The sequence below is a fragment of the Eikenella sp. NML03-A-027 genome, from assembly GCF_001648395.1.
Classification (GTDB): domain Bacteria; phylum Pseudomonadota; class Gammaproteobacteria; order Burkholderiales; family Neisseriaceae; genus Eikenella; species Eikenella exigua.
The window spans coordinates 113223-227519 of sequence record NZ_LXSM01000017.1 but is presented as its reverse complement, the minus strand read 5'-3'; the positions used below and the strand labels follow the sequence as shown (position 1 = coordinate 227519).

Below are 114297 nucleotides of genomic sequence, written 5' to 3'. Positions count from 1 at the left end.
CGGTGCGCAGCGTGGCTTCCATCAGGCTCAGGGCGGAAAGCCCCACCGCATGCAGCGGCGCGCCGCCGAAGCTTTCCAGCACGCGGAACAGCGTGTGCGCGCTCTGCCCTTCTTCGCTCACGCGCACCATTTTCTCGCCGGCCGCGCCGGTGTATTTGAACAGCGGCAGCTTCACCTGCCGCACGCCCTGCGGCCACGCGCCCATGCCCAGCGCCAAATATACTTTTTCCGGCTTATCGTTGCGCCAGGCTTCGTGCAGCTTCACCAATGCGCTGCGCTTTTTGGCCACCACCAAGAGGCCGCTGGTATCTTTGTCCAACCGGTGCACCAATTCCAAATAACGCGCCTGCGGCCGGGCGCGGCGCAGCTGTTCGATCACGCCGAAGCTCACGCCGCTGCCGCCGTGCACGGCCACGCCGGAAGGTTTGTCCACCACCAAAAGGTGCTCGTCTTCAAACACAATGTCAAACTCACGCGGCGGTACGGCAGCCTCGGTCTGCTCGGCTTTCTGCGCCAGCCGGATCGGCGGAATCCGCACTTCGTCGCCCACGGCCAAACGGCTGTCGGCAGCGGCGCGCTTTTTGTTCACGCGCACTTCGCCACACCGGATGATGCGGTGGATATGGCTCTTGGGCACGCCTTTGAGCAGACGGATGAGAAAGTTATCCAAACGCTGCCCGGCGGCGGCTTCGTCCACGCTCAAATAATTGACTGAATTTTTGCTAATTGCTGGCATTTTCTCTATAATCCTCTCCCTGCCGACACCGTGCCCAGGCTACCTGAAAGCCAAGCTTCAACGAAGTGAAAAACAAAGGGTGCCGCCGGGTTGGCAAGTTGATTGTTTACTGTTTATTTTATCGTAAAAAGACAATTCCGAACGGCTTTCCTCTGCCTGCCAGGCATTTTGGCGGGCAGATTGAAATAGTAATTGAGTTTACGGCTCCGGCAGCCCAAACGGCCTAAGACGCGACCAGCGCGCCGCCGCACCCGCTGCCGGGCTTAAAGAAGACTACAACACCGAAATTAATAACGGATTAAGTATTAAACCAGAGCAAAGCGGCGAGCCTCAATCCAAGCAGTACGGCAAAACAAGCCAACACAGCCTTGTTTTAAAATTAATCCGCTATACCCCGCCGTAAGCGGCCGCTATCCGGCCTACCGCGGCTTGCCAAATCCGCCGCCCATTCGGCGGCCGGCGCGGCAGCGATGCCCGCCCCGTTCTTTCACTACCTTCTTTACCGTTTTCTGCCCGCGCCCGATGCCGGCTGCCCGACTGCCACGGCGGTTTGCCGCACACCGCGCTTCAGGCCCGCACAACAACGGCTGCCGATTTTAACTTCGTTGAAGCTTTGTTTTCAGGTAGCCTTCCCCAGCGGCAGCAAAGCGGCCAAACTGATTACGCGCTTCGGAATTGCAAACCAAACAAAAGGTTAGCAATATCATGAAACGTATGTTGTTTAACGCCACCCAGGCCGAAGAGCTGCGCGTGGCGATTGTAGACGGGCAAAACCTGCTCGATCTCGACATTGAAACGCTGGGCAAAGAACAGCGCAAAGGCAATATCTACAAAGGCATCATCACCCGCATAGAGCCCTCGCTCGAGGCCTGCTTCGTGGACTACGGCACCGACCGCCACGGCTTCCTCCCCTTCAAAGAAGTTTCCCGCGCCTACTTCCAAGACTACGATGGCGCCCGCGCCCGCATCCAAGATGTATTGCAGGAAGGTATGCAGGTAATCGTGCAGGTGGAAAAAGACGAACGCAGCAACAAAGGTGCCGCGCTCACCACCTTTATCAGCCTGGCCGGCCGCTATCTCGTGCTCATGCCGAACAATCCGCGCGGCGGCGGCATTTCCCGCCGTATCGAAGGCGAAGAGCGCCAAGAGCTCAAAGCCGCCATGAGCCAGCTCGACGTGCCGCACGGCATGAGCCTAATCGCCCGCACTGCCGGCATCGGCCGCAGCGTGGAAGAACTGCAATGGGATTTCAACTACCTATTGCAACTGTGGCGCGCCATCGAAGAAGCCGGCAACGCTCATCAAGACCCCTACCTCCTCTTTATGGAGAGCTCCCTGCTCATCCGCGCCATCCGCGACCACTACCGCTCCGACATAGGCGAAATCCTCATCGACAACCGCGAAGTATTCGGCCAAGTGCAGGAATTCATGAGCTATGTGATGCCGCACAACGTGGGCAAGCTCAAATACTACGACGACCACATCCCGCTCTTCTCCCGCTTCCAAATCGAGCACCAAATCGAAAGCGCCTTCTCGCGCTCCGTGAGCCTGCCTTCCGGCGGCGCCATCGTGATCGACCACACCGAAGCCCTGGTTTCCGTAGACGTAAACTCCGCCCGCTCCACCCGCGGCGCCGACATCGAAGAAACCGCCTTCCAAACCAATATGGAAGCCGCCGAAGAAGTGGCCCGCCAAATGCGCCTGCGCGACTTGGGCGGCCTGATCGTGATCGACTTCATCGACATGGAAAACCCCAAGCACCAGCGCGATGTGGAAAACACCCTGCGCGACGCGCTGCGGAAAGACCGTGCCCGCGTGCAGATGGGCAAACTTTCCCGCTTCGGCCTGCTTGAGCTATCCCGCCAGCGCCTGCGCCCCTCCCTAGGCGAAAGCAGCCACGTGGCCTGCCCGCGCTGCGCCGGCACTGGCGTGATCCGCGGCATCGAATCCACCGCCCTGCACGTGTTGCGCATCATTCAAGAAGAAGCGATGAAGGACAACACCGAAGAAGTGCACGCCCAAGTGCCGGTGGACGTGGCCACCTTCCTGCTCAATGAAAAACGTGCCGAGCTGTTCGGCCTGGAAGAGCGGCTGGATGTATCCATCCTGATGATTCCCAACACCCATCTGGAAAACCCGCACTACAACATCACCCGCGTGCGCCCCGACGACGTGGACGACGATGCCGAACCCAGCTACAAACAAATCGAAATCCCCGAAGAAGACGACAGCCAAACCTTGGAAATCGGCCGCCAAGCCAAGCCAGTGAAACCTGAGCCCGCTGTAAAAGGCATCAAACACAGCAGCCCCGCCCCCGTGGTGCAGCAGCCTGCCGAACCCGGCTTGCTGGCCAGCATCGGCGCTTGGTTTGCCAAATTGTTTGGCGGCGGCGAAACCAAACCTGCCGAAGCCCCCGCAACCAACAACGGGCGCAACGGTGGCAATCGCGGCAAAGCCCCGCAAAACCGTAACCGCCGCAACCGCACCCAGCAGCGCGGCCAAAACGGCAACAGCCGCCCGCCGCGTCAGCAAAATGCCGACGATGCCGAAACCTTAGACAACCGCACACCGCAACAGCTGGCAGAGAAATCCACTGCCGAGCAGCAGCCCAATCCGCGCCAACGCCGCCGCCAACGCAAAGACAGCGATGTTCAGGTAGCCTCGGCTGAAAACGATAAGCTGCAGGCCGCCAGCCAAGCGGCCGATATCCCCGAACACATTGCTGACGACACCGGCAGCCCTGCAGAAAACCAAGAGCGTGGCAGCGAGCGCGAGCGCAACAATGAGCGCGGCGAACGCAACGAACGCCGCTCCGGCCGCGACCGCCGTCAAGAAAACGGCCAACGCAACGGCAAAGGCCGTGGCCGCCAGCGCAACATCCCCTCTGCGCAGAAAATCATCCAATATCTGGATATTCCGCTGCAAGCCGAGCTGGTGAAATCCGCTGCCGACGTGGTATTGGGCCTGCACACCGAAGCGCCCGCCCCCATGCCGCAGCCCGATGAGGCCGACAACGACAAACCGTTGGTCATCACCATCCCCGAAGTGGCCGATGAAGCCGATGCACCCACCTTCGTGTTTGCCGAAGAAAACACCGCCGAAGCTGCTGAAACCGTAAACCAGACTGCCGTTGCAAGCCCAGTTGCGGAAACAACGCGGGAAGAAGCCGTTGTGGTGGAAACCGTGGCTGTAGAAACCTCATCTACCGAAGCTCAAGCTGCTCCTGTTGATGACTCCATTGCTGCCGCAGCCCAAGCCGTAGAAACGGCAGCGGCAGCCGTGGCGCAACCCGCGCCACAACAACAAACCGCAGCCGAACCCGCAGCCGCCGACCTGGGTGGTCTGGTATTGGTGCAAACCGATCCCGCCGCGCTCACCGCCGTTCAGCCCGAGCCCGATCAGCCCAAAGGCCTGCGCCGCGCCGATGTTGCCCCCGCCGCCCCGGCAGCCGTGCCCGAGCCGCAGCAACTGCAGCAAGTGGAAACCCACCGCAGCTGATACAGGCTTTCAGGTAGCCTGACCAGGCCACAAACCAACCGCCCCGAACAATTGCTTGGGGCGGTTTGTTATCGGCGATTTGAGGCTACCTGAAATTTATAGTGAATTAACAAAAACCAGTACAGCATTGGCTCGCCTTGCCGTACTATCTGTACTGTCTGCGGCTCGTCGCCTTGTCCTGATTTTTGTTAATTCACTATAATCGCAAAATGGCCGAACTGATTTTGGAATAAAGTCGGCGCAAGGCAGCGAGCTGCAGGCGGCACAAAAATTCGGCAAGACGAACCCATGCCGTGCAAAATTAGGTTGGCTTGCCATACAGCAAGGCGGCGAACCAACACCGCATGAAATGAAGCGCTTCAGCCATCGCAAGCAAACCTATCCCCCGCCCCCTATTTTCAGGTAGCCCCCTCCCGCCTGAGGCAGGTTGAAAACACTGCTGCCCGTTTTATGGCGGATTACTCGGCTGAAACCCGCTTTCAGGTAGCCTTTTGTGCCAAATCCTTATAAAATCGGCAACTTGTTTTTTTTACTTATCCGGCACGGCAGGCAAGCTGCAACCGCCCGCCGCACAGCCGCACTCAAACCACTCCGAGACCACCATGACCGACTACTCCCAAACCGTAAACCTCTACGAATCCCCCTTCCCCATGCGCGGCAATCTGGCCAAGCGCGAGCCGGCGTGGGTGAAGCAGTGGCAGGACGAAAAACGTTATCAGAAGCTGCGCAAAATTGCCGCCGGCCGCCCGAAATTCATCCTGCACGACGGCCCGCCCTATGCCAACGGCGACATCCACATCGGTCATGCGGTCAATAAAATTTTAAAAGACATCATCATTCGCAGCAAAACACTGGCGGGCTTCGACGCGCCCTATGTGCCGGGCTGGGACTGCCACGGCCTGCCGATTGAAGTGATGGTGGAAAAACTGCACGGCAAGGAAATGCCGCCCAGCAAGTTCCGCGAGCTCTGCCGCCAATATGCTGGCGAGCAAATTCTGCGTCAGAAAAAAGACTTTATCCGCTTGGGCGTAATTGGCGATTGGGAAGACCCCTATCTGACCATGGACTACCAAACCGAAGCCGACACTGTGCGCACGCTGGGCGAAATTTATAAAGCAGGCTACCTGTATCGCGGTGCGAAGCCCGTGCAGTTCTGCTTGGACTGCGGCTCATCGCTGGCCGAGGCCGAAGTGGAATACAAAGACAAAGTATCGCCCGCGATTGATGTGGCCTACCGCTTCCAAGACAACGCCGCGCTGGCCAAGGCTTTCAGGCTACCTGAAATCTCAGGCGAAGCGTTTGCCGTAATTTGGACCACCACCCCGTGGACGCTGCCCGCCAGCCAGGCCATTTCTGCCGGCGCAGACATTGTGTACCAACTCATCAACACGCCGCGCGGCAAACTGGTGCTGGCCAAAGATTTGGCCGAAGCCGCGCTGGAACGCTATGGTTTTTCAGGTAGCCCCGTCCTCGCCGAATGCACCGGCGCGGATTTGGAAAACCTGAAAGCCGAACATCCCTTTATCGAACGCGATATCCCAGTTTTAAACGGCGACCACGTAACCACCGAGGCCGGTACCGGCCTTGTGCACACCGCCCCAGCGCATGGTTTGGAAGACTATTTCGTCTGCAACAAATACGGTATCGAGCTCATCAACCCTGTGAACGCGCAAGGCCGCTATGCCGCCGACACCCCGCGCTTGGCAGGCATGACCGTATGGGAAGCCAATCAGCCGATTATTGCCTGGCTACAGGAAAACAACCGCCTGCTCGCCCACAGCAAAATCGAACACAGCTATGCCCACTGCTGGCGGCACAAAACCCCGCTGATTTACCGCGCCACCGGCCAATGGTTTATCGGCATGGACAAAGCCGGCACAGACGGCAAAACCCTGCGCGACAAAGCCCTCAAAGCCGTGGACGACACCGAATTCTTCCCCGCTTGGGGGGGGGCGCGGCTGGAAGCCATGATTGAAGGCCGCCCCGACTGGGTGGTGAGCCGCCAGCGTTTCTGGGGCACGCCGATGACCTTCTTCGCCCACAAAGAAACCGGCGAGCTGCACCCCGATTCCGCCGCGCTGTTGGAAAAAGTCGCCCTGCTCATCGAGAAAAAAGGCATCAACGCCTGGTTTGAACTGGATAAAGCCGAGCTGCTGTCGCCCGAAGACTGCGAACAATACGACAAACTGCCCGACACCATGGACGTGTGGTTCGATTCAGGCAGCACCCACTTCTCCGTGCTGAAACAGCGCCCCGAGCTCGCTTGGCCGGCCGATTTGTATCTGGAAGGCAGCGACCAGCACCGCGGCTGGTTCCAATCCTCCATGCTCACCGGCTGCGCCACCCTCGGCCGCGCGCCCTACAAACAACTGCTCACCCACGGCTTCGTGGTCGATCAGAACGGGCGCAAAATGTCCAAATCCATCGGCAACGTGGTTGCCCCGCAGGAAGTCTACAACGAATTCGGCGCCGACATTCTGCGCCTGTGGGCCGCCACCACCGATTACAGCGGCGAACTGGCGATTTCCAAAGAAATCCTCAAACGCGTAACCGAAAGCTACCGCCGCATCCGCAACACGCTCAGCTTCCTGTTTGCCAACCTCAAAGACTTCAATCCGATTGAAGACGCCGTGCCGCAAGCCGACATGGTGGAAATCGACCGCTACGCCCTCGTGCTGGCGCGCCGGTTGCAGGAAAAAGTTTCAGGCAGCCACTACCCGCGCTACGTCTTCCACTTCGCCGTGCAGGACATCGTACAGTTCTGCTCCGAAGACCTCGGCGCGTTCTATCTGGACATCCTGAAAGACCGCCTCTACACCACCCAAAAAGACGGCCACGCCCGCCGCAGCGCGCAAACCGCGCTCTACCACATCACCCGCAGCCTCGTGCTCCTGATGTCGCCCATCCTCTGCTTCACCGCCGAAGAAGCGTGGGACATCATCGGTGGCGGCGAAGAAGACAGCGTGCTCTACCACACCCTGCACGACTTCCCGCCCATCCCCGCCGCCGGAGAAGCCGCGCTCGTGGAAAAATGGACGCACATCCGCGAAGCCCGCGCCGCCGTTACCGCCGCCATCGAGCCGCTGCGTGCCGACAAAACCGTTGGTTCATCATTGCAGGCCGAAGTCGTCCTCACCGCGCCCGAACCACAATACGGCTACCTGAAAGCACTCGGCAGCGAACTACGCTTCGCCATGCTCGTTTCCAAAATCGAGCTGCAAAAAGGCGGCGAACTCACCGCCGAAGTCCGCCCCAGCACCGCACCCAAATGCGAACGCTGCTGGCACTATGTGCCCGAAGTTGGCAGCATTGCCGCCCACCCCACCCTGTGCCCCCGCTGCGCCGAGAATGTGGATGGAAAAGGCGAAGAGCGGGATTACGCCTAAGCCGGTTGAGGCTACCTGAAAGCGTCAGCTTCAACGAAGTTAAACTATCCGCAGCAAAAAGGTGGGCATTGGTTGCCCACCTTTTTTCAGGTAGCCTGAAAGCGCACATAGCTCAAATAATGATTTCTTCATACCGGGCGGCGAGCCGCAGACAGTACAACCAGTACGCCAACATAGTAGGAAGAAATAAGGATTTGAACTATCAGGAATCAAACACATGACAAGCCACCCCTATTTAGACCTGCAACAGGGCAATGTGGAAAACTATTGCATGATAGTGCCCAAAGCAGAAGTGCCGCAATGGTACGAGCAAGGCTGGCTGCCGCATTACGCCGTCGGCCTGTCGCGCCGCGAGGCCAACCGCGCCTATATGATTTACGGCTTCATGCGCTTCGGTCGCGATGTGCTGCTGTTTAGCCGCCCCGAATATTTGGCAGCCAAATCCCCTATCGGGCGCAAAATTGTTGGCTTCTGCACCCATCTGGGCACTTACGGCATGGACGGCCCCGGCTTTTTCGGCCTGCTGCTGGACACAGACGAATACTTGGTTTACAGCGCATGGCACGCAGGATACAGCACGCTGCTGGACAACCGCGCAGTAAAAATTTACCCATACGGCAACACCGCCGTACGCTGTTGGGTCGGCAGCTTGAACGGGGCCGAATGGGACGAACTCTCGCCCTGCTCATCGGCTGCGAAATCGCTGATTGTTCCCTCGCCGAGCACCGCTGCACCCTGCAGCTGCAAAAAGACGGCCAAACCCATTTATTGGAATTCGTGCGCCAAAATGAACGTATCCCGAGCACCCCTGATCAAGAACCCCGCTTGGCATACGAAGACGGGGAAATCGCCGACTATTTGATGTATCAACATAAAAACGCTTGGCTGGTAGCTTAAGTCCATGTAATATAAGGCTACCTGAAAACCATTTTTCAGTTTTCAGGTAGCCTTTCCTCTCCCACCATGCCAACCCTGCTTGACAGTCTGTTAAAGCATTTTTACAATACACAACATTACATGGGTCGTTAGCTCAGTTGGTAGAGCAGCGGACTCTTAATCCGTTGGTCGAGCGTTCGAGCCGCTCACGACCCACCAAAATTAAAGTCGCAAATCAGTTGGTTATACTGGCTTGCGATTTCTTTTATCTGAGTTCTCTGTGGCACTTTGGACAAACTTTGGACTAACTCGACCCTATCCATAAAACAGCATCCACAACGCACGCAACAGGGCAATCAACAGGATTTTTTCACCCGCCAGCAAACAGGCTACCTGAAAAAGCAAACTAATCAGCAACACGCCCTGGAGCTGCAAGGGGCTGAACAGCAGCACATCGTCACGGCTCAAATAATGCCGGTGCAGCCACATCAGCAGCATCAGCAGCGCCTGCCCGGCTATCCACAGCAGCGGTTTGAGCAGATACAGCGACATGAGGCCGGTGAGCAGTGGCACCGACATCCCATGCGGATACTGCCAGCACGCCAGCAGCAGCAAAAACAAAAACGTAATATGCTGCACCGCACCAGCCACGGCGAAATAGGCCAGAAACACTCCGCCGCCATCCAGCCGCCAGCCCATCTGCCGCGCATCGTAACGCCAGCCATTAGCAAACAGAAACAGGCTGCCCAGCGCAAAATAGCCGTACACCGGATAGAGATTGGCCACATGGGTAATCCCCAGCACGCCGGGCATAATCCGCGCGCTGAGGATGCCGAAGCCCAGCCACAGCATCACGCTGCCCCACAGCCAGGAAAACTGCTGCCGCTGAAACGCCAAAGTCAAAAACACGGCGATATACACCGATAACGCCCACAAAGTCGGGCTTTGCCAAACCATCATTACCACCCGCCGGCTCTGGCCAGTGCTGCCGCCGTGCAGGCAGCCAGCTCGCGCATCCAATCCAGCGGCAAATCCGGCGTAAAGCGCGTTTCATCGGCATCGCCCGCCACCATCGACGCCACGGTTTGCCCGTTCACGCGCAAGGGCAGCAGCAGGAAGCTCTCCAGCCCCCTACCCTCCTGCGGCAGCGCCTTCATCAGCGCCGGCGCAATGCGGTTGCCGCACACCAGTTCTTTCAGGGCAGACAAGGCAGCATGGGCGGCATGGTTTTCAGGTAGCCTGTAGGCGCCGGAAACCGCACCTTTTTTCGGCGGCTCGGCTAGCAGCCACACCCGGCCGGACGGCAGCGCGAAATCTTCCTGCCAGCCTGCCTCCGCCGCACGCAACACCTGCAACAACGTATTGGCCGACAGTAAGCGGCGCACAAAGCCGAGCATCCGGCCCAGCGTTTGGTGGTTGCTGTCGGCATCCTGCATGATTTGTGCCAATTGCCCGGCCATTTTGGCCGCCTTTTTCTGCTGCGCCAGCCATTGCGCCTGTGCAAACGACTGCACCCGCCCTTCTGCCGGACGCACACCCAAATCGGCGGCATGGTTCAACAGAAATTCCGGGTGTTCCTGCAAATAAGCCAATATTTTCTTTTCGTTCATCAGTAAGTTACCGTTCCTTCAAACACCGTGGCCGCCGGCCCTGACATCAACACATGGTTATCCGCCGCCCACTCAATCTGCAAATCGCCGCCCGGCAGACTCACGCACACCGCGCCCTGCCGTGCCAGCAGTCCGACTCGCATGCCGGCTACTGCCGCCGCGCACGCGCCCGTGCCGCAGGCCTGGGTTTCACCCGTGCCGCGCTCAAACACACGCAGCCGGATATGGTGCGCATCCAGCACCTGCATAAAGCCCACGTTCACCCGCTCGGGAAACTGCGGATGCCGCTCCAGGCGCGCGCCCCATTCGGCTACCGGCGCATAGTGCACATCGTCCACCACCAGCACAGCATGCGGATTGCCCATATTCACACAGGAAAAACGTGCGCTTGCGCCATCCAAACCAATCTCATGCCACAAGGCATCGGCAGCCTCGCCCGGCGCGGGCGCAAACGGAATATCCGCCGCCGCCAAACGCGGCTCGCCCATATCCACCGTAACCAGGCCGTTTTCCTGCAAATTCAACACAATCAGCCCTTTGGCCGTGGCCACCTTGATGCGGCGGTTTTGGCTCAGGCCTTTTGCATGCACAAAACGGGCAAAACAGCGCGCGCCGTTGCCGCACTGCTCCACCTCGCTGCCGTCTGCATTAAAAATACGGTAACCGAACTCGGCTTCGGGCAGCGGCGGCGCTTCCACCAACAACAGCTGGTCGAAACCGATGCCACAGTAGCGGTCTGCCCATTCGGCAATCGGCGCGGTAGCCGGATCAAAATGCTGGCTGATGCCGTCGATAACCATAAAATCATTGCCCAAACCGTGCATTTTGGTGAATTTCAATACAACCATCACAGCCTCCGCCGGCAGTTTCAAAGCGGGCTATCATACCCAATCCCCGCCGCAAGTTAAAGCCGCGTTTCAACTTTCAGGTAGTCTTCCCGGCACAGGCTACCTGAAAATCAGCATAGCCATGCCATACGACAAGATACTTCCGTTTCCAGCAGACCTCTTAGCTTGATAAGCCCAATCGCTATTTCAGGTAACCTCTCCCCTCCACCAAGGCTACCTGAAACCCCTACTTCCCAACAAAACCACAACACAACCCGGCAAAATCCAACCCAAACCGGGTTTTCTTTACGCCTCTGCCTGTTATCGGCCAATGGCCAGATGCGCTATAATGCGCCCTTTTGTTTTAGCCGCATTTTCCTATGTTGATTCATCCCGCTTTCAATCCCGTTATGCTCCAGCTCGGCCCGCTTGCCATCCGCTGGTATGCCGTCAGCTACCTCGTTGGCTTTGCCCTGTTTATGTGGCTCGGGCGGCGGCGCATCCGCCAAGGCAACAGTGTGTTCACCACGCAAACCCTGGACGACTTCCTCACCTGGGGCATCATCGGCGTGATTGTGGGTGGGCGGCTGGGCTATGTGCTGTTTTATCAGCACGCCTACTATTTTGCCAATCCGCTGGAAATTTTCAAAGTATGGCAGGGCGGCATGTCGTTTCACGGCGGCTTCCTCGGCGTGGTAATCGCCGGCCTCCTGTTTGCCTACAAACATAAAATCAACCCGCTCAAGCTGGCCGACTCCATCGCCCCGCTCACCCCATTAGGCTTTGCTGCCGTGCGCCTGGGCGGCAACTTTGTGAATGGCGAGCTCTGGGGGCGCGTTACCCGGCCGGATGCCTTCTGGGCCATGGGCTTTCCCCAAGCACATAGCGAAGACTTAAAACTGGCCACCGAGCAGCCGCAGCTGTGGGGCGCGATTTTCCAGCAATACGGCATGCTGCCGCGCCACCCCTCCCAGCTCTACCAATTTGCCCTGGAAGGCATTTTGCTGTTTGTGCTGCTGTGGTGGTTTTCCAAAAAACCGCGCCCCACCGGTCAGGTAGTGAGCCTGTTCCTGCTCGGCTACGGCGCCGCCCGCTTTATCGCCGAATTCGCCCGCGAGCCCGACGAATTCCTCGGCCTGCTCTATTTAAACTTCTCCATGGGCCAGTGGCTCAGCCTCCCCATGATCGCCTGCGGCCTTATCGGCTTCCTCTACTTCGGCAGGCGCAAGGCCGAACCGACAGAGGGTTGATGTTTAATGCAACGGCTTTGAAAGCAAAAAGGCTATCTGAAGAATAGTTTCCAGGTAGCCTTTTTTCATTCCTTCAACAGCAATCAGCCCTTATCCTCCCCGTTCACAATCTCGCCCACAAAAGCTTCGGCCTTATCTTTGAGCAAGAAGCGGGAAGAGGCGTCAGCGGCTTCTTCAGCATTCAGGGTAAGCGGCATGGAACAGTCGACGCGGACGATGATGTCGGGCATGGACACGGTACGCCACAGGGCTGTAAAGAGGCCGATATTGCCAGCATAGGCGGGGGCAGTGGTGCGGCAGCCGTCACTGTCACAGTAGCGCAGCGCCACGGCCACGGCAGGAAGGCCACTATCTAGCGCAGATTGAAACAGTGCAGCTTTAAACGGCAGCAACGATATGCCGTCTGAAGCTTTAGATTCAGGGAAGAACGACACGCTATGCCCCGCACTCATCGAACGCACAATAGCCTTGTTTACCGGCGCCACATCGTTGCGGCTGTTGCGGTTGATGAACACCGCGCCGGTGCGCGCTACCATCGCACCCAACACCGGCCAGGAGCGTATTTCGCGTTTGGCGATGAACACGGTGGGATACATGGCCATCAGGATCATCGGATCGAGCCAGGACACATGGTTCGCCGCGCCGAGGAACACAGGCGGAAACGGCGGGTTGTTCGGATTGGCTTCGACACGGATATGCAACACTTTCAACATACTACGCGCCAAATCCTGCATCACGTCTTTGCTATGCTGGTTGTATTCGCGCAGGCGGAACAGCCGGTAAATCGTGCATAAAAACCAACACAGCAGGTGCAGGACGCGGAACAGACGGGTGAAAATTGAAGTAGATTGCGTGCTCATTTGTGCTGGTCTAATTATTAGATTGAGAAAGGCCACCTGAACGGCTTCAACGCTGGCATTGCGGGCAGTAAAAACTGCTGCGCTGGCCGATAATCTGCCGCGCAATCGGCGTGCCGCATTGACGGCATGCTTTGCCCTCGCGGCCATATACATTATATTGCTGCTGGAAATAGCCGCTTTGCCCATCGCTGTGCAAAAAATCGCGCAGGCTGCTGCCACCGGCTTCCAGAGCGCGGTGCAGCACGCTGCGGATTTCCACTACCAAGCGGCGGCACTCCTCGGCAGACACGCTGTCGGCACAGCGGGTGGGCAGGATACCGGCGGCAAATAGCGCTTCGTTGGCATAAATATTGCCCACGCCCACCACAACTTTATTGTCCATCAACGCGGTTTTGATGGCACTTTTGCGACGTGAGAGTGCATTTTTCAGGTAGCCTGCAGTGAACTCGTCTTGCAGCGGCTCAGGGCCCAAATGCCGCAACAACGGATGCTGTTCTGCCGCCCCGGCAAACCATAGCACTGCGCCGAAACGGCGCGGGTCTCGCAGGCGCAGCACAGTCTGGTCGGTGGTGATGATATCGAGGTGATCATGCTTTTCCGGCGATGGCGCGCTGCCGTCGGGATACACACGTAGGCTGCCCGACATGCCCAAATGCAGCAGCATCACGCCGTGGGCAAACTCAAACAGCAAATACTTGGCGCGGCGGCGAATATGCACAATGCGGCTGCCGGAGAGCTGCCGCGCCAAATCCGGCAGCACTGGCCAACGCAATTTCGGCTGGCGCACCACTACCTCGGCCACGGTTTTGCCCTGCATATAGGGCTGGATCCCCCGGCGGGTGGTTTCAACTTCGGGCAGTTCGGGCATGGGAAAATTCGGGCTTGAAGTATATAAAGCCAGAAGTTTAGACCGTTTGCACGGTTTAGGCTACCTGAAAGCGTGAGCTTCAACCCAACAAAGTGGATCGATGTCTGATTAAAGCCAAGACCGAGTTTCTGAGAGGCAAAAATGCAGCCAACATTTTTTCAGGTAGCCTTTCAGTGTGCAGAAGGCTACCTGAAAAATCGTCTTAGCACTCAACCCAAAACCCTTTTCATCTTAATTAACTCAACTTCACACAAACCATTACCGGAATTTTTCAGGTAACCTTTACCCACGGCACAAATAGGCAAATCATTGCCCTGTTTCTCCTTTCCCACGGTTATTTAAGCAAAACCGCTAAAACGTGCCAAGCGGCACGATGAAGCTTATAATGTTAACTATCTTTAATTCTGGAAGGCTGTATATGTCGAGAATGGCCAAGGGGATTATTGCAGCCGTGGTCTCCAATATTCTGTTCGGCTCGCTGTTTATGTTTGGCCCGTGGATGCGGCCGATGAGCGGCACGGATGTGTTTGCCTGGCGTATCGTGGGCACGTTTGCCTGTGCGCTCTCCATTATGCTGCTCACGTCGGCCAAACACGATGCGGCCAAATTCCTGCACGAAATCGGCGGCAATGTGCGCCGCTGGGCGCTGGTGCTGCTGCCCGCGCCGATTATGATCGGGCAGATTTGGCTTTATATGTGGGCGCCGGTAAACGGCAAGGGCGTGGATGTGTCGATGGGCTACTTCCTGTTTCCGCTTGCGATGATGCTGGGCGGGGTGATGGTGTTCCGCGAGCGGCTCGATCGATTGCAGCTGGTTGCCGTGCTACTGGCTTCGGCGGCAGTGGCACTGGAAATCTGGAACAGCGGCACGTTTTCTTGGGTAACCATTGCCGTGTTCGCCACCTTCCCGATTTATTACATCATGCGCCGCTGGCAAGGCGTTCCGCCACTACTCGGGCTCTTACTGGATTTGATTTTGGCGCTGCCTTTTGTGATTTGGTATCTGGTGATGTATTCACCCAGTCCGGCCATGATCGAGGCTAAGCCGATTTTGCTTTTATTTGCTGTGCTCTTGGGACTCAACGGCGCAGTATCGATGCAGGTCAACCTCACAGCCAACGAGCTTTTACCGGTGGTGCTGTTCGGTATGCTGAGCTATCTGGAGCCGGCGCTGCTGTTTCTGCTTTCGGTGTTTGTGTTGGGAGAGCACTTGGACTGGGTGGCCATGGTGAGCCACAGCCTGATTTGGGCGAGCATCATCGTGATGCTGTATCACGGCATCCAAACCATGCGCCGCGAAAAGGCAGAACAGGCTACCTGAAACTATCTGCTTCAATGAAATGAAAACCAGGCTTCCTAAGCGGAAGCCTGTTCTTTTTCAGGCAAAAACGGCCGGGACAGATGTGTTATAATTGCGCGTTGGATTTCAGGTAGCCTGAAATCGCATTGAGCACACATCATTTCCCAATATAACAATACCTGTCATCACCACCCCATGCCAAACGAAATCGCCGACATCAGTTACGAAATCCTGAAAAACGAAAACGGCCAAGAAACCCCAGCCCTATTTATCTCCTGCAATATCAACAACGAAGCAGAAACAGAGGCATTCGTAGCCGAAGTGCAGCAGGCCGTTTCCAGCCAGCTTTTGATGCCCTGCCAAGAGGCCAAACTCTTAATGATCACCATCATTGGCGGCGTCGAGGCCGAAGCCTTCCGACAGCTTTGGCTGCCTCGCGTTGAAGCAGACAAATTATTCGCCGCACTCATGGCTAGGCTAGAAACCGCCGTGGTGGTGCACGGCACGCCTACCGGCGAAATTGTCGGCCAAGCCTCCCTGCTGACCTAATCGGCTGCCGGTTAAACATCCTAATTTGCGCTGCCATTTTTCAGGTAGCCTCAACTCATTCTCATCACAGCAAAAAAACCATGACAGAATCCACCCAACAAGAATACGGCGCCGACAGCATCCAAGTCCTCGAAGGATTGGAGGCCGTGCGCAAACGCCCCGGCATGTACATCGGCGACACGCAAGACGGCTCCGGCCTGCACCACATGGTGTTCGAAGTGCTGGACAACGCCATTGACGAAGCGCTGGCCGGCCATTGCGACAACATCACCGTGTGCATCAACGCCGACGAATCCATCACCATCGAAGACAATGGGCGCGGCATCCCCACCGGCATCCACCCCAAAGAAGGCCGCTCCGCCGCCGAAGTCATCATGACCATCCTGCACGCGGGCGGCAAATTCGACAACAACAGCTACAAAGTCTCCGGCGGCCTGCACGGCGTGGGCGTATCCGTAGTAAACGCCCTGTCCGACTGGCTGAAACTCACCATTTGGCGCGAAGGCAAAGAGCATTTTGTCGAATTCCGCCGTGGCGAAACCGTTGCCCCGCTAAAAGCTGTGGCCGACTGCCCTGCCGACAAACACGGTACGCGCGTGCAATTCATGGCCAGCGAAGAAACCTTCGGCGAGGTGCAATATAAATTTGAAACCCTAGCCAAGCGCATCCGCGAATTGTCCTTTTTAAACAACGGCGTGAAAATCGAACTGTTCGACAAACGCGACGGCAAACACGAAAACTTCGCCGAATCCGGCGGCGTGGCCGGTTTCGTCCGTTACACCACCGGCGGCAAAAAAACCTTGCACGACAAAATCTTCTACACCCTCGGCGAAAAAGATGGCATGACCGTAGAGTGCGCCATGCAGTGGAACGACAGCTACCAAGAATCCGTGCAATGCTTCACCAACAACATCCCGCAGCGCGACGGCGGCACGCACCTCACCGCCCTGCGCGCCGCGATGACGCGCACGATTAACCAATATATCGAAGCCAACGAAATCGCCAAGAAAGCCAAGGTAGATACCAGCGGCGACGATATGCGCGAAGGCTTGGTGTGCGTGCTTTCCGTGAAACTGCCCGACCCGAAATTCTCCTCCCAAACCAAAGACAAACTGGTTTCCAGCGAAATCGCCCCCGTGGTGAACGAAGTGCTCAGCCAGGCGCTGCACGAATTCTTGGAAGAAAATCCGCAAGACGCCAAAATCATTTGCAGCAAAATCGTAGATGCCGCCCGTGCCCGAGAAGCCGCCCGCAAAGCGCGCGAAATCACCCGCCGCAAAGGCGTGATGGACGGCCTCGGCCTGCCCGGCAAACTGGCCGACTGCCAAGAAAAAGACCCTGCCTTATCCGAGCTTTATCTGGTGGAGGGTGACTCCGCCGGCGGTTCCGCCAAACAAGGCCGCGACCGCAAATTCCAAGCCATCCTGCCGCTCAAAGGCAAGATTTTGAACGTGGAGCGCGCCCGCTTTGAACGCATGCTCGCCAGTCAGGAAGTCGCCACGCTGATTACCGCGCTGGGCACGTCCATTGGCAAAGAAGAATTCAATCTGGAAAAACTACGCTACCACCGCATCATCATCATGACCGATGCCGACGTGGACGGCGCACATATCCGCACCCTGCTCCTAACCTTCTTCTACCGCCAAATGCCCGAACTGGTGGAACGCGGCTACATCTACATCGCCCAACCCCCGCTTTATAAAGCCAAATACGGCAAGCAGGAACGCTACCTGAAAGACGACACGGAAAAAGACGAATTCCTGCTCGGCCTCGCCGTGGACAAGGCCAAAATCGTTTCCGGCGGCCGCACGCTGGAAGGCGCCGAGCTGGAACGCGCCGCCAAGCAGTTCCTCCGCGCCCGCAGCACCATCGAACAAGAAAGCCGCATCATCGACGGCCTCGTGCTGCGCGCCCTGCTCGACACCGCCCCCATTTCGCTCGAAAGCGCCGAAAGCACCGATGCCGCCATTGCCGCCCTCACCCCCCTGCTGGCCAAGGAAGAAGTGGCGCTGGAACGCCTCGACGGCCACGAAGGCGGCCATTTCATCAAAATCACCCGCCAGCTGCACGGCAACGTGATGGTTTCCTATCTCGACCAGAAATTCATCGACAGCAAAGCCTACCAAACCATCAGCCGCACCGCCGAACAGCTCCAAGGCCTGGTTGAGCCTGGCGCCCTGCTCCACAAAGGCGAAGCCGAGCCGCAAACCGTAAACAGCTTCGAGCAGGCCATCAACATCCTGCTCGCCGGTGCACAAAAAGGCATGGCCATCCAGCGCTACAAAGGGCTGGGCGAGATGAACGCCGAACAGCTGTGGGAAACCACCATGGACCCGGAAGTGCGCCGCCTCTTAAAAGTGCGCATCGAAGATGCCATCGCTGCCGACAAAGTATTCGTTACCCTCATGGGCGACGAAGTCGAACCCCGCCGCGAATTCATCGAAACCAACGCCCTGATTGCGCAAAACATTGATGCGTAAAGCAGCGCAGATTTTTCAGGTAGCCTTTCCTACAAAGGCTACCTGAAAATTTACCCCCTTACCCCACCGTTCAACCACCACAGAAAGGACACCCCATGTTCCGCCGCCTCACCGCCATCGCCGCCCTCCTCATCGCCGGCCAAACCTACGCCCAAAGCTTTATCGCCGACACTATTCCCTATGCCCTGAAGCTAAAATTGCCGACCGCATCCGCCAAGAATGCACCGATTTAGGCGCAAACTTCAGCCGCAAAATCATCGAGCAAACTAAAGCCGGCGGCATCGAACTGCAGGCCACCGGTGCCGACAGTCTCGCCGGGCAGCCCGACCGCCTCGAAGTGCAGATTACCGACGCACGCAGCTACGGCAGCGCCTTCACCGGCCACTACAAATCCATGCACATCCGCCTAACTCGCTACGAAAACGGCCAACAAACCGCCATCACCGAGCTTTCCCGCCGCTCCCTCGGCGGCATGGGCGGCATGTTTAAAAGCTCCTGCTCCGTGCTCGAACGCGTAACCGACACCCTCGCCAAAGACACCGCCGCCTGGCTGAAAAACCCCGCTGCCTCCGCAACCCCCACCGCCAGCGAAGCCTCCGGCGCAGTATAAACCCAAAAGGCTACCTGAAATTTTCAGGTAGCCTTTCTTCGTCTGCACAAACATCACTCAATATTCTGCACCTGCTCGCGCATCTGTTCGATGAGCACTTTCAGCTCCACCGAGGCCTGGGTGCATTCGGCGGCAATCGATTTGCTGCCCAGTGTGTTGGCTTCGCGGTTGAGTTCCTGCATCAGGAAATCCAGGCGCTTGCCGATACTGCCTTTGGGCTGGCTGCTCACGATGCGGCGCACTTCGGCAATGTGGGTGCGCAGGCGGCTGAATTCTTCGTCCACGTCTGCCTTCTGCATAAACAAGGCAAACTCTTGCTGCAGGCGGTCGTTTTCCACGTCGCCAACGGCTTCGCGCAACCGCTGGCGCACTTTGTCCATATGCTGTTGCAGCAGCTGCGGGAAAGCGGCGGCCAAAGCGTCCAGAATCTGCTCCATCTGCTGCAAACGCTGCAGCAGGTGTTGCTGCAACTGCTCGCCCTCGCGGCTGCGGGCTTGGTTGAAGGCAACCAACACTTCGTTGATGAGCTGCAACACGGCTTCGTCTAAATCGCCGGTTTCTTCCGCCGGAGCAGTCAGCACGCCGGGGAAAGCGAGGATGTCGGCTACGCCCAAGCAGTTGATGTCGGGATGTTTCTTACAGATTTTATTGTTGATTTTAGCCAGCCGGGCAACCAATTCTTTGTTCAGCCGCAATTCTTGCTCGCCACCAGCCTGCTCGCCGTGGCGCAGTTGGATGCGGCATTCGATTTTGCCGCGTGCAGCGTGGGCCGACACGGCCTCGCGCAATGCCCCTTCGAGGTGGCGCAGGTCTTCCGGCATTTTGAATTGGATGTCGAGATAGCGGTGGTTGACCGCACGCAGTTCGATATACAGGCGTTTGCTGCCATGTTCGGCACTGCCGTTGGCAAAACCGGTCATGCTGTTGATCATAATTTTCTCCTTTAAATACAGTGGATAAATTGTTCGCCTTGCTTTCAGGTAGCCTTTAAGCCCCCCTTTATTTGCCCTTGGCAAAACTGCCCAATACGCCGGCGCATACAATCACCAGCATACCGATGATTTCGTGCCAGCTGGTGCTGTCGCCCAGCCAGAAAATGCCCAACAGGGTGGAAAACACCACCGTAAGGTAGGACAACGAAGCCACGGTGAGCTTACGCCCCACTTGGTAGGCGCGGGTCATTGCCAGCTGGCCGAGCGTACCGGCGGCGCCTAGGCCGAACAGATAGGGCAGCGATTGGGCGGTGGGCAGCTGCCAGCCGTTGATGCAGGCCAATATGCCCGACATGGCAGTGGCCACACAACAGAAATAAAACACCACTCGCCAGCTGGGCTCGCCCAGCTGCGAGAGTTCGCGCACCTGCAAATACGCCCAGCCGGAACACACGCCGGAAATCAGGCCGATGAGGCCGGCAATCTGCTGCTCGGCGGCAATAGTGGGCTGGAGTAGGATGATGATGCCGCCGAAGCCCATCAAGAGCGCGGCCAGCATTCGCGGGGCAATTCTTTCCTTAAGGAAGATGAAGGAAAGCAAGGCCAAAAATAGCGAAGAAGTGTAATTGAGCGTGATAGCGGTGGCCAGCGGCAGGCGGGTGAGCGCGAAAAACGAAAGCAGGAGCGCCACTGAACCGGTAATGCTGCGGTTGAGGTGCGATTTCAAATAGGGCGTGCGGAAGGGCTTGTTGCGCCACCATTCAGGCAACCCAATAGCCACGAGGCCAAACAGCATGCGCCAAAACACCAGCTCGTTGAAACTGAAGCCGAAACGGCTGCCGGCGGCTTTAGCAAACGCGCCCATCAAGGCAAATAGGGCGGCAGAAACCGCCATCCAACCAGAGCCCAGGCGGTCACCGCGCAAAGAGAGATTGCTCATAACATTCCAAAAAACAAAATTAATATGCTCAGAAGTGTGATGATGCCACATCCATTATAATGATGGATCAACAAAAATCAGAACAAGGAGACGAAGCAGCAGACAGTACAGATAGTACGGTGAGGCAACGCAGTACTGGTTTAAAGTGAACCCACTATACTTCGTACTGCTGCAGCATGCGGGGCACACTAGACGGATTCTCACACATCATGCTTGCGGCAGCCACGCCGTTGATGCATATCTTGCTGCTGAAAATGCCGTCCCAACTGTTGGGCGAAATCTAACAGTTGAAACACTCCCTCCAGCCAGTTGGGCGTGTTCAGCTTAACCACAAATCTTCCTTCTTCCGCTGCTGCCTCAAAATGATACGGCTGCAAACTTTATTTGATTTTATTGATAGTTTGCCACTTGGCAACGGAGGATTGGGCGGCAAGGGAGAAGTCTAGGTAAACAGTTAGGAGCTCCATGATTGCCAGTGGCTGATATTCTGTTTGCTATGGCAGAAATATTTTCAGGTAGCCCCTTGCAGACAGCAGGCTACCTGAAAAACTATTGAAACATATTATTCGGCAGCCGTTTCACTCTCTGCCGCCGCCTCGGAAGCGGGCAAAATGCGGTAATACACTTCGCCCTGCCCCACATAGCCCAAATCGGTGCGTGCAATTTCGGCAATGGCATCTTTCCCGGTGCGCAGGTTGTCCACTTCGGCTGCCAAAGCCTGATTGCGCAGCACCAGGCTTTGATTGGACTGCCGCTGGTTTTCGGCTTCGGCCTCCAGCCGCCACATATCGCGCCAGCCGCCTTTGGCCAGCCACAGATCATGTTGCAGCCACACCAGCGCCACGGCCAGCACCACGGTTACCCATTTCATGTTTCAGGTAGCCTTTAGCGAGCCAAATGGTAAAACGCAGCTTGGCCGGGATAATAAGCAGCTTCGCCCAGCTCTTCTTCAATACGCAGCAGCTGGTTGTATTTGGCCATGCGGTCGGAACGGGAAAGAGAACCGGTTTTAATCTGCATGCAGTTGGTGGCCACGGCCAAATCGGCGATGGTGCTGTCTTCGGTTTCGCCGGAGCGGTGACTCATCACGCTGGCGTAGCGATTGCGTTTGGCCAGCTCCACGGCTTTCAGGGTTTCGCTCAGGGTGCCGATTTGGTTCACTTTCACCAGCAGGGCGTTGGCAATGCCTTCTTTGATGCCTTCGGCCAGGATTTTCGGGTTGGTAACAAACAAGTCGTCGCCCACCAGCTGCACTTTACTGCCAAGCTTGTTGGTGAGCAGCTTCCAGCCTTCGCGGTCGTTTTCGTCCATGCCGTCTTCAATTGAAACAATCGGATAGCGGGCGGTCAAGTCGACCAGATAATCGGCAAATTCGGCGCTGGAAAGCGCTTTGCCTTCGGCGGAGAGGTGATATTTACCTTCTTTATAAAACTCGCTGGAGGCGCAATCGAGCGCGAGCAACACGTCTTTGCCCGCTTCGTAGCCAGCTGCTTTCACGGCTTCCAAAATCAAATCCAAAGCTTCGGCGTGGCTGCCCAAATTGGGGGCAAAGCCGCCTTCATCACCCACGGTGGTTGGGAAGCCTTTGTCGTGGCAGATTTTTTTCAGGTGGTGGAACACTTCTGCACCGCAGCGCAAGGCCTCGCGGAAGCTGGCAGCGCCCACCGGCATAATCATGAATTCCTGGATATCCAGGCTGTTGTTGGCGTGTTCGCCGCCGTTGATCACGTTCATCATCGGCACCGGCATCGCCATCGGCCCCGCACCGCCCAAATAGCGGTAGAGCGGCAGGCCGGCATCTTCGGCGGCAGCACGCGCCACGGCCATAGATACGGCCAAAGTGGCATTGGCGCCGAGGCGGCCTTTGTTGTCCGTGCCGTCTAATTCCACCAACACTTTGTCGATATAGCTTTGCTCGGAAGCATCAATGCCGATAATGGCTTGGGCGATTTCGTTGTTCACATGTTCTACGGCTTTCAGCACGCCTTTGCCCAAATAGCGTGCGGCTTCGCCGTCGCGCAGTTCCAGCGCTTCTTTCTGGCCGGTGGAAGCGCCGCTGGGCACGGCCGCGCGCCCCATCACGCCGCTTTCCAGCAACACATCGCATTCTACGGTGGGATTACCGCGTGAATCGAGAATCTCGCGGGCGAAAATATCAATAATGGCGCTCATGCACTCTGCTCCAAAAGTTAGTTGGCTGAAGAAACGGCGGCTCACCCGCCAAAATGGCAAGATTATACCCGAAACCGACGAGCTTGAAACACAGCCCGGCAAACAGCCGCTCTTGACAAAACCCATATTTGGGCATTAAATACGCCACCATTATTTACGCCGATTTGATACAGCTTGCGGGCGTTAAAACAGCTAAAGCGTACTGTTTATAACACGCACCTCTGTTTTAAGCCCATTGTTGATTCAGTGGGCTTTAAATCTTTGCAGCCGCAGAGTGAGGCGGCCATACAACAACATCATGATTATTCTGGATTCAGTTTGTAAAAGCTATCATCACGGCAAAAGCAACCAATTCATGGCCGTGCATCCCTTAAGCCTGAGCATCGACCAAGGTGAGGTGTTCGGATTGATGGGCTATTCCGGCGCGGGCAAATCCACCCTGCTGCGCCTGATCAACCTACTGGAACGCCCCGACAGCGGCAAAGTACTGATTGACGGCCAAGACCTCACCGCCATGAATGCCGCCCAGCTGCGCACCGCCCGCCAAAACATCGGCATGGTATTTCAGCAATTCAACCTACTCGCCAACCGCACTGTGGCCGGCAACGTAGCCTTCCCGCTGGAGATTGCCGGCTGGAGTAAAAACAAAATCAACGAACGCGTGCGTGAATGTTTGCAAATTGTCGGCCTTTCCGACCGCGCACAGCACTATCCCGCCCAACTTTCCGGCGGGCAGAAACAGCGCGTGGGCATTGCCCGTGCGCTTGCGCCCAACCCCAACGTGATTCTGGCCGACGAACCGACTTCCGCACTCGACCCGGCCACCACCCGCAGCGTGCTCGACTGCCTGCAAGACATCAACCGCCGTTTCAACGTAACCATCGTGATCGTCACCCACGAAATGAGCGTCATCCGCCGCCTGTGCCGCCGCACCGCCCTGCTGCATCAAGGGCATTTGCTGGAAGTGGCTGACGTGCGCGACAAGCAGATTCTGGCGCACACCGACATCGGGCGTGAATTGGTACAGGAGGATTGAAATGGGGCAGCAATACGATATTTGGGAAAACCTGATGCGCCTGCGGCCGGAGTTTTACAAGGCCTTCGGCGAAACCGCCATCATGCTCGGCATTTCCGGCATTGTCAGCATCATCATCGGTGGCCTGCTCGGAGTATGGCTCTACACCACCGGCAAAAATCAGATTTTTGCCAACCGCCGCGTGAACCATATTTTAGGCTTCACCATCGACTTTATCCGCGCCTTCCCCTTCGTCATCCTCATGATTGTGATGATGAAACCTACCCGCATGATCATGGGTACCACATTCGGCCCGGTGGCCGCCTCTATTTCGCTCAGCGTGGCCGCCATGTTTTATTTTGCGCGGCTGGTGGAGCAAAATTTGGCCGAAGTGCCTAAAGGTGTGGTGGAAGCCGCACTGGCCATGGGTGCCAAACCCATGACCATCATCACCAAAGTTTTGCTCAACGAAGCCCGTGCCGGCCTCGTACGCAGCATTGCCATTTTGATTATTGCCACGCTGGGCACCAGTGCTGCAGCAGGCTTAATCGGCGGCGGCGGCGTGGGCGACCTCGGTATTCGTTACGGCCATCAGCGCTATATGGCTGATGTGCTGTGGGCAGTGGTTGCCCTACTCTCGGCCTTGGTGGTCTGCATCCAAACGCTCGGCAACCATTTGGCTGCCCGTTTAGACAAACGCTAATCCGTTTTTTCCCAACCTATTTATCCATTTATTAAGGAGATACGCAATGAAAGCATTATGGAAACTCACCTGCGCCGCCGTGCTGGGCATGACCCTGGCCGCCTGCGGCGGACAAGATAGCGGCAGCGGTGCACAAGCATCCGCCGCCTCTGCCGGCAGCCAGCCCGCCGCCGAAGCCAAGCGGGAAATCCGCTTCGGCACCACCCCGGGCGACTTTGCCGACATGATTAAAGACCAAATCCAGCCCATACTGGAAAAACAGGGCTACACTGTTACCCTTACCGAATTCCCCGACTACGTTACCCCCAACCAGGCACTGGCCGAGGGTGCGATCGACATCAACATTTTCCAGCACAAACCCTATCTGGATTCCTTCAAGGCCGAACACAACCTCGACCTGACCGAAGTATTCCAAGTGCCCACCGCCCCCCTGGGTATCTACCCCGGCAAGCTCACCGCGCTGGATCAGGTGAAAAACGGCAGCTCCGTTTCCATCCCCAACGATCCGTCTAACCTCGCCCGCGCTTTGGTAATGCTCGACAACCTGGGTTGGATTAAACTGAAAGAAGGCATTGATCCGCTGCGCACCGCCCGCACCGACATTGCCGAAAACACCAAAAATATCGAATTCGTGGAAATGGAAGCCGCCAACCTGCCACGCAGCCGCCAAGACGTGGACTTCGCCATCGTAAACGGCAACTATGCTATGTCTTCCGGTATGAAACTGTCCGAAGCCCTGTTACAAGAGCCCAGCTTCGCCTACATCAACTGGTCTGCCGTGCGCACTGCCGATAAAGACGCACAATGGGTACAAGACGTAACTGCCGCCTACAATTCCCAAGAATTCAAAGACTACGCGCACAAACGCTTCGTCGGCTACAAATATCCTGCCGTATGGGGTGAAGGTACAGCTGCCGCTTCAGCCGCTTCTGCAGCAGCAGCCTCTGGCGCATCTGCCGCTAAATAAGCAACGCGGATAAAACCACAGCCGTTTCAGGTAGCCTGAAGCGGCTGTTTTTAATTGAGGAAAAGGCTACCTGAAAGCCTCTTCTTCCACGAGGCTGAAATGCGGAATGGCATCAGTTTTCAGGTAGCCTACGCCATATCGCGGCCGGGCATAAAACCGGCTCCTCCAAATATCGGTTGCTGCCCCGCTATGGAAGACTACCTGAAAACCGTAGAGCCACGTTTTTGTCTGCAAGCCGTCTGCCAAACCACCTCTATGAAGCGGTTTTACCATACCGTTCGCTAAATTTAGTTAAGCCCGCCACCGAGTAGCCCAAACTTTGCTACACTGCGCCCCTTTTCACTCTAATATAAGGGAAAATCATGACTTTAATGGATAATCTAATGAACGCGGCCAGCCAGATGCTGGGCGGCAAAGACGGCAGCCAAGGCTCGCTCACCGATATGGCGATGGATTTGGTGAAACAGCACGGCGGCGTGGGCAACCTGATCAGCCAGCTGCAACAAGGCGGCTTGGGTGATGCCATCAGCAGCTGGGTTTCCAACCAGTCTGGCAATATGCCCGTGTCCGGCAGCCAACTGCAACAAGCGCTGGGTAGCGACACCGTAAACCAGCTGGCGCAGAAATTCGGCGTGGATGCCAACCAGGCAAGCGAGATGCTGGCCAAAATCCTGCCCAACCTGGTAGACCACGCCACCCCAAACGGCAGCGCGCAAGACGCAGACGGCTTCGGCCTGGACGATGTGGCTTCCATGCTGCTGAAAAACTTTATGAAATAAACCAAAAGCCGTCTGAATGTTCAGACGGCTTTTTTATAGTGAATTAAATTTAAACCAGTACAGCGTTGCCTTGCCTCGCCTTGCCGTACTATCTGCGGCTCGTCGCCTTGTCCTGATTTTTGTTAATTCACTATAGTTGTGAGGCTACCTAAAAGCACAGCTTAGGCGAAGTTTAAACGGCGAGATGGCTGAAGCAATGCACTGCATATCGCGTTAGCTCGCTTGGCAGCGGGGAAAATGCTTTGGCCATAGTGGATTAAAATCAGAAGGGGCAAGGCGGCAAGCCGCAAACAGCACAACCAGTACGGCAAGGCAAGCTAACGCCGTAGCATACTGATTTTAATAAACTATATCTTTCAGGTAGCCTCTGCCCTGCCCCGCTCCATCACCACGCCCACCGATGCCACGCCGGGCAGGATACCGGGTTTTACCGCCTTAATCCGCACGCTCTCGCAGGAAGGGAAATGCTTAAGCAGCAGCTGCGCCACATAACCCGCCAGCGCCTCCAGCAAGAAAAACTGCTGGCCGGCCAAGGCTGCCGTTACCAGCTCCGCCGCCTCGGCGTAGCTGATCGTATCGGCCACGTTGTCGCTCTTTTCCGCCGCACTCAGATCAGCGCGGATATCTATATCCAGCAACACGGTTTGCGGCTGGCGGCGTTCCCAGTCGAAAACGCCGATTAGGGTTTGGGCTTTTAAGCCGTGCAGAAAAACGGTATCCATGCTGTGCTTGTCCTCATGATAGAATCCGGCTCGTTTGTTTCAATGTGAAAAAATCTTATGGCTGACATCTTTTCTGTGTGGGGCCTGGCCGCCGTGGCCGCCACCTATTTAATCGGCTCGCTCTCGTTTGCCGTTATCGTATCCAAATTCTACGGGCTGGACGACCCGCGCAGCTACGGCTCGGGCAACCCGGGCGCCACCAATGTTTTGCGCAGCGGCCGCAAAAAAGCCGCCGCGCTCACGCTCTTGGGCGACGCGCTCAAAGGCCTGGTGGCCGTGCTGCTTGCCCGATGGCTGCAATCGTATTTTGGCCTGGCCGACGAAGTGGTGGCCGCCGTGGCCGTGGCCGTGTTGGTGGGGCATATGTGGCCGCTGTTTTTCGGCTTCAAGGGCGGCAAGGGCGTGGCCACCGCGCTGGGCGTGCTGCTGGCTTTGTCGTGGCCGGTAGCGCTGATTTGCGCAGCGGTGTGGCTGATGATGGCCTTCGGGCTGAAAATTTCCTCACTGGCCGCACTCACCGCCACCGTAATCAGCCCGCTGGCCGCCATGTTTCTGGTGCAACAGCCTTCCTGGCAGGCGGCCATTGCCGTGATTGCCGCGCTGGTGCTGCTGCGCCACCGCAGCAATATCCAAAACCTGCTCAGCGGCAAGGAAAGCAAAATCGGTTCGGGCAAATAGCGGCATTGGCCGTCCGATAGAGGCTACCTGAAAAGTTTCAGGTAGCCTTTTGTTTAAATAGCATGGTTTTTAGTCAGCTTGCTCCCACCCCGCATCTTTCAACAACAAAGCCGCAGCCTGCCGACCGCTTTGTACGGCGGCTTCCAGCGTGGCGGGATAGCGCGGGTGCAGATAATCGCCGGCAAGGTAGATATGCTGATGGCGTAGCCAGGCAGTGGGGATGGCAGGGTTATCGGTGCGGCTGGCGGCGGTGGCGCGTTTTTCGGTGATGACCTGGGCGGCACCGGGGCGCGGCAAGTGCGGGCAAACGCGCCGCAAATCGTGCTGCACGCGCCTGATCCACTCTTCGCGGCCAAGTTTGCCGTATTGGTCGGACAGGGAAATCACGGCGGATACTTCGCCGCGCCCGAAGCCGAGCGCATCGCGGTCGATAAACCATTGCGCCGTGCCTTCGGCCAGGCCGGTAATCGGCGCGGGCAGCTCGGGCGCAACGGGATAACGCAAATACACGGTGGTGATGGCGTGGTAGGCCAAGGCATCCAGCGCAGCAGCAATCTCGGGCGGGGCGGCTTCTGGCAGCAGGGGCGGCACATGATAGGGCGCAACGGCCAACACGGCGGCATCAAAGGTTTCGCCGTTCACCAACAGGCTACCTGAAAGCGTTTGTTCAATCTGCGGCACGCGCGTTTCCAGCCGGATTTGTGCGCCGTATTTTTGCAAGCGGCGGCACACCGGCTCAGCAAACAGCTGCCCCAAATCCTGCTTGGGCAGCAAGAAATCGCTGGCTGCGCGCTCCGCCCACACTCCGTCGCGCAGCACGTTTTGCAGGCGTTGCAGCGAAGCTTGCTCCAAAGCGGTGTTCATCGCGCCCCACACCAAAGGCTGCCAAAACTGCTGCTGCAAACGGTGCGACACTTGCTGCTGCCGCAGCCAGGCAGCCACGGGAACGTCTTCCACCAAGCACAGGCCTTGCAAGGCGCGCATCTGGCGCAGCAGCGCCGTTTTCTCGCCCCAACCGATGCCGCGTGCGCCCAGCACGCCGAAAAGCAAATGCAGCGGCGCACCCAGGCGGCGGGCGGCAAACTGCAGGCCGTCGGCCAAATGCCATTGCAGCGGCAGGCGCAAAAACGCCTCTTCTTCGCGCACGCCGCAGCGCGCCAGCACATCCAGCACCTGCCGATACGCGCCCACCAAAATATGCTGGCCGTTGTCGGCATGGGCAAAACCGCTGCCGCCGCCCAACGCGCGGGCACGGCCGCCGTACTGCCGCCCGGCCTCAAACAGAGTGATTTGCGCCCGACCGCACAGCGCTTCCGCCGCCGCGAGCCCGGCCCAGCCGCCGCCGATAACCGCCACACGCGGCGCGGCGCTCACGGCTTAAACCCCAAGAGCCAGGTTTTCAGGGCAATCCGTGCCTTGCGCGGCTTCGGAATCGCCAGCTTGTAGCGCAACACATTGGCTGCACCGCCGCGCTCGATTTCGTTTAAGAGCGCGTAGTAGATGGCGGCCATTACCAGCCCGGCCTTCTGGCCGCGCCGCTCAGCAGCAGGCAGCAAGGCCACGGCTTCACGGTAGGTTTGGCGGGTACGGGCTACCTGAAAAGCCATCAGCTCGGCAAACTCTTGGCTGTTTCGGCGTTGCAGCAAATCGGCGGCGGGCACGTTGAAGCGCTGCAAATCTTCCACCGGCAGGTAAATCCGCCCGGCCACCGCATCTTCGCCCACGTCGCGGATGATGTTGGTGAGCTGCAGGGCCAAACCCATTTTGTCGGCATAATCCAGCACGGCGGCATCTTGAAAACCGAGGATGCGGGCAATCAGCCGCCCAACCACCCCGGCCACGCGCTGGCAGTATTGCTGCAAGGCGGCAAAATCGGCATAACGCGCCGGGGTTAAGTCCATTTCCACGCCGTCAATCACGGCAGTCAATTCGTTTTCAGGTAGCCCGTAGGCCGGCGCCACTTCGCGCATGGCCTGATTGACCGGATGCTCCGGCAAGGCCGCACTGTGAAACACCTTGGCCGCATCCTGCCGCCACCAGGCCAGCGTTTGCGCCGCCACGGCCGGGTCGGCACAATCGTCCGCCACGTCGTCGAGTTCGCGGCAATAGGCATACAGCACAGTCATGGCGCGGCGTTTTTCCGGCGGCAGAAAGCGGAAGCCGGCCAGAAAACTGGAGCCGCTCTCTTCGGCTTTTTGATGGCAGTAGTCGTATGGGGTCATAAAATTGTAATAACCTAATGTGTAGTCAAACTTTAAGGCTACCTGAAAGCGCGAGCTTCAACGAATTTGAAACGAGCACCGCGAGTTTCTGCGGAGCGAAAACCTCAGCCCGCAATATACGCATCATCCAGCTCGCCGTCTTTCCCGCCTTCCACCAGAATCACGTGTCCGAAAAATAAATCGCCATCGTCGTAGTAGGCAGTGAACCCTTCTTCCTGTAATGTGAGCTCGGACAATTCGATACAACGCGCAAACGCTTCAGCATCCAGGCTTTCCGGCGGCACGACTGGCTCGTCGGTTTCCTCCTGCCAATTTACCGCGTCTTCCAGCAGCTGTTCGGCGGCAAAACGGCGCCAGCGGCGGTCGAATTCAGCAGCTTGACTGTGCAGTCGGCGCAATAGGGCGAGGGCTTGATTAGCGCTTTCTTCATAGCCGGCATCGACATCAAGCAAAATATGCACTTCCTGTCCCAACCAATCGGCATTGCCTTCAAAGCTGGCGAAATCGCGGTTGAGGGTAAATTGGCCGATGCCCGGCTCGTTCAACACCACCGGTGTCAGATAATGCTCCAGCTCGGCCTGCAAGTCGGGCGAATCCGGGTTTTCTTTCAAGATTTCCAACAACATAAAGCAAGGCATGGAAAAGTCTCTGTCTTCACGCTGCGGCCGCACGCGCAGGCGGTAGATGCAGTTGGGGCGCAGGGAGAAGCGGTAGTGTTCGGGGGCGGTGCTTTCCACCAGCCATTCGAGCCGCACGGTTTGGCGGTGGCATTGGCCGTCGGCATCGATATAGGCGGCACAATGGCGGCTGGCCGTCCACAACACATCGCGTCCGCCCTTGCCCGCACCACCGCCGCTACTGCTATCAGTAAGCACCAGTATTTCCTGCTCCTGCGGCTGGTAGAGATTATCGAAGGTTTGCTGCTCTTGGCAGATACGTTTTTTGTTACTCATCACTTGGTCTCCTGAGGGAAAGGCTACCTGAAAACGGAGCTTCAACGAAGTGGGGCGATGTCTGAACCTAGCTAAGGCTGCTTTGCGGCGCGATATGACGGATTAACAAAATTGGCTCAAGGTGGCAAGCCACAAGTAATAAACACATCCGGCCAGGCAAGCCAGCGCTGTACCGGTTTTGTTAGTTCACGATAACAGGCGTATTATCCGGTTTTCAGGTAGCCTGTTCATCTGCCGGCAAAGCTACCTGAAATTGCCCTACCCCGCCAAACCAAAGAAGCCGGCCTCGAAAGCCGGCTTCCGCCATTTATTATTCCCGTAGCGAATCCACACGGATGCTGTGTTCCATCTGGCCGGCAGGGGCCGTGTTGCTGTCTTTTTTACGTTCAAGGTGTTTCAGGTAGCCTTCGTCGATGTCACCGGTCACGTAGCAGCCGTTGAAGCAGGAGCTGTCGAAACCTTCAATGGCAGGATTGAGTGCTCGCACCACGTTCTCCAAGTCGCCCAAATCTTGGAACACTACGCCGTCGGCGGAGATTTCGATGGCGATTTGTTCGATGTTGCGGCCACTGGCAATCAGCTCGTTGCGAGTGTGCATATCGATGCCATATACATTGGGGTAGCGCACTTCGGGGGCGGCGGAGGCAAAATACACTTTCCGTGCTCCGGCGACGCGCACCATTTCCACAATCTCGCGGCTGGTAGTACCGCGCACGATGGAGTCGTCTACCAGCAGCACAGATTTGCCAGCAACTTCGCTGTCGATGGGATTGAGCTTCTGGCGCACGGATTTTTTGCGCGTGGCTTGGCCGGGCATAATGAAGGTGCGGCCGATGTAGCGGTTTTTAATAAGGCCTTCGCGGTAGGGCTTGCCCAGGTGCATGGCCAGCTGCAAAGCACTAGGGCGGCTGGTATCCGGTATGGGCATTACCACGTCGATTTCTCCTACTGGCAGGCTACGTTTCACTTTTTCGGCCAGGGTTACACCCATATCGAGCCGCGCTTGGTACACCGACACACCATTCATCACGGAATCGGGGCGAGCAAAATAAACGTATTCAAACAGGCAGGGCAAGAGGCGCGACACTTCGACACATTGGCGGCTGTGAAACTCACCATTAAAACCGATAAACACAGCTTCGCCCGGCGCAATATCGCGCACCAATTCATAGCCCAGGCCGGGGAAAACGATGGATTCGGAAGACACCATATAAGCGGTGCGCCCCGCTTCGTCGGTAGATTTGCCCAACACCAGCGGGCGGATGCCGTGCGGGTCGCGGAAGGCGAGCATGCCGTAGCCGGCAATCAGCGCCACCACGCCGTATGCACCGCGCACTTGGCGGTTGAGTGCAGCCACGGCGTCAAACACATCGGCCACTTCCAGCTTGCTGCGGCTGCCGATCACGTGCTGCAACTCGCTGGCCAACACATTGAGCAGCACTTCGGAATCGGAGCCGGTGTTGATGTGGCGCAGATAGCGGCGGCACAGGTTGGCATTGAGCTCATCGGTGTTGGTGAGGTTGCCGTTGTGTGCCAGCACGATGCCGAAGGGCGAATTTACATAAAAGGGCTGCGCTTCAGCGCTGCTGGCGGCATTGCCGGCGGTGGGATAACGCACATGGGCGATGCCGGCGTTGCCCACTAGGTTGCGCATATCGCGTGTGCGGAACACGTCGCGCACCATGCCGGTGTCTTTGTGCATATGGAGCATCTCGCCCTCGGCGGTTACGATACCGGCAGCATCCTGCCCACGGTGCTGCAACACCTGTAAGCCGTCATACAGCAACTGATTTACCGGCTCAAAGGCCACCATGCCCAACACGCCACACATAAACTCACTCCCCCGGCTCTTGCCGGTAGTCGACACGATCCGCCATAAACGGCGGCAGATACGGCACGGCCAATTGGGCCAAGCCCTCGAAAACAAATGCGGTTTGCGAATGCCGCCATTCCTCGCTCTTTGGCAAATCGGTAAACGCGCAAGCCAACACCGCTAGCGTTACCGCCAGCACTCCCTTCACCGCGCCGAACACGCCGCCGAGCAGGCGGTTTGCCCCGCCCAGCCCGGCCGCGCCGGCAGACGAAGTGAGCAAGGTTTGCAGCAGTCGGAACAGCAGCCTGGCCAGCAGAAACACACCAATAAATGCTGCCACCACCGCCAGCGCATGCGGTTTGAGGCTACCTGAAAGCCAGTCGCCCACTGATGGAGCAAGCAGCTTGGCTGCCAGCAGCGAGCCCAGCCAAGAAACCAAGCCCACCAATTCCGCCACCACGCCGCGAAACAGCGAAATCAGGGTAAACGCCGCAATCACCAGCAGCGCGAAATAATCAAACAGAGTCATCAGCGCTCCAGCAGGATGCCGTCCAGCCCCTGCGATTTAATTTTGCCCATTGCCTGGCCGGCGGCCTGGCGGTTGGGATATGAGCCGGTGCGCACGCGATAGAGTGCGTTGCCGCCTTTGTTGGCCGGCGGCGCCACATAGGCGCTTACGCCCGCATCGGCCAACCGTTTTTGCACGGCGCGTGCCTGCTCTTCGGTGGTGTAAGCACCCACCTGAATCACCATGCGCCGCTCCGTCTGCGCCGCTTGATTATCGGCAGCTTTGCCATTTCCAGCCACATGGTTGGCAGCGCGGTTGTTCAAAATATCTTCCGGCGAGAGGCGGTTGCCGTTTGGCTTACGTTCCTGCCGGCGTTCGGCTGGGCGGCGGCGCTCGGCTGGTTTCTGTTCGGTCGGCTTCGGTTCGGCCGGTTTGCTTTCGGGGCGGCGCTCATTCGGCTGCGCAGCCGGCGTTTGCGTTTTTACGCCCTCGGCGCGGCGCGGGGTTTCCGGCACGGCTGGCTTGGCCTGCGGCTGGGCCGCCGGTTTATTGTTTTCCGCCTGTTGCGCGCGCGGCTCGGCAGGCACCGGCTTGGCTTCTACACGCAGCTGCGGCGCAGGCTTGCTTTCCGCCCGTACCGGCGGTGCAGCCGGTCGGCTTGGTTGCGGATTAGCCGCGTTGCCGGAATTGGCCAGAGGATTGGGCAATACCATGGTGCGCGCCTCCACCGGCTTGGCCGGTTGCACGGGCTGTGGCGCAGGCGGAGCAGGCTCCACAACCACTGCTTCCGGCTCAACAACCGGCGCCGACACAGGCTGCGGCTGCATTTCCACCGAAGTATCAGCACCGGTCGGCACTTCGGCCACAGGCTCGGGTAGCGGTTGGGTTTCCACCACCATAGAAGCAGCGGTTTCGCTACCGCCGCTCACGGTGATTTCGCCCGGCGCGGCAGTATTTTTGCTGCTGCCCATCACTTTGGCCAGCAGCAGCGCCACCACCGTGGTGAGCAGCAGCGCGCCCACCAAGCGGCGGCGGTTTTTGCGCTTAATCTGCTCGTATTCTTCCAGATGGCGCCAATTAGGGTTGGACTGGGGGGGCATAATTTCTTATTCCTGTTGCGGTGCGCCCATCACTTCGGCCACCGTGTGAAACGAACCAAATACGACAATTCTATCATTTTCCCCAGCCTCCGATAAGGCAGCGCGATAGGCCTCGCCCACGCTGGCAAACAGGCGAACATTGGCCGCTCCCGCCGCTTCCAGATGCTGCTGCAATGCTTCCACCGAGAGGCCGCGCGGCAACGGCAGCGGGGCAACCAACCATTCGTCGAACTGGTCTTGCAGCAGGGAAACCACAGTGTCGATATCTTTATCGGCCAACATACTGAACACCGCCAGCCGTTTTTCGGTAAACGGCAGCGCCATCAGGCTGCGACGCAAAGCGCGGGCGGCGTGCGGATTATGGCCGACATCCAATATGGTGAGCGGGCGGCCGGGCAACACCTGGAAACGGCCGGGGTGGCTCACCAGCAACAACCCGCGTTTGATGGCGCCGATATCCACCGGCAGCCGTGCATTCAGGCATTCGAGCACGGCCAGCGCGCAGGCGGCATTGCCCAGCTGATAGCCGCCGCGCAGGGCGGGAAAAGGCAGCGCGTTGCGGTTGCGGCTACCTGAAAACAGGCGGCTGCGTTCGGGATGAAAGTGAAACGACCATTGTTGCTGCTCCAGCTTGCTGAAGCCGAAATCGCGACCGGCCAGCAAGAGGTCGGAGCCGATGGCTTCGGCGTGGCGGCGCAGCGATTCGGGCGGTGGGTTTTGGGCGCAGACAGCGGGTTTGCCCGCGCGGAATACGCCCGCCTTTTCAAAGGCCACCTGCTCCACTGTGTCGCCTAAAAAGGCTTGGTGATCCAAATCCACCGACGTTACCACCGCTACGTCACCGTCAAAAATATTCACCGCGTCCAACCGGCCACCGAGCCCGACTTCCAGAATCATCACATCGGTTTCAGCGCGCCGGAAAATATCCACGGCGGCCAAGGTGTTGAACTCGAAATAAGTAAGCGCGGTGTCGCCGCGTGCGGCCTCGATGCGCTCGAAAGAGGCGGCAATGGTTTCATCGGCGGCGGGCTGGCCGTTCACGCAGATGCGCTCGTTGTAGCGCAGAATGTGCGGGCTGGTGAGCATGCCGGTTTTGAACCCGGCGGCGCGGTAGATGCTTTCCAAAAAGGCGCACACCGAGCCTTTGCCGTTGGTGCCGGCCACCACGATTACGGGGCATTGCGGCTGCAAACCCATCCGCTCTTTCACCGCGCGCACGCGCTCCAAGCCTAAATCAATGCTGCCGTGGCTGTGGGCGGTGCCGCCGGTATAGGCGGTTTCAAGGTGGGCGAGCCATTGAGAGAGTGTTTTCATTTGTTCAACCTTGTTTAAGGGGCTACCTGAAAATGCTAAACGGGTTTTCAGGTAGCCTGTATGCCGTACGGGCGGCTTGGTGAAGGCTAGCTGAAAATAATGGTGTCGGTTGCTTTACTGCGCCAAGCACTTGCTGGCCCGGATTTTGAACGGCGCTTTCAGGTAGCCTGCTTTAACTGATGAAGGCTACCTGAAAACGGTTAAACCTTTTCAGGTAGCCTTTTGTCGCCGCATTATACCGCAGCGGAATTCAGCCCAGCACACTCTCCAGCGCGGCAGCAATCAGTGCACCCGTGTCGGCATCGATTTGCGCGGCGGCAGTTTCAGCCGCATCCAAACCGCGCCCCGCCACCAGCGACAACACGCGGCGGTACAGCACCTGCACGCAGCCGTTTTGCTCGTACACCAACACTTTTAGCGGCAGCTCGGCGGCCAGCAGCAAATCGGCCTGCATCAGCGGCGTACCTTTGGCCGGGTGGCCGACAATCAGCAGGCTGGCGGGCGCCAGCGGCAGGCCGTGTTCGGCGGCCAGCGCGGAATGCGGGATTTCGGCAAACAGGGTAATTTGCTTGGCAGCAAAAGCCTGCTTCAACACGATCAGCGTTTCGGCAAAACCGAAACGGCTGGGCAGGATAAGGTGGTTGGAATTGGTCATAGGGTTGAGTCCTGTATGCAATGAAAAAGCCAATAGAATATGTCGCGTTGGCACGGCCGTTGTTAGCGGGAATCCCGTATATCCGCCGGCTTGCTCCGTTTCTTCCGCGCCTGCCCCCAACGCGCCCACACGCGCAGGCGGCGCAGGCCTTCGGCATCGGCGGAATCCGGCCAAACGGCTTGGTAAATCTGCCGGCCGCCGTCAGTTTGCCAATGCAGGATTTGCAGCCACGCCAGCACCACGCCGCCGCGCAGGGTGGCCGCCACAGCGATTTGCTGCGGCTGCAAAAACAGCACGGCCTCGCCGCCGCTGCCCACTGTGAGGCTGCCGATGGGCAACGGCCGGCGCAGGGCATACCAAGCGGCGAAAGCGGTGAGCGCGAGGCCGAGCGGGCGCGGCCAGCCGGAGAAGTACAGCAGCCAAATAACGGCCAGCCACGCCCATGCAGCCGACTGCAGCACACGCTGCAACCGCGAAGGCCGGAAGGCTACCTGAAAAGGCTGCACGGCGGCTACATCATGTTGTCCACCACGGGGCTGACGCGGATATCGTCGTCATCCGTGTCCAGCACCATGTCGTGGAATTCGAGGTCGAAAAAGCGGGCAAACAGCTCGGGCGTGAGCTCCGGCCATTGCTCCTGCGGCACTTCCCACGAAGCAATCTCGCCGCTGAATACCTCGCGCCAACGTTCGCCAAACAGACCGGCGCTCTCTTCGGGCGTATCGGCCTGCGCCAACAGATACACGCTGCAGTTGCTGCGGATTTGGGCAAGGGTGAGGTCGGGCAGGTCGTCGCCGGTGCTTTTGAGCCAGGCGAGGAAGGCTTCGGTGGGCTTCACCACCACGGCGCTGCGGTCTACAAAATACATGGTGTTTCCTTGGGTTGGTTTCCGCGGTTTCAGGTAGCCTGTTCAACAAAAATACAGGCTACCTGAAAACATACGGTTCAAAATTATCAAATGCTTAATATAAACAATCGGCTTTTCAGGCAGCCTGCCGGGCAAGATGCGGGCTACCTGAAACAGGTTTTCCGACATGCCGGATTTCTAAAAAACCGGAACGCCGGCATCCGCTACAGCGGATAATCGTAATCCACCACCAGCGGGGCGTGATCGGAGAAGTTCTCCTGCTTATAAACATGGGCGGAGCGGGCGCGCTCGGCTAGGGCGGGCGTGGCCATTTGGTAGTCGATGCGCCAGCCCACGTCTTTGGCATAGGCCTGGCCGCGCTGGCTCCACCAGGTGTAGCCGGGCGTTTCGGGATAAAGCGTGCGCCAAGTATCCACCCAGCCCAGTTCGGCAATCACTTTGCCGATCCACTCGCGCTCTTCAGGCAGGAAACCGGAGTTTTTCAGGTTGCCTTTCCAGTTTTTCAAGTCGATGTTTTGGTGTGCGATATTCCAATCGCCGCAGATCACGATGTCGCGGCCTTGAGTTTGCAGCTCACGCAGCATCGGGTAGAAGGCTTCTAGGAAACGGAACTTTACCTGCTGGCGCTCTTCCGAACTGCTGCCTGAGGGTAAGTAGAGCGAAATCACCGACAAATTGCCGAAATCGGCCTGCACGAAACGGCCTTCGGCATCGAATTCGGCAATACCCATGCCGGTTTGCACGCGGTCCGGCTCGCGCTTGCTATACAGCGCCACGCCGGAATAGCCGCGCTTTTCGGCGCAGTGCCAAACGCCGTGCATACCGTGCGGGGCCCTCATGCTGTCGTCCAAATCGGCTTCTTGAGCCTTGAGCTCCTGCACGCAAACGATATCGGCGCCACTTGCGGCCAGGTATTCATAGAAGCCTTTTTTATAGGCAGAACGGATGCCGTTTACATTGGCAGAAATGATACGCATGGGTTTTCCAGATAAAATTATTGTTTGATTATACAGGGAAGAAGGCTACCTGAAATGTTCAGGTAGCCTGTTTGGCCAGCGTTTGACGCCATACCAAATAATCACGTAACGGCGGCATGGGCGGGTTGATGCAATGCGGGCAAATGCCGGTTACGTCTTCATCGTCGAACTCTTGGTGGAAGGCATCCGGATCGAAACGGGACTGCTGCATAACAGCCTGCACCAGCGCCTGCTGCTGCACCACATCAAATTCGTAACTACTCAAAATTTCAGCCAGCAGATCGGTTTCTGCCGGGCTGAAAGGAGCGATATTGCTTTGAATCATGCGTGCGTAATCGGCATTTTGAATTTTTTGTTGTAATATAAAGAGTAATGCTCATCAAAGAGTAATACTCATCAAAATTTGAATTTTAATTAAAGAAAAACTAATGCAATAATTCGCATTCTTGGTCGATATTATTACCGCCGGAAAACACTTCTTTATTATCACAACGGCTACGACTACTTTGGCAAATCCGTACCGTTTGATCTTGGTTAATCAATAAAACCCGTGGCTCTTTATTCACATCAAAAGCCACGGCTTTAATTGTATATTTATCTCCCAACACCCCGCGCGCATTGCCTTGGAATTTAATACAGAAATGCTGCGTTTGACTAACCGCCAACACCGGCCAAGTAGTGGAAGTGGCTTTAAAAGTGCGGTTTCTCGTATAGAAACGCTCCATCGCCCGACTATTCTCCAACAAAGCAGCATTCGCCTCTTCCAAACGGGATTTTCGCACAAACGATTGGTATGAAGGATACGCAATGGCTGCCAAAATCGCCACTATGGCAATAATGATCATCAGCTCCATCAGTGTGAAACCGCGTTTGGTGCAAACAGATAAACCGTTCATATTACTACTCCTTTAGATAATTATTAGGACACGCAGTATAAACGGCTTTAGAAAAAAATGAAATATCCTGTTACTATTAGTATTGCTCGCAGTCCTGCATTGTAGAGGCATTGCAACGACTGAGAATACCTATGCTATTGTAGTAAAGAGCTTGCGTTTCACGAGGATTTTTCGGTTTTGCAATAATTTCGTAGCTATCTGCCTTGGGACTACCTGGTGCGAAATCAATAGTAAAGTACTCCGTATCAACCGGATCTGTCGCTGGGCTACTTGAATCGGTAAAGGTCCTTTTACTGGCATATAAGCGCTCCATATCCCTAGCCTTTACCATGATACTTGCCTTAGCCTCCTCCATATGAACCCTTCGCATGAAAGCCTCATAACTTGGATATGATAGAGTAACCAAAATAGCAATCAATGCAATAATAATCATCAGCTCAACTAAAGTAAACCCACTTACGTTTGATTTATTCATCGCCATAAAACTCCATTTTTCTTATTATTCTTCATTCTGAATCGTATCCCAACTCATAATTATAATTTCTCTTACCTCTAATCCGGCTGACTCCGCGCCTGATAAATCTCATCCTTCATTTGGTGTATCGCTTTCGGCAAGCCCAAAAACACAGCCTGCGCAATGAGTGCATGACCGATATTCAGCTCACGAATCGGCAGAATCCGCGCCACCGGCGCTACGTTGTGAATCGTCAACCCGTGTCCGGCATTTACCACCAAACCCAATTCGGAAGCAAAATATGCCGCTTCTTCCAAACGCAGCAATTCGTTTTGCCGAACAGCATGTGAAACTGCATCGGCATACGCGCCGGTATGCAGTTCAATAGCTTGAGCTCCAACATCACGAGCAGCCTTGATTTGCTGTTCATCCGCATCGATAAACAACGAAACACGGATGCCGGCAGCGTTTAATTGCTGCGTAAACTCTGCTACCGTCTGCTGTTGTGCCAACACATCCAAGCCGCCTTCAGTGGTTACCTCCTGCCGTTTTTCCGGCACAATACACACATCTTCCGGCTGTACCTGCAAAGCGTTATCCAGCATTTCTGCCGTCAGCGCCATTTCCAAATTCATACGGGTGCGGATCGCCTGCTTGATGGCAAACACATCTGCATCTTTGATATGGCGCCGATCTTCGCGTAGATGCAGGGTAATCAAATCCGCGCCGTGGGTTTCGGCGACCAAAGCCGCCTCCAACGGGCTGGGATAGCGCGTACCGCGTGCATTACGCAAGGTGGCAACGTGGTCGATATTAACGCCCAACAGCATATTCTTTCCTTTCGGGTATCGAATTTGGCAATTTAGCTTTATGACTCACGCCGTAGCCATACCTAGCAACCGGCATGCCATTACCACAAAGCTTTTCCAAGATATGGTCAATACTGCAACTATACAAATCATCACTTAAACGCCGTGATTTCCCCGCTTTCAAGCAGGGAACGAAAAACAGGTGCACGATTAACCGCTTGTTCAGATAAAAAACCATGTTACTAATGTTGCACATAATGTCGGCAAGCAAAACAGCATCGAAACTACCGCCACACAGTGAGATATAGACGGCGGACGGCCGTTAAAGTTTACCGTGAATCGCCTTCGCCACGCGACGTAATACCCATGATTTTCTACATATCCAACACGTACAACTTAATGGTTTGCTTATCTAAAACTATTGATAAAGGCTATCTGAAAACCTGCATCTGCTGCAACACCTGCCGCGATTTAATCCCTTCCGGCAGGCGGAAATCCAGCAGCATACGCGTAATCCGACGTGCTTGTTGCAAAGCGGCGGCATTGGTAAATTCGCCGTTTTGCAGCTGAATCAACACATCGCCATCTACAGCCACACCCGGCTGCGCCTCTGCCGATGGCAGGCTATGCCGCTGATCCAGCGGCAGCACCGCATGTTCCGGCCGCAGCCAGTATTGCCGGTCGGCTTCCACTGAACATCCTGTGCTATCTTTCTGCAAGTCCGGCGCGTAGCCCGCCAACGTGAGCAATATCCACTCAAAACGGCGCAGCACGGCGGCATGGTTCGGTTCGGTGCACAAAGTACGCATCACCTGCTGCAAGGCCTCATACAACGCAGGCTGCGGGTCTTCTCGGGCAGTGAGTTTCTGCACCAATTCATTTACATACAGCCCGCTCAGCAGCGCCCTGCCCTGCGGCTGCGGCCAGCCGCCCAGCCATTCGGCGCGATGCAGCGTTCTCAACTCTTCCTTGCCATACCAGGCCACCTGAACCGGCACAAACGGCACCAACACGCCTCGTAATTCGCTCTGCCGCTTGCGTGCGCTGCGCGCCACCACCGCCACCCGCCCATAATCGCGGCTAAACAGCTCCACCAGCAGACTGGTTTCGCGCCACGGCGTGGCCGACAGCAAAAATGCCGGCTGGGAATCGATGCGGTTGGGCTGTTTCATAACTCGTTAAAGAACAATAGGAAAGCGGCTATTTAATTTTTCAGGTAGCCTTTGGCAGCATACCGTCAGCCAGGCCGGCGACGGCTATCCGGCAGCGGCAAATCCGCCCACTTCATCACTGAGGCCACTTCCGCCGCGTTCAGCTCATAAAACTGCCCGCGCTTCAATCGGTTGGGCAAACCAATCGGCCCGAAGCCGGTTCGCACCAGGCGGCTCACCGTAAGGCCGAAATGCTCGAAAATGCGGCGCACTTCGCGGTTGCGCCCCTCTTTGAGCACCACATTATACCATTTGTTCGCGCCTTCCCCGCCCTGGCTGTGGATGCGTTCCACCCGCGCCAGGCCGTCTTCCAGCATCACGCCCTCGCTGGTGAGCAGGCGCATCTCGTCCATGCCCAGCTCGCCCAACACGCGCACCGCATACTCGCGCTCCACTTCGAAGCTCGGGTGGGCAAAGCGGTTAGCCAGCTCGCCGGAAGTGGTAAGAATCAGCAGGCCGCTGGTATTGATGTCCAAGCGGCCGATGGCCACCCAACGGCTGCTTGCTGCCTGCGGCAGGCGGTCGAAAATGCTCACGCGCCCCTGCGGGTCGTCGCGCGACACAATCTCGCCTTCCTGCTTGTAATACAAAATGATACGCGGCAATCGATCCAGCCATTTCAGCTTGATCACGCTGCCTTTCACCAACACCTGGTCTTCCGGCCGCACCTTATCGCCCAGCTGCGCCACCTTGCCGTTCACCGTTACCCAACCGTTCTGAATCCATTCCTCCATCTCGCGGCGCGAACCCACGCCCGAAGCGGCCAGTGCCTTTTGTAGGCGCACCGGCTCGATGCCGCTCAAATCGGAACGCTGTTCCTGCAAACGGCGCACTTGGCTCTGCACTTTTTGGTTAGCCGGGCGCACCGCCAGCTTCTTTGCCCGTGCCACGCGGGTTTTCGGCGCTTTCTCAGCTTCGGGCCGCTGCTGGCGCTTAGGGCTACCTGAAGCTTTTTCATCGGCACGGCGCGGATTATGTTTATTAGAGTTTCGTTGGTTTTTCATACGGTTACACTCCTAACTCGTGATATTCATCAACGGTTCTTCTGCGGCAATAAGCGGCAGGGTTGGGGAAAATGATGGAACAGGCTACCTGAAAACGAAGCCTCAATGAAGTTAAAACAATAGGACTACTGTAAAGCAGACATCAGCAACGCCATCTGTTTTCAGGTAGCCCAAACGGTATCGCCGTTCAAAATAGAAATCAGGCCATCCCGTGAAACGAGATGTTTGAGCCGCAGTTTACGTTTACGGCACAATGTGCCGTAGATTGGCTGTTTTGCAATCTGCTCGGAAAGCGGTATTTTTGGGTTTGGCTTTAGGCGTCTCCCCGACACAGTGTTCATGCACAGGGAAGCGTTCTCGCTACACTCCAACAGCCAATCATCTTACTTTAAGCCGGGCAAACAAGCCAATCGTTCGAGCAAACTAAGGGCTACCTGAAAACAATCCGGCAATTTCGTGCCGCTTCCCAATTTTCAGGTAGCCTTTATTCTTTACGGCCCGCTGCTACTGAGCCGGCCATAGCTCAAACACTTATTTTCCCCTGCTGCGTCGCTTCGCCTACCAGGGGGAAAATGGTTCAACCATATCAGGCGCGGCGGCCTTGAGCGGCCGGTTTGCGGGCTTTACCGCGCGGGTTGCCAGCGGGGCGGCCGAAGGGTTTGCCGCTGCCGCTGGGCTTGCGGCCGCCTTTTTGTTTCCAGCCGCCGCCTTTGGCTTTGCGCGGGGCTTTGCTGCGCTTGCGGGTGGGCTCCATGCCTTCGATGGTGAACTCGGGCAGCTTGCGACCGAGGTATTTTTCGATTTTGTGCACCGCCATATATTCGTTCACTTCCGCGAAAGTGAGGGCGAGGCCGTGGCGGCCGGCGCGGCCGGTACGGCCGATGCGGTGCACGTAGTCTTCGGCCTGTTTGGGCAGGTCGTAGTTGATCACGTGGGTGATGCTGGGCACGTCGATGCCGCGCGCGGCCACATCGGTGGCCACCAACACTTTGATACGCCCTTTGCGCAAATCCATCAGCGTGCGGTTGCGCCAGTTTTGCGGCATGTCGCCGTGCAGGCAGTTGGCGGCGAAGCCTTTTTCGTAGAGTTCGTCGGCCAGCTGTTCGCTCATGGCTTTGGTACTGGTGAAGATGATGCACTGGTCGATATTGGCATCGCGCAAAATATGGTCGAGCAGGCGGTTTTTGTGGTTTTTATCGTCGCAGTAAAAGAGCTGCTCGTCGATTTTGCCTTGGTTGTCTTCTCGTTCGATTTCAATCACTTCGGGATTTTTGGTGAGCCGGCGGGCGAGTTTGCCCACGGCACCGTCCCAAGTGGCAGAAAAGAGCAGGGTTTGGCGACTTTCGGGCGTAGCGGCCACGATGATTTCGATGTCGTCGATAAAGCCCATATCTAGCATGCGGTCGGCTTCGTCGAGCACCAGCACTTCGAGGCGGTCGAAATCGATGCGGCCGCTGCGCATGTGGTCCATCAGGCGGCCGGGCGTGGCCACCACCAAATCAATCGGCTTGGCCAGCGCTTTGATTTGAAAACCGAAAGACGAGCCGCCCACCAGGGTAACGGTGCGCAGCCATTTCATGTTTTGGGCGTAGATTTTGGCGTTTTTTTCCACCTGCGCCGCCAGCTCGCGCGTGGGCGTGAGCACGAGGATGCGCGGGCCTTTGCCGGGCTTGTCGCTGCGGCGGGTGATGCGCTGCAGGCTGGGCAGCAGAAAAGCGGCGGTTTTGCCGGAGCCGGTTTGCGCCGAAGCCATGATGTCGCGGCCTTCAATGGCAGCAGGCAGGGCTTGGGTTTGGATGGGGGTGGGCTCGATGTAGCCCGCGGAACGCAGGGCGGCGAGCAGGTTTTTATCGTGCAGCAGGTCGCTGAATTGGATGGTCATGTGTTTCCAAAAAAGACAACAATACTTTCCGCCCGCACAAAACGGGCAGCCGCGAAGCAAAAGGATGCGCTAACAGAAAGAGGCGTGATTCCTTCGCTTTCCATACTAGGGCAGGCCGCAAACGGTACAGGCAGTACGGCAAAACGGGCTCATGCAGCAAAGAAAACGAGGGCAGCCGCTGGAGGTTACGCAAAAGATTGTCGCAAGCAAAGCGCTTGGAGTGGCATCGGCGACAACCTGCGAAGCAGAGAAGGATTGCACGCAAAATGCGGCAAACAGACGCAGCTGTAAAACTGCGGGGGCTGAAGACGATGGCTTCGAACAAAAAAAGAGGCGGCATATTAGGCGTTTGCTTGGAATCGGTCAAGCAAAATCTTTGGATTGACACCTATAGTGAATTAACAAAAATCAGGACAAGGCGGCGAGCCGCAGACAGTACACACGTTACGGCAAGGCAAGCCAACGCTGTACTGTTTTTTGTTAATTCACTATATCTACCGAAAAGGCTACCTGAAAGCCACAGTTACCCGTTTGGAGCGACGGGGCAATTAACCGTAAAATAGCCGCACTCCTTTTCCACTTTTCAGGTAGCCCTCACATGAGTGAAATCACCGCCTTTGCCAACCGGCTGGGCAAAAACGCCAAGCACCTCATCAAATGGGCGCGCCGGCAAAACATCGAAGCCTGGCGGCTCTACGACCGCGACATCCCGCAATACCCCTTCGCCATCGACATCTACGGCAACCACGTCCACCTGCAGGAATACGACACCGGCTGGATCATGCAGCATGCCGAATACGAAGCCTGGCTGGCCGAAGTGGTGGAAGCCGTACAATTCATCACCGGCTTTCCCGCCGAACACATCCACCTCAAACAGCGCAGCCGCCAGCGCGGCAGCAGCCAATACGAAAAAACCGGCCGCAGCGGCGAAGATTTTATCGTGCACGAAAACGGTCGCGCCTTCTGGGTAAACCTCGACAAATACCTCGACACCGGCCTCTTCCTCGACCACCGCAACACCCGCGCCCTCGTGGGCAGCGAAGCCCGAGGCAAACGCTTCCTCAACCTCTTCTCCTACACCGGCAGCTTCAGCGTATATGCCGCCACCGGCGGCGCTGTTAGCAGCGAAACCGTCGATTTGTCCAACACCTATCTCGATTGGGCACGGCGCAACTTCGAGCTCAACCGCATCAATCCCGAGCAGCACCGCATCATCCGCGCCGACGTCTTCCAATACCTGCAAAACGCCGCCGCCGAAGGCAAACGCTTCGACCTCATCGTGATGGACCCGCCCAGCTTTTCCAACAGCAAAAAAATGCTCGACATTCTCGACATCCAGCGCGACCACCCCCGCCTCATCCGCGAAGCCATGCACCTGCTCGAGCCCGGCGGCACGCTTTATTTTTCCAACAACCTGCGCAGCTTCGAGCTCGAACCCGCCGTGGCCGAACGCCATGCCGTGGTCGAAATCAGCCGCCAATCCGTGCCCGAAGATTTCCGCAACCGCAAAATCCACCGCTGCTGGACAATCAAACACCGCTAAAGCAAAGGCTACCTGAAAACATCCAAACCGTTTTCAGGTAGCCTTTTATCGTGGATTAAAATAAGAATGCTACCGCGTTGGCTCGCCTTGCCGTATTGCTCATACTGTCTGCGGCTCGCCGCCTTGCCCCGTTTTTATTTTAATTCACTATATTAGCCGCCCCATGAACCGACCAGCCATCGATCGTGCAGCCGCCATCCTATTCGCTCTGCTCAGCGCCGCCTTGATTGCCGCTTTTTTTGCCGACAGCCGTTTTTTCCATTGGGCATTCGCCCGGCATCATAACCCCCTGAGCTGGTACCTCCGCCCGCTGTTCCTCATCCCCTTCTGCCTCGCAGCCTACCGCCGCAGCCACGCCGGTATTTGGGCTACCTTGTTGCTGCTGCTCAGCAGTATGTTTTGGTTTCCCCCGCCCGACTATCCAAACGAACGCATCCGGCAGTTTTTGTCCATGGAGCAAGACTTCCTGCTCGGCGGCTGGAATACGGCCAAAGTCTTGGCATCGGGCATGGTTGTTCTGAGCCTGACGCTGATTGCCGCCGCCTTCTGGCAGCGCAAACCGCGCCTCGGGCTGTTCTGCCTAGCCGCAGCTGCCGCAGGCAAAATCCTGTGGAGCATCCGTTACGGCCAGGCTGCGGGCTACGCCGTTATCCTGCCCGCAGCCTTCGGCCTGCTGCTCTGTGCCATCGTTATCGGCATGGTATTGCATAAAATCAAGCGGCGGCCTTAATGAGTAAAGGCTACCTGAAAATCTACAATCGATTTTCAGGTAGCCTTTACCAAGCGTCCGGCCCAAACTACAGCGGCTCAATCTCCACCGTTTCGCCCGCCGCCTCGCCCAACACTTCGTTCAGCATGGCGAAAAAGCTACTGCCGTCGCGGGTGGAGCGCCATTCGCCATCGCGCAGGGCGAAGTGGTAGCCGCCGCTTTTGGCGGCAATCCACAGCTCCTGGTTCGGCGTGTGGCGGTTTACGATAATCTGCGTGCCGTTATCGGCCTCGATGGTGAGCACATTGCCGTTGTGTTCGCAGTCGAAATCGGCGCCGCACTGGTCGAGCTGGTCTTCGATGTGGGCAAACAACTGGTCGGAATAGCGCAAAAATTCGGTTTCGTTCATGATGGTTTGTGCACGGCGGCTTTTTTGTTTAAGATGCGCCATCTTGCCACAGCCGCCTGTTTCAGGCAATTTCGAGTTGATGATGATGCGAACCCTGCCCCCCGCCCTTGCCGCCGCCCTGCTTTTGAGCGCCTGCGGCTATAAAGGCGACCTCTACCTGCCCAAAGAAAGCGACCGCGCCCGCTTCGCCCCCGTGCAAACCGGCCTGCAATTCAGCCCCATCGCGCCGATGCCCGATGTTCAGCCGCAACCGCTGCCTGCCGATAAATAACAGCAAAACGCTTCGGCCATACTTTTTCAGGTAGCCCTCTCCTGCTCCCGCCGATACACCTCCTGCAAGGGTTTAATCCGCGCCAGCCTGTCGGCGGCGATGGCTTCGGCGATGCGTTGCGGTTGCTCGGCGTGGGCGGCGGCGATGGCGGCGGTGTCGGTTTGCTGCGCGGCGGCGAGCAGGGCGAGCCAGTGTTCGCGCTGCGGGTAGGCGGCGTGTTCGAAGCCGAGGCGGCCTTGCGCGTCGGCGCGGCACACGTTGAGCATGGCGGCGAAGCGTTCGGGGCGGCGGTAGGCATCGGTTTGCTGCAAAATTTTGGCGGCGGTTTGCGGGCGCAATTCTGCCGCTTTATGCAGCCGCCCGTGCCAGCGGCACACTTGCAAGGCTAAGTCGGCGCAGGCTTTGGGCACTTTCCAGCGCTGATTAACGGCCTGCACCAGCGGCACGCCGGCTTCCTCGTGGCCGTGGTGTGCGGGCAGGATTTCGGGCGGGGTGGCGGCTTTGCCCAAATCGTGCAGCAGCGCGGCGTAGCGTTCAGGCAGGCTCAGGCCGGCATCGGCGGCGCTTTGCAGGGTAAGCAGGGTGTGGATGCCGCAGTCGATTTCGGGGTGGTAGTCTGCGCGCTGCGGCACGCCGAACAAGGCTTCCACTTCGGGCAGCAGCACAGCGAGCGCGCCGCATTGGCGCAGCACGTCAATCATGCGCCCCGGCCGCGCTTCCATCAGCCCGCGCGCAAACTCCTGCCACACGCGCTCGGCCACCAGCGCATCGGCTTCGCCGTTTTGCACCATATCCACCATCAGGCGCAGGGTTTCGGGGGCTACCTGAAAACCGTAGCGGGCGACAAACCGCGCGGTGCGCAAAATCCGCACCGGATCTTCAGCGAAGGCGGGGGAAACGTGGCGCAATATGCCCGCGGCCAAATCGGCCTGCCCGCCGAAAGGGTCGATAATCTGCCCGGCTGCATCCTGCGCCATGGCGTTGATGGTGAGGTCGCGCCGTTGCAGGTCTTGCTCCAGGGTAACGTCCGGCTCGGTGTGGAAAGTGAAGCCGGCATAGCCGCGCCCGGTTTTGCGCTCGGTGCGCGCCAGGGCGTATTCCTCATGCGTTTCGGGGTGCAGGAACACCGGAAAATCCTTACCCACCGGCTGATAGCCCGCCGCAAGCATGGCCGGCGCATCGGCGCCCACCACCACCCAATCGCGGTCTTTCACTTCCCGCCCCAACAAGGCATCGCGCACCGCGCCGCCCACCAGATAAATCTCCATCTGCCCTTTTCCTGTTTGCAGTTCGTCCAAACCGAATCATGCCCGATTTGCCCCGTTTTGCCAAAACCGCTGGTTAAGGCTACCTGAAACCATATCTACCGAAACCAAACCAGCCGCCTGATTTTGCTGCTATAATCTGCCTCAACCCCTTTCCCCACCCTTGGAGATCGCCATGAAACCCACCCTACTGCTCCTGCTTGCCATCCTGCCCTTCACCACCCACGCCCGCAGTCTAACTGTAGATGCGACTAAACTGCCTCCCGGCTGGCAGGCCGAAGTGCAAAGCGACAGCTGCGACAGAGATGGCATGATTTGCATGGGCCCAGCCCAAGTTACCCTGCGCCACGGCAGCTTCTCGCAAAGCTTCCGCAGCGAACAACTCTCTTTCCACAACAATGGATTGTGGCCAAGTGATGTGCAAATGGGTGACTACAACTTCGACGGCAAACTCGACCTGGCCATCCGCAACGGCAATGGTGGCTACTACAGCAGCCCCAGCTACGATATCTACGTGCAGACCCAATCCGGTCGCTTCGTTAAAAGCCGCGAGCTCACCGAGCTCGCCTCCGACTACATGGGTATGTTCCGCGTGGATGCCGCCCGCCACACCCTGACCACCGCTGCCCGCGACGGCTGCTGCTTCCACGCCGAAGAAACCTGGCAGATTATCCCTGGTCGCGCTCCGCGTAAAATCGCCGTCACCACATGGGATAGCCGACAAGCCAACGGCGCTTACATCGAAATCACCACCAAACGGCTCGTGAACGGCCGCTGGCGGCAAAGCGTACGCCGCGAGCGCTGATATCCGCGCCAATTTTTCAGGTAGCCTCTATCCAGCCTAACAGGCTGAAAACCATGCCCTGTTGTTTAATGGCAGATTGCCTGCCCGCCTTTGCTTAAGATTGAGACTTAGCCCGTGCAATCCATTGAAAACAGAGCGAGTATAAACCCACCCTGCGCCAAATGCATATTGTTTGGTAAAGACTTCAGGCTACCTGGAAACTTGAACAGCCCGACACTTCAAACGGCGGCATAACAACGCCGCCTCCTAGTTGACCCTCGCAGTAAAAAAGGCTACCTGGGACTTTCAGGTAGCCTTCTCATTTATCCCAACATCAGCCAACCATACAGCTTAAACACCAGCCAGCCTAAAAACGCGCCGGCGGGCAAATCTATCAGATAGTGCTGCTTGGTAAACATACAGGAAAGCGCGATCAACACCGGAAAGGCAAACGCCACCGCGCCCATGCTCGGGTAGGCATACATGGCCGTGAGCATCGCCACCGAAACGTGCATGCTCGGGAAGCAGTTGGTGGATTGGTCGAACTTCTGCACAAACAGCAAAAACTTCTCCGAAACCGTTTTGCCCGTGTTCACACTGCGCCAGTGCGGCGGCGTGGACACCGGCCACAGCCAGAAAAACAGCATCTGCACAAACAGCAAAATCAAAAAGCTAAACGCCGTCATCACAAACTGGCGCGAATCCGCCATCAGCCAGTTTAAATACAAAATCGCCGGATAATACAAAAAGCTATACACCCACGACCACCAAGCCACAAACGGAATCTTCTCATCCAGCGGCGAATGCAGCACCTGCGCCGGCCGCAGCGGGTGGCGCTGGGTGAAAAAATAAAACTGATACGCCCCCACAATCAAAATCCCGCTCAACACCAAATTCACTACATAATCCACAGCAGTCATCTGCCGCTCCCTTATCGTGTAAAATGCTGTGAAGGCTAGCAATCGGCCACCCTTTTGTCAATTTATTAACATCGCCATCATGTTCAAAATCACTCCTATCCAAGCCCTTGCCGACAACTACATCTGGCTGCCCCAACAAGGCAACGAAGCCGTCTGCATCGACCCCGGCGACGCCGCCCCCGTAGCAGACTACCTGAAAGCCCACGGCTTGGTGCTGCGCCAAATCTGGATTACCCACCACCACGCCGACCACACCGCCGGCCTACCCGAGCTCATCCGCCAGTTCCCCGACTGCCGCGTTTACGCCAACCGCGACATCCCCCACGCCACTCACACCGTAGGCGAAGGCAGCCGCTGGCCGCTCTGGCAAAGCCAAGTGGAAGTTTGGCACACCCCCGGCCATACCCAAACCCACCTCAGCTACCTGCTGCAAGCGGGCGGGCAAGCCCATATCTTCTGCGGCGACACCCTCTTTTCCGCCGGCTGCGGCCGCGTTTTCGACGGCACCCCCGCCCAACTCTTCGCCTCCCTGCAACGCATCAACAGGCTACCTGAAAACACCCTGCTCTACCCGGCCCACGAATACACCGCCGCCAACCTGCGCTTCGCCGCACACATCGAGCCGCACAACCCCGAAATCACCCGCAGCCTGGCCGCCGCCGTGCACACGCCCACCCTGCCCACATCCCTCGCCCACGAGCGGCAAATCAACCCCTTCCTGCGCACCGCCGATTTTCAGGTAGCCGCACGCACCGCCGAACTCAGCAGCCAAAACCTGCACGGCGAAGAACAAGTCTTCACCGCCCTACGCGAATTGAAAAATCATTTCTAAACCCTGCGGCAGCTTGGCTGCGGAGATAAAAAGGCTACCTGAAAGTACCGCGCAGCGTAGTTTCTGCGCAACTAAATATTTCAGGTAGCCTTTTGGCGGCAATCTTTGTATCGTAGCCACTTATTTGTTCGTTTGCCCGTATCGCAGCAAATACAGCAGATAAACGGTAAACAGCAAAGCCATCCAGAAAGACGGGATGAGCACGGGATACAGCGTTCCGGCGGCAGACGGATAAACAACTCTGAGCATTCTGCCCAACAGCACGCCCGTCAGCGGGCTGAGCAGGGCGAAAGCTCGCGGAAACACGGTTTTCCCAGCCGCCACCACGGCAAACAGCCACACGCTGACCACCAGCACGCCAATCAGAAATACCGCGCCGAAAATATTTTTAAACGACTGGTATTCCGCCAGCAAAGCACCCACCGCCTCACGTTCCGCGCCCGACAGCGTGGCATGGTACGCAGCAGCGCGGGCGAAATAAAAATAGCTGCTGTGCATATAAATGCACACCGTACTAAACAGAAACACCAGCATCAGGCATAACCAGGGCTGCCGCAAACCCCTATTGAGCACATACACGCCACCCGATACAAACGGAAAAAGGAACAGGGCAAATGTAGCCACTTCCACACGCCACGGCGGGAGACACGCCATATTCTGCCAGAAACCGTCATCGAACATGGTGCGGATGTCGATGGCCAGATCCGCCAGCCACACCAGCCAAAGCGCGATAATGGAGGCATAAGCGATGAGTTTTATCTGTTTCTCGTGCATGATTACTCTCCTTAAAGCAGTGTTGGTAGTGCCCATTTTACGCCTGATAACAAGAACATGGATGATTTTCTTTCTCAATTTATAGCAAACTGGATTGCCATATAAATCAGGATAATCCCATAACGCAGGCAAACAGCACCAATCCTATCCGATTTAAAAAGGCTACCTGAAATTTTTCAGGTAGCCTTTATTGTTTGATACGCCGATTTCGGTTAGCCCAAATATTTCAATTTGCCGCGGAAATCGTCCAGCGTTTCATAGCCTTTTTCGGCCATGATGGCTTTCAGCTCTTCAGTGATGCGGGTGAAGGCAGGCACTCCTTCTTTATGCAGGGTGGTGCCCACTTGCACCATGCTGGCGCCGCACAGGATGTGTTCGAAAGCATCGCGGCCGGTGAGCACGCCGCCGGTGCCGATGATTTGAATGGAGGGGTTGAGCCGCTGGTAGAAAGCGTGCACATTGGCCAGCGCCGTGGGTTTGATGTATTCGCCGCCGATGCCGCCGAAGCCGTTTTTGGGGCGGATGATCACGGTTTCGTCTTCCACATACAGGCCGTTACCAATGGAATTGACGCAGTTCACAAATTTGAGCGGGAATTTGTTGAAGATGGCGGCGGCTTGGTCGAAGTGGACGATATCAAAATAGGGCGGCAGCTTGATGCCCAGCGGTTTGCTGAAATAAGCAAAGGCATCGCCGAGGATTTTTTCCGTGGTTTCAAAATCGTAGGCAATCTGTGGCTTGCCCGGCACATTAGGGCAGGAAAGGTTGAGCTCGGTGAGGCCGCTAAAGCCGCTCTCTTCCACTTTGTGCAGGAGGGTGTGGGTTTCGCTGGGCGACATGCCCACTAGGGAGAGGAAGAAGGTGCGGTTCGGCTCGCGGTTTTGCAGGTCGAGCAGGTAGTCGAGGTAGTAATCGATGCCGTGGTTGGGCAGACCCATGGAGTTGATGCTGCCCAGCGGCACGTTGCGGTAGCGCGGCTCGGGGTTGCCGGCGCGCGGCTCAAGGGTGGCGGTTTTGGTAACAAAGCTGCCGGCGGCGGAGTTTTTCACTTCTTCCAATTCGGCAATGCTCATGCAGGCCACGCCGGCGGCGTTCATGAGGCAGTTGTCAAACGAGAAACCGGCAATCTGGGTTTGGGTGCTGGGCATGGGTGGCTCCTGGGTTGATGGTTGAACGGCAGCATTGTACACCGAACGGGAACAGGCCGCTTGCGGCAGAGCAAATGAACGCAGCGGGCCGCCCCACAGATTTTCAGGTAGCCTGCAACGGCACAGGCTACCTGAAAATCTCAAAGGCTTGAACCTATAGTGGATTAACAAAAATCAGGACAAGGCGACGAAGCCGCAGACAGTACAGATAGTACGGCAAGGCGAGGCAACGCCGTACTGGTTTTTGTTAATCCACTATACCCTGTCGGCAAAGCTCTGCCGCCCCATAACCAAAGGCTACCTGAAATTTCAGGTAGCCTTTGGTTTCGCTCACCGCAGCAAGCTGCGTGTGTTTAAGCGTAATCGTGCAATTCGGGGTTGATGTCGGTTTGCGCCAGGTTGTTGGTGTAGTTGCACAGGGTGGCCAGTGCCACGCCCATCACCACTTCCACCGATTGCTGTTTACTGTAGCCCGCATCTAAAAAGGCTTGCAGCTCGGCATCGGACACCGCGCCTTTTTTTGCCATCACGGCTTGGGTGAAGGCGGCCAGAGCGGCCAGTTTGGCGTCGTCGAATTCGGCGGGGTTCAGATGGCGCGAGGCTTGGATGGCTTTTTCGGAAAGCAGTTTTTTCAGCGTGGCGATCTTGGTGTGCCCGGCCACGCAGAAGCCGCATTCGTTGGTTTTGGCGGCGATAATCTGCACCACTTCCACCTCGCCCGGGGTGAGGCTGTTGGCGGCGTTGAGCTTGCCCACTTCCTGATAAAACGCCAGGGCTTCAGGCGCATTGGCCAGCACGCCGATGAGGTTGGGGATAAAGCCGTTGGCCTTGAGCGCGGCTTCCACGCGCGGTTTGGCGGCTTCGGGGGCGGTTTCTACTGTGTAAACGGGAAGACGTGCCATGATTGGGTTCCTTTATGTGTGCTTGAAAAAGTGGGATTGTAGCGGAAAGCTGGCTTTCGGCTAAATAACGGTTTGTGCGGATCGATAGAACTCGGAGGCATAAGGGCTACCTGAAAGCCGAACCGATGCTGTATCTGCGTTGACGCTTCGCTTTCAGGTAGCCTTGTTCACGCTTTGCCCGGGCTGAAAATGAACACAGGTGCAGGGGCGCCAACTATAGTGGATTAAATTTAAATCAGGACAAGGCGGCGAGCCGCAGACAGTACAAATAGTACGGCAAGGCGAGCCAACGCTGTACTGGTTTAAATTTAATTCACTATACATGGATAGAGGCAAACCCTGCCTGTGGCAATATAAAAGGCTACCTGAAAACAAACGCAGCTTCTATCCAGCCAAGCTTTTCAGGTAGCCCCTAATCTGGCACAATCTTAAGCCAGCAAACCTTTCAGCTTGGCGGCAATTTCGCCTGCCGCCACCAGCTCGGTTTCGCCGCTGCGCCGTTCGGTGTATTCCACTTTGCCTTCTTTCAGGCCGCGGTCGCCGATGGCGATGCGGTGCGGGATGCCCAACAGTTCGCTGTCGGCCAGCAGCACGCCAGCGCGTTCGTCGCGGTCGTCGAGCAGCACGTCCACTCCGGCGGCGGTGAGTTCGGCGTAAATTTTATCGGCGGCCTCGCGCACGGCTTCGGATTTTTTGTAGTTCATCGGCACGATCACGGCTTGGAACGGCGCCATGGCATTGGTCCAGATGATGCCGCGCCCGTCGTTGTTCTGCTCGATGGCGGCGGCCACGATACGGGTGATGCCGATGCCGTAACAGCCCATTTCCATGATTTGCGATTTGCCGTTGTTGTCCAAGAACGAGGCGTTCAGCGCCGCGGAATATTTGTCGCGCAGCTGGAACACATGGCCGACTTCGATGCCGCGTGCGAGTTTCAGGTAGCCTTTGCCGTCGGGGCTGGGGTCGCCGGCGATCACGTTGCGGATGTCGGCAAATTCGGGCTCGGGGCAGTCGCGGCCGAAGTTGAAGCCGGTGTAGTGGTGGTCGTCTTCGTTGGCGCCGATCACGGTGTCGGCCAGTTTTTCTACGGCGAAGTCGGCATACACTTTGCCTTTGAAGCCCACCGGGCCGAGCGAGCCGCCGTTTGCGCCGAATTTTTCTTTAATGGCTTCGGACGACGCCATGGCCAGCGGGCTTTTCACGCCTGGCAGTTTTTCGGCTTTGATGTCGTTAAATTCGTGGTCGCCGCGCAGCAGCAGCAACACGAGTTCGCCCTCTTCTTCGCCTTCCACCACGATGGATTTGAGCGTGCGTTCAATCGGAATCTGCAAAAATTCCACCAGCGCGGGAATGGTTTTCACGCCGGGGGTGTGCACTTTGGCGAGTTCTTCCTGTGCAGGGGCGCGCTCGCCGCTCTGGCGCAAGGTGGGGGCGAGCTCGATATTGGCGGCGAAATCGGATTCGCTGCTGTAGGCGATGACGTCTTCGCCGCTTTCGGCCAGCACTTGGAATTCGTGCGAGCCGGTGCCGCCGATGCTGCCGGTGTCTGCGGCCACGGGGCGGTAGTCGAGGCCAAGGCGGTCGAACACGCGGCAGTAGGCGTTGTACATGGGCTGGTAGCCGTCGCGCACCAGGGATTCGTAGTCGGCGTGGAAGGAATAGGCGTCTTTCATCACAAATTCGCGCGCGCGCATCACGCCGAAGCGGGGGCGGCGCTCGTCGCGGAATTTGGTTTGGATGTGGTAGAAATTCTTGGGCAGCTGTTTGTAGCTGGTGATTTCTTTGCGCACGATGTCGGTGATCAGCTCTTCGCAAGTGGGGCTGAAGCAGAAGGTGTTGTCGTGGCGGTCGGTGATGCGCAGCAGCTCGTCGCCGTAGAAATCCCAGCGGCCGGATTCTTTCCACAAGTCGGCCGGCTGGATAACGGGCATCAAAAGCTCGATGGCACCGGCGCGGTTCATCTCTTCACGCACCACGGCCTCCACTTTGCGCAGCACGCGCAAGCCCATGGGCATCCAAGTGTAGAGGCCGGAGGCGTTGGCTTTAATCAGCCCGGCGCGCAGCATGAGCTTGTGGCTGGCCAGCGCGGCTTCGGCGGGTGCTTCTTTGAGGGTGGAAATAAAGAACTGGGAGGCTTTCATGGCGGGCTTTCTGCGGGATTAAGAATAAGCGGGGGATTGTATCAATGTTTCAGGCGGGCTGCAGCATGAGGCTACCTGAAAGCTGCGGTTTGGTTTTTCAGGTAGCCTGCAACACGGGCTACCTGAAAAAGCTTGAGCGGAAACACTCAATTTCCCCTGCCCTACTGCCAGCCATACCAAGTATGCCAAGGCGGCTCACGCGGCAGGAAGAAATGAAGTGCTTCCGCTGTATCTGTAAAGTTTCAGGTAGCCTTTTACCGTATCAACCGCCGACCTTTTCCAACTGCCGACGCATTTCGGCAATCACTGAGGCGTAGTCGGGCTGATTGAAAATGGCGGAACCGGCCACGAAGGTGTCGGCACCGGCGGCAGCGATTTCGGCGATGTTGTCGGCCTTGATGCCGCCGTCCACCTCAATCAGGATGCGGCGACCGCTTTCGGCGGCGTAGAGGTTGGTGAGCGAGCGCACCTGTTCGATTTTCTCCAGCGTGTGCGGAATAAATTTCTGCCCACCAAAGCCGGGGTTAACCGACATCAGCAGCACCACATCGAGCTTGTCTAAAACGTGTTCCAACACATACACCGGCGTGGCGGGGTTGAGCACCAGCCCGGCGCGACAGCCGCTATCGCGGATCAGGCTTAAGCTGCGGTCGATATGGCGGCTGGCTTCAGGGTGGAAGGTGATGATGTCGGCACCGGCCTTGGCAAAAGCCTGAATCATTTCATCCACCGGCTCCACCATCAAATGCACATCCAGCGGCACGGTGGCATAAGGTTTGAGCGCGGCGCACACCATCGGCCCGAAAGTGAGGTTGGGCACGTAGTGGTTGTCCATCACATCAAAATGGATCCAGTCGGCCCCGGCGGCAATCACGCGCCGCACTTCTTCGCCCAAACGGGCAAAATCGGCAGATAAAATGCTCGGAGCGATACAGTAGTGGGTCATGTTGGTGCTTTCTTCTATAAATGGGGCTATAATTCATCGCACATCGTGCCAAAAACGTAGTGATTTCCACTACATTGTTGTTTACACAGGTTTACCAAGATTATACCGTGTTTCACGCCGTCATTCGTATACTGGTAGCAATAAATTTACTTGGTTCGATACTGAATCTAAAGAGTTAATTCCATGACTCCTCTCCCCCGCCGCCAAACCCTTTGCCGGATTGTGTTTTCCACCGTCCTGCTCACTGCCGGCAGCCTTGCCTTGGCCGACAGCCCCAACTGCGATATGCGCCAGCTTGCGCTCAGCAGCAGCCAACAGGAGCAGCTGCGCCAAGTGCGCGCCGAATACCGTCAACGGATGGACAACCTCGTGGCACAATCGCGCAACCTGCGCCAATACACCACACAAGCTTCCAATTTGGTGCTCTCCGGCCCGGTGTTCGATGAAAACATGGCACGCCATTATGTGAACGAAAAATACACCCCGCAAATGCAGCGCGAAGTGGAAAGCCTGCGCGCCCAACACGCCCTGCTGCAAATCCTCACGCCGCAGCAGCGGCAGGAATGGCGTCGGCATTGCCTGTATCAATAAAGTGCCCTGCCCTATTGGAAAGGCTACCTGAAGTTTCAGGTAGCCTTTCATTATTTACACGGAAACACATTACAACATCCCAATTCCCGACACCTCTCGCGCCAGTCGTGCGGCTGCATTGTCGGTCATGCCACCGACGAAATCGAGGATTTTCATGTAGGCAGTGTAGAGTGTGTCCTGCTCGTTCAACGGGTCGTCGCGCAGCAGCTCCAAAGCCAGCGATTGGCGTGTGCCGATGTGTGCTTTGGTGATGTAAGCGAAGGCGGCGGGCACGAGCAGGTTGAGAATCGAGCCGATGCAGGGGAAGGCGGCGATTTCGGTAATCAGCTTACTCTGGTGGCGGAACACACGGGTGCGTGCCAGCTCTTTTGCTCCTTCCAACGTATCGCGCACTTCAGGCGTGCACACGCTGAGCAGGTCTTTGCCTTGGAAGCTGCCGGCGAGCAGGTCGGCATGGTGCAGCATAAAGGTTTGCGCCATGTCGTCGATGGCGCGGCCGATGGCCATGCCGCGCAGCATGGCGCAACGCTGGCGGGCGGATTGCTCCGGCCAGAGTTTGTCGATGTGCACCATGCCCTGCAATACGTTTTCTACTTCGCGGTCGTCCAGCAGGCCGAGCTCCACTGCGTCTTCCAAGTCCAAGAGCGCATAGCAGATGTCGTCTGCTGCCTCCATCAGGTAGGACAAGGGGTGACGGCTCCAATGGTGCGCGGCGATTTCAGGTAGCCCCAATTCGGCGGCCACACATTCGATAAACGGTAGCTCGGTTTGATAAATATTAAATTTTTTCAAACCCTGCGGCGCGGAAGTGGTCCACGGATACTTGAGCAGCGCGCCAATAGAGGCGGCGGTAAGCCGCATACCACCGCGATGCTGATACATTTCAAGATTGGCCAAAATGCGCAGGCTGTGGGCATTGCCTTCGTAGGTTTGCACGTCGCGCCGTTCGGCTTCGGCCAGGTGTTTCAGGTAGCCTGCGTGCTCGGGATTGCGGAACCAGTCGCGCAATGCCTCTTCGCCGGTATGGCCGAAAGGCGGGTTACCCATATCGTGCGCCAGGCAGGCCACCTGCACCACGGCGCCGATATCGGATGGCGTATTCTCCGGCGGCAAGAAACCACCCTTGGCCAGCATCACGCCCACACGGTTGCCCAAGCTACGCCCCACGCTGGCCACTTCCACGCTGTGGGTAAGGCGGTTGTGGGTGTGGTCGTGTTCGGCGAAGGGGTGCACCTGCGTTTTGCGCCCCAGCCGCCGGAACGAGCCGGAAAACACCACGCGGTCGTAATCGATGTGGAAATCGGTGCGCAGCGCATCCGCGCCTTCCTGGCTGGAAGGGGTAACGGTGGCCACCAGTTGGCCGTTCTCGGGCTTGAAGCGCTTGGTGCTGAGCAATTGCTGCCAGTTCATGTTTGTCCTTTGGTTTGGCTGGATAAATTGAGGCTACCTGAAAACTAAGCCTGCGGTTTTCAAGTAGCCTCTTTGCGCTTTAGCGGGTTACCGGTTTGTAGCGGATACGTTTCGGTTTCGCGCCTTCTTCGCCAAGTCGGCGTTTCTTGTCGGCTTCGTATTCCTGATAGTTGCCGTCAAAGAACACCCATTTCGAATCGCCTTCGCAAGCCAGAATATGCGTGGCGATGCGGTCGAGGAACCAGCGGTCGTGCGAAATCACCATCACGCTGCCGGCAAATTCCAGCAATGCTTCTTCCAGCGCGCGCAGGGTTTCCACGTCGAGGTCGTTGGACGGTTCGTCCAGCAGCAAGACGTTGCCGCCGCTCAACAAGGTTTTTGCCAAATGCAGCCTGCCGCGTTCGCCACCGGAGAGCTGCCCCGCGATTTTGCTTTGGTCGCTGCCTTTGAAGTTGAAACGACCCAAATATTGGCGGGCGGGGATTTCAAACTGTCCGACCTGCAAAATGTCGCGGCCTTCGGCAATGTTGTCGAACACGGTTTTGTCGTTTTGCAAACCTTCGCGGCTTTGGTCGATCAGGCTCATTTTCACGGTTTGACCAATTTTCACTTCGCCAGAATCAGGCTGCTCTTTGCCCGAAATCATTTTGAATAGCGTCGATTTACCAGCGCCGTTCGGGCCGATGATGCCGACAATCGCGCCTGCAGGGACTTTGAAGCTCAAATCGTCAATCAGCACTTTGTCGCCGAACGATTTGGAAACGTTTACAAATTCAATCACTTCGTTACCCAAACGCTCGGCGACGGGAATAAAGATTTCCTGCGTTTCATTGCGTTTTTGGTATTCGTAGTTGCTCATTTCCTCAAAACGCGCCAGACGCGCTTTAGACTTAGCTTGGCGGCCTTTGGCATTTTGGCGCACCCATTCCAATTCCTGCTTCATCGCCTTCACGCGCGCAGCTTCGGATTTCGCCTCGTTTTCCAAGCGTTTTTCTTTCTGCTCCAGCCAAGACGAGTAATTGCCTTTCCACGGAATGCCGTGTCCGCGGTCGAGTTCCAAAATCCATTCGGCGGCGTTGTCTAAGAAATAGCGGTCGTGCGTTACGGCCACCACCGTGCCGGGGAAGTGCACCAAGAATTGTTCCAGCCATTCCACCGATTCGGCATCCAAGTGGTTGGTCGGCTCGTCCAGCAGCAGCATGTCGGGCTTGCTCAACAGGAGTTTGCACAAAGCGACACGGCGTTTTTCACCGCCGGACAAATTGCCGATTTTGGCATCCCATTCCGGCAGGCGCAGCGCATCGGCGGCGATTTCCAATTCGTGTTCCGCACCGCCGCCTGTGGACGAACCTGCCGCAATAATCGCTTCCAAGCGGCCCTGCTCTTCCGCCAGCGCGTCAAAATCCGCGTCGGGATTGGCATACTCAGCATACACTTCTTCCAAACGTTTCTGCGCCGCGGCCACTTCGCCCAAACCGCTTTCCACTTCCTCGCGCACGGTTTTCTCAGGATCAAGCTCCGGCTCTTGCGGCAAATAGCCGATTTTGATGCCGCTCATCGGCACGGCTTCGCCCTCAAATTCCTTATCCACACCCGCCATAATCCGCAGCACAGTGGACTTGCCCGCGCCGTTCAAACCGAGCAAACCGATTTTCGCGCCGGGGAAGAAGGAAAGGGAAATATCTTTAATGATGGTTTTCTGCGGCGGCACAACCTTGCTCACGCGCAACATGGAATAGACGTACTGCGACATAACAACTCCTCGAAAATAGGGGGAAACAGGCAAATAGGTAAATGCCGCCGATTCTAACCGAAAAAAGCATTTCAGGCAGCCGAAAGGCTACCTGAAAATACGGAGCAACAGCGTTTCTAAGAAAAAGAAACTTTCAGGTAGCCTCTAGCCCCTCTGAGGCTACCTGAAAAATTGCATCATCTAACCGGCGGCAAAAAACGGCGTTTGCAGCGCGGTTTGCACGCAGCCCTTTCAGCCCGCCCCCTCTTGCCTTACAATGCCACCCGTTCTTTTTATTTGCGGTTTCCCCATGCTTGCCAGCCTGATTGATTTTGTTCTGCATATCGACCAACACCTCATCGAGCTCATCCAAACCTACGGCTTGTGGATTTATGCCATCCTGTTTCTCATCGTGTTTTGCGAAACCGGGCTGGTGGTTACGCCCTTTCTGCCGGGCGATTCGCTCTTGTTTGCCGCTGGCGCGGTGGCGGCGCTGGGCGGGATGAATGTGCATATGGCGGCCGCGCTGCTGTTGGCGGCGGCGGTAATCGGCGATGCGGCCAACTTCGCCGTCGGCAAGTATTTCGGCGAAAAGCTGTTTGCCAAACCGGATTCGCGCGTGTTCAAACGCGAGTATCTGGATAAAACCCATGCCTTCTACGAAAAATACGGCGGCAAAACGATTATCCTGGCGCGGTTCGTGCCGATTGTGCGCACCTTCGCGCCCTTTGTGGCGGGCATGGGCGATATGCATTACGGCCGCTTTATCCGCTACAATATCATCGGTGCGCTGATGTGGGTGGGGCTGCTCACTTATGCGGGCTACTTCTTCGGCGAGCTGCCAGTGGTGAAAAACAATTTCGGGCTGGTGGTAATCTGCATTATTGTGGTGTCCGTGCTGCCGATGGCGGTAGAAATCGCCAAGGCCAAGTGGAGGAAGAAGGCTTAGTGTGCTGCTCCTGCTTCGTTTTCAGGTAGCCTCTTTACTATAGTGGATTAAAATGGCGGCAAGCCGCAGGCAGTATGCGTAATACGACCAAGCAGACCGCCGTAGCAATCTTATTTTCATTCACTCTATTTTTAAATGGCTAATTTCTTTTCAGGTAGCCTTCACGTTTTCCTATGATTTATCCTTGGCATGAATCCGCTTGGCGTCAATTGGCTGCCCAATGGAACAACCGCCCCAACGCCTGGCTGCTTACCGGCCGGCGCGATACTGGTAAAACAGCGTTTGCCCGCCATCTGGCGCAGGCGCTGTTGTGCGAACAGCCGCAGGCCGAACACCAGCCCTGCGGTAGCTGCCCTTCCTGCCATCTGTTCGCCCAAAGCAGCCATCCGGACTACTACGAACTCGCGCCCGAGCTGCCAGCCGAAGGCGAAAGCGCGCGCAAGCTGCTGCAAATCAAAATCGATGCTGTGCGCGCCGTGTTGGCGCCACTGCTGCAAAGCTCCGTGCGCGGCGGGCTGCGCGTGGTGCTGGTGCAACCCGCCGAAACCATGAACACCCAAGCCGCCAACGCGTTGTTGAAAATGCTGGAAGAGCCTCCCGCATCGGTGGTATTCCTTTTGGTAACTCACAACAAAGACCGCCTGCTGCCCACCATTAAAAGCCGCTGCCGCCCCTTCCTGCTGCCCGCCCCAAACGCCGAAGAAGCCTTAGGCTACCTGAAAACGCAAAACACCCCTCAAGCCGAAGCCCTGCTTGCCTTCCACAGCGGTGCCCCGCTGTTTGCAACCGAGCCGGAGCAAGACACGATGCGCGAAGAGCTGTGCCAACTGCTGGCCAAACCGCGCCTGTTGGCCATGCTGAATTACGCCGCCGCCTTCGACAAGCAAAAATGGCCGCTGGCCGTGTTTCTCGACTGGCTGCACAAATGGCTGGCCGACACCGCGCTCGCCCAACAAAACCTGCCCCCGCTCTACTACCCGCAACACCAAGCTGCCATTTTTCAGGTAGCCTCCCGCACCCAGGGGACAACCTTATTCCAACTGGTACACACCCTAAACCGCCTCAGCCCTTACGGCCGGCATACCTTAAGTGTTAGAATGCAGATTGAAAATTTGCTAACCAACTACCTTGCTTTCTGGCAAAACAAACCGCTTTAAGAAAACAAGCCCGTTATTTATTTTGTATAAACGTTACTTACTTAAAACAAGGAAATACCCATGAGCACACCCGCCGACAGCGCCCCCGGCCGCATGATGAGCGTTAGCCTCAAAGACAAACCCATCGCCTACTACAGCTACATGCCATTTCTGGAGCATGGTGGCATTTTCGTGCCCACCAACGACGAATTCAAAATGGGCGAAGAAGTGCTGTTGGTATTGGAACTGTTTGACAATCCAGAAAAATTCTTCCTGCGCACCCGCGTAGTGTGGATCAACCTCAGCCGCACCACCAACGGCCAGCCGCAAGGCGTGGGCCTCGCTTTCGGCGACGACGAGACCGGCATCAAATGTAAAAACTACATCGAAGACCAACTGCCCGGCCTGCTGCACACCGACCGCGCCACCTACACCATGTAGCCATGCTGATCGATTCGCACTGCCATCTCAACTTCCCCGACCTCGCCCAAAGGCTACCTGAAATCCTCGCCAACATGGCCGAGGCCGGCGTGGATAAAGCCATCGCCATCAGCGTGAGCCGGCAGAGCTTCGAAGAAGTGCATGCCATCGCCCAAGCTTATCCCAACATCTACGCCACAGTTGGCATCCACCCCGACGACCCAGAAGCCGAAGAATTCAGCCTGGAAGAACTGCTGGAACACGCCGCCCTGCCCAAAGTGGTGGGCATCGGCGAAACCGGCTTGGATTATTATTGGTGCAAAGGCAATTTGGCCTGGCAGCACCAACGCTTCGCCCTGCATATCGAAGCTGCCAACCGCAGCGGCTTGCCACTTGTCGTCCACACCCGCGATGCTGCTGCCGATACCATGCGCCTGCTGCGCGAACATCAAGCCCACGCCGGCGTTATCCACTGCTTTACCGAAGACGTACACGCCGCCAAACTGGCCTTGGATTTAGGCTTCTACATCTCCTTCTCCGGCATCGTCACCTTCAAAAACGCCGCTGCTATCCAAGAAGCCGCCCGCTACGTGCCGCTCGACAGGCTACTGGTGGAGACCGACGCTCCCTACCTCGCGCCCGTACCCAAACGCGGCAAACCCAACGAACCGGCTTACGTCCGCCACACTGCCGCCTTCGTTGCCCAGTTGCGTGGCGACAGCTTGGAGAACATCGCCCAAGCCACCACCACCAACTGCCTACGGCTGTTCCACAAAATTAGCATAGCGGCTTGAAACCTGTTTGGTACACGCTGCTTCTACTAAAAATCCGCTGCACCCGTATGGTTTAGTCGTTCTAAATCGGCAAATCTAAGCAGCACCGTATCATTCCTAATTGAAAATGGAATAAAAAGGCTACCTGAAAGATTTCAGGTAGCCTTTGCTGATTTTGCATTGGAGATATATAACTGTAAAACTTCACTTCATATAAGGCGGTGAACCGAAGATAGTACAGGCATACGGCAAGGCGAACCAATGCCGTATGAATCAAAGTGTTTTAGCTATTTTCATCGAAACCAAAGCACCCCTCTCCTTTCAGGTAGCCTTAAAATATCAAATGAGCAAAAACCTGCCTCGAAAGAGGCAGGTTTTATTAAGAACCAAACTGGGCTTAATCAGCCTGGCGGCGGATCACCGCCGGAATTTCGAAATCGTCCAACACAGACTGGTTGGCAAAATCAGAAGCAGCCAAATTCATGGTACGGGCAGTGCGGCCGGAGCGGATAACGCCGTCGATTTCCGGGAATGCGCCGTCTGTGCCGGTGGCTTGAGCAGATTTCACCATACGCAGGTTGCTGCTCTGGCTGTTATCGCCCTGCTCTTTCAGGCCGGTGGCAATGATAGTAACGCGGATTTCGCCTTCCTGCATAGCAGCATCTTCAGCTGTACCGTATTTCAACTCGGCATCAGGGTGAGCATACTCGCTCACTACCGACATGATTTCTTTGTATTCTTTCATGGTCAGGCCATCAGGGGCGGTAGTGATGTTCACCAACACGCCACGTGCGCCTTCCAGCGTTACGTTGTCCAGCAACGGGCTGGCAATTGCCTGCTCGGTAGCCAAACGGGCACGGTCGATGCCTTGTGCGAAACCGGAACCCATCATGGCCATGCCCATGATGCCCATTACGTTGCGTACGTCGGCGAAGTCCAAGTTGATCATACCTGGGCAGGTAATCACTTCGGCAATGCCGGCCACGGCATTGCGCAATACGTTATCGGCGGCACGGAATGCCTGGCGTACGGTCACATCTTCACCCAGGGCGGTCATCAGCTTATCGTTCGGGATAACGATGAGCGAATCTACTTGGTTTTTCAGGGTTTCCAAGCCGTCCTTGGCAATCTGGATACGTTTTCCTTCGTGCTCGAACGGGCGGGTCACCACAGCCACGGTCAGGATACCCAGCTCACGGGCAATCTCGGCCACTACCGGAGCAGCGCCGGTGCCTGTGCCGCCACCCATACCGGTGGTAATGAACAGCATATTGGCGCCTTGAATGGCGTCGGCGATGGTTTCACGGTCTTCCAGAGCGGCATTGCGGCCGGTTTCCGGATTGGCGCCGGCACCCAAACCTTTGGTCAAATTAGTACCTAGCTGGATGCGCTTGGGCGCTTTGCTGCCCTGTAAAGATTGGGCATCGGTGTTGGCGCTAATAAATTCAACGCCTTGTACCGTGTTGTCTATCATATTGTTAATAGCATTACAGCCGCCGCCACCAATACCGATAACTTTAATGACCGCCGGACTGGCTGCGGATTCGACAACATCATAAACCAACTGCATTTAACACTCCTTTTGCGCCCCGGAAGGCTACCTGAAAACTGAAATCGCCCGTATTATAAAGGTTTGAACGGATTTTGTGTGCAAGAATAAGCAAAAAGCTTAGAAATTGTTTCTCAGCCACTCTTTGAGGCGGTAGAAAACAGAATCTCCCTCTGCAGCCTGTCGCACGGTGTTATGCGTGCCATGTTGGCTGCTGTATTCAGCAGCGGTTTGCAGGAGGCCGATGGCGGTGGCATAGCGCGGGTTACGGATGCGTTCCGACAAACCGCCCATTTCCTTCGGCACACCGACACGGGCAGGCAGATTGAACACGTCTTCAGCCAGTTCCACCACACCGGAAAGCAAAGAGGCGCCGCCGGTGAGCACCACACCAGAGGTGAGCACTTCTTCGGGGAAACCGGAACGGTGCAGTTCATTGCGGGTCAGTTCCAAAATTTCTTCCACGCGCGGACCGATAACGCTGGCCAACACACGGCGTGAAATCTGGCGTGGGCTGCGGTCGCCCACGCTGGGTACTTCAATCATTTCATCCAAGCCATCGCCGGTAGCCAAAGCCACGCCATGGTTGATTTTGATGTATTCGGCAGCGTTGTAAGGGGTACGCAGGGCTTGCGCCAAATCGCGGGTAATCAGGTCGCCCGCCACCGGAATGACGGCGGTGTGGCGGATAGCGCCGTTGGTGTACACGGCGATATCGGTCGTGCCGCCGCCGATATCGATGACGCACACGCCCAGTTCTTTCTCGTCTTCAGTCAATACAGCACGGCCGCTGGCCAATGGCTGCAAAATCATATTATCGATGTGCAAGCCGCAGCGTTCGATACATTTTTGAATATTCTGCATGGCAGTCACCGCGCCGGTTACGATATGAATGCGCGTATCCAGACGCACGCCGCTCATGCCGATGGGCTCGCGCACGCCGGGCTGGTTATCAATGATGTACTCCTGTACCACAGTGTGCAAAATCTGGTGATCTGGCGGGATATTTACAGCCTTGGCGGTTTCGATGGCACGATCGATATCGGCCTGCATCACCTCGCCTTCCTTAATTTTCACTACGCCCTGCGAATTCATGCTACGGATGTGGTTGCCGGCAATACCGGTTACCACACTGCCGATTTGGCAGTCGGCCATCAGCTGGGCTTCTTCCATGGCCTGGGTGATGGCTTGGGCGGTGGCATCGATATTGGTCACCATGCCGGCCTTCAGGCCGTGCGACGGCGCCTGGCCGAAGCCGATGATGTGAATTTCCTTGTCGTCTTGCACTTCACCGATCAAAACGATGGTTTTCGAGGTGCCGATGTCCAGCGCGCCCACCAGTTGTTTGTTGTTTGACATAACTCTGTCTCGCTTATTGTTGAAATAGTTGTTTATAGCTAAAGCACTTATTTCTTCCTACTACATTGGCCCGACTTGCCATATTACTCAATACTGTTTGCAGCTCGCCGCCTAGTAGGAAAAAAATAATTGTTTCAGCCATGCCCGCCCGATTGCGGTTGTTGCTTGCTGTTGTTGTCTTCATCTACTGTGTCCTGTTTGTAGCGCACAGCGAAACCGTCTTTATAGCGTAAATCCACGTATTGCACGTCTGCTGCGCGTTCTTTCAAAATCTCATGCCACGCCTGCACAAAGCGGCGCAAGCGGTTTGGCGCGTCGACGCGGCCAAGATGCAGCCGGATGCCGTTTTCCAAAGTCAGCTCCCGTGAGGAGCGCGAGCTATAGTCCATGCGGCTGATTTTCAGGTTGGTCGGCACCAAGATGGCTTGGAACTCAAGAAATTCCTCCACCATAATTTTACGCATTCCAGGCGTGCCTGCAAATATGGGAAAGTTTTCGTCGGTGGGCGCATCGAAACCTTTACCTTCGCTATCCACCAGCCCGCCGCCTTCCCAGCGTGCCACAGACTGCCTTTCTTCCACCCGGATTTGCACCGTATCCGGCCAGATTCTGCGCACCTCCACCTTGGCCACCCAAGGCAGCGTTTCAAACGCCTGCCGTGCTTCGTTCAAATCGGCTTTGAAAATATTGCCGCGGATATGGCGGTGGGCGGTTTGTTGTAGCTGTGCGGTACTTAAGCGATACAGTCTGCCGTCAATTTTCACCAACTTCACCGGGAAATATGGCGAATTCATCATCCACATCACCACCACCGCAATCAGGCCGACGCCAGCCAGAAGATAGAGGCTGCTGTAGATGCGTTTGAGCGCGCCGGCATTATCCCAAAACCGCATGGCTCAATACTTCAACGCATAAGTCGGCAAAATTCAAGCCGGTTTGCGATGCAGCTTTCGGCACTAAGCTGTGGCTAGTCATGCCCGGCACTGTATTGATTTCCAACAAATAAAGCTTTCCGCTTCGGCTGCGCAGGAAATCCACCCTGCCCCAGCCACGCCCACCGATGGCTTCAAAGCCCGCTTTGGCCAAGCGGCGGATTTCCGCCTCACCAGCTTCGTCCAGATCGCTGGGGCATTGGTACACCGTGTCGTCGCGGAAATACTTGGCATCGTAATCGTAAAACTCGGTGGCGGGGATGATACGGATGCTGGGTAGCGCCTGTTGGCCGAGCACGGCGCAGGTGTATTCGCCGCCATCGATAAAGCGTTCGGCGATGATTTCGCCGTGCAGGTGGCGTTCGCGCAGCTCGCGGTACACTTTCGGCAACTCACCAGGCTGTTTCACTTTCACCACACCCACGCTACTGCCTTCGGCAGCGGGTTTCACAAACATCGGCAGGCCGAGTTCGGCTTCCACGGCGGCAAAGTCGCTGTTGTCGTGCAGCACGGCGAAATTTGGTACGGGCAGGCCGAGTGCCTGCCAAATCAGTTTGCAGCGGTATTTGTCCATGCCCAGTGCGGAGGCAGCCATGCCGCAGCCGGTGTAGGGGATGCCGATGGAATCGAGCAGCGCCTGCACAGTGCCGTCTTCGCCATAGGTGCCGTGCAGCACATTGAAGGCTACCTGAAAACCCTGCGCTTTCAGTTGCAAGATGTCTTGTTCTTTCGGGTCGAACCGGTGGGCATCGATGCCTCGGCTCTGCAAGGCGGCCAATACGGCCGCGCCGCTATCGAGCGATACTTCGCGCTCACTGGAAAATCCGCCGTTCAATACGGCTACTTTGCCAAACTGCTTGTTCATTTGCTTTGCTTCTTCCTTGCTTCTACTTTCAGGTAGCCTCATCAAACGCCCGTCTGAAAGGCTATAGCTACAACCCCTTATTTCCTCCTGCTGCGTTGGCTCGCCTTGCCGTACTTTTATACTGTCTGCGGCTCACCGGCTGGCAGGGAAAGAATAATTATTTCAGCTACCTGAAAACTTAAAACCGGTAATGCCGCCAACTCGGGTCGTATTCGCACACGGCCTGCGGCTTAAGCTCGGCAAACTGCTCGCACAGTGCCTGCGCTTTTTCCATGAGGCGCTCTGGCTCGCCGGTAGCGGCAAATATGGTGCGCTCGCCCCGCGTGAGGTTGGTTACGGCAATCGTGCCGATGCCTTGCTGCTGGTGGCAGGCTTCGGCGTCGAATTCGTCTTGCAGCCGGTAGGCCGCCATCAGCGCGTCTTCGCCGTTGATTTCGCAGCGCACGGAAACGCACCAACCCATATCTGCTCGGCCCAGCAGGCCGTTGGCCGATTCATTGCGCAGCAGCACTAGGGCATCTTGTTCATGTTCTTCGTCTTCATCGCGCTGATAGGCAGTATACTGCCATTCCGGCTCGGGATAGAGCGCATCACGCCCCAAGGCTTTCCATACTTCGTCTAATTTTTCAGGTAGCCTGTGCAGCGGCACGGCTTCCGGCGGCACGGTATCCACAAAATCCAGTGCGCCCACTTTCACCACCGCATCCCACTCGCCCAACACATGGTCGAGCATAATCAGCGCCAGCCGCTGCGCGGTTTCCAAATCTTCTGCCTTGGGCGGCTTGGCAAAAGCCACGTCCAGCGCGGGCAGGCCGCGCCATTCTTCGCAGCGTACCAAAATATCCGCCGCCTGCATTTCCACGCCGCCCATGCGGATGGCGAACTGCTCCGGCGAGCCCAGCCGCTGGCGGAAACACAGCACCGAACGATCGGTGGATTCCGCTGCCGTGGCAATCAGCGCCAGCACTTGCGGAAAGTGTTCCAAATCGCCGTTGGCGCTGAACACCAGCGCGCCGTCGGCCGGCTGTCCTTCCAACTCCACCACCACTCCAGGGCAGTATTCGTGCAGCAGGTTGTTGGCCTCGGTAACGAAAGCTACCGGGGCTTCCAACGCTGCAAGCCGCGCCTCTTCGCGCCGCCACACCGTCCAGAAACAATGGGCATTATCTTGCCATTCGCTCAGGCTGCGCTGGCCTGCGGCTTCGTTGGCATCTGATTTCTTCATCTCTTATCCTTGCAGGCGGTAATGCCACCATGACGGGTCGAACACACAGTTGGCCCGTGCATCCAGCCGCTCATAACGTGCAGTGATTTCCCGCACCTTTTCCCACAATCCTTCCGGCTCGGTCACCATGGCAAAGGCGATGTATTCGCCTTTTTCCGCATCAGCCAGCATGGCGGTGAGGATACCCTGCTCGTGCTGCCCGACGCAGCCGGAAAACTCGTGTGCCAATTCCTGCGCCAGAGCCTGGCTCATGTCGTCGTACACTTCACAGCGCACGCTCAAACACCAGGCCAAATCGGCACGCCCCAACAGCGAAGCAGCCGATTCGTTGCGCACCAAAATCTTGGCCGGCTCGCCATCATCGTTTTCCGCGCCATACACGCGGAACTCAGCCTCGCCGCTCGGATACACGCCGTTGTGCCCCAGCTGGGCACGCCACAACTTATCAAAAGCAGCGGGCAGCTCGGCCAGCGGCAGTGCACCCTGAGGCGGTTGCTCCACCAGCTCCACATAGCCGGTTTTCACGTTTAAATCCCACTGCCCCAAGGCCTGCGCCAAAAGCAGCCACACCGCCAGCCGGCGGTCGTCGGCATCCGTGCCAACAGGATTATCGTTCACAAAAACCTGCAAATGCACCAGGCCATCGCTGCCTGGTGCGCAGGCTACCTGAAACTGGCTGCCGGAAAGCTGCGTTTTGCCGAAACCGGCCTTGCGCTGCGGCAGTCCGTCAGCCCGGCAGCGCCGCAGCAGCGCCTGCACGCCGAAAGGCAAACCCGGTGGCGCAGCCTCGGCCAGCAATACCGCGTCGGCCATCGGCTCCAACCGCCCGCCGCTGCTGAAGGCTACCTGAAACTTCGAACCAGCATCAACAGCATAATCCGAAACGGCCTGCAAAAATACGCCGGGGAAATAGTGGTGCAGCAGGTAGTTGCCGCTGTTCACCAACGCCACGCCACCGCCAGACTGCCAGAACTGCTCCCACTGCCAGCTCTGCCAAAAAGCAGCGGCACGCTGCCGCGCCTCTTGGCGGCGTTTCAGGAAATTATCCATACGCCGCCAAATCCTGCAAGGCCTGCGGTACTTTGTTGATGCTGCCTGCGCCCATATTCAGCAGCAGGTCGCCATCTTGCAGCATATTGAGCAGGGTGGCTGGCATATCAGCCACGTCGGCGCAGTAAATCGGCTCCAGTTTGCCAGCCACACGCAGGGCACGAGTGAGTGCACGGCTGTCGGCGGCCACGATCGGCTCTTCGCCGGCGGCGTATACATCGGTAAGCACCACCGCATCGGCAGTGTTCAGCACGCGTACGAAGTCTTCAAACAAATCGCGGGTTCGGGTGTAGCGGTGCGGCTGGAATGCCAGCACCAGGCGGCGTTCGGGATAGGCGCCGCGGGCAGCGGAGAGCGTGGCAGCCATTTCCACCGGATGGTGGCCATAATCATCGACCACCAAGGCGCTGCCGCCTTGCGGCAGCTTGATTTCACCGTAGCTCTGGAAGCGCCGCCCCACACCGCCGAAACCGGCCAGGCCGCGCTGGATGGCTTCCACGTCCGCGCCACACTCCAGCGCCACACCGATGGCAGCCAGCGCATTGAGCACATTGTGCCGCCCCGGCGCATTCAGCCGCACTTCAAACGGCGCGATCGGGCGTTTGTTTAGGTGCACGGTAAAGCACATCTGCGCGCCTTCGCTGTGCACATTGTCGGCGTAAATATCGGCGGTTTCGTCTAAGCCATAGGTAGCAAACGGTTTCTGAATCTCCGGCAGGATGGCGCGCACATGTTCGCTATCGATACACAAAAATGCCTTGCCGTAGAACGGCATACGATGCACAAATTCCACAAAGGCCTGGTGCAGCTTGTCCACGCTGTGGTCGTAGGTGTCCATGTGGTCGGTGTCGATATTGGTCACCACGGTAATCACGGGCGTGAGATACAGGAAAGAGGCGTCTGATTCGTCGGCCTCGGCCACAATATACTGCCCGCCGCCGAGCTTGGCATTGGTGCCAGCAGCGGTAAGCTTGCCGCCGATAACGAAGGTCGGGTCGAGGCCGGCGGCGGTGAGGATGGAGGCAGTGAGGCTGGTGGTGGTGGTTTTGCCGTGCGTGCCGGCAATGGCGATGCCTTGGCCGAAACGCATAATCTCCGCCAGCATCATGGCGCGCGGAATCACCGGAATGCCTGCTTCGCGGGCGGCCAACACTTCCGGATTATCCGGCTTGATGGCGGTGGAGGTAACCACCACGTCCACGCCTTCGATATGCTCTGCCGCATGGCCGTGGAACACTTTGATACCCATATCGGCCAGCTGGCGCGTTACCGCGCTTTGCGCCTGATCCGAGCCGGATACGTCGAATTCTTTATACAGCACCTCGGCCAGGCCGCACATGCCCGCGCCGCCGATGCCGACGAAATGGATGCGTTTTACTCGTTGCTTCATATTTATTTATCACTGCTTCCCGGGCAGCCTTTGTAGACAAAACCGCTATTGTATAGCGGATAAACATTTTTCGATACAACACCAGCGGGAAAAGCCGATACTGCTATTGAGGCTACCTGAAAGCAGCCGCCCGGAACGCTATCCAAACCATCTGCCGTGCCAATCATTAAACAGGCTTGCCAGCAGCACATTCAATTACTCGGTTTAGCAGCGGCTTTGCCTTTCCAAACAATCGAGCATTGGGCTTCCTTTACTGTTTGAGGCTACCTGAAACTTCAAAACCGCTTTTCAGGTAGCCTCAACCAATCATCCGCCCACCGCCGCCAGCGCCGCTTCCGCCACCTTGGCCGCACTGTCCGGTTTGGCCATCTGGCGGGCGTTTTGCGCCCATTGGCGGCAAGTGTCTCGGTTGAGGCCGCCCAACACCGAAGCCAGTTTTTCCGCAGTCAGCTCGCTCTGCGGCAAAAGCAGCCCGGCCTCGCCGGCGGCCACGAAGCGGGCGTTGGCGGTTTGGTGATCGTCCACCGCATAGGGGTAAGGCACGAGCAATGCACCCACGCCGGCTGCGGCCAGCTCGGCAATGGTGAGCGCGCCGGAGCGGCACACCACTAAATCCGCCGCGCCATAGGCTGCAGCCATATCGTCGATAAACTCGCTGCATTCGGCCTGCACGCCGGCTTCGGCATAACGCTGGCGCAAACCTTCCAGCTTACCGCGCCCGCTTTGGTGGCACACTTCTGGGCGTTGCTCGGCAGGCAACAGGGCTAGCGCTTCGGGCAGCAGGCGGTTGAGAATATCCGCGCCCAAGCTGCCGCCGGTAACCAGCAGCTTCAGGCTACCTGAACGCTCAGCAAACCGCTCTTCGGGCGCGGGCAGTGCGGCAATATCGGCGCGCACGGGGTTGCCCACCAGCCCGTTTTCATCGCTAAACGCCTTGGGAAAGGCATACAGCACACGGCTGGCCAATTTGGCCAAAATCCGGTTGGAAAGCCCGGCCACGGCATTTTGCTCGTGAATCACCAACGGCACGCCGCACAGCTTGGCCGCTACCCCGCCGGGCACGGTCACGAAGCCACCGAAGCCGATGGCGCCGTCTACCCGATGCTGGCGGATGATGCGCCGCGCCGCACGGATGGTGTGCCACAGCGTGAACGGCAGCATCAGCTTGCACTTGAGGCCGTTGCCGCGCACACCTTTGATGGCCAGGGTTTCGATTTCAATGCCGTGCTGCGGCACGATACGCGTTTCCATCGCGCCCTCGCTGCCCAGCCACACCACCTTGTGCCCGCGTTCGTGCAGCGCGGCGGCCACCGCCAGCGCGGGAAAAATATGCCCGCCGGTGCCGCCGGCCATCAGCAAAAAGGTTTTCACGCCCATATTCGGCTCCTCACACTTCAAAACCGCGCATTTTGCGCCGGTTTTCATAATCCACCCGCAGCAGCAGCGCCACGGCTATCAGCATGGCCACCAGTGCCGAGCCGCCGAAGGAAATCAGCGGCAGGGTCAGCCCCTTGGTGGGCAACAGGCCGATGTTCACGCCGATATTGAAAAAGCTCTGAATCCCCAGCCAGATGCCCACGCCGCTGGCCACAAACGCGCCGAAAAACTGCTCCAAATCGCGCGCCATCTTGCCGATGGAAAACGACCGCCACACCAGCCACAAATAGCAGGCGGTGAGCAGCATCATGCCGAAAAAGCCGAATTCCTCACCGATCACGGCGGTGATGAAATCGGTATGCGCTTCAGGCAGGTAGAAGCGTTTTTCCAGCCCAGCGCCCAAGCCCACGCCCGTCCAGCCGCCGCGCCCGATAGCCATCAGCGCATGAGTGAGCTGGTAGCCGCTGCCCAGCGGGTCGGCCCACGGGTCGAGGAAGGCGGTAACACGCGCCATGCGGTAGGGCGAAATCAACACCAGCGTCACCATGCCGCTCAAGCCGGCCAACACCACCACGATAAACCAGCGAAACGGCAGCCCCACCAAAAACAACAAGCCCACGCTGATCACCGACACCACCACAAACGAGCCGAAATCCGGCTGCAGCATAATCAGCCCCAGCCCGCAGCCCACCGGCAGCGCCACCCAGCACACTTTCTTCAAATGCTGCAACACTTCGGCGCGGCGCATGAAAAAGCCGGAGAGATAAAGAATCACCGCCAGCTTGAAAAATTCGCTCGGCTGCAAATTGGCCACGCCCAAAGGAATCCAACGCCGCGCGCCGTTCACATCGCGCCCCACCAGCAGCACCGCAATCAGCATCAGCAGGCTGATCACCAGCAGCACCATCGAATACTTCTGCCAAGTACGCATCGGCACCCGGAACGCCACCCAAGCCGCCCCGCCGCCCACGGCGATATAGGCCGCCTGGCGGATGAGGAACGCCCATTTATTGCCGCCGCCCTGCCCGGCAAAGGCCACCGAGGCGGAATACACCATCACCAGGCTGAAGCCCAGCATCAGCACCACCAGCCACAACAGCGATTGATCGATGGTGTGGCCGTGGCGCAGGATTTTGCGGTCGAGGAGTTTGGATTCGGTAATCATTCGGGTACTTCAAGTTACTTCAAAAATCAATGGAACAAGGTTTCAGGTAGCCTTTCGGCTCGGGCAGAGGCTACCTGAAAATCTGTTGCGGCTCAAATCTGCGGCCGGCTAACTGCAAGGATACTGCTTGGGGCGGGCAATCACCTCCGCCAACCGAGCCGCCTGCTTGGCGGTTTCTTCATCTGTGGAAGCGGTCAAACCCACTATCAAGGCTCGATTCGCCGCAAACAATTCTAAAACAGACACGTGTAAATAATGCCTATCTAATGTTTTGCTTATTTTAAGAAACTCTTCGTCCATCGCGCCATCGAAGGCGGGATCGAACAGTTTGGCTTTAAATACGCCGTATTTCAGCGCCTTGCCCTTGGTTTCTTTAAATGCCTGGGCCTGCAGAGATTGGGCGCTATAGTTGGCCGCTTCAAACAGCGTATGCATCCCTTTGAGCAACCAGGCCTTATTCGGCTTCTCTTCCGCCAGCAACGCCAGGCAAACCTTCAGCCCCCAAGGCGACAATTTCACCAGCCAAGCCTGCGATTCCAAGCTGTCAATCAGCCGCTCATAATCTTTTTCTACAGCCGATCCTGCCAATATATTCAAAATGTTCTGCTGCACCCCTTTGGCGTGGGTTTCATAAGGCGTGCCAAACCGGCGCCACGGAAAGTTTTCCAAAGAAAGTGTGCAATACCATTCGTGCTTTCCCCTTTCGGTTTGCCTGCCGGTACGGCAGTTTCAGGTAGCCTTTAGGCTCGGGCAGAGGCTACCTGAAAACATCACAAGGCCTCAAACGCCTCAATGAACACTTGCGAGCGGTGCGCATAGCCTTTAAACATATCGAAGCTGGCGCAGGCGGGGCTGAGCAGCACGATGTCGCCGGGTTCGGCCAGGCGGTAGGCGGTTTGCACGGCTTCCTGCAGGCTGGCGCAATCCATCATGTCCACGCCGCAGCCGGTCAGGTCGCGGCGGATTTGCGGCGCGTCTTCGCCGATGAGCAGTACGGCACGGGCTTTGCCGGGCAGCACGTTTTTCAGCGGGGTGAAATCCTGCCCTTTGCCCTGTCCGCCGGCAATCAGGAACAGCGGGCTTTGTAGGCCGGCGATGGCGGCTTCGGTGGCGCCCACATTGGTGCCTTTGCTGTCGTCGATAAACACCACGCCGTTTTTCTCGCCGATTTTTTCCACGCGGTGCGGCAGGCCTTTGAAGGTGCGCACATGGTGCAGCAGCTGCTCGCGCGGCAGGCCGACGGCTTCGCACAAAGCCAGCGCGGCCAGTACGTTGGCGGCGTTGTGCAGGCCTTGCAGCGGAATGTCGGCGGCGGCAATCAGCGTTTCCGCGCCGTGTTTCAGGTAGCCTGATGCGGCGTCAAACCAATAATCGGTTTCCTGCTGCAGCGAAAAGCGGCGCACTTCGCGGCCGCTGCGTTTCATGGCGCGGCACAGCGCATCGTCGGCATTGATCACCTGCACGCCGTTGCCACGGAAGATTTTGTCTTTGGCGTGGGCGTAGTCGAGCAGGTCGTCGTAGCGGTTGAGGTGGTCTTCGGAGATATTGAGCACGGCGGCGGCGGCGGCGTTCAAATGGTCGGTGTTTTCCAGCTGGAAGCTGGAAAGTTCGAGCACCCACACGTCGGCACTCTGCTCCTGCCGGTCTTCATAGGCTTCGAGCACGGGCGTACCGATGTTGCCGGCCACCACGGTATCCAGCCCGCATTCGCGGCACAAATGGCCGACCAGGCTGGTTACGGTGGTTTTGCCGTTGCTGCCGGTGATGGCAATGATTTTGTCGCGCTTGCCGGAAAGCTCGTGCGCCAAGATTTCCACATCGCCCAGCACACGGCCGCCGGCCTGTTTGAAGGCTTCGATTTCGGGCGTGCGCTCGCTGACGCCGGGGCTAAGGGCAAGAATGTCGAAACCTTCGGCCAATGCGTTTTTCAGGTAGCCTGTGTGGCAGGCCAGGCCAGGGAAACGCTGTTGCAGTTCGGCCTGTTTGGCAGCGGGGAAGTCGGCATCATAAGCGGCTACCACCGCGCCTTTGCGGCGCAGGAAATCCAACATGGAAATGCCGCTGCCGCCCATCCCGGCCACGAGGATTTTTTGGTTTTGCCATTCGCTTTTCATTCTATTCTCCATGCCGCCCGGTTTTGTGGCGGCTGCTTTCTCAGTTTTGGCTTCGCTCATTTTGACTGCGTTGCAGCCTGCACTTTCAGGTAGCCTTTACTGCGCGGCTGTATTAGCCAGCAGCTTCATCAGCAGCAGCCACGGCAGCATAATCCCGCCGATGCATACCATCAGCCACAAAATCAAACTGTCTGCCATCTGCCGCAGCAGGGCGAAATAGCCCCATGAATACAGGCCCCAAATCACAGCAGAAATAGCTGCCGCAATCAGGGGGCCACCAAACAGGCCGAATAAAAAAGTTACAACGGCAAAAGCCAGCGCCCATTGCCAAGCATAGGAATCCTCAGCGAAATCCTGCATTTTAGCAAAGGCCAGCAAAATCAACATGTGTAGCAGCATAACCTAGGTTCTTTAAATTGGGTTGCAATGGGTTTTGGCTTCATAGCAGCCTACCGTATCTGCCTTCAGGTAGCCTCTCTTTAACAGATTAGGCTACCTGAAAACCGTTTAACGAATTTTCAATGTACTCAAGCCCACCAGCACCAGCACGATGGTGATGATCCAAAAGCGCACCACCACCTGCGTTTCCTTCCAGCCCTTCTGCTCGAAATGGTGGTGAATCGGCGCCATCAGAAAGATACGTTTTTTGGTTTTCTTATACCAGCCCACCTGCAGCATCACCGACAAAGCTTCCACCACAAACAGCCCGCCCATAATCACCAACACAAATTCCTGCCGCACGATTACCGCCACCGTGCCCAGCGCCGCGCCCAGCGCCAACGCGCCCACGTCGCCCATAAACACCTGCGCCGGTGCCGCGTTGAACCACAAAAAGCCCAAACACGCGCCGCACATGGCTGCGCAGAACACCATCACCTCGTTCGCCCCCGGCACGAAGGGCAGCTGCAGATAGCGTGCAAACTGCCAGTGCCCCGTGGCATAGGCAAACACCGCCATCCCGCCGGCCACCAACACCACCGGGAAAGCCGCCAGGCCGTCCAAGCCGTCGGTCAGGTTGACCGCGTTGGACGTGCCCACGATGGTGAAATACGACAGCACCACAAAGCCCACCACGCCCAAAGGCAGCGCCACCTGCTTAAAAAACGGCACGATTAAAATATTGTTTGCCGAATTGCTCGCCACATAAAACAGCAGCAGGCCGGCCGCCAGCGCCACGCTGCTCTGCCACACCATCTTAAATTTGGCCGACACGCCGTGCGGATCTTTATACACCACCTTGCGCCAGTCGTCGTAGAAGCCCAACGCGCCCGTGCCCAGCAGCACGCCGAGCAGAATCCAGATATACGGGTGCGATACATTGCCCCACAACAGCGTGGACACCGTAATCGACACCAAAATCAGCACCCCGCCCATGGTGGGCGTGCCCGCCTTGGCCAAATGGGTTTTCGGCCCGTCGCTGCGGATGGCCTGACCGGCTTTAAGCTCGGTGAGCTTGCGGATGGTCCACGGCCCCAGCATCAGGCTGAACGCCAAAGCCGTAAGCGCCGCCATCACCGCGCGGAAAGTGGTGTATTGGAAAATGTTCAGCGCCGAAATCCAGTTGCTGAGTTTGGCCAACCATAAAAGCATAAAACTTCCTTAAATCATTTCTCGTAAGTTCAATTTAAACCGGTACTGCATTGTCTCGCCGTGCTGTATTACTTTGCATTATCTGCGGCTCGCTGCCTTGTCCTGATTTAAATTGAATTCGCTTAATTAACCTAGGCAGCCGGAAATAGAAAAGGCTATCTGAAACATAATTATCTGTATTGTGCACGCCGTAAAACAGGCAAACGCGGCATTATAAACCAAGCCACCCTTTAAAAAGAGGCTACCTGAAATTTCCCAAACCACTCAAACCTCTTCCCACCACAATTCAGTTTCCGTATCCGCATCAAACACCTGCCCGATCAGCGGCGTGAGCACCGGCAGGCCGCGCTCGATGGCCAGCGGGATGCTGCGGCGCACGGGTTCGTCCCAATCGTGCATGGCCAGGCTGAACGCACCCCAGTGAATCGGCATCATGCGGCGCGCGCCTACATCGATCGCGGCCTGCACGGTTTGCCCGGGGAACATGTGGTTGTCTGGCCAGCGGCGGTCGTATTGGCCGTTTTCCATAAAGACCAGGTCGAAGCCGCCGAAATGCCGGCCGATGTCGGCGAAGTGGCTGCCGTAGGACGAATCACCGCTGAAATAAAACTGCTGCCCGCCGCCTTCAATGGCCCAGCCTGCCCACAGCATACGGTTGTGGTCGGCCAGGTTGCGCGAGCTGTCGTGGCGGGCGGGAGTGGCGGTAAATGTTACGCCGCCGACGGTATGGCTCTGATACCAATCCGCCGCCGAAATGTTTTCCGCCTTCACGCCCCAGCGGCGCAATAGCACTTCCATGCCCAGCGGCACCAGGAAATGCACCCCGCTGTCTGCCACGCTGCGTACGAAGGCTTCTTCCAAATGATCGTAGTGGTTGTGGCTGTAGAGGATGATGTCGAGCAGCGGCAGTTCGTGCGGCACGGCGGGCGGCGGCTGAAAGCGGCGGAACATTTTATTGTTCGGCGCGGCGCTCATACCGAACACGGGGTCGGTAATAATGTTCAACCCGGCCACGCGCATCAGTAGGGTGGAATGGCCGAACCAAACAAACCGTGCCTTTTGTTCGTCTTCAGGTAGCCTTTCCTGCCGCATGAAAGCAGCAAAATCAGGCTTGGCAAACGGCAACGGCTGTGCGGGAAAGCGGCCTTGCCGGCTGAGCATTTTGAATGCCCCGCCGAAATCCAGCGGCTGCAGCCGGCGTTTGGGCTCGGGGTTGAAAAACCGGCGGCGTATCGGGTCGTAGTGGTTGCTGGCCGGATAGAGCGGATAACCGCCGTGCGGCCTACGCTTCATGGCCCTGCAAGGCGGCCACCACCTCTTCCATCTGCATAAAACGCGAACCTTTCACCAACACCGAAGCCTGCTCCGGCAATTCGTGCACCAGCACCTGCTGCAACGGGTCTTTGGCGGCAAACCACAGCCCGGCCGCACCGAAAGCCTCGGCGGCTTCCACGCTGAAATCGCCCACAAAATAAGCGGCTTCGATGCCCTTATCCCGCGCATAGCGGCCGATTTCGGCATGCAGGGCGGGGGCTTCGCCGTCGCCCAGTTCGCCCATATCGCCCATCACGAAAACGCGCGGCGCAGGCAGCTTAGCCAACACATCCAGCGCGGCCTTCATGCTGTCGGGGTTGGCGTTGTAGGTGTCGTCGATAATCGTGCTGCCGCGCAGGCCGGCTTTGCGTTGCAAACGGCCTTTGATATTGGCAAATCCGGCCAGCGCGGCGGCACTTTCAGGTAGCCCCACGCCGGCCTGCAAAGCCAGCGCGGCCGCAGCCACGGCATTGGCCACGTTGTGTTTGCCCGGCACTGGCAGCTCTACCGCCGCACGTTGGTTTTGCCACACCAAATCGAAGCGGCAACCCAGGGGCAACAGCTGGACGTTTTCGGCATGCACTTCGCCCTTGTCCACGCCGAATTCGATTTGGCGCAAATTCAGGGCACGGCAGGCGGCGCGGAACACTTCGGCGTATTCGTCTTCCGCCGGAATCAGCGCCGTGCCGCTTTCAGGTAGCCCGCGGTAGATTTCGCTTTTGGCGCGGGCAATATCGCCCACGCCATCGAAACCGCAGCCGATATGCGCGCGCAGGGCATTATTTACCAGCGCGGCATCGGGGCGGGCGATGCGGGTGAGCACATCGAGCTCGCCGAAGTGGTTCATGCCCATTTCGATAACGGCATAACGCTGCTGCGGCCGCAGGGCAAGCAGGGTGAGCGGCAGGCCGATGTGGTTGTTGAAATTGCCGGCGGTGGCCAGCACAGCCGCTTCGCCGAATTGGCGGCGCAGGATGGCGGCCAGCATTTCTTTCACCGTGGTCTTGCCGGAAGAGCCGGTGATGCCGAACACCAGCGGGTTTACCGCTTCGCGCCAAGCGGCAGCCAGGGTTTGCAGCGCCGCCAACGTGTCGGCCACCGGCAGGCTACCTGAAAGCTCGGCGCAGTCTTGGCGCGATACCAGCGCCAAAGCGCCCTGCGCCAACACGGCAGGCACAAAATCGTGGGCATCGTGCTTATCGCCCACCAAAGCGACAAACAAATCAGTGCCGCGCTCGTCGGCAGCAGCGGCTTGGCGGCTGTCGGTGATGACGCGGCGGATGGGGAGGTTGTGCTGCGGCGCGGGCAGGTTCAGGGCACGGCAGACAAAAGCTAAATCGAGTGTGGGCATGGGAAATTCCATTGAAAATATTACGGGCGGAAGGCTACCTGAAAAGGTATTAACGCTTTCAGGAAGCCTGTGGCAAGCTCAAAAGGCTACCTGAAAATTAAACGGTAAATGCTGCTTGGCGGCACAACATCTCATTTCGGCAACAGCTCTTGCAAATCTCGAATTTGTTGCTCCACTTCGCGGACAATGTCCGGATCTTCACCCCACATATCCAAAAAGCCCCAAGTGTCGTCGGGCGGCGTGAGCATATTTTGCAGAATAACCAATGTTGCCTGCATGGTCGGGTACAGCCGGTCGATAAAACTAAAGGGGCAGGCATACGGAGAGCCGAAGGCAATCAGCACATGGGCAACAGCACGGATGGTGTCGTAATTTTCTTCCGAAGGGTCGAATTGCTCCACCTCTTGCGCCAGCAAATCAAAATCCTTGCTCTCCCAAAACGAGGCAAACCAATCGGCCGCCTCATCGTTTTCATAAACCTTGTACCCCCAATCACCCATCACTTTCTCCTGCAATATCGATATATAGTGAATTAACAAAAACCAGTACAGCGTTGCCTCGCCTTGCCGTACTATCTGTACTGTCTGCGGCTCGTCGCCTTGTCCTGATTTTTGTTAATTCACTATACGTTCTTCACTTAATACAGGCCAATACTTTCAGGTAGCCTGTGGCAAGCTCAAAAGGCTACCTGAAAATCCGATGCGCCTGTTTTCAGGTAGCCTCATCCAGCGCGGCTTCGGCGATTTCAAAATCGGAGAAATGGTGCTTCTCGCCCTGTACGTCTTGATAGGTTTCGTGGCCTTTGCCGGCAATCAGCACAATATCCTGCGGCGCGGCACGGCGGATGGCGGTTTGGATGGCGATGCGGCGGTCGGCCTCCACCAGCGCGGGCTGCGGCACGGCGGGCAGGATGTCGGCGATGATGTCTTGCGGCTCTTCCATGCGAGGGTTGTCGCTGGTGATCACCACTTTATCCGCGCCCTGCGCGGCGGCGCTGCCCATCAGCGGGCGTTTGCCGCGGTCGCGGTTGCCGCCGCAGCCGAACACGCACCACAGGCTCGCGCCCTGCGGTTTGATTTCGCGCAGGGTAGCTAACGCTTTTTCCAGCGCGTCGGGCGTGTGGGCATAGTCCACCACCACCAGCGGGCGGCCTACACGGCTGATGCAGTCCATACGGCCGGTGGCGGGGCGGATTTGCGCGAGCACGCGCAATACATCGGGCAGCGCATAGCCTTCGGCACACAAAAGGCCGACACAGGCAGCAAGGTTTTGTGCATTGAACCGCCCTAAGAGCCGACTGTGGATTTCACCGCTGCCCCAAGGCGTATCGAAGGCTACCTGCATGCCTTGGGCGGAAGCGGCAAAGCGGGTGATGCGGATATCGGCTTGTTCATTGAAGCCGTAGCCGTACACGTTCAGGCTTGGGCGGTCGGCACGCAGCCTGGCGGCCAGATCGCGGCCGAATTCGTCGTCCGTATTGATGATGGCGTGCCGAAGGCTCTGCCAATAGAACAGTTTGGCCTTGCTAGCACCATAGGCAGCCATGCTGCCGTGGTAATCGAGGTGGTCGCGGGTGAGGTTGGTGAAGATGGCGGAGGAGAAGGGCGTGCCGACCACACGGTTTTGGTCGAGGCCGTGGCTGGACACTTCCATCGCCACGGCTTTTGCGCCCTGCTGTTTGAATTGGTGCAGCAGGGTTTGCACGCGTACGGGGTTGGGCGTGGTGTGGGTGGTTTCTTCGAGCCGCCCCCAGAAGCCGTTGCCCACCGTGCCGATGATGGCGCAGGGCGTGCCGAGCAAATCGGCGGCTTGGGCAAGCCATTGCGAAATCGAAGTTTTGCCGTTGGTGCCGGTTACCCCCCAGCAGGAGAGGCTACCTGAAAAATTGCCGTAGAGTTTGGCCGCCAGCAGGCCGGCGTTTTGCTTCAGGTGCGGCACGCCGAGGTTGGCAATTTGCCACTCCGGCTGCCAGGCAAAACCGTCGCCGCTGTCCCAAAACACCATCGCCGCGCCATTGGCAATCGCGGCGGGAATATAGTTGCGGCCATCGGCATATTCGCCCTGGCAAGCCACGAATACGTCGCCCGGCTGCACCAGGCGGCTGTCCATACGCAAAATGCACCCCGCCGCCACATCGAGCGGCAGGGTGCAGTTGTCGGGCAAGTCAAACTGTTTGTCCTTCAAGCAATACATGGTCGGCTCCAAGCACCGATTTATTTGGCAGCTACTTGCTGCACGGGTTTGGTGGGCGTTACACCCAGAATATTCAGCGAGCCGGCCATGATGTCTTTAAATACCGGCCCGGCCACCAAGCCACCGTAATAGCCGTTTTGAGTGGGCTCATCAATGTTCACTGCCACAATCACGCGCGGATGCTCGGCAGGGGCGAAACCGATGAAGGTGGCCATGTGTTTGTTGTCGGCATAACGGCCGCCCACCAGCTTGCGCGCGGTGCCGGTTTTCGCGCCCACGTTGAAGCCGGGCACGGCACCCTGCGTGCCGGTGCCGCCAGGCTCGGTAACAGACACCATCATGCGGCGGATGGCGCGCGCAGTTTCAGGCTTGATCACCTGCTCGCCCTGAGGCGCGGCGCCCTGGTGTAGGAAGCTCACCGGCAAAAGTTTGCCGTCGCTGGTGAAAATAGTGTAGCTGTGCGCCAGTTGCAGCAGGCTCATCTGTAGGCCGTAACCGAACGACATGGTGGCCTGTTCGATGGGTCGCCAGTTGCGCCAGTCGCGCACCAGGCCGGGCGATTCGCCGGGGAAGCCGGAGTGCATGCGGCGGCCGAAACCGACTGCTTTATAAAAATCGTACATCTCTTCTGGCTTAAACATGGCCGAAAGTTTGCTCACGCCCACGTTGGAAGATTTCTGCATGATGCCGCGCAGAGTGAGCGAAGGGTAATTGTGCGTATCGCGCACAGTGGCCGAACCGATATTATAAGTATTGGTGTTGAACACCATGTTTTCATTTACTTTGCCCGAATCCAAGGCTTTGGCGATCGGGAAGGGCTTCATGGCTGATCCGGGCTCGATCATATCGGTTACCGCGCGGTTGCGGCGCAGGGCGATGTCGGCACCGCCGGGCTGGTTCGGATCAAAATCCGGCAGGTTTACCAAAGCAAGAATTTCGCCGGTTTGCGCATCCAACACCACGGCAGTGCCGGCTTTGGCTTGATGGTAGGCAATAGCCTGCGCCAATTTGTCGTGCGCCAGCGATTGAATGCGTTGATCCAGCGAGAGCACCATATTGCGCCCGTCCACTGCATCGCGGTTGCGTGGCGAATCCAATTGATCCACATAATTGCCTTTGTTGTCGCGCAGCACCACGCGCGCGCCATCTTGGCCACGCAGATCGTCCTCACGCGAGAGCTCCAAACCTTCTTGGCCCTTGCCGTCGATATTGGTAAAACCGATAACGTGGGAGAACAAATTGCCCATCGGATATTGCCGTTTGGGCTCGGTTTGGAAGGCCAAGCCCTCAATTTTCAAAGCACGCACTTTGGCAGCGGTTTCCGCGCTCATCTGCCGTTTCAGAAACACGAAATCGCTGTTGGTGCGCGCCAGGCGGTCGGCAATGGTTTCCACCGGCACTTCGATAATCTCGGAAAGCTGTTCCAGCTGCTCCTGGCTGGGCATTTTTTCCATAGCAGAAGGGATGGCATACAGCGAATCGGTGGGTGCGCTCAAGGCCAGCACCGCGCCGTTACGATCGGTAATCGTGCCGCGGTTGGCCTGCTGCACCAAAGTGCGCACAAAACGCTTGTTGCCCTCGGTTTGCAGGCGGTCTTGTTCCACCGTATGCAAATGCACGCTCCAGCCCGCCGCTGCGGCAAAGGCTGTGGCAAAAACCAGTAAAACAAAGGCAATCCGGCCATTGGTGCTCACCGGCTTCTTCCGTTTAACTGGCTTCTGCCGCATCTGCGGCTTGTAATCGCTTTTAATCAGCATAGTATTTACTCTCTACGCTGCCGCCCACACGGCAGCAAAACTGCTCTATTTTGATATTATTCAACCACTTTTATCAGCTTCATTTGCCTACTTAATATTGCAAACGCACGATTTTGGTGTTCTGCATGGTGGGCGGCTGCAACTGCTGCTGCTGAGCCGCCTCTTTGATGAAACTATGGTTGGCCAACTTGGCCTGCTGCCACTGCAAGCGGCGGTATTCTTCTTCCAAATCTGCCTGCCGCTGGTGCTCTTTTTCCAGCACAATAAACGATTCGCGCGAGCTGTCCTGCACCGACACCACGCCCAACGCGGAGAGCACCACCAACACAAACAGCATGATATTCAGCTTATTCATCTACAAACTTTCCCGCCGTCCGCTCGGCCACGCGCAACACAGCGGAGCGTGCACGCGGATTGGCCGCGGTTTCGGCTGCCGAAGCCCGCTGTGCCTTGCCAATTTCCCGCAAGGGCGGCTCGGGGCGTTCGCTTTCGCGCACCATCACCCACTTGGGCAGCGGCACCGGGCGGCTGTGGCGGCGGATAAACAGTTTCACTATTCGGTCTTCCAACGAATGGAAAGCAATCACGGCCAAACGCCCGCCGATTTTCAGGTAGCCTGCAGCCTGCGGCAGCACTGCGCTTATTTCTTCAAGCTCACGGTTGATGAAAATCCGAATGGCTTGAAACGTCCGCGTCGCCGGGTCTTGGCCGCGTTCGCGAGTACGGACGGCTTGTGCCGCCAACTGCGCCAGCTGGCCGGTTGTAAGGATGGGGCGCTCTTGCCGCTGCTGCACAATGGCGCGCGCAATCTGGCTGTTAAACCGCTCTTCACCATAATCTCTAATTACCTCGCGAATCTCTTCTTCGCCAGCCTCGGCCAGCCATTGCGCGGCGGTTTGTCCGCGCGTGGTATCCATCCGCATATCCAGCAGCGCATCGTAGCGAAAGCTGAAGCCGCGTTCGGCATCGTCGATCTGCGGCGAAGACACACCTAAATCAAACAGCGCACCGTCCACCTCTTCAATACCCAATTCTTTTAAGGCTACCTGAAAGCCGGAAAACCCGCCGTGCACCACTTGTACGCGTTTGTCGGCTTCCGCCAGCTGCCGTGCCACGGCAATGGCCTGCGGGTCTTTATCAAACACCACCAGCCGGCCGTCTGCGCCCAGCTTCGACAGAATTAGGCGGGAATGCCCGCCGCGGCCGAAAGTGCCATCCACATACACGCCGTCCGGCCTTACTGCCAAAGCATCCACCGCCTCGTGTAAAAGCACGGTAACGTGCGCCAATTCCTGCGCGCTCATAGGCGGAACCCAGCTTTATCGAGCTGTTCGGCCAATTCATCCGGATCCATATCCAGCACTGCGTTCATATTGGCTTCCCAACGTTCGCGGTTCCACAACTCTAGCCGGTCGGCACGACCCACCAGCGTTACTTCTTTATCAAACTGCACGCGGCGGCGCAGGCTCGGTGGCAGTAAAATTCTGCCTGAAGCATCCAAATCCAGCGTTTCGGCGTGGTTCAGCATCAAATCACGGAACATTCTGGCAACCGGATTGCCCGACACATTCATCGCCTGCAAATTTTCCGCCGTTTTCTGCCACTCCGCTTCCGGATACATCACCAGATGCGTACGTGCTTCTACAGTAACCACCAAAGACGGCGTGTAGTGGCGCGCGAGCAAGTCGCGGAACTTGGCCGGAATCGCCAAGCGCCCCTTGCTGTCGATGCTCAATTCATGTACGCCGCCAAACACTTTTTCCCACCTTCGATTGATTTTTGGAACTGAAAAGGCACTTTGCCCCACAATTCCCCACGAAGCGACACTATACGGCAAAGCAGCGGCATCGGTCAATTACAAACACCGTAAAAATCCACGATTAACAAACTGTTTTTACATAAGATAGTTAGTCTCAATCATCATGCCTGTCGTTTTCCACGCAACCCAAATTTTGCCTCCCAGCAGCAAGCCTTTATAATTGCGCACGTTTTCCAGATTATTCGCATAATTGCTCTATGAACAGCTCTATATGTCTGCCCCGGCCCCAAAGCCCTCGGCGCCTCACAAGCACTGTGTGGCCTGATACAACATCAGCACCAAATCACATGGCTCACCGAACTGCCCGTAGAATTCGACAGCCTCGTTATCGGCAACGAAGTGCTCGATACTATGCCCTGGACATCGTGCGTTATCAAAGCGGCCAATGGCAACTGATGGGTGTGGGGCTGGATGCAAACCAACAATTCCAATGGCAAAGCGCCCCTACCCGAAAAACTCCTACTCTCCGCCCAAGAGCTGCTGCCCGCCATTGACGGCTACACCAGTGAACTGCACCTGCGCCAGCAAGCCTTTATCCGCACCCTCGCCCAACGCCTCACACGCGGCGCCCTGCTCTTTATCGACTACGGCTTCGACGTCGCCCAGTATTACACCCCCCTGGCGCAGCGGCGGCACTCTCATCGGCCACTACCGCCACCACGCCGTGCACAACCCCTTCGAACACATCGGCCTCACCGACCTCACCTGCCACATCAACTTCACCGCTATCGCCGAAGATGCCTGCCAAGCCGGGCTCGACCTCATCGGCTACACCACCCAGGCCGCCTTCCTGCTCAACCTCGGCCTCACCGACCTGCTTGCCGCCCAAGGCGAACCCGAAAGCGAAGCCTACATCCGCACCGCCGCCTGCCAAACCCTCCTTGCCCCGCAGGAAATGGGCGAGCTCTTCAAAGCCATCGCCTTCAGCCGAAATATCGACCCAGATTGGCAGGGCTTCGCCATCGGCGATTTGTGCCACAAGCTGTAGCTGTCGGTTTGGCGCCGACACTTTCAGGTAGCCCCCAGCCCGCGCCCTCCAACAACAAAACGCTTGCGGAGCATGATTCCGCAAGCGTTTTGTTTGTCTTGATGGTGTTACCGGAAGCCCGGAGGCTACCTGAAAGCCGCAAGTACTCGGTTTTTCAGGTAGCCTTTGGGTGGAGTGTCGGATTCAAGAATCTGACCTACGGTTGTTGCCGCTGTTCGAGCCGGTGGAGTTTTTGGGCGATGAGGGCGTGGCGGTGCTTTGAAAACGGGCGGGGGCATTTTTCAAGCAGCCCGAAAATTTCCGGACGTGCCGAAAAAACCGCCCTGCACATTCAAACCGGATTATCGGGCGTATAATGGTTTTCGGAAAAACCGAAATTACCAACCTCGTTAAAGAAGGAGCGTTTTCATGAAAAACGAATCAGCGGAAGTATTTAAAACTTATACGGAAGCCTTGGCAAAAGGCGATTTCGATGCCGTATTCGGAACCTTGGCCGACAATATCGTGTGGCATATGGGCGGCGAAAGCCCGCTTTCGGGCGATGTTGCGGGAAAACAGGCATTGGGCAGACGCTTGGCCGAATTTTCGGAAAGAAGCAACGGAACATTCCGCGTGGTGACGAACTGGTTTGCAGGCAACGGCTGCTTTGTCGCCGCAAGCGTTGTCTCCCTAGCCGAAAAAGGAGCCGAAAAGCTAAACAATCCAGGTATCGATTTATTCAGAATAGAAAACGGGAAAATACAGGAAGTGTGGACTTTCTCCGAACGTCAGGCGGAAGAGGACAAATTCTGGAGCAAACCGTAAACCGCAAAAAGAAAAGAATGTATAAGGCAGCCTGAAAAGCACATAACGGCTTTTCAGGCTGCCTTTATTTGTTCAAACCGCCAAACTCAAAACATCGGCTTATACGTAGCCAGTCAATAAATGGTGCAGAGGCAGCCGGTGGAGAGGGCGTAGCCGATCCACCATTTGGTGGATCGCGGCGGGCTTTTCAGGCAGAACATGCCCACCAGCACATACAGCACCACCAAAATTCAGCTTCACGCCCAGCCAGTTTGCGTTACCGAAAGGCACGTAGCGGGTAATGATCATCAGTATCATGCCGGTGAAGAGCAGTAAGGTGTCGTCGTTGGCCTGTTGGATGTAGGGAAACAGGGCAGGCGGTAAGGCGGAAATACTCGGTTTGCGCTTTTTAGCCATCGGTTTCAGGTAGCCTTTGGGTTGGTAGATGTGTTGTGCTTTTCAATCGCTAGCAAATAAGGCGGGCGGTTGCGGCGGTTGATGAAGCCGTAGTGCAGCACGGCAAACTGCTGCTGCGGCAGGGCCGCCGCCCATTCGGATACGGCCTGGGCTTCGAGCTCGCCCGCTGCATGGCCGGGATAAAGCACCACAGCCAACAGCCCGCCGGGGCGCAAAATGTGCACGGCTTGTGCCAGAGCGGAAAGGGTGCTGCCGGTTTCGGTGGTGAGCGCTTTATTGCCGCCGGGCAAGTAGCCGCAGTTGAACACGATGCTGTGCACAGGTTCGTTTACATATTGCGCCAAATCGGCGTGGCTCTCGGCAATCAGGCGCACCTGCCGCGCAGCGCCGTCTTCCTGCAGGCGTGTTTGCGTGGCGGCCAAGGCCTGCGTCTGGATATCGAAGGCATACACGCGGCCGCCACTGCCCACGCATTGTGCTAAAAACAGTGTGTCGTGGCCGTTGCCGGCGGTGGCGTCCACGGCAATGCCGCCTTCGGGCGTGGCTTGGGCGAGCAGGCGGTGGGCGAAAGGGAGGATGTTGTCGAGCATAGATTATAGAATGGAGTAAGATAGCCTGATGGTATGTCGGGAAATTCACTGTGGCAGCACGGGCTTGGAGTATAATACCTGCCACCTGCACACGCCGTTTGAAAGGAGATCAGCATGGGTATTCCGGTTATTTCCCCGCAATACGCGCAATATTTGCTGGATTTTGAAACACTCATCCTGCAAAAGCAAGCCGAAATCGAAGCCTGGTTCCGCAGCCAGTGGAAACAGCACAAGCCGCCGTTTTACGGCTCTGTCGACATCCGCAACAGCGGCTACAAAATGGCCAGCATCGACATGAACCTCTTTCCTGGCGGCTTCAACAACCTGAATCCCCAATTCAGTCCGCTGGCCGCTGCCGCTGCCACCGACGCGGTGGAACGTTATTGCGAAACAGCCAAATCCGTGCTGATCGTGCCGGAAAATCACACGCGCAACACGTTTTACTTGGAAAACGTATATGCCCTGAGCAATATCCTGCAACAGGCCGGTTTTGCCGTGCGCCTGGGCAGCTTGAACCCCGAAATTACCGAGCCGTCCGAATTCAAAACCGCGCTGGGGCACGCCATTTTGCTCGAGCCCCTGCTGCGTACCCGCGAGCGTGTCCACCTGGCCGACGGCTTCTCGCCCTGCCTCGTGTTGTTGAACAACGACCTCTCCGGTGGCGTGCCCAAAATTCTGCAGGGCATCCACCACACCATGCTGCCGCCCCTGCACGGCGGTTGGACCACCCGCCGCAAAACCGCCCACTTCGCAGCCTACAACCAAGTGGCCGCCGAATTTGCCGAGCTCATCGGCATCGACCCATGGCAGATTAATCCTTATTTCGAAAAAGTGTCCGGCCTCAACTTCCACGAACGCGAAGGCGAAGACGCCCTGGCTGCCGCCGTAGAACGCGTGCTGGCTAAAATCCAGGCCAAATACGACGAAAAAGGCATCACCGACAAACCCTTTGTTATCGTTAAGGCCGACGCCGGCACCTACGGCATGGGCGTGATGAGCGTGAAATCCGCCGACGAAGTGCGCGCGCTCAACCGCAAAAACCGCAACAAAATGGCCACCGTGAAAGAAGGCCTGGCCGTAACCGAAGTGATTGTGCAGGAAGGCATCTACACCTACGAAACCCTCAACGGCGCCGTGGCCGAACCGGTGGTGTATATGATCGACCGCTTCGTGGTGGGCGGCTTCTTCCGCGTGCACGAAGGGCGCGGCGCCGACGAAAACCTCAACGCCAGCGGCATGCGCTTCGTGCCGCTCAGCCGCAACATGCCGCAAACCGACAGCAGCGGCGACGACCCGGAATTCCTCGCCGGCAGCAAGCGCGTGTTCGAACAATGGCAAACCCTCGGCCTGCCCGACCGCAGCCAAACCTGCGACTGTGCCAGCAACCGCCTGTATGTATACGGCGTGATGGCCAGGCTCTCGCTCTTGGCCGCATCGATTGAGTTGGATAATTATTGATGACACCAGCAAAGGCTACCTGAAACTTTAGCTGCACAGAAACTCCGCTGGGTTTTTACTGCGTTAAAGCTCACGCTTTCAGGTAGCCTTTATCCAAACATAAAGAGGCTACCTGAAATTTTCCCGCTTCCCGCCCTTGCACTATAATCTGCCATTTTTCAGGTAGCCCCAGCGCCGCCTCCTATTCCCGCCAAACCAAAGAAAGCCATCCATGAAAAAACGAGTCCTCACCGGCGTAACCACCACCGGCATCCCGCATTTAGGCAACTACGTCGGCGCCATCCGCCCCGCCATTGCCGCCGCAGCCGACCCCTCCGCCGAATCCTTCCTCTTTTTGGCCGACTACCACGGCATCATCAAATGCCACGACCCCGAAGTCATCCACGCCTCCACCCAGGCCGTGGCCGCCACCTGGCTCGCCTGCGGCCTTGACCCCGAGCGCACCACGTTTTACCGCCAAAGCGACATCCCCGAAGTACCCGAGCTCAACTGGATACTCACCTGCATCACCGCCAAAGGCCTGATGAACCGCGCCCATGCCTACAAAGCCGCCGTGCAGGCCAACCTCGATGCCGGCCAAACCGACCAAGACCACGGCGTGGAAATGGGCCTCTACAGCTACCCCATCCTCATGAGCGCCGACATCCTCATGTTCAACGCCCACGAAGTGCCGGTAGGCCGCGACCAAATCCAGCACGTGGAAATGACCCGCGACATCGCCCAGCGTTTCAACCACCGCTTCAAAGAGCTGTTTGTGCTGCCCGAAGCCAAAGTGGACGACAACGTTGAACTCTTGGTCGGCCTCGACGGGCGCAAAATGAGCAAAAGCTACGGCAACACCATCCCGCTGTTTGAAAGCGAGAAAAAGCTGCAAAAAGCCGTGAACAAAATCATCACCAACCTCAAAGAGCCCGGCGAGCCGAAAACCCCCAACGAGAGCCCGCTATTCGACATCTACAAAGCCTTCGCCACCCCCGCCGAAACCGCCGAATTCACCCAAATGCTCGCCGACGGCCTAGCCTGGGGCGAAGCCAAAAAACTGCTCGGCGCCAAACTGAACGAAGAGCTCGCCCCCAAACGCGAACGCTTCCACGAGCTCACCGCCCAACCAGCGCAAATCGAAGACATCCTGCAGGCCGGCGCTGCCAAAGCCCGCAAACAAGCCCGCGAACTGCTCGACCAAGTGCGCGACGCCGTAGGCATCCGCCCCTTGCGTTAAGCGGTATCGACTGCTGGAAAGCATAAATTAAGGCTACCTGAAAGGTTTAGCTGCGCAGAAACTCTGCGTCGCTATGCTTTCAGGTAGCCTTTGTATTGCAGCGGGCATGGGTAAGCTGCTCCTATAAGCTTCAGGTAGCCTACCCTTTGCAGGGCGTATCGGGGGCGTGCGAAATGCACGCAGTTTGGAATAATGAGTGCAACAACGTGCGTGCCCTGGCACACACCCTACTCATGCTGAAAAGGCTACCTGAAACAGGATTCAGGTAGCCTTTGGCATTATGACGAGCAAGCATCAAACCCTGTATTTCGTTCCGCCTCACGGCAGCAGCAGTTGGCTCATTTCCGTCCAGGCTTGGCGGACTTCGGGCAGGTGCAGTGGCAGGTCGCGGCTGAAAAAGTAGTTCATGCTGCCGAGAATGAGGGTGGCAAGCATGTCGGCTTGGTAGTCCCAATCTTTGCCGGGGGAAACGTTGGGCAGGGTATGGGCGAAGTGGAGGAATTGCTGCTTAATCAGCTTGTGCATATCGCGGTAGAGGTGGTGGCGGCGGGTATCCACTTTCCACAGGGCAAGAATCAGGCGGCGGCGACTGTGTACCCAGTCGGAGGCTTCGGGCATCATATTGAGGAACACATCAAAACTGCCTGCTTGGAAACGGGTGAGGATGTATCGGCTGTATTCGGCTTTGAAGTCGGCAATCATCTTGCCGGCCAAATCGCTTTTGCCGGAGTAGTATTTGTAGAAAGTAGAGCGGTTTACCGGAGCGCGTTCAAGAATATCTTGCACCGCAATTTGGGCGAAGGGTTTTTCGTGCAGCAAATCCACAAAGGCTTCGCGGATGGCGCGGTGGGTTTTGATGATGCGGGGGTCGGTATAGCTTTCGTTTTCGCTCATGTTTGCGCTTCCATTTTGGGTCTCGGCCAAGGCATTTTGCGGTTTTACGTATGCTTAAGCAACTTTTTTACTGATTTCGTATGCTTAATAATACGCGGAATTGTTTTTTAATGGTATGCAGCCCTGTGCCGTAGACTTACACTTAAATCATTCTTATTTGCGAGGTATTCGTGATGAAACGCCTGCCCAAATCCCTGCTTCTCCTGCTGCCGCTTGCTGCACTTGTCGGCATTGGCTTTTTTGCGTTCCACCAATATGCCGCACCCGATCCTCTGGCGGGCATCGCGCATGCCAACGGGCGGCTGGAGTTTGCCCGCATGGATGTGGCCAGCCTGTATGCCGGGCGGGTAGAGGAAATAACGGTGAGCGAAGGGCAGTTTGTGGAAGCGGGCACGGTGTTGGCACGGATTTCTTCGCAAACCGCCGAGGCGCAGCTTTCCGAAGCGCAGGCGGGCAAGGCGCAACTGGAGCAGACGGTGCGCCGCGCACAGGCGCAAATCGAGGCGCAACGCCAGCAACTGCGAACCGCGCAGATGGAGGCAGACAACGCCCGCCAGCTGTTCCGCGACAATTTAATCTCGCAGGCCGAACTCAACACCCGCTTGGCGCAGCGCGATGCGGCGCGGGCAGCGGTGCAGGCGGCAGAAGCGGCGCGCAACGAGGCGCAGGCCGGCGTGGGTCAGGCGCGGGCGAAAATGGCGCAGGTGTCTTCCGTTATCGGCGATTTGTCGGTGCGCGCGCCGCAGGCCGGGCGGGTGGAATACCGGCTGGCCGAGCCGGGCAACGTGCTGCCCGCGGGCGGCAAAGTGGTGAGCCTGTTGAACCTGAACGACGCGAGCATCAGCCTGTTCCTGCCCGCACCCACGGTAAACCAAATCCCGCTGGGCAGCGAGGCGCGGATTAAGATGGACGGGCTGGACGCGGTGTTCCCCGCCAAAGTTACCTATATCGCCTCAGAGGCGCAGTTCACGCCCAAATTTGTGGAAACCGCCGAAGAGCGCACCAAGCTGATGTTTCGGGTGAAATTGCAGATTCCCGCCGACGTGGCGGCCAAATATCAGGGCTACCTGAAAGGCGGCATGACGGCCACCGGCTTCGTGCGCACCGACTCCAAGCTCGCCTGGCCGGCCAATTTGCAAACCCGCCTGCCGCAGTAGGATACAGCTATGCCGAATGCCATCGAAATCAGCCAACTCTCGCACGCCTACGGCAAAGTGCAGGCCTTGCGCGGCGTGTCGATCGCCATCGGGCGCAGCGCCACCGTCGGCTTGATCGGCCCCGACGGCGTGGGCAAATCCACCCTGCTCTCGCTGATTGCCGGCGTGCGCACGCTCCAAAGCGGCGAAGTGCGCGTGCTCGGGCACAATGTGGCGCACAAGGCCGAACGCGAATCGCTGCTGCCGCGCATTGCCTTTATGCCGCAAGGCTTGGGCAAAAACCTCTACCCCACGCTTTCGGTGTATGAAAACATCGATTTCCACGCCCGCCTGTTCGGCCTGAACAAACACCAGCGCAAGCAGCACATCGAGCGCCTGATGCAGTCCACCGGCCTGGCACCTTTTGCCGGCCGCGCCGCCGGCAAACTCTCCGGCGGCATGAAGCAGAAACTCAGCCTGTGCTGCGCCCTGGTGCACAACCCCGACCTGCTGATTCTGGACGAACCCACCACCGGCGTCGACCCGCTTTCCCGCCGCCAATTCTGGACATTGGTGCGCGAATTGCGCGCCGAAAATCCCGGCATGACCGTGCTGGTGGCCACCGCCTACATCGACGAAGCCGAGCAGTTCGAGCAGCTGCTGGCCATGGACGACGGCCGAATCCTCGCCCACGGCCGCACGCAGGAAATCCTCGCGCAAAGCGGCTGCGCCACGCTGGAGCAGGCCTACATCAAAATGCTGCCCGAAGGCAAGCAAACCCATTGGGACGATTCCCAACTGCCGCCCTTCATCCCCGACGATTCCCTGCCGCCCGCGATGGAGGCGCACAACCTCAGCAAACGCTTCGGCAATTTCACGGCGGTAAACCAAGTGAGCTTCCGCATCCGCCAAGGCGAAATTTTCGGCTTCCTCGGCTCCAACGGCTGCGGAAAAAGCACCACCATGAAAATGCTCACCGGCCTCTTGGACGCCAGCGAAGGCGAGGCCACGCTCTTGGGCGAGCCGATAGACGCAGGCAGCACCGCCGTGCGCCAGCGCGTGGGCTATATGTCGCAGGCGTTTTCGCTGTATGAAGAGCTGAGCGTGCGGCAAAACCTGGTGCTGCACGCAAGGCTGTACCGGCTGGGCGAAAAGAGCAATGCCGCCATCGAAGCCGTGCTGCGGCAATTCGAGCTGGCCGACCTGGCCGACGCTACCCCCGCCGCCCTGCCCTTGGGCGTGCGCCAGCGCCTGCAGCTGGCCGCCGCCTGCCTGCACCGCCCGCAGGTACTGATTTTGGACGAACCCACTTCCGGCGTCGACCCTGCCGCGCGCGATATGTTTTGGCAATATCTGTTCCGCATGGCGCGGGAAGAGCGCGTAACCATTTTCGTCTCCACCCACTTCATGAACGAAGCCGCCCGCTGCGACCGCATCTCGCTGATGCACCGCGGCCGCGTGTTGGCCGTGGGCGAACCGGAAGAACTGCGCCGCCGCCAACACGCCGATTCGCTGGAAGAAGCGTTTATCCGTTATTTGGAGCAAGACGAAGCGGCAGAAAGGCTACCTGAAAGCGCACAAAGTGGGCTTTCACAAAGCAAAAACTCTGCTACAGAATCTGCCCAAGACAGGCTACCTGAAACCCAAGGGCTACCTGAAAACCATGCCGCCCCATCCGGCCTGCTCTATTGGCTTTCCACCGTATTCACCTTCGCCCGCCGCGAAGGCAAAGAGCTGCTGCGCGACCGCATCCGCCTGATGTTTGCCCTGCTGGGCCCCTTGGTGTATCTGATTTCAGGTAGCCTCGGCGTATCGTTTGACGTAAACGAAATGGACTTCGCCGTGCTCGACCAAAACCAAAGCCGATACAGCCGCGAGCTAACGCAGGAGTTCGACGGCTCGTCCTATTTCCGCCAAAGAGCCAGCCTCGCCGCCCGCAACGACATCAACGCCGTGCTCACCGACGGCAGCGCGCGTATGGTGATTGAAATCCCGCCTGGCTTCGGCAAAGACCTCGCCCTCGGCCGCCGCCCGCAGCTGGCTTTCTATTTCGACGGCTCGTGGCCGTTTGTGGGCGAAAACCTCCACGGCTATGCCCAAGGCATCCTCAGCCGCTATATGGCCGAGCTCTACCGCGAACGCGGCATTCGCATCAACACCGGCAGCGGCCTGCAAACCCGCTTCATCTACAACCCCACCTTCAAAAGCATCAACGCGCTCACGCCCGGCTTTTTAATGCTTTCGCTGATGATGATTCCCGCCATGCTCACCGCCCTGTCCGTGGTGCGCGAAAAAGAAATCGGCTCCATCATGAACCTCTACAGTTCGCCCGCTTCCACCTTCCAGTACCTTTTCGGCAAGCAGCTGCCCTATGTGCTACTTTCGTTCTTGAGCTACCTGATCCTGCTCGGCGTGGTGGTGTTCGGGCTGGGCGTGCCGCTGAAAGGCTCGTTTATCGCGCTCACGGCGGGCGTGCTGTGCTTCGTGTTCGCCTCCACCGGCTTCGGGCTGCTGGTGTCCACCTTCGTGCGCACGCAGGTAGCAGCCATTTTCGCGGCGGCCATTCTGGCCATGATTCCCGCGCTGAATTTTTCCGGCATGCTCTATCCCGCCGCCACACTCAGTGGTGCGGGCAAGTGGGTCGGCATCTTCAGCCCCACCAGCTGGTTTCAAACCGTCAGCCTGGGCGTTATCACCAAAGGCTTGGGCTGGCGCGATGTGGACACGCTGTGCGGCACGCTGTTGCTGTTTTTCGCCGCCTATTGGCTCGCTGCCGGGCTGCTTTTGAAAAAGCAGGAGAAATGATATGCACCAATGGATAAGCAACGTTTGGTATCTGGGCGGTAAGGAAATCCGCAGCTTCTTCACCGATTACGCGCTATTTGCGCTGTTGGTGTTCATGTTCACCTTTTCCGTGTATTCCGTGTCGCAAAACGTAACCACCGAAGTGAAAAACGCCGCGCTGGCCGTCTATGACCAAGACCGCAGCGCGCTCACCTACCGCATCCGCGACGCCATGATCGCCCCGCAGTTCAAGCAGGTGGACGACATCGACGGCAGCCGCATCGACCGCGCCATGGATTTGGGCGAATACAGCTTCGTGCTGGTTATCCCGCCCAACTACACCGCCGACCTCCTGGCCGGCAAACGCCCCGAGCTGCAATTATTGGTGGACGCCACAGCCATGTCGCAGGCCGGCGTGGGCTCGGTGTACATCGGCCAAATCGTGAACCGCGAAACGGCGGCCTATCTGGGGCGGCACGGCAACGCCGCGCCCTTCGAGCCGGTGGTGAACGTGCTGTTCAACGAAAACCTGCGCAGCGAATGGTTTATGCCGCTCAACCAACTGGTGGGCAACGCCACCCTGCTCACCATCCTGCTGGTGGGCGCGGCAGTGATCCGCGAGCGCGAACATGGCACGATTGAGCATTTGTTGGTGATGCCGGTGGATGCGAACGAAATCGTGATGGCCAAAATCCTAGCCAACGGCCTGATTATCCTGGTTTCCTCCCTGCTCTCGCTGCTCTTGGTGGTACACCGTGCCGTGGGCGTGCCGATTAACGGATCGTTGGCACTGTTCGTGTTCTGCGAGGCCGTGTATCTGTTTGCCATGGCCGGGCTCGGCGTGCTGCTCGCCACCCAGGCGCCCACCATGCCGCAGTTCAGCCTGCTGTGCATCATCGTGTATATCGCCGTATTCCTGCTCTCCGGCAGCACCTCGCCCATCGAAAACCTGCCGCCCTGGCTGCGCAGCCTTTCCGAGCTCTCGCCCATGACCCAATTCACCGCCCTCTCCAAAGACATCATTTTCCGGGGCGCCGGCTGGAGTGTGATCCGTCACCGCGTAGCCATCACCGCCGTGTCCGGCATCCTCTTCACCGCCATCGCCGTAATCCGCTTCCGCCGGATGCTGGCGCAGCAGAATTAAAAAAGGCTACCTGAAAAAAGAAGACGGGTTTTCAGGTAGCCCAAACGGCAGACTGCCCAAGAATCATGCCCGCCACCTAGCCGAAAGGCTACCTGAAAAACCACCTGTACATTTTCAGGTAGTCCCACACCAAGGAAACCCACCATGCCCGCCACCAAACTCCTCCCGATTGCTCTAGCCCTCCTCCTCACCGCCTGCACCACTACCCAAATCGACCGCCAATCCAACATCACGCTACCTGAAAACTTCCAACACACCGGCCAGGCCGATTCCGCACCCAACCTGGCCCGCTGGTGGCAGCAATGGCCCGACCCCCAGCTTGGCCTCCTCATCGAACAAGGCCTACAACACAACCACAGCATCGCCATCGCCCGCAGCCGGCTCGAAGAAGCCCGCGCCACCTCCCGCCTGGCCGAAGCCGACCTCCTCCCCAGAGCCGGCCTCGCCGTCGATGCCAAAGGCTACCGCAACCACCGCCGCGACCCCTACCTCGGCAACGGCGGCAACCTCACCTCCGCCAGCTTCCGCGCCGCCTGGGAGCCCGACATCTTCGGCCAAAAACGCAGCGATGCCGATGCCGCCCGCGCCGCCGCCCTCGGCAGCCAAGAGCAACTCCACGGCAGCCGCCTGCTTGTCTCCGCCCAAATCGCCGAACACTACCTGCGCGCCGCCCACATCCAGCAGCAGCAAACCCTCGTTTCCCAACAGCTCGCCACCCTGCACGAACTGGCACGCTACGCAGCCGGCCGCTTCAACGCCGGCCACGCCACCGCCCACGATACCACCGCCATTGCCGCCCAAATCCAAGCCCTGCAAGCCCGCCAAAGCACCCTCCAAGCCCAATTCGACGCCCAGCAGCGCAGCATCGCCGTACTTATCGGCCAAACCCCGCAAACCTTCCGCCTCGACAGCAACGCCATGCGCCAAGCCGCCCTGCTGCAACACCTGCCCAGCCCGCCGCAAGGCATCCGACCCGGCAGCCTCCTCAACCAACGCCCCGACCTGCGCGCCCGCGCCGCCGAAATCCAAGCCCGCAGCGCCCAGCTCGCCAGCGCCAAAGCCGACCTCCTCCCCCGCTTCGACATCCAATTCCTCTGGCAAACCGGCCGCATCGAGCTCAACAGCGACCTCGCCCCCTTCAACCGAGCCCGCAGCGGCAACGGCGGCCTCTTCAGCATCGGCGTACAACTCCCCCTCTTCACCGCCGGCCGCATCCGCGCCAACATCCAAGCCGCCGACGCCCGCCTGCAAACCGCCCTGCTGCAATACGACCAAACCCTGCTGCAAGCCCTCGCCGACGTAGACAACGCCTACCAGGCCCAACACGCCCTCAACGCCCAGCAGCAAGAATTGCAGCAGGCCGAACGCACCGCGAAGCAGCAAGTACGCAACGACCGCCAACTCTTCCGCTACGGCCGCAAAACCCTCGACACCGCCCTGCAATCCCAGCTCAGCGCCCACGGCTTCAGCCAAAACCTGCTCGACAACCAACTCGCCTCCGGCCTCAACCTGCTCAACTTCTACAAAGCCATCGGCAGCGGTTGGCAGGAAGCAGGCACCCAACCCGAAGCAGCCGAAGCAGCAGCTAAATAGTAAAATAGGCTACCTGAAGATTTTAGCTTCGCAGAAACTTCACTGCGCTGCGTTTTCAGGTAGCCATCATAGAATATAAATATTAGAAATAACTGCGTTATATAATTTAAGGCAAGATGAGACCTTTTTGAGGGCAGGAAAAAAATGATGACAGATCCGTATGAAAACGATATTGGGATGCAGATAGCCCGTGCAAACCGAGAAGGCAACATAGCTTTTTTAAAAGAAATGAGTGCTACAGGGGAATTTGATCCACTTTATATTACTGATCCTGAAAAATGGAATTATTTACATAGGATTAATATGAATGCTCATAAACCAGCTCCTCTTCCCACTGTCATCTTCTATTTAGACAAAGGCGTAGAGGTAAACGCCCAAGACTGCTACGGCATGACCCCGCTGCATTACGCCATGCGAGCCGAGAACGGCGATGCCGCCCTAGCCTTGTTGGAAGCAGGCGCCAATCCCAACATCCCTAACCAGGACAAGGTGATTCCCTTGGGCATGATGGGCGCTATGCCGCATAGGCTGGATATATTGAAAAAGATGCTAGAAAACGGTGGGGATATACATTACAAAAACGGCAACAGCGGTATGGAGTTATTAGAATTTGCCAAACATTATCTATCTGACATAGATGGCTTTAAAGAAATTATAGAACTGATGGAGCAATATGCTTGAATTTCTGTTATGGCCAATTGATCCCAAAATGAAGGCTACCTGAAACTTTTCAGGTAGCCTGTTTCCATTCCGCCAATACCGCCTAACGCTCCTCCAGTCCGGCCAAAATCGCGCAATCCGGGCAATCGTTTCCCGCGCAGGCATCGTGCCAGCGTTGCAGTTCGGCCACCATGCCCTGCAGGCGTTGGATTTTGGCTTCCAGCTCGGCGATATGCCGCGCGGTGAGCGTTTTCACTTCGCGGCTGGTGCGCTGCGGGTTATGTTGCAGGCTCAAAAGCTGCCCGATCTGCGACAGCGAAAAGCCCACTTCCCGCGCATGGCGGATAAAGCGCAGCCGGGCAAGGTCGGCCTGGCCGTAGCGGCGGTAACCCGCTTCGCTGCGCTCGGCCGGGGCGAGCAGGCCGTGCTTTTCGTAGTCGCGGATTTGCTTGGCGGAAAGGCCGCTCTCGGCCGCGGCCTGGCTGATGTTCATCATGATGCTTGACCTTTACTTCGGGTGAAGCTTTATAGTGGCGGCACTTAGCGGAAAAGCAAGAGCAGACCCATCATTAAGGCTACCTGAAAGTTTTAGCTGCAACGGGCTTTAAAACTTCAGCCTTACTCCAACAGAAAGGAAACCCTATGCAAACCATCACATTAAACATCTGCGGCATGACCTGTGGCGGCTGCGTGAAAAGCGTTACCCGCATTCTCGAAGGCGTAAACGGCGTGGCCAAGGCCGCAGTAAGCCTGGAACATAAAAACGCCGTCGTGGAATTCGACCCCGCCCAAACCAACCCCGCCGCGCTGATAGAAGCGGTGGAAGACGGCGGGTTTGATGCGGCTTTGTAAACCGAATCGCAACGAATCGACTGCAACACCCCAAAGGCTACCTGAAAACCCCGATCCGCTTTTTTCAGGTAGCCCAACCACATCCAGGAGGACGAACCATGCAGCAAAAAGTCCGTTTCCGAATCGAAGGCATGACCTGCCAAGCCTGTGCTTCGCGCATTGAAAAAGTATTGAACAAAAAAGACTTTGTTGCCGAAGCGGGGGTGAATTTCGCCAACGAAGAAGCGCAGGTGGTGTTTGATGCAGACAAGGTATCGGCGCAAGACATTGCCGCCATTATCGAAAAAACCGGTTTTTCGGCGAAAGAAAAAACCGATGCGCTGCCACCGCCGGAGGCGGAACCGCATATCAGCTGGCGGCTGTGGCTTTTGCTGGCGATTAATATTCCGTTCCTCATCGGCATGGCGGGGATGATGGTTGGACAGCACGATTGGATGCTGCCGCCGGTATGGCAGTTCGCGCTGGCGAGCGTGGTACAGCTTTGGCTGGCAATCCCGTTTTACAAAAGCGCGTGGGCGAGTATTAAAGGCGGGCTGGCGAATATGGACGTGCTCGTTACCATCGGCACGGTGTCGATTTACCTGTATTCTGTTTATATGCTGTTTTTCAACCCGCATGCGGCGCACGGCATGGCACATGTGTATTTTGAAGCAGGCGTGATGGTGATTGGGTTTGTGTCGCTGGGCAAATTTTTGGAACACCGCACCAAAAAATCCAGTCTGAACAGCTTGGGTTTGCTGCTGAAACTCACGCCGACTCAAGTCAACGTACGACACAATGGCGAATGGCGGCAGCTACCCATCGACCAAGTGCAAATCGGCGACTTTATCCGCGCCAACCACGGCGAACGCATCGCCGCCGACGGCATTATCGAAAGCGGCAGCGGGTGGGCGGACGAGAGCCATCTCACCGGCGAATCCAATCCCGAAGAGAAAAAGGCGGGCGGCAAAGTGTTGGCGGGCGCGCTGATGACCGAAGGCAGCGTGGTTTATCGCGCCACGCAGCTCGGCAGCCAAACCCTGCTCGGCGACATGATGAACGCGCTATCCGAAGCGCAAGGCAGCAAGGCACCGATTGCGCGTGTGGCGGACAAGGTAGCGGCGGTGTTCGTACCAGCCGTCGTGAGCATTGCGCTTTTGACTTTTATGGCCACTTGGCTGGTTAAAGGCGATTGGACGGTTGCGCTGATGCATGCCGTTGCCGTTCTGGTGATTGCCTGCCCGTGCGCGCTCGGTCTGGCCACGCCCGCCGCGATTATGGTCGGCATGGGCAAGGCGGTGAAACACGGCATTTGGTTCAAAGACGCGGCGGCAATGGAAGAGGCCGCCCACATCGATGTCGTCGTGTTAGACAAAACCGGCACGTTGACCGAAGGCAGGCCGCAAGTTGCCGCCGTCTATTGCGTTCCCGACAGCGGCTTTGACGAAGAGACTTTGTACCGCATCGCCGCTGCCGTCGAACAAAACGCCGCCCATCCGCTCGCCCGTGCCATCGTCTCTGCCGCCCAAGCACGCGGTCTGGATATCCCAGCCGCACAAAACGCGCAAACCTTTGTCGGTGCAGGTATTGCCGCCGAAGTCGAAGGCGCGGGATTGGTGAAAGCGGGCAAACTTGATTTTGCTGAATTAAGGCTACCTGAAAACCTTTCAGACGACGTTTGGCGCATCGCAAGCATTGTCGCCGTTTCCGCCAACGGCAAACCCATCGGCGCATTCGCACTCGCCGACGCGCTGAAAGCCGACACTGCCGAAGCCATAGGCCGTCTGAAAAAACACGGCATCGATGTTTACATCATGAGCGGCGACAACCAAGGCACGGTCGAATACGTCGCCAAACAACTGGGCATCGCACACGCCTTCGGCAACATGAGTCCGCGCGACAAGGCCGCCGAAGTGCAGAAACTCAAAGCCGCCGGCAAAACCGTGGCGATGGTCGGCGACGGCATCAACGACGCGCCTGCACTCGCCGCCGCCAACGTCAGCTTCGCCATGAAAGGCGGTGCGGACGTTGCCGAACACACCGCCTCCGCCACGCTGATGCAGCATTCGGTCAACCAACTCGCCGATGCCCTGTTGGTGTCGCAGGCGACTTTGAAAAACATCAAGCAAAACCTGTTTTTCGCCCTCTTCTACAACACCTTGGGCATCCCGCTCGCCGCACTCGGCTTCTTAAATCCCGTCATCGCAGGCGCGGCAATGGCGGCAAGCTCGGTTTCGGTATTGAGCAATGCGCTGCGCTTGAAACGGGTGAAGATTGAGTGAGGCGTGGCAAAGGCCGCTTGGAAAGTAATACGCCCAAGTTTTATTTTTCAGGTAGCCTCAAACTAGGAATCAACCGATGAAAAGCTATACGCTCGATATTCCCCACTTTGAATATCCAAAATCATTTGAAAAAATCGTCGAACTGAATTTAGTCGATTTCGATATTTGGCATCTGATCGATAGCGATTGGGCCGCTGAACTATACCAAGGCCTGCAAACCCGTTATCCCGACAGGAAACTGATCCCCTTCGCCAAACGCAGCGATTGCGATGACACTGCCTGCTTCGAAATCGGCAAAGGCGGAAAAATCCAGCTTATCCACGACTTCGCCAGCCTCGGCTGGGAACAGCGTCAAGAATTCCCCGATTGCTGGGCATGGCTCGCCCAAGCGGTAAACGACATGATCGAATACAATCGGGAAGACGGCATCCTGTAAACATCAAACCGGCTGATGGGCAAACATCCATTTTCAGGTAGCCTGCCTTGAAAACCGCCGCATATACCAGCAAAATAACATCTCTCCCCTGCATAAAGGACATCAGCCATGCGGAAACTCCTCATCCTCGCCACCGTCGCCATTGCCGCCCCGATTTATGCCCAAACCTGCGCCCAAGCCGATGCCGCGCTGGCGCAAGCCTACACGCAGATGAACGAAAATCAGCGCGAAACCGCCGAAACCCGTTTTCACCAAACCCTTTCCACCTATCTGCAACAGTCCGATTCCTGGGCATGCCGTTTCCCCAGCACCACCAGAGCCGGCATCATCATCCACACAGCGCCCAACGGCCGCCTGCGCAGTTTCAGCTGGGATGCCCAAAGCGGTGGCACCCTGCGTGAATACCACAACCTACTCCAATACCGCATCCCATCCGGCCGCAGCGCCACCCAAAAAGGCGAAGGCATCCTAACCGGCATCTACTCCGACACACTCGGCCAACACGGCACTGCCTATTTCGTCACCAGCATAGGCAAATACAGCAATACCCTCTACGGGCAGAGCCTGTCGGTTTGGCAGATCAGCAACGACGGCCTGCGCCCGCTCAACATTATCCGCACCAGCAAAGCCACCAACACGCTCTCCTATGAATACAGCGCCAGCCATAGCGGTAGAAATGAAGATTTTGCCTACGACGCCCGCAGCAAAACCATCAGCTTCCCGCTGGTACTGAAAGCAGATGCCAACCACCCTGATGCCGCATATGGTGCGGCACAGGTAAGTAACCGCCGCATCCGCTACCGCTTCAATGGTGAGCAGTTTGTTCGTTTGAATTGAAACCGCCAACCACGCCACCCAACACTTTTCAGGTAGCCCCGAAGGCTACCTGAAACCCACCGCCATGCTCCGCCACGCCCTCATCGCTCTGCAAACCCTCTTCGCCACCCCGCTGCATGCCCGCCATGCCGCCAAAACCGATGCCGCCCTCGCTGCCGCCCTGCAACACAACGGCAGCCAACCAGCCAGCCTCTTCGCCGAGCAGCTTGAAGGCTACCTGAAAACCGCCTAATCCTGGGCCTGCCGTTTCAGCCAAACCCGCACCGCCGGCCTGATAATCCACAGCAGCGCCGACGGCCGCGTGCGCAGCCTCACCCCGCCGCACAGCCCCGCCAGCCTGCTCCAAGCCCGCAGCCCGAGCGGCCACACCAGCGTACAAACCTTCCCCGGCTACATCGAACGCCTGCACACCCTCCGCCTCAGCGGCTACGGCCACGCCTACCTCCTGTTCACCGAGCACACCGATGGCGACCACACCGAAAAATCCCTCGTCCTCCTCCACTTCGCCGCCGAGCAGCTCCAAGCCCTGCCCATCATCCAAACCGCCCCTGCCGCCGAACCCACCCACCGCCTAAACATCGCCTACAGCGGCCAACACGCCAACAACTACTTCTTCTATGAGCCCGGCAGCCACACCATCAGCCAGCCGCAAATCAGCAGCCATACCCACACCCCCACCAACCGCCGCCTCAAATACCGCTTCAACGGCCAACTATTCGTGCCGCACAGTTAAACCAACAATGAGGCTACCTGAAAACCGTTCTGCATTTTCAGGTAGCCTCATGGCAGACAGCAGCACGATTTACACGTTTAAGGGCTTGAACTTTATTTGCCAGCACAACTCACCGGCTGTCTAAAACAGCGTGCATACCGTACACTTCCCGCATACCACCCTATATTTTCAGGTAGCCTGCAACGACACAGGCTACCTGAAACATATTCAACAAAAGGCTACCTGAAAACCGTTACTCGGTTTTCAGGTAGCCTTTTTATACAATTAAGACAACGCCGCCTTATTGCAGTTGCTGCCCGGTCATGGCTTCGATTTCCATGCCGAACAGGGCTTGCACGTCGGTGTCGTCGAACACGTATTTTTCGCCGCAGAAGTCGCAGTCGATGGCGATGCTGCCTTGTTCGGCCACGATGTTGCCCACTTCCTGCCCGCCCAAAAGCAGCAGCATATCGCTCACTTTGCCGCGCGAGCAGGTGCAGGCGAATTCGATTTGTTTGGGCTCGAACACGCGCGGCGGGGTTTCGTGGAACAGGCGGTAGAGCAGGTGTTGGGCGTCGAGCTCGATCAATTCCTGCGGGGTAACGGTGTCGGCCAGGGTGGTATAGTGCGTCCAGGCGTCGGCGTCGATTTGCTGTTCGGGCAGCCTTTGCAGCAGCAGGCCGCCGGCGGCGTGTTCGGAAGCGGCGAGGCTGATGTGGGTGTCGAGCTGCTCGGAGCGGCGCATATAGGCGCTGAGCATTTCGGCGATGCTGCTGCCTTCAAGCGGCACGATGCCTTGCCAGGGTTCGCCTTCGTTGGGCTGGAGGGTGATGCCGAATACGGCGTTTTCGCCGAGCAGCTCAATCAGGCTGCGGCCGTCGTCTAAGTTGGCTTGTTCGTTCCAGCGGGCGGTGGCACGGCAGCTGTGGTTGGAATCGGTTTCGGCCACGAGCATTTTGAGGTCGCCCTGCCCTTGGATTTGCAATATGAGTTTGCCGGGCAGCTTGAGGTTGCTGGAAAGCAGGACGCCGGCGGCCAGAAGCTCGCCCAGTGCGCTGCGGATGGCGGCGGGGTAGGATTTGCGCTGTACGATGTGCTGCCACACGCTTTGCAGCTGAACATGCAGGCCACGCACGGGTTGGTTGTCGAAAATAAAGCGGGTGCGTAGGTTGGCGGGCTGGGTGGTCATGATGCTTTCCTTATTGTTATCTTGATCAGGCTGCTATATGGTTTCCAAGGGCGGATATTCAAGTTTCAGGTAGCCCGAAATCGGTTAAAATATATGCCAACCCTTTATCAGGAGACCCCCATGACCATCATCGTTACCGGCGCTGCCGGCTTTATCGGCAGCAATATCGTGCACGCGCTCAACCGGCGCGGCATCACCGACATCATCGCGGTGGACAACCTCAGCCGCGCCGACAAATTCCGCAATCTGGTGCAGGCCGATATTGCGCACTATCTAGATAAACACGAATTCATCCGCCAAGTGCGCGCCCACCAAATCAACGGCGGCAACATCGAAGCTATCTTCCACCAAGGCGCCTGCTCCGACACCATGAACCACGACGGCGTGTACATGATGGATAACAACTACCAATACACGCTCGACCTGCTCGACTGGTGCCAAGACGATCGCATCCGCCTGATCCACGCCTCCTCCGCCGCCGTGTATGGCAAAGGCCAAACCTTCCGCGAACAGCGCGAATTGGAAGCCCCGCTCAATGTGTACGGCTATTCCAAATTCCTGTTCGACCAAGTATTGCGCCGCCGTATGGCGCAAGGGCTGCACAATCAAGTGGTTGCCCTGCGCTATTTCAACGTATACGGCCGCCGCGAGCAGCACAAAGGCCGCATGGCCTCCGTGGCCTACCACCACTTCCACGAATACCGCGAGCACGGCCGCGTAACCCTGTTCGGCGGCTACGACGGCTACCCCGACGGCGCGCAAAGCCGCGACTTTATCTGCGTGGAAGACGTAGTAAAAGTAAACCTATTTTTCTACGACCATCCCGAAGTATCCGGCATTTTCAACTGCGGTACCGGCCGCAGCCAGCCCTTCAACGACCTGGCCGCCGCCACCGTAAACGCCTGCCGCGCCCGCGAAGGCAAGCCCGAGCTGCCGCTGGAAGAGCTGGTACAACAAGGCTTGATTGTGTATAGCAAATTCCCTGACGCACTCAAAGGCAAATACCAAAGCTTCACCCAGGCCGACATCAGCGCCCTGCGCGCCGCCGGCTATGCCGAAGAATTCGACGACGTAGCCACTGGCGTACGCCGCTATGTGGATTGGCTGGCCGGACAGGATTAGCCGCCACAACGCTATTTGATGTTCGCCTCGTTGCAGCTTATGTCTTCAGATAGCCTTTCTAACCGTGCTGGAGTTTTCGCTTTCAGCCAGCCTCAACGCAGCCACTGCCAGGTGCTGCCCGGCGGCACGTGTGCCTGATGCAGCATGGTTTTGAAGTCCAGCCCGTATTGCTCGCTCAGCTTGGCGGCTTTTTTCTGCAGGGCCGCCAGCGGCTGGGGCGCTTGGTTTTGGAAGGCGAGCACGGCCACGTTGCCGTGGGTTTCGGCGGGCACGCACAACACGCGCTGCTCAAACACCTGCGCGAGCCGTTGCAGGAAAAGCGGGTAGCGTTTGTCGCCGCTCCACCAGTTGGTGACGAAAATGCCGTTGTCGCTCAGGGCGGTGCGGCAATCGGCAAAAAATGGCTCGGCCACCAGGGCATCGATAATCTGCACGCCGTCGAAGCCGTCCACCAGCAAAATATCCGTGCCGCCGCGCAGGGTTTTGATGTATTCCGCGCCGTCGGCCTCGATGATTTCAAATTTTTCGCCCTCAAACGGCAATTCAAACAGGCCGCGCGCCACGCTGATGACCTGCGGGTTGATTTCCACCGCCGTTTGCGCCACCTCGGGCAGGTGGGCATCGATCCAGCGCACAAACGAGCCGCCGCCCAGCCCGATTTGCGTGATGTGGCGCACGTTTTCGGCAAACAAGAGCCAGGCCATCATGGCGCGGCTGTAGGAGAGCACCAGCTCGGCGGGGTAATCCACATTCATCGAGCTTTGCACCGTTTCGCTGCCCAAATGCAGCGAGCGGATGTTGCCGTGTTCGGAAATGCCCACTTCGGGCAGGGCGAAACGTGCCGAACGCAGGCGGCGGTAGGGATGACGTGCCATATCAACAAGCCTTTGGCCAAAATGCGGAAGGCGGGCATTCTAGCACGGTTTTCAGGTAGCCTTATACCGCCGCCCGCCGCTATTGGGCAGAATACTGCGCTCCGCCACAGGCTACCTGAAAATATAGTGGATCAGAAATAAGAATGAGACAAGGTGGCAAACCGCAGACAGTACAGGCAGTACGGCAAGGCGGGCCAACGCAGTAGCGAAAGTTAAGTTGGCTTGCTATAGCCTTGCTGCCATTTTAAAGCTGCCGGCGAGCTGCCGGTGTTATACTATTGCTTTTAGCCAAAGCCGTTATTCCTTCCTGCAAAGCGATCCAACGCCATAGGAAGGGAAGCACCCCGGCTATATCGAGCAATCCAGCACAACGGAGGCAATCATGAGCATTTTGGTCACCGGCGCATCGGCCGGTTTCGGGCGGGCCATCTGCCGCACCCTCGCCACAGCAGGCTACCGCGTAATCGGCGCGGCGCGGCGTGCCGACAAACTGGACGAACTGCGCGCAGAATTGGGCGCCAACTTCCTGCCGCTGCAAATGGATGTGAGTGATACCGCTTCCGTGGATACCGCGCTCAAAGGGCTACCTGAAAACTTTGCCCGGATCGACTGCCTGGTGAACAACGCCGGCCTGGCATTGGGTTTAGACCCAGCTCATCAAGCCGATTTTGCCGACTGGCAAACCATGATTCAAACCAACATCATCGGCCTCACCTACCTCACCCGCCAAGTGCTGCCCGGCATGGTGGCGCGCGGCAGCGGCTATATCATCAACCTCGGCTCGGTGGCCGGCACCTACCCCTACCCCGGCGGCAATGTGTATGGCGCCACCAAGGCCTATGTGCGCCAATTCAGCCTGAATCTGCGCGCCGATTTGGCCGGCACGGGCGTGCGCGTGAGCAACATCGAGCCCGGCCTGTGCGGCGACACCGAGTTTTCCAACGTGCGCTTCAAAGGCGACGACCAACGCGCCGCCGATTTATATAAAAACGTGGACTACATCCGCCCCGAAGACATCGCCGACACCGTGCTGTGGCTCTACCAGCGCCCCGCGCACATGAACGTGAACAGCATCGAAATCATGCCGGTGGCGCAGAGCTTCAACCCGCTCGCCGTTGTGCGCCACCCCAGCCAATAATAATAGGAAGCAGCCATGACCAAGCACTCCGCACCCGACTACAAAACCGCCATCATCGCCCGCGCCCGCGAGCAAGGCCTGCAGATTACCGCCCTGCGCGAACAGGTGCTGGATATCGTTTTGCGGCAGGAAGGCGTGATTAAAGCCTACACCGTGCTGGCGCAAATGCAGCAGCAGAGCAACGGCGTGGTGGCGCCGCCTACCGCCTACCGCGCGCTCGATTTCTGGGCCGAACACGGCGTGCTGCACAAAGTGGCCGCGGTGAACGGCTACATTTTATGCAGCCACGCCCGCCACCATTGCGATGCCCACTGCCACAGTAGCGACGAACAGCAACGCCACCACAGCGCCTTCATTTTGGTGTGCACCGAATGCGGCAACACCGATGAGCAAACCCTCTCCCGCGAATGGCAGGCACTTTGTGCCGGCGTAGCCGCAGGTGGGTTTAGATTAAAAGAAGAACATGTTGTTTTAACAGGAATATGCAAACAATGTCAGAAATAAAGAAAGCAAAAGTACATCTATTTTCCGGCTTTTTGGGAACAGGTAAAACCACCGCCCTGCGCCACCTGATGGAGCAAAAAAAACCCGATGAAAAATGGGTGATCGTGGTAAACGAATTCGGCGAGATTGGCATCGACGGCGCCGTGTTGAGCGACAACGGCATCCCCGTGGCCGAAATCGCCGGCGGCTGCCTGTGCTGCGTGGCCGGTGCGCAAATGGGCACCACCATCAACCGCATGGTGAGCGGCAACAAGCCAGACCGCATCATCATCGAAGCCAGCGGCCTAGCACACGCCGCCAGCGTGATCGACGAGCTGCGCGCCAAGCCCTTCGACCAAATGCTGGATATCGGCGCCGTGTTTACTCTGGTCGATCCGCGCCAATTCACCAACCCCGACTACGCCAACCAGCCGCTCTACCGCGACCAAGTGAGCGTGGCCGACGTGCTGATTGCCAACAAAACCGACATGTGCAGCCCCGAAGAAATGGCCGCCTTCCGCAGCAAAGCCGCCCAGCTCTTCCCGCCCAAAGCCGCCGTGCTGGAAACCACCGACGCCTATTTAGACATCGCCCTGCTGGAAACCCCGGTGGTGGAAAAAAGCCGCTACCGCATCAAAGAGCTGCCCGACAACAGCATGGGCCTGCAATCGCAAGGCTACACCTTCCCCGCCGGCAGCAGCTTCGACGGCGAAAAGCTCACCAAATTCTTCAACGACCTGCCCAAACTGTGCGAAGGCCTTGTGCGCGCCAAAGGCGTGTTCCAAGTTCTCGGCAGCTGGGTGTGGCTCAACTGGAGCGAAGGCCAATGGGGTGCCAACCAAGTGGCCTGGCGGCGCGACAGCCGCTTTGAAGTGATCGCCAAATCCTTCGACAGCGACACGCTGGAACAAAGATTGCAAGCCGCGCTGGAGAAACAAAACGGAAAGGCTACCTGAAAAATGGGGTTTCAGGTAGCCTCAATGAATGTTGGGGCTGCCTGAAATCGGTTTTTGAACGGGAAATGGGAACGGGGCATCCGTGTTTATTAGGCATACGATAAAAGGCTACCTGAAACCCCATTTTTCAGGTAGCCTTTCCACCTTTCTTGCCAGCCGCCAATCCATCATGCTCACCCCGCAAAGCTGCGACCTGTTCCAACGCCCGTTTTTCCAGTTCGCCCAAATCCGCCAATACCAGCCCGAAACCGAAGCGCAAACCAAGGCCGACTATAAAGCCGCGTGGCAGGTGTGGCGCACGCTGGTTTTTCAGGTAGCCTCCGAATTGGGCGCAGGCTTTGCCCCGCCGCATATCGAACGCTGGTGCAACGGCTGGCAGGTGCGCGCCCACTTTTTCGCCTATTTCAAATATCAAACCCATGCCGATACGGCGGTCATCCTCTCGCTGCTGCTCAACCGCCGCAGGCTCACTGCCAGCCTCGAATGGCACGAATACCGCGCCGCCCGCTCCACCCTGCCATTGGCCTGCTACCAACAGGCTTTGGCCGATTTTCCGCACGCCGAATTTGCCGACTTCCAAATCTGGCACGGCAGCGACAGCGAATACGCCGACTACCCCACCATCGCCACCGCTCCGCCCGACGCCTTCGCCCTGCGCAGCCCGCAAGATTTCCTCTGCCTCGGCCGCCACTTGGAGCGCAACCAACTGGGGCAAGCCGACAGCGCGGCCTGGCTAGTCGAAACCCTGCACCGCCTGCTGCCGGTGTACGAAGCCTGCCACAACGTGCGGCTGTGAGCGGAAGCAAGTGTTCCTAATCGCCACTGTCAAAGGCTGTATTCCATAAGCGAAGAGAGTGCAAATCTATTCATACAACGTTTCAGGTAGCCTCCACCTTCCTAAACCCAGAACTCCAAAATAGAATAATCACAATCTAATTGGCGGGCTGGCTTCCCGTCTGCTAGCACAACGGAACGGAGCGCGGTTTTTCGGGAAATAAGGGCTTGCATGCCCGAAGCGGCGAAGCCGCAAGTTGCAGCTAATCCAATTTCTCTTTGCGCCCGAAAAACCGTGTGCAGTGAGGGAAGTTTGGCGAAGCCAAACCTGTGCCCGCAGTCGCCTTTCTTTGCTTCCTTTCTTTGGCGAAGCAAAGAAAACGAGGTCTCCGAAGGGGGGCGAGTTTCTGCGAAGCAAAAACGAAGCCTTCGTTAGAAGGGTTCGTTTTAACGAAGTTAAAACAAGACCTCTGCAAGAGGGTTTGTTTTTGCGTAGCTAAATTGAGTGCCCGCGCGGGCATGAAGCGCAAGGATAAATAGAGCACAAATATAAAAACTACCTGAGAATGCTTATTTCGAAAATTCAAACCAAACGTCGGTGTGGCAATGTCCCATCCCTTCATCAACGGAGAACCCCATGGAACTTCCCTTTATCCTGCTGCTCATCACCGGCTTTTTAGCCGGGCTGATGGATGCGGCCGTTGGCGGTGGCGGGCTGTTGCAGCTGCCCGCGCTGTTCGGCGTGTTGCCGCCGACCACGCCCGTACCCACCGTTCTGGGCACCAACAAGGCCGCTTCGTTCGCCGGCACCTTCACCGCCGCCGGCCAGTTTGCCCGCCGCCTGAAGCTACCGTGGAAAATGCTGCTGCCCGCCGGCGTGCTGGCTTTTGCCGCCTCGTTCGCCGGCGCAAAGCTGGTGGCCTATGTGCCGGTGCAATATATGAAACCGGCCATGTTGGTGATTATGGTGGCGATGTTTGTGTACACCTTCTCCCGCAAAGATTTGGGGCAAACCGAGCGCACCCGCGCGCTCACACGGGGCGAAATGCTGCTGGGCACGGCGTTTGGCGCGGCCATCGGCTTTTATGACGGCCTGTTCGGCCCGGGTACGGGCAGCCTGCTGGCCTTCGTGTTCGTGCGCTTTTTTGCCTACGATTTCCTCACCGCCACCGCCTGCGCCAAGGTAATCAACCTGATGACCAATCTGGCCGCGCTGAGCTTTTTCATCCCCAGCCAACATGTGCTGTGGCACTGGGCGTTGCCGCTGGCAGCAGCCAACCTAAGCGGCGGCTTCTGCGGCGCGAAGCTGGCGGTGCTCGGCGGCAGCCGCTGGCTGCGTTATGGTTTTATGGCGCTGCTGTGTCTCTTAATCGGCAACTTCGCCCGCCAGCTGTGGTCAGCCTAAGAGATAGCTGAAACAATTATTTTCCCCTACAAGACAACAAGTCGCAGACAGTACGGAAGTACGGCAAGACGAACCAATGCAGTAGCGAAAGTGAAGTTAATCCGCTATGCCTGAAATCCAATAAGGAAACCCCATGCCCATCAAACTCATCGTCGGCCTCGGCAACCCCGGCACCGAATACGAAGACACCCGCCACAACGCCGGCTTCTGGCTGCTGGACGAACTCGCCCGCAAATGGCAGGCCCGCTGGCAAGACGATAAAAAATTCTTCGGCAGCCATGCCCACAGTATGCAGAGTGAAGGCGAAATTCGCCTGCTCAAACCGCAAACCTATATGAACCTCTCCGGCCAATCCGTGCAGGCACTCGCCGCCTTTTATAAAATCAAACCCCAAGAAATCCTCGTGATCCACGACGAACTCGACCTCGAGCCCGGCCGCATCAAATTCAAGCTCGGCGGCGG

General features: G+C 57.5%; 113 protein-coding genes, 1 tRNA gene and 2 pseudogenes (2 of these 116 running past the window's edge). 49 read left to right on the top strand and 67 right to left on the bottom strand.

The window, feature by feature from the left end:
• Window positions 1-736: the 5' portion of an RluA family pseudouridine synthase gene (locus tag A7P96_RS09835; RefSeq protein WP_067526733.1), read on the bottom strand. The gene continues 248 nt to the left of window position 1, outside the view; the window shows 736 of its 984 coding nt (coding positions 1-736); it begins with the start codon at window positions 734-736; its stop codon lies beyond the left edge, outside the window.
• 470 nt (window positions 737-1206) lie between these two features.
• Between A7P96_RS09835 and A7P96_RS11070 the strand changes: the two genes are divergently transcribed.
• The 5 genes from A7P96_RS11070 to A7P96_RS09815 all read left to right on the top strand — a co-directional run bounded on the left by A7P96_RS11070 (window position 1207) and on the right by A7P96_RS09815 (window position 8715).
• Entirely contained in the window at window positions 1207-1434 is a 228-nt protein-coding gene (locus A7P96_RS11070) for a hypothetical protein (RefSeq protein ID WP_197476472.1), read from the top strand.
• Between the two features lie 7 nt (window positions 1435-1441).
• On the top strand, window positions 1442-4234 hold the full coding sequence (locus A7P96_RS09830; protein WP_067526824.1) for an Rne/Rng family ribonuclease: 2793 nt from the start codon (window positions 1442-1444) through the stop codon (window positions 4232-4234).
• Window positions 4235-4836: 602 nt separating this feature from the next.
• Window positions 4837-7620: an isoleucine--tRNA ligase gene (gene ileS / locus A7P96_RS09825; RefSeq protein ID WP_067526822.1), complete on the top strand. Its 2784-nt coding sequence runs from the start codon at window positions 4837-4839 to the stop codon at window positions 7618-7620.
• A gap of 217 nt (window positions 7621-7837) precedes the next feature.
• Window positions 7838-8482, top strand: a complete 645-nt coding sequence (locus tag A7P96_RS09820) for a hypothetical protein (protein ID WP_231863673.1) — start codon at window positions 7838-7840, stop codon at window positions 8480-8482.
• 157 nt (window positions 8483-8639) lie between these two features.
• Window positions 8640-8715, top strand: a tRNA-Lys gene (locus tag A7P96_RS09815).
• Window positions 8716-8811: 96 nt separating this feature from the next.
• Here the strand turns inward: A7P96_RS09815 and A7P96_RS09810 are convergent.
• From A7P96_RS09810 to dapF, 3 genes are read right to left on the bottom strand one after another with little or no spacing between them, the layout of a single operon-like run.
• On the bottom strand, window positions 8812-9456 hold the full coding sequence (locus A7P96_RS09810) for a hypothetical protein (protein ID WP_067526731.1): 645 nt from the start codon (window positions 9454-9456) through the stop codon (window positions 8812-8814).
• Complete coding sequence (locus A7P96_RS09805) at window positions 9456-10106, bottom strand: DUF484 family protein (protein ID WP_067526729.1); 651 nt, start codon at window positions 10104-10106, stop codon at window positions 9456-9458. Before A7P96_RS09805 ends, A7P96_RS09810 begins: the two co-directional genes overlap by 1 nt.
• Window positions 10106-10954, bottom strand: a complete 849-nt coding sequence (dapF, locus tag A7P96_RS09800) for a diaminopimelate epimerase (protein WP_067526727.1) — start codon at window positions 10952-10954, stop codon at window positions 10106-10108. Before dapF ends, A7P96_RS09805 begins: the two co-directional genes overlap by 1 nt.
• A 359-nt stretch (window positions 10955-11313) precedes the next feature.
• Here dapF and lgt point away from each other — a divergent pair, with 359 nt between their 5' ends.
• Window positions 11314-12183, top strand: coding sequence for a prolipoprotein diacylglyceryl transferase (lgt, locus tag A7P96_RS09795; RefSeq protein WP_067526725.1), 870 nt, complete (start codon window positions 11314-11316; stop codon window positions 12181-12183).
• An 83-nt stretch (window positions 12184-12266) separates the two neighbouring features.
• On the opposite strand, the gene A7P96_RS09790 is transcribed toward lgt, so the two are convergent.
• Both A7P96_RS09790 and mutM read right to left on the bottom strand, forming a co-directional pair.
• Complete coding sequence (locus tag A7P96_RS09790) at window positions 12267-13043, bottom strand: 1-acyl-sn-glycerol-3-phosphate acyltransferase (RefSeq protein WP_067526723.1); 777 nt, start codon at window positions 13041-13043, stop codon at window positions 12267-12269.
• Between the two features lie 46 nt (window positions 13044-13089).
• The gene (gene mutM / locus A7P96_RS09785) at window positions 13090-13911 is read right to left on the bottom strand and encodes a bifunctional DNA-formamidopyrimidine glycosylase/DNA-(apurinic or apyrimidinic site) lyase (protein ID WP_067526721.1); all 822 of its coding nucleotides are present in this window, start codon (window positions 13909-13911) and stop codon (window positions 13090-13092) included.
• A gap of 418 nt (window positions 13912-14329) precedes the next feature.
• On the opposite strand from mutM, the gene rarD reads away from it, so the two are divergent.
• From rarD to A7P96_RS09765, 5 genes are all read left to right on the top strand, one after another.
• The gene (rarD, locus tag A7P96_RS09780; protein ID WP_067526719.1) at window positions 14330-15232 is read left to right on the top strand and encodes an EamA family transporter RarD; all 903 of its coding nucleotides are present in this window, start codon (window positions 14330-14332) and stop codon (window positions 15230-15232) included.
• A 174-nt stretch (window positions 15233-15406) separates the two neighbouring features.
• Window positions 15407-15760 (top strand): hypothetical protein, encoded by a 354-nt coding sequence (locus tag A7P96_RS09775; RefSeq protein WP_067526717.1) that lies wholly within the window; start codon window positions 15407-15409, stop codon window positions 15758-15760.
• 80 nt (window positions 15761-15840) lie between these two features.
• Window positions 15841-18240, top strand: a complete 2400-nt coding sequence (gene gyrB / locus A7P96_RS09770; protein ID WP_067526715.1) for a DNA topoisomerase (ATP-hydrolyzing) subunit B — start codon at window positions 15841-15843, stop codon at window positions 18238-18240.
• A gap of 95 nt (window positions 18241-18335) precedes the next feature.
• Entirely contained in the window at window positions 18336-18473 is a 138-nt protein-coding gene (locus A7P96_RS10885; RefSeq protein WP_156496327.1) for a hypothetical protein, read from the top strand.
• A gap of 104 nt (window positions 18474-18577) precedes the next feature.
• Window positions 18578-18850 carry a hypothetical protein gene (locus A7P96_RS09765; protein ID WP_067526713.1) on the top strand — a complete coding sequence of 91 codons (273 nt, stop codon included), beginning with the start codon at window positions 18578-18580 and terminating at the stop codon, window positions 18848-18850.
• Window positions 18851-18903: 53 nt separating this feature from the next.
• Here A7P96_RS09765 and A7P96_RS09760 read toward each other — a convergent pair whose 3' ends face one another.
• The 5 genes from A7P96_RS09760 to eno form a co-directional block, all read right to left on the bottom strand.
• A complete protein-coding gene (locus tag A7P96_RS09760) occupies window positions 18904-19782 on the bottom strand; it encodes a YicC/YloC family endoribonuclease (protein ID WP_082887972.1) in 879 nt (292 codons plus the stop codon).
• A gap of 67 nt (window positions 19783-19849) precedes the next feature.
• On the bottom strand, window positions 19850-20722 hold the full coding sequence (locus A7P96_RS09755; RefSeq protein WP_067526711.1) for a DMT family transporter: 873 nt from the start codon (window positions 20720-20722) through the stop codon (window positions 19850-19852).
• 200 nt (window positions 20723-20922) lie between these two features.
• Window positions 20923-21054: a hypothetical protein gene (locus A7P96_RS11430; protein WP_255361187.1), complete on the bottom strand. Its 132-nt coding sequence runs from the start codon at window positions 21052-21054 to the stop codon at window positions 20923-20925.
• 230 nt (window positions 21055-21284) lie between these two features.
• Complete coding sequence (gene ftsB, locus A7P96_RS09750) at window positions 21285-21593, bottom strand: cell division protein FtsB (protein WP_067526709.1); 309 nt, start codon at window positions 21591-21593, stop codon at window positions 21285-21287.
• 14 nt (window positions 21594-21607) lie between these two features.
• Complete coding sequence (gene eno, locus A7P96_RS09745; protein ID WP_067526707.1) at window positions 21608-22894, bottom strand: phosphopyruvate hydratase; 1287 nt, start codon at window positions 22892-22894, stop codon at window positions 21608-21610.
• A gap of 298 nt (window positions 22895-23192) precedes the next feature.
• Between eno and A7P96_RS09740 the strand changes: the two genes are divergently transcribed.
• The 4 genes from A7P96_RS09740 (at window position 23193) to A7P96_RS09725 (ending at window position 26358) form a co-directional block, all read left to right on the top strand.
• Entirely contained in the window at window positions 23193-23930 is a 738-nt protein-coding gene (locus A7P96_RS09740; RefSeq protein ID WP_067526705.1) for a methionine ABC transporter ATP-binding protein, read from the top strand.
• A gap of 1 nt (window position 23931) precedes the next feature.
• Entirely contained in the window at window positions 23932-24612 is a 681-nt protein-coding gene (locus A7P96_RS09735; RefSeq protein WP_064103261.1) for a methionine ABC transporter permease, read from the top strand.
• Window positions 24613-24658: 46 nt separating this feature from the next.
• Window positions 24659-25579: a MetQ/NlpA family ABC transporter substrate-binding protein gene (locus A7P96_RS09730; protein WP_067526703.1), complete on the top strand. Its 921-nt coding sequence runs from the start codon at window positions 24659-24661 to the stop codon at window positions 25577-25579.
• Between the two features lie 362 nt (window positions 25580-25941).
• Window positions 25942-26358: a YidB family protein gene (locus A7P96_RS09725; RefSeq protein ID WP_067526701.1), complete on the top strand. Its 417-nt coding sequence runs from the start codon at window positions 25942-25944 to the stop codon at window positions 26356-26358.
• 356 nt (window positions 26359-26714) lie between these two features.
• Here the strand turns inward: A7P96_RS09725 and folB are convergent, their stop codons facing one another.
• Window positions 26715-27080 carry a dihydroneopterin aldolase gene (folB, locus tag A7P96_RS09720; RefSeq protein ID WP_067526699.1) on the bottom strand — a complete coding sequence of 122 codons (366 nt, stop codon included), beginning with the start codon at window positions 27078-27080 and terminating at the stop codon, window positions 26715-26717.
• A gap of 57 nt (window positions 27081-27137) precedes the next feature.
• On the opposite strand from folB, the gene plsY reads away from it, so the two are divergent.
• Window positions 27138-27758 (top strand): glycerol-3-phosphate 1-O-acyltransferase PlsY, encoded by a 621-nt coding sequence (gene plsY / locus A7P96_RS09715; protein ID WP_369799162.1) that lies wholly within the window; start codon window positions 27138-27140, stop codon window positions 27756-27758.
• A 69-nt stretch (window positions 27759-27827) separates the two neighbouring features.
• On the opposite strand, the gene hpnE is transcribed toward plsY, so the two are convergent.
• From hpnE to A7P96_RS09625, 18 genes are all read right to left on the bottom strand, one after another.
• Window positions 27828-29132, bottom strand: coding sequence for a hydroxysqualene dehydroxylase HpnE (gene hpnE, locus A7P96_RS09710; RefSeq protein WP_067526697.1), 1305 nt, complete (start codon window positions 29130-29132; stop codon window positions 27828-27830).
• Complete coding sequence (gene hpnD, locus A7P96_RS09705) at window positions 29129-29980, bottom strand: presqualene diphosphate synthase HpnD (RefSeq protein WP_067526695.1); 852 nt, start codon at window positions 29978-29980, stop codon at window positions 29129-29131. The genes hpnE and hpnD overlap by 4 nt, the downstream gene beginning before the upstream one ends.
• 104 nt (window positions 29981-30084) lie before the next feature.
• Window positions 30085-30933 (bottom strand): DUF2262 domain-containing protein, encoded by an 849-nt coding sequence (locus A7P96_RS09700; RefSeq protein ID WP_067526692.1) that lies wholly within the window; start codon window positions 30931-30933, stop codon window positions 30085-30087.
• A gap of 310 nt (window positions 30934-31243) precedes the next feature.
• The gene (purF, locus tag A7P96_RS09695; RefSeq protein WP_067526690.1) at window positions 31244-32764 is read right to left on the bottom strand and encodes an amidophosphoribosyltransferase; all 1521 of its coding nucleotides are present in this window, start codon (window positions 32762-32764) and stop codon (window positions 31244-31246) included.
• A 4-nt stretch (window positions 32765-32768) separates the two neighbouring features.
• Window positions 32769-33275, bottom strand: a complete 507-nt coding sequence (locus A7P96_RS09690) for a CvpA family protein (protein WP_067526688.1) — start codon at window positions 33273-33275, stop codon at window positions 32769-32771.
• Window positions 33275-34354, bottom strand: a complete 1080-nt coding sequence (locus tag A7P96_RS09685) for an SPOR domain-containing protein (RefSeq protein ID WP_067526686.1) — start codon at window positions 34352-34354, stop codon at window positions 33275-33277. The genes A7P96_RS09690 and A7P96_RS09685 overlap by 1 nt, the downstream gene beginning before the upstream one ends.
• Window positions 34355-34360: 6 nt before the next feature.
• Window positions 34361-35668: a bifunctional tetrahydrofolate synthase/dihydrofolate synthase gene (gene folC, locus A7P96_RS09680; protein WP_067526684.1), complete on the bottom strand. Its 1308-nt coding sequence runs from the start codon at window positions 35666-35668 to the stop codon at window positions 34361-34363.
• Window positions 35669-35918: 250 nt separating this feature from the next.
• A complete protein-coding gene (locus A7P96_RS09675) occupies window positions 35919-36323 on the bottom strand; it encodes a DUF302 domain-containing protein (RefSeq protein ID WP_067526682.1) in 405 nt (134 codons plus the stop codon).
• Between the two features lie 62 nt (window positions 36324-36385).
• On the bottom strand, window positions 36386-36829 hold the full coding sequence (locus A7P96_RS09670) for a hypothetical protein (protein WP_156496326.1): 444 nt from the start codon (window positions 36827-36829) through the stop codon (window positions 36386-36388).
• A 5-nt stretch (window positions 36830-36834) separates the two neighbouring features.
• Complete coding sequence (locus A7P96_RS09665; RefSeq protein ID WP_067526678.1) at window positions 36835-37191, bottom strand: hypothetical protein; 357 nt, start codon at window positions 37189-37191, stop codon at window positions 36835-36837.
• Between the two features lie 203 nt (window positions 37192-37394).
• Entirely contained in the window at window positions 37395-38168 is a 774-nt protein-coding gene (locus tag A7P96_RS09660; RefSeq protein WP_067526676.1) for an exodeoxyribonuclease III, read from the bottom strand.
• Between the two features lie 58 nt (window positions 38169-38226).
• On the bottom strand, window positions 38227-38493 hold the full coding sequence (locus tag A7P96_RS09655) for a hypothetical protein (RefSeq protein ID WP_067526674.1): 267 nt from the start codon (window positions 38491-38493) through the stop codon (window positions 38227-38229).
• Window positions 38494-38593: 100 nt separating this feature from the next.
• Window positions 38594-39064, bottom strand: coding sequence for a type IV pilin protein (locus A7P96_RS09650; protein WP_067526672.1), 471 nt, complete (start codon window positions 39062-39064; stop codon window positions 38594-38596).
• A gap of 76 nt (window positions 39065-39140) precedes the next feature.
• A complete protein-coding gene (locus A7P96_RS09645) occupies window positions 39141-39545 on the bottom strand; it encodes a type IV pilin protein (protein ID WP_231863672.1) in 405 nt (134 codons plus the stop codon).
• 71 nt (window positions 39546-39616) lie between these two features.
• Window positions 39617-40348, bottom strand: coding sequence for a pyridoxine 5'-phosphate synthase (pdxJ, locus tag A7P96_RS09640; RefSeq protein ID WP_067526670.1), 732 nt, complete (start codon window positions 40346-40348; stop codon window positions 39617-39619).
• Between the two features lie 410 nt (window positions 40349-40758).
• Window positions 40759-41499, bottom strand: a complete 741-nt coding sequence (gene recO, locus A7P96_RS09635) for a DNA repair protein RecO (protein ID WP_067526668.1) — start codon at window positions 41497-41499, stop codon at window positions 40759-40761.
• 65 nt (window positions 41500-41564) lie between these two features.
• A complete protein-coding gene (locus tag A7P96_RS09630; RefSeq protein ID WP_067526666.1) occupies window positions 41565-42542 on the bottom strand; it encodes a pseudouridine synthase in 978 nt (325 codons plus the stop codon).
• 586 nt (window positions 42543-43128) lie between these two features.
• The gene (locus tag A7P96_RS09625) at window positions 43129-44424 is read right to left on the bottom strand and encodes a DEAD/DEAH box helicase (RefSeq protein ID WP_067526664.1); all 1296 of its coding nucleotides are present in this window, start codon (window positions 44422-44424) and stop codon (window positions 43129-43131) included.
• A gap of 598 nt (window positions 44425-45022) precedes the next feature.
• Between A7P96_RS09625 and A7P96_RS09615 the strand changes: the two genes are divergently transcribed.
• Window positions 45023-45967 carry a class I SAM-dependent methyltransferase gene (locus A7P96_RS09615; RefSeq protein ID WP_067526660.1) on the top strand — a complete coding sequence of 315 codons (945 nt, stop codon included), beginning with the start codon at window positions 45023-45025 and terminating at the stop codon, window positions 45965-45967.
• Window positions 45968-46130: 163 nt separating this feature from the next.
• Window positions 46131-46697: a hypothetical protein gene (locus tag A7P96_RS09610; RefSeq protein WP_067526658.1), complete on the top strand. Its 567-nt coding sequence runs from the start codon at window positions 46131-46133 to the stop codon at window positions 46695-46697.
• Window positions 46698-46764: 67 nt separating this feature from the next.
• On the opposite strand, the gene cyaY is transcribed toward A7P96_RS09610, so the two are convergent.
• On the bottom strand, window positions 46765-47088 hold the full coding sequence (cyaY, locus tag A7P96_RS09605) for an iron donor protein CyaY (protein ID WP_231863676.1): 324 nt from the start codon (window positions 47086-47088) through the stop codon (window positions 46765-46767).
• An 82-nt stretch (window positions 47089-47170) separates the two neighbouring features.
• Here cyaY and A7P96_RS09600 point away from each other — a divergent pair, with 82 nt between their 5' ends.
• Window positions 47171-47356, top strand: coding sequence for a lipoprotein (locus A7P96_RS09600; protein ID WP_197476474.1), 186 nt, complete (start codon window positions 47171-47173; stop codon window positions 47354-47356).
• 26 nt (window positions 47357-47382) lie between these two features.
• Here the strand turns inward: A7P96_RS09600 and A7P96_RS09595 are convergent, their stop codons facing one another.
• A complete protein-coding gene (locus tag A7P96_RS09595; protein ID WP_067526654.1) occupies window positions 47383-48624 on the bottom strand; it encodes a multifunctional CCA addition/repair protein in 1242 nt (413 codons plus the stop codon).
• 172 nt (window positions 48625-48796) lie between these two features.
• Between A7P96_RS09595 and A7P96_RS09590 the strand changes: the two genes are divergently transcribed.
• Window positions 48797-49426, top strand: a complete 630-nt coding sequence (locus tag A7P96_RS09590) for a VCBS repeat-containing protein (RefSeq protein ID WP_067526652.1) — start codon at window positions 48797-48799, stop codon at window positions 49424-49426.
• A 302-nt stretch (window positions 49427-49728) separates the two neighbouring features.
• Here A7P96_RS09590 and A7P96_RS09585 read toward each other — a convergent pair whose 3' ends face one another.
• Window positions 49729-50325, bottom strand: coding sequence for a phosphatase PAP2 family protein (locus A7P96_RS09585; RefSeq protein WP_067526650.1), 597 nt, complete (start codon window positions 50323-50325; stop codon window positions 49729-49731).
• 79 nt (window positions 50326-50404) lie between these two features.
• Here A7P96_RS09585 and gloB point away from each other — a divergent pair, with 79 nt between their 5' ends.
• Window positions 50405-51157: a hydroxyacylglutathione hydrolase gene (gloB, locus tag A7P96_RS09580; RefSeq protein WP_067526648.1), complete on the top strand. Its 753-nt coding sequence runs from the start codon at window positions 50405-50407 to the stop codon at window positions 51155-51157.
• A gap of 120 nt (window positions 51158-51277) precedes the next feature.
• On the opposite strand, the gene A7P96_RS09575 is transcribed toward gloB, so the two are convergent.
• The 3 genes from A7P96_RS09575 to A7P96_RS09565 all read right to left on the bottom strand — a co-directional run bounded on the left by A7P96_RS09575 (window position 51278) and on the right by A7P96_RS09565 (window position 53981).
• The gene (locus tag A7P96_RS09575) at window positions 51278-51931 is read right to left on the bottom strand and encodes a DUF6796 family protein (RefSeq protein WP_067526646.1); all 654 of its coding nucleotides are present in this window, start codon (window positions 51929-51931) and stop codon (window positions 51278-51280) included.
• Between the two features lie 212 nt (window positions 51932-52143).
• On the bottom strand, window positions 52144-53079 hold the full coding sequence (locus tag A7P96_RS09570) for a dihydroorotate oxidase (RefSeq protein WP_067526644.1): 936 nt from the start codon (window positions 53077-53079) through the stop codon (window positions 52144-52146).
• Between the two features lie 353 nt (window positions 53080-53432).
• Window positions 53433-53981: a carboxymuconolactone decarboxylase family protein gene (locus A7P96_RS09565; protein WP_067526642.1), complete on the bottom strand. Its 549-nt coding sequence runs from the start codon at window positions 53979-53981 to the stop codon at window positions 53433-53435.
• Between the two features lie 215 nt (window positions 53982-54196).
• Between A7P96_RS09565 and A7P96_RS10880 the strand changes: the two are divergent.
• Window positions 54197-54306: pseudogene (locus A7P96_RS10880) on the top strand (IS5/IS1182 family transposase); the annotation flags it as partial.
• A gap of 103 nt (window positions 54307-54409) precedes the next feature.
• On the opposite strand, the gene A7P96_RS09560 reads toward A7P96_RS10880, so the two are convergent.
• Window positions 54410-56122 (bottom strand): proline--tRNA ligase, encoded by a 1713-nt coding sequence (locus A7P96_RS09560; protein WP_067526640.1) that lies wholly within the window; start codon window positions 56120-56122, stop codon window positions 54410-54412.
• 262 nt (window positions 56123-56384) lie between these two features.
• A complete protein-coding gene (gene rpe / locus A7P96_RS09555; protein ID WP_067526638.1) occupies window positions 56385-57068 on the bottom strand; it encodes a ribulose-phosphate 3-epimerase in 684 nt (227 codons plus the stop codon).
• A 183-nt stretch (window positions 57069-57251) separates the two neighbouring features.
• Between rpe and A7P96_RS09550 the strand changes: the two genes are divergently transcribed.
• Window positions 57252-57659: a Spy/CpxP family protein refolding chaperone gene (locus tag A7P96_RS09550; RefSeq protein ID WP_067526636.1), complete on the top strand. Its 408-nt coding sequence runs from the start codon at window positions 57252-57254 to the stop codon at window positions 57657-57659.
• A 69-nt stretch (window positions 57660-57728) separates the two neighbouring features.
• Here A7P96_RS09550 and A7P96_RS09545 read toward each other — a convergent pair whose 3' ends face one another.
• Window positions 57729-59069, bottom strand: coding sequence for a deoxyguanosinetriphosphate triphosphohydrolase (locus tag A7P96_RS09545; protein WP_067526634.1), 1341 nt, complete (start codon window positions 59067-59069; stop codon window positions 57729-57731).
• Window positions 59070-59148: 79 nt separating this feature from the next.
• Window positions 59149-60822, bottom strand: a complete 1674-nt coding sequence (ettA, locus tag A7P96_RS09540) for an energy-dependent translational throttle protein EttA (protein WP_067526632.1) — start codon at window positions 60820-60822, stop codon at window positions 59149-59151.
• Between the two features lie 289 nt (window positions 60823-61111).
• On the opposite strand from ettA, the gene A7P96_RS09535 reads away from it, so the two are divergent.
• The 4 genes from A7P96_RS09535 (at window position 61112) to A7P96_RS09520 (ending at window position 64100) form a co-directional block, all read left to right on the top strand.
• Complete coding sequence (locus A7P96_RS09535) at window positions 61112-61750, top strand: DedA family protein (protein ID WP_067526630.1); 639 nt, start codon at window positions 61112-61114, stop codon at window positions 61748-61750.
• A gap of 173 nt (window positions 61751-61923) precedes the next feature.
• Window positions 61924-62907 carry a DNA polymerase III subunit delta' gene (holB, locus tag A7P96_RS09530; protein ID WP_067526627.1) on the top strand — a complete coding sequence of 328 codons (984 nt, stop codon included), beginning with the start codon at window positions 61924-61926 and terminating at the stop codon, window positions 62905-62907.
• A gap of 60 nt (window positions 62908-62967) precedes the next feature.
• Window positions 62968-63327 (top strand): PilZ domain-containing protein, encoded by a 360-nt coding sequence (locus A7P96_RS09525; protein WP_067526625.1) that lies wholly within the window; start codon window positions 62968-62970, stop codon window positions 63325-63327.
• Window positions 63328-63329: 2 nt separating this feature from the next.
• Entirely contained in the window at window positions 63330-64100 is a 771-nt protein-coding gene (locus tag A7P96_RS09520) for a TatD family hydrolase (RefSeq protein ID WP_067526623.1), read from the top strand.
• A gap of 376 nt (window positions 64101-64476) precedes the next feature.
• On the opposite strand, the gene ftsZ is transcribed toward A7P96_RS09520, so the two are convergent.
• The 21 genes from ftsZ to mraZ all read right to left on the bottom strand — a co-directional run bounded on the left by ftsZ (window position 64477) and on the right by mraZ (window position 87066).
• Window positions 64477-65649, bottom strand: a complete 1173-nt coding sequence (ftsZ, locus tag A7P96_RS09515; RefSeq protein ID WP_067526622.1) for a cell division protein FtsZ — start codon at window positions 65647-65649, stop codon at window positions 64477-64479.
• A gap of 99 nt (window positions 65650-65748) precedes the next feature.
• The gene (gene ftsA / locus A7P96_RS09510) at window positions 65749-66987 is read right to left on the bottom strand and encodes a cell division protein FtsA (RefSeq protein ID WP_067526621.1); all 1239 of its coding nucleotides are present in this window, start codon (window positions 66985-66987) and stop codon (window positions 65749-65751) included.
• A 134-nt stretch (window positions 66988-67121) separates the two neighbouring features.
• Window positions 67122-67880, bottom strand: a complete 759-nt coding sequence (locus tag A7P96_RS09505) for a cell division protein FtsQ/DivIB (protein WP_067526619.1) — start codon at window positions 67878-67880, stop codon at window positions 67122-67124.
• Window positions 67864-68784, bottom strand: coding sequence for a D-alanine--D-alanine ligase (locus A7P96_RS09500; protein WP_067526617.1), 921 nt, complete (start codon window positions 68782-68784; stop codon window positions 67864-67866). Before A7P96_RS09500 ends, A7P96_RS09505 begins: the two co-directional genes overlap by 17 nt.
• Before the next feature lie 178 nt (window positions 68785-68962).
• A complete protein-coding gene (locus tag A7P96_RS09495) occupies window positions 68963-70009 on the bottom strand; it encodes a hypothetical protein (protein WP_067526615.1) in 1047 nt (348 codons plus the stop codon).
• A 3-nt stretch (window positions 70010-70012) separates the two neighbouring features.
• Window positions 70013-71059 carry a hypothetical protein gene (locus A7P96_RS09490; RefSeq protein WP_067526613.1) on the bottom strand — a complete coding sequence of 349 codons (1047 nt, stop codon included), beginning with the start codon at window positions 71057-71059 and terminating at the stop codon, window positions 70013-70015.
• Window positions 71052-72449, bottom strand: a complete 1398-nt coding sequence (gene murC / locus A7P96_RS09485; RefSeq protein ID WP_067526611.1) for a UDP-N-acetylmuramate--L-alanine ligase — start codon at window positions 72447-72449, stop codon at window positions 71052-71054. Before murC ends, A7P96_RS09490 begins: the two co-directional genes overlap by 8 nt.
• A 306-nt stretch (window positions 72450-72755) precedes the next feature.
• Window positions 72756-73826, bottom strand: a complete 1071-nt coding sequence (murG, locus tag A7P96_RS09480; RefSeq protein WP_067526609.1) for an undecaprenyldiphospho-muramoylpentapeptide beta-N-acetylglucosaminyltransferase — start codon at window positions 73824-73826, stop codon at window positions 72756-72758.
• Window positions 73827-73836: 10 nt separating this feature from the next.
• Window positions 73837-74991, bottom strand: a complete 1155-nt coding sequence (ftsW, locus tag A7P96_RS09475; RefSeq protein WP_067526605.1) for a putative lipid II flippase FtsW — start codon at window positions 74989-74991, stop codon at window positions 73837-73839.
• A 108-nt stretch (window positions 74992-75099) separates the two neighbouring features.
• Complete coding sequence (locus tag A7P96_RS09470) at window positions 75100-75660, bottom strand: hypothetical protein (RefSeq protein ID WP_067526603.1); 561 nt, start codon at window positions 75658-75660, stop codon at window positions 75100-75102.
• Between the two features lie 101 nt (window positions 75661-75761).
• Window positions 75762-77105, bottom strand: coding sequence for a UDP-N-acetylmuramoyl-L-alanine--D-glutamate ligase (gene murD, locus A7P96_RS09465; RefSeq protein WP_067526813.1), 1344 nt, complete (start codon window positions 77103-77105; stop codon window positions 75762-75764).
• A 96-nt stretch (window positions 77106-77201) separates the two neighbouring features.
• Window positions 77202-77504, bottom strand: coding sequence for a hypothetical protein (locus A7P96_RS09460; RefSeq protein ID WP_081253442.1), 303 nt, complete (start codon window positions 77502-77504; stop codon window positions 77202-77204).
• Between the two features lie 108 nt (window positions 77505-77612).
• On the bottom strand, window positions 77613-78695 hold the full coding sequence (gene mraY / locus A7P96_RS09455; protein ID WP_003822465.1) for a phospho-N-acetylmuramoyl-pentapeptide-transferase: 1083 nt from the start codon (window positions 78693-78695) through the stop codon (window positions 77613-77615).
• Between the two features lie 264 nt (window positions 78696-78959).
• Window positions 78960-79988: an MBL fold metallo-hydrolase gene (locus A7P96_RS09450; RefSeq protein WP_067526601.1), complete on the bottom strand. Its 1029-nt coding sequence runs from the start codon at window positions 79986-79988 to the stop codon at window positions 78960-78962.
• Complete coding sequence (gene murF, locus A7P96_RS09445; protein ID WP_067526811.1) at window positions 79978-81360, bottom strand: UDP-N-acetylmuramoyl-tripeptide--D-alanyl-D-alanine ligase; 1383 nt, start codon at window positions 81358-81360, stop codon at window positions 79978-79980. Before murF ends, A7P96_RS09450 begins: the two co-directional genes overlap by 11 nt.
• Window positions 81361-81491: 131 nt before the next feature.
• Window positions 81492-81860, bottom strand: a complete 369-nt coding sequence (locus A7P96_RS09440) for a DUF4259 domain-containing protein (RefSeq protein WP_067526599.1) — start codon at window positions 81858-81860, stop codon at window positions 81492-81494.
• Window positions 81861-82071: 211 nt separating this feature from the next.
• Window positions 82072-83553 (bottom strand): UDP-N-acetylmuramoyl-L-alanyl-D-glutamate--2,6-diaminopimelate ligase, encoded by a 1482-nt coding sequence (locus tag A7P96_RS09435; RefSeq protein ID WP_067526597.1) that lies wholly within the window; start codon window positions 83551-83553, stop codon window positions 82072-82074.
• 20 nt (window positions 83554-83573) lie between these two features.
• Complete coding sequence (locus A7P96_RS09430) at window positions 83574-85310, bottom strand: penicillin-binding protein 2 (RefSeq protein WP_067526595.1); 1737 nt, start codon at window positions 85308-85310, stop codon at window positions 83574-83576.
• Between the two features lie 91 nt (window positions 85311-85401).
• Complete coding sequence (ftsL, locus tag A7P96_RS09425; protein WP_023887048.1) at window positions 85402-85665, bottom strand: cell division protein FtsL; 264 nt, start codon at window positions 85663-85665, stop codon at window positions 85402-85404.
• Entirely contained in the window at window positions 85658-86614 is a 957-nt protein-coding gene (gene rsmH, locus A7P96_RS09420) for a 16S rRNA (cytosine(1402)-N(4))-methyltransferase RsmH (protein ID WP_067526594.1), read from the bottom strand. The genes ftsL and rsmH overlap by 8 nt, the downstream gene beginning before the upstream one ends.
• Complete coding sequence (mraZ, locus tag A7P96_RS09415; protein ID WP_067440455.1) at window positions 86611-87066, bottom strand: division/cell wall cluster transcriptional repressor MraZ; 456 nt, start codon at window positions 87064-87066, stop codon at window positions 86611-86613. Before mraZ ends, rsmH begins: the two co-directional genes overlap by 4 nt.
• Window positions 87067-87540: 474 nt before the next feature.
• On the opposite strand from mraZ, the pseudogene A7P96_RS11545 reads away from it, so the two are divergent.
• Window positions 87541-88117, top strand: a pseudogene (locus tag A7P96_RS11545) (SAM-dependent methyltransferase).
• A 408-nt stretch (window positions 88118-88525) separates the two neighbouring features.
• Window positions 88526-88921 (top strand): nuclear transport factor 2 family protein, encoded by a 396-nt coding sequence (locus A7P96_RS09400; protein WP_067447609.1) that lies wholly within the window; start codon window positions 88526-88528, stop codon window positions 88919-88921.
• Between the two features lie 99 nt (window positions 88922-89020).
• Here the strand turns inward: A7P96_RS09400 and A7P96_RS09395 are convergent, their stop codons facing one another.
• Both A7P96_RS09395 and A7P96_RS09390 read right to left on the bottom strand, forming a co-directional pair.
• Entirely contained in the window at window positions 89021-89317 is a 297-nt protein-coding gene (locus tag A7P96_RS09395; protein ID WP_067526587.1) for a hypothetical protein, read from the bottom strand.
• Window positions 89318-89322: 5 nt separating this feature from the next.
• Complete coding sequence (locus A7P96_RS09390; RefSeq protein WP_067447606.1) at window positions 89323-89907, bottom strand: class I SAM-dependent methyltransferase; 585 nt, start codon at window positions 89905-89907, stop codon at window positions 89323-89325.
• Between the two features lie 114 nt (window positions 89908-90021).
• On the opposite strand from A7P96_RS09390, the gene gshA reads away from it, so the two are divergent.
• Together gshA and trpS are read left to right on the top strand one after the other, a co-directional pair.
• The gene (gene gshA, locus A7P96_RS09385; RefSeq protein ID WP_067526585.1) at window positions 90022-91365 is read left to right on the top strand and encodes a glutamate--cysteine ligase; all 1344 of its coding nucleotides are present in this window, start codon (window positions 90022-90024) and stop codon (window positions 91363-91365) included.
• A 211-nt stretch (window positions 91366-91576) separates the two neighbouring features.
• Window positions 91577-92584, top strand: coding sequence for a tryptophan--tRNA ligase (gene trpS, locus A7P96_RS09380; RefSeq protein ID WP_067526584.1), 1008 nt, complete (start codon window positions 91577-91579; stop codon window positions 92582-92584).
• A 318-nt stretch (window positions 92585-92902) separates the two neighbouring features.
• On the opposite strand, the gene A7P96_RS09375 is transcribed toward trpS, so the two are convergent.
• Window positions 92903-93478: a TetR/AcrR family transcriptional regulator gene (locus A7P96_RS09375; protein ID WP_067526582.1), complete on the bottom strand. Its 576-nt coding sequence runs from the start codon at window positions 93476-93478 to the stop codon at window positions 92903-92905.
• Window positions 93479-93651: 173 nt separating this feature from the next.
• Here A7P96_RS09375 and A7P96_RS09370 point away from each other — a divergent pair, with 173 nt between their 5' ends.
• The 5 genes from A7P96_RS09370 (at window position 93652) to A7P96_RS09350 (ending at window position 100816) form a co-directional block, all read left to right on the top strand.
• Window positions 93652-94635, top strand: a complete 984-nt coding sequence (locus tag A7P96_RS09370; protein WP_156496324.1) for an HlyD family secretion protein — start codon at window positions 93652-93654, stop codon at window positions 94633-94635.
• 9 nt (window positions 94636-94644) lie between these two features.
• Window positions 94645-97419, top strand: coding sequence for a ribosome-associated ATPase/putative transporter RbbA (gene rbbA, locus A7P96_RS09365; protein WP_067526580.1), 2775 nt, complete (start codon window positions 94645-94647; stop codon window positions 97417-97419).
• 1 nt (window position 97420) lies between these two features.
• Window positions 97421-98542 (top strand): ABC transporter permease, encoded by a 1122-nt coding sequence (locus tag A7P96_RS09360; RefSeq protein ID WP_067526578.1) that lies wholly within the window; start codon window positions 97421-97423, stop codon window positions 98540-98542.
• Window positions 98543-98686: 144 nt separating this feature from the next.
• Window positions 98687-100135: an efflux transporter outer membrane subunit gene (locus A7P96_RS09355; protein WP_067526576.1), complete on the top strand. Its 1449-nt coding sequence runs from the start codon at window positions 98687-98689 to the stop codon at window positions 100133-100135.
• A 144-nt stretch (window positions 100136-100279) separates the two neighbouring features.
• The gene (locus A7P96_RS09350; RefSeq protein ID WP_067526574.1) at window positions 100280-100816 is read left to right on the top strand and encodes an ankyrin repeat domain-containing protein; all 537 of its coding nucleotides are present in this window, start codon (window positions 100280-100282) and stop codon (window positions 100814-100816) included.
• A gap of 82 nt (window positions 100817-100898) precedes the next feature.
• Here the strand turns inward: A7P96_RS09350 and cueR are convergent, their stop codons facing one another.
• Entirely contained in the window at window positions 100899-101291 is a 393-nt protein-coding gene (gene cueR / locus A7P96_RS09345; protein WP_067526572.1) for a Cu(I)-responsive transcriptional regulator, read from the bottom strand.
• A gap of 146 nt (window positions 101292-101437) precedes the next feature.
• On the opposite strand from cueR, the gene A7P96_RS09340 reads away from it, so the two are divergent.
• From A7P96_RS09340 to A7P96_RS09320, 6 genes are all read left to right on the top strand, one after another.
• Window positions 101438-101647 (top strand): heavy-metal-associated domain-containing protein, encoded by a 210-nt coding sequence (locus A7P96_RS09340; RefSeq protein WP_067526570.1) that lies wholly within the window; start codon window positions 101438-101440, stop codon window positions 101645-101647.
• 98 nt (window positions 101648-101745) lie between these two features.
• Entirely contained in the window at window positions 101746-103908 is a 2163-nt protein-coding gene (locus tag A7P96_RS09335; protein WP_067526568.1) for a cation-translocating P-type ATPase, read from the top strand.
• Between the two features lie 76 nt (window positions 103909-103984).
• Window positions 103985-104344, top strand: coding sequence for a hypothetical protein (locus A7P96_RS09330; protein ID WP_067526566.1), 360 nt, complete (start codon window positions 103985-103987; stop codon window positions 104342-104344).
• A 108-nt stretch (window positions 104345-104452) separates the two neighbouring features.
• Complete coding sequence (locus A7P96_RS09325) at window positions 104453-105181, top strand: hypothetical protein (protein ID WP_067526564.1); 729 nt, start codon at window positions 104453-104455, stop codon at window positions 105179-105181.
• Window positions 105182-105245: 64 nt separating this feature from the next.
• Window positions 105246-105413, top strand: a complete 168-nt coding sequence (locus tag A7P96_RS10875) for a hypothetical protein (protein ID WP_156496323.1) — start codon at window positions 105246-105248, stop codon at window positions 105411-105413.
• Window positions 105414-105482: 69 nt separating this feature from the next.
• On the top strand, window positions 105483-105914 hold the full coding sequence (locus tag A7P96_RS09320; RefSeq protein ID WP_067526562.1) for a hypothetical protein: 432 nt from the start codon (window positions 105483-105485) through the stop codon (window positions 105912-105914).
• A 280-nt stretch (window positions 105915-106194) separates the two neighbouring features.
• Here the strand turns inward: A7P96_RS09320 and hslO are convergent, their stop codons facing one another.
• Window positions 106195-107082 carry an Hsp33 family molecular chaperone HslO gene (gene hslO, locus A7P96_RS09315; RefSeq protein WP_067526560.1) on the bottom strand — a complete coding sequence of 296 codons (888 nt, stop codon included), beginning with the start codon at window positions 107080-107082 and terminating at the stop codon, window positions 106195-106197.
• A 120-nt stretch (window positions 107083-107202) separates the two neighbouring features.
• Here hslO and rfaD point away from each other — a divergent pair, with 120 nt between their 5' ends.
• Window positions 107203-108204: an ADP-glyceromanno-heptose 6-epimerase gene (rfaD, locus tag A7P96_RS09310; RefSeq protein WP_067526558.1), complete on the top strand. Its 1002-nt coding sequence runs from the start codon at window positions 107203-107205 to the stop codon at window positions 108202-108204.
• A 92-nt stretch (window positions 108205-108296) separates the two neighbouring features.
• On the opposite strand, the gene A7P96_RS09305 is transcribed toward rfaD, so the two are convergent.
• The gene (locus A7P96_RS09305) at window positions 108297-109079 is read right to left on the bottom strand and encodes a polyamine aminopropyltransferase (protein WP_067526556.1); all 783 of its coding nucleotides are present in this window, start codon (window positions 109077-109079) and stop codon (window positions 108297-108299) included.
• 382 nt (window positions 109080-109461) lie between these two features.
• On the opposite strand from A7P96_RS09305, the gene A7P96_RS09300 reads away from it, so the two are divergent.
• From A7P96_RS09300 to pth, 6 genes are all read left to right on the top strand, one after another.
• Window positions 109462-110217, top strand: a complete 756-nt coding sequence (locus A7P96_RS09300) for an SDR family oxidoreductase (protein WP_067526554.1) — start codon at window positions 109462-109464, stop codon at window positions 110215-110217.
• Between the two features lie 15 nt (window positions 110218-110232).
• Window positions 110233-110721, top strand: coding sequence for a Fur family transcriptional regulator (locus A7P96_RS09295; RefSeq protein ID WP_067526552.1), 489 nt, complete (start codon window positions 110233-110235; stop codon window positions 110719-110721).
• Window positions 110709-111656: a GTP-binding protein gene (locus tag A7P96_RS09290; protein ID WP_067526550.1), complete on the top strand. Its 948-nt coding sequence runs from the start codon at window positions 110709-110711 to the stop codon at window positions 111654-111656. The genes A7P96_RS09295 and A7P96_RS09290 overlap by 13 nt, the downstream gene beginning before the upstream one ends.
• Window positions 111657-111825: 169 nt before the next feature.
• Window positions 111826-112452 (top strand): HI_0552 family protein, encoded by a 627-nt coding sequence (locus tag A7P96_RS09285; protein WP_067526548.1) that lies wholly within the window; start codon window positions 111826-111828, stop codon window positions 112450-112452.
• 615 nt (window positions 112453-113067) lie between these two features.
• On the top strand, window positions 113068-113835 hold the full coding sequence (locus A7P96_RS09275) for a TSUP family transporter (protein WP_067526544.1): 768 nt from the start codon (window positions 113068-113070) through the stop codon (window positions 113833-113835).
• A 133-nt stretch (window positions 113836-113968) separates the two neighbouring features.
• Window positions 113969-114297 carry the 5' portion of an aminoacyl-tRNA hydrolase gene (pth, locus tag A7P96_RS09270; protein WP_067526542.1) on the top strand. The gene runs 244 nt beyond the window's last position, so the window shows 329 of its 573 coding nt (coding positions 1-329); its start codon is at window positions 113969-113971; its stop codon lies off the right edge, out of view.

Coding starts and splice junctions, on each gene's coding strand:
- A7P96_RS09350 (WP_067526574.1), top strand. CDS start 100,280: ATGATGACAGATCCGTATGAAAACGATATTGGGATGCAGATAGCCCGT.
- rfaD (WP_067526558.1), top strand. CDS start 107,203: ATGACCATCATCGTTACCGGCGCTGCCGGCTTTATCGGCAGCAATATC.
- dapF (WP_067526727.1), bottom strand. CDS start 10,954: ATGGTTGTATTGAAATTCACCAAAATGCACGGTTTGGGCAATGATTTT.
- folB (WP_067526699.1), bottom strand. CDS start 27,080: ATGGATACCGTTTTTCTGCACGGCTTAAAAGCCCAAACCCTAATCGGC.
- rpe (WP_067526638.1), bottom strand. CDS start 57,068: ATGACCCACTACTGTATCGCTCCGAGCATTTTATCTGCCGATTTTGCC.
- A7P96_RS09645 (WP_231863672.1), bottom strand. CDS start 39,545: ATGGCGATGAATAAATCAAACGTAAGTGGGTTTACTTTAGTTGAGCTG.
- A7P96_RS10885 (WP_156496327.1), top strand. CDS start 18,336: ATGTTCCGCCGCCTCACCGCCATCGCCGCCCTCCTCATCGCCGGCCAA.
- A7P96_RS09595 (WP_067526654.1), bottom strand. CDS start 48,624: ATGGAGATTTATCTGGTGGGCGGCGCGGTGCGCGATGCCTTGTTGGGG.
- A7P96_RS09295 (WP_067526552.1), top strand. CDS start 110,233: ATGACCAAGCACTCCGCACCCGACTACAAAACCGCCATCATCGCCCGC.
- A7P96_RS09655 (WP_067526674.1), bottom strand. CDS start 38,493: ATGATTCAAAGCAATATCGCTCCTTTCAGCCCGGCAGAAACCGATCTG.
- murG (WP_067526609.1), bottom strand. CDS start 73,826: ATGGGCGTGAAAACCTTTTTGCTGATGGCCGGCGGCACCGGCGGGCAT.
- trpS (WP_067526584.1), top strand. CDS start 91,577: ATGAAAAAACGAGTCCTCACCGGCGTAACCACCACCGGCATCCCGCAT.
- A7P96_RS09660 (WP_067526676.1), bottom strand. CDS start 38,168: ATGCGTATCATTTCTGCCAATGTAAACGGCATCCGTTCTGCCTATAAA.
- A7P96_RS09520 (WP_067526623.1), top strand. CDS start 63,330: ATGCTGATCGATTCGCACTGCCATCTCAACTTCCCCGACCTCGCCCAA.
- A7P96_RS09830 (WP_067526824.1), top strand. CDS start 1,442: ATGAAACGTATGTTGTTTAACGCCACCCAGGCCGAAGAGCTGCGCGTG.
- gshA (WP_067526585.1), top strand. CDS start 90,022: ATGGGTATTCCGGTTATTTCCCCGCAATACGCGCAATATTTGCTGGAT.
- A7P96_RS09525 (WP_067526625.1), top strand. CDS start 62,968: ATGAGCACACCCGCCGACAGCGCCCCCGGCCGCATGATGAGCGTTAGC.
- A7P96_RS09400 (WP_067447609.1), top strand. CDS start 88,526: ATGAAAAACGAATCAGCGGAAGTATTTAAAACTTATACGGAAGCCTTG.
- A7P96_RS09810 (WP_067526731.1), bottom strand. CDS start 9,456: ATGATGGTTTGGCAAAGCCCGACTTTGTGGGCGTTATCGGTGTATATC.
- A7P96_RS09360 (WP_067526578.1), top strand. CDS start 97,421: ATGCACCAATGGATAAGCAACGTTTGGTATCTGGGCGGTAAGGAAATC.
- mutM (WP_067526721.1), bottom strand. CDS start 13,911: ATGCCCGAACTGCCCGAAGTTGAAACCACCCGCCGGGGGATCCAGCCC.
- ftsL (WP_023887048.1), bottom strand. CDS start 85,665: ATGAATAAGCTGAATATCATGCTGTTTGTGTTGGTGGTGCTCTCCGCG.
- A7P96_RS09500 (WP_067526617.1), bottom strand. CDS start 68,784: ATGAACAAGCAGTTTGGCAAAGTAGCCGTATTGAACGGCGGATTTTCC.
- murC (WP_067526611.1), bottom strand. CDS start 72,449: ATGAAGCAACGAGTAAAACGCATCCATTTCGTCGGCATCGGCGGCGCG.
- recO (WP_067526668.1), bottom strand. CDS start 41,499: ATGAAACAGCCCAACCGCATCGATTCCCAGCCGGCATTTTTGCTGTCG.
- hslO (WP_067526560.1), bottom strand. CDS start 107,082: ATGACCACCCAGCCCGCCAACCTACGCACCCGCTTTATTTTCGACAAC.
- murF (WP_067526811.1), bottom strand. CDS start 81,360: ATGCCCACACTCGATTTAGCTTTTGTCTGCCGTGCCCTGAACCTGCCC.
- ftsW (WP_067526605.1), bottom strand. CDS start 74,991: ATGATTACCGAATCCAAACTCCTCGACCGCAAAATCCTGCGCCACGGC.
- A7P96_RS09690 (WP_067526688.1), bottom strand. CDS start 33,275: ATGACTCTGTTTGATTATTTCGCGCTGCTGGTGATTGCGGCGTTTACC.
- folC (WP_067526684.1), bottom strand. CDS start 35,668: ATGAAAACACTCTCTCAATGGCTCGCCCACCTTGAAACCGCCTATACC.
- A7P96_RS09625 (WP_067526664.1), bottom strand. CDS start 44,424: ATGACCATCCAATTCAGCGACCTGCTGCACGATAAAAACCTGCTCGCC.
- A7P96_RS09730 (WP_067526703.1), top strand. CDS start 24,659: ATGAAAGCATTATGGAAACTCACCTGCGCCGCCGTGCTGGGCATGACC.
- A7P96_RS09505 (WP_067526619.1), bottom strand. CDS start 67,880: ATGCGGTTTTGGGATAATGCCGGCGCGCTCAAACGCATCTACAGCAGC.
- murD (WP_067526813.1), bottom strand. CDS start 77,105: ATGAAAAGCGAATGGCAAAACCAAAAAATCCTCGTGGCCGGGATGGGC.
- A7P96_RS09585 (WP_067526650.1), bottom strand. CDS start 50,325: ATGACTGCTGTGGATTATGTAGTGAATTTGGTGTTGAGCGGGATTTTG.
- ettA (WP_067526632.1), bottom strand. CDS start 60,822: ATGTCGCAGTACGTCTATTCCATGTTGCGCGTGAGCAAGGTTGTGCCG.
- A7P96_RS09725 (WP_067526701.1), top strand. CDS start 25,942: ATGACTTTAATGGATAATCTAATGAACGCGGCCAGCCAGATGCTGGGC.
- eno (WP_067526707.1), bottom strand. CDS start 22,894: ATGAGCGCCATTATTGATATTTTCGCCCGCGAGATTCTCGATTCACGC.
- A7P96_RS09600 (WP_197476474.1), top strand. CDS start 47,171: ATGCGAACCCTGCCCCCCGCCCTTGCCGCCGCCCTGCTTTTGAGCGCC.
- rarD (WP_067526719.1), top strand. CDS start 14,330: ATGTCGAGAATGGCCAAGGGGATTATTGCAGCCGTGGTCTCCAATATT.
- rbbA (WP_067526580.1), top strand. CDS start 94,645: ATGCCGAATGCCATCGAAATCAGCCAACTCTCGCACGCCTACGGCAAA.
- A7P96_RS09355 (WP_067526576.1), top strand. CDS start 98,687: ATGCCCGCCACCAAACTCCTCCCGATTGCTCTAGCCCTCCTCCTCACC.
- ftsB (WP_067526709.1), bottom strand. CDS start 21,593: ATGAAATGGGTAACCGTGGTGCTGGCCGTGGCGCTGGTGTGGCTGCAA.
- A7P96_RS09760 (WP_082887972.1), bottom strand. CDS start 19,782: ATGATCAACAGCATGACCGGTTTTGCCAACGGCAGTGCCGAACATGGC.
- A7P96_RS11070 (WP_197476472.1), top strand. CDS start 1,207: ATGCCCGCCCCGTTCTTTCACTACCTTCTTTACCGTTTTCTGCCCGCG.
- A7P96_RS09440 (WP_067526599.1), bottom strand. CDS start 81,860: ATGGGTGATTGGGGGTACAAGGTTTATGAAAACGATGAGGCGGCCGAT.
- A7P96_RS09790 (WP_067526723.1), bottom strand. CDS start 13,043: ATGAGCACGCAATCTACTTCAATTTTCACCCGTCTGTTCCGCGTCCTG.
- A7P96_RS09535 (WP_067526630.1), top strand. CDS start 61,112: ATGCTTGCCAGCCTGATTGATTTTGTTCTGCATATCGACCAACACCTC.
- rsmH (WP_067526594.1), bottom strand. CDS start 86,614: ATGAGCGCGCAGGAATTGGCGCACGTTACCGTGCTTTTACACGAGGCG.
- A7P96_RS09375 (WP_067526582.1), bottom strand. CDS start 93,478: ATGAGCGAAAACGAAAGCTATACCGACCCCCGCATCATCAAAACCCAC.
- A7P96_RS09565 (WP_067526642.1), bottom strand. CDS start 53,981: ATGGCACGTCTTCCCGTTTACACAGTAGAAACCGCCCCCGAAGCCGCC.
- mraY (WP_003822465.1), bottom strand. CDS start 78,695: ATGCTTTTATGGTTGGCCAAACTCAGCAACTGGATTTCGGCGCTGAAC.
- A7P96_RS09325 (WP_067526564.1), top strand. CDS start 104,453: ATGCGGAAACTCCTCATCCTCGCCACCGTCGCCATTGCCGCCCCGATT.
- A7P96_RS09340 (WP_067526570.1), top strand. CDS start 101,438: ATGCAAACCATCACATTAAACATCTGCGGCATGACCTGTGGCGGCTGC.
- pdxJ (WP_067526670.1), bottom strand. CDS start 40,348: ATGCTGTTGGGCGTTAATATCGACCACGTTGCCACCTTGCGTAATGCA.
- A7P96_RS09610 (WP_067526658.1), top strand. CDS start 46,131: ATGAACCGACCAGCCATCGATCGTGCAGCCGCCATCCTATTCGCTCTG.
- A7P96_RS09675 (WP_067526682.1), bottom strand. CDS start 36,323: ATGACCAATTCCAACCACCTTATCCTGCCCAGCCGTTTCGGTTTTGCC.
- hpnD (WP_067526695.1), bottom strand. CDS start 29,980: ATGACCCCATACGACTACTGCCATCAAAAAGCCGAAGAGAGCGGCTCC.
- A7P96_RS09305 (WP_067526556.1), bottom strand. CDS start 109,079: ATGGCACGTCATCCCTACCGCCGCCTGCGTTCGGCACGTTTCGCCCTG.
- A7P96_RS09495 (WP_067526615.1), bottom strand. CDS start 70,009: ATGAAGAAATCAGATGCCAACGAAGCCGCAGGCCAGCGCAGCCTGAGC.
- A7P96_RS09290 (WP_067526550.1), top strand. CDS start 110,709: ATGTCAGAAATAAAGAAAGCAAAAGTACATCTATTTTCCGGCTTTTTG.
- holB (WP_067526627.1), top strand. CDS start 61,924: ATGATTTATCCTTGGCATGAATCCGCTTGGCGTCAATTGGCTGCCCAA.
- A7P96_RS09490 (WP_067526613.1), bottom strand. CDS start 71,059: ATGGATAATTTCCTGAAACGCCGCCAAGAGGCGCGGCAGCGTGCCGCT.
- A7P96_RS10875 (WP_156496323.1), top strand. CDS start 105,246: ATGCTCCGCCACGCCCTCATCGCTCTGCAAACCCTCTTCGCCACCCCG.
- A7P96_RS09755 (WP_067526711.1), bottom strand. CDS start 20,722: ATGAGCAATCTCTCTTTGCGCGGTGACCGCCTGGGCTCTGGTTGGATG.
- A7P96_RS09390 (WP_067447606.1), bottom strand. CDS start 89,907: ATGCTCGACAACATCCTCCCTTTCGCCCACCGCCTGCTCGCCCAAGCC.
- ftsA (WP_067526621.1), bottom strand. CDS start 66,987: ATGTCAAACAACAAACAACTGGTGGGCGCGCTGGACATCGGCACCTCG.
- A7P96_RS09735 (WP_064103261.1), top strand. CDS start 23,932: ATGGGGCAGCAATACGATATTTGGGAAAACCTGATGCGCCTGCGGCCG.
- A7P96_RS09435 (WP_067526597.1), bottom strand. CDS start 83,553: ATGTATTGCTTGAAGGACAAACAGTTTGACTTGCCCGACAACTGCACC.
- A7P96_RS09335 (WP_067526568.1), top strand. CDS start 101,746: ATGCAGCAAAAAGTCCGTTTCCGAATCGAAGGCATGACCTGCCAAGCC.
- A7P96_RS09330 (WP_067526566.1), top strand. CDS start 103,985: ATGAAAAGCTATACGCTCGATATTCCCCACTTTGAATATCCAAAATCA.
- A7P96_RS09700 (WP_067526692.1), bottom strand. CDS start 30,933: ATGAGTAACAAAAAACGTATCTGCCAAGAGCAGCAAACCTTCGATAAT.
- cueR (WP_067526572.1), bottom strand. CDS start 101,291: ATGATGAACATCAGCCAGGCCGCGGCCGAGAGCGGCCTTTCCGCCAAG.
- ileS (WP_067526822.1), top strand. CDS start 4,837: ATGACCGACTACTCCCAAACCGTAAACCTCTACGAATCCCCCTTCCCC.
- A7P96_RS09805 (WP_067526729.1), bottom strand. CDS start 10,106: ATGAACGAAAAGAAAATATTGGCTTATTTGCAGGAACACCCGGAATTT.
- A7P96_RS09395 (WP_067526587.1), bottom strand. CDS start 89,317: ATGGCTAAAAAGCGCAAACCGAGTATTTCCGCCTTACCGCCTGCCCTG.
- A7P96_RS09370 (WP_156496324.1), top strand. CDS start 93,652: ATGAAACGCCTGCCCAAATCCCTGCTTCTCCTGCTGCCGCTTGCTGCA.
- A7P96_RS09775 (WP_067526717.1), top strand. CDS start 15,407: ATGCCAAACGAAATCGCCGACATCAGTTACGAAATCCTGAAAAACGAA.
- A7P96_RS09630 (WP_067526666.1), bottom strand. CDS start 42,542: ATGAAAAACCAACGAAACTCTAATAAACATAATCCGCGCCGTGCCGAT.
- A7P96_RS09590 (WP_067526652.1), top strand. CDS start 48,797: ATGAAACCCACCCTACTGCTCCTGCTTGCCATCCTGCCCTTCACCACC.
- A7P96_RS09615 (WP_067526660.1), top strand. CDS start 45,023: ATGAGTGAAATCACCGCCTTTGCCAACCGGCTGGGCAAAAACGCCAAG.
- A7P96_RS09740 (WP_067526705.1), top strand. CDS start 23,193: ATGATTATTCTGGATTCAGTTTGTAAAAGCTATCATCACGGCAAAAGC.
- gloB (WP_067526648.1), top strand. CDS start 50,405: ATGTTCAAAATCACTCCTATCCAAGCCCTTGCCGACAACTACATCTGG.
- A7P96_RS09665 (WP_067526678.1), bottom strand. CDS start 37,191: ATGTATTTTGTAGACCGCAGCGCCGTGGTGGTGAAGCCCACCGAAGCC.
- A7P96_RS09285 (WP_067526548.1), top strand. CDS start 111,826: ATGCTCACCCCGCAAAGCTGCGACCTGTTCCAACGCCCGTTTTTCCAG.
- A7P96_RS09545 (WP_067526634.1), bottom strand. CDS start 59,069: ATGAACTGGCAGCAATTGCTCAGCACCAAGCGCTTCAAGCCCGAGAAC.
- lgt (WP_067526725.1), top strand. CDS start 11,314: ATGTTGATTCATCCCGCTTTCAATCCCGTTATGCTCCAGCTCGGCCCG.
- A7P96_RS09570 (WP_067526644.1), bottom strand. CDS start 53,079: ATGCCCAGCACCCAAACCCAGATTGCCGGTTTCTCGTTTGACAACTGC.
- gyrB (WP_067526715.1), top strand. CDS start 15,841: ATGACAGAATCCACCCAACAAGAATACGGCGCCGACAGCATCCAAGTC.
- A7P96_RS09560 (WP_067526640.1), bottom strand. CDS start 56,122: ATGAAAGCCTCCCAGTTCTTTATTTCCACCCTCAAAGAAGCACCCGCC.
- ftsZ (WP_067526622.1), bottom strand. CDS start 65,649: ATGCAGTTGGTTTATGATGTTGTCGAATCCGCAGCCAGTCCGGCGGTC.
- A7P96_RS09430 (WP_067526595.1), bottom strand. CDS start 85,310: ATGCTGATTAAAAGCGATTACAAGCCGCAGATGCGGCAGAAGCCAGTT.
- A7P96_RS09575 (WP_067526646.1), bottom strand. CDS start 51,931: ATGCACGAGAAACAGATAAAACTCATCGCTTATGCCTCCATTATCGCG.
- A7P96_RS09685 (WP_067526686.1), bottom strand. CDS start 34,354: ATGCCCCCCCAGTCCAACCCTAATTGGCGCCATCTGGAAGAATACGAG.
- A7P96_RS09650 (WP_067526672.1), bottom strand. CDS start 39,064: ATGAACGGTTTATCTGTTTGCACCAAACGCGGTTTCACACTGATGGAG.
- A7P96_RS09450 (WP_067526601.1), bottom strand. CDS start 79,988: ATGAAGCGTAGGCCGCACGGCGGTTATCCGCTCTATCCGGCCAGCAAC.
- A7P96_RS09820 (WP_231863673.1), top strand. CDS start 7,838: ATGACAAGCCACCCCTATTTAGACCTGCAACAGGGCAATGTGGAAAAC.
- A7P96_RS09275 (WP_067526544.1), top strand. CDS start 113,068: ATGGAACTTCCCTTTATCCTGCTGCTCATCACCGGCTTTTTAGCCGGG.
- A7P96_RS09460 (WP_081253442.1), bottom strand. CDS start 77,504: ATGCTGCTACACATGTTGATTTTGCTGGCCTTTGCTAAAATGCAGGAT.
- A7P96_RS09550 (WP_067526636.1), top strand. CDS start 57,252: ATGACTCCTCTCCCCCGCCGCCAAACCCTTTGCCGGATTGTGTTTTCC.
- plsY (WP_369799162.1), top strand. CDS start 27,138: ATGGCTGACATCTTTTCTGTGTGGGGCCTGGCCGCCGTGGCCGCCACC.
- purF (WP_067526690.1), bottom strand. CDS start 32,764: ATGTGTGGCGTGTTGGGCATGGTGGCCTTTGAGCCGGTAAATCAGTTG.
- A7P96_RS09300 (WP_067526554.1), top strand. CDS start 109,462: ATGAGCATTTTGGTCACCGGCGCATCGGCCGGTTTCGGGCGGGCCATC.